Source organism: Kitasatospora sp. GP30, from assembly GCF_029892145.1.
Classification (GTDB): Bacteria; Actinomycetota; Actinomycetes; order Streptomycetales; family Streptomycetaceae; genus Kitasatospora; species Kitasatospora acidiphila.
On the sequence record NZ_JARZAH010000030.1, the window covers coordinates 1 to 96,767 of the forward strand.

General features: G+C 71.7%; 91 protein-coding genes, 1 tRNA gene, 1 pseudogene and 1 riboswitch. Of the genes and pseudogenes, 36 read left to right on the plus strand and 57 right to left on the minus strand.

Features of this window, described 5'->3' with window-relative positions; all coding sequences use genetic code 11:
- Window positions 1-125: 125 nt before the first annotated feature.
- On the minus strand, window positions 126-1,199 hold the full coding sequence (ychF, locus tag P3T35_RS29655) for a redox-regulated ATPase YchF (protein WP_101382037.1): 1,074 nt from the start codon (window positions 1,197-1,199) through the stop codon (window positions 126-128).
- A 271-nt stretch (window positions 1,200-1,470) separates the two neighbouring features.
- Here ychF and P3T35_RS29660 point away from each other — a divergent pair, with 271 nt between their 5' ends.
- Entirely contained in the window at window positions 1,471-2,061 is a 591-nt protein-coding gene (locus P3T35_RS29660) for a DUF6542 domain-containing protein (protein ID WP_143676889.1), read from the plus strand.
- A 51-nt stretch (window positions 2,062-2,112) separates the two neighbouring features.
- On the opposite strand, the gene ppgK is transcribed toward P3T35_RS29660, so the two are convergent.
- Entirely contained in the window at window positions 2,113-2,865 is a 753-nt protein-coding gene (gene ppgK / locus P3T35_RS29665; RefSeq protein ID WP_101382035.1) for a polyphosphate--glucose phosphotransferase, read from the minus strand.
- A 124-nt stretch (window positions 2,866-2,989) separates the two neighbouring features.
- On the minus strand, window positions 2,990-3,979 hold the full coding sequence (locus P3T35_RS29670; protein WP_101382034.1) for a 4-hydroxy-3-methylbut-2-enyl diphosphate reductase: 990 nt from the start codon (window positions 3,977-3,979) through the stop codon (window positions 2,990-2,992).
- An 88-nt stretch (window positions 3,980-4,067) separates the two neighbouring features.
- Here P3T35_RS29670 and P3T35_RS29675 point away from each other — a divergent pair, with 88 nt between their 5' ends.
- Both P3T35_RS29675 and xseA read left to right on the plus strand, forming a co-directional pair.
- A complete protein-coding gene (locus P3T35_RS29675; RefSeq protein WP_348533442.1) occupies window positions 4,068-5,414 on the plus strand; it encodes an APC family permease in 1,347 nt (448 codons plus the stop codon).
- 71 nt (window positions 5,415-5,485) lie between these two features.
- Window positions 5,486-6,685 (plus strand): exodeoxyribonuclease VII large subunit, encoded by a 1,200-nt coding sequence (gene xseA, locus P3T35_RS29680; protein ID WP_101382032.1) that lies wholly within the window; start codon window positions 5,486-5,488, stop codon window positions 6,683-6,685.
- Window positions 6,686-6,688: 3 nt separating this feature from the next.
- On the opposite strand, the gene P3T35_RS29685 is transcribed toward xseA, so the two are convergent.
- The gene (locus tag P3T35_RS29685; protein WP_101382031.1) at window positions 6,689-7,186 is read right to left on the minus strand and encodes a GNAT family N-acetyltransferase; all 498 of its coding nucleotides are present in this window, start codon (window positions 7,184-7,186) and stop codon (window positions 6,689-6,691) included.
- A gap of 54 nt (window positions 7,187-7,240) precedes the next feature.
- On the opposite strand from P3T35_RS29685, the gene P3T35_RS29690 reads away from it, so the two are divergent.
- Complete coding sequence (locus P3T35_RS29690) at window positions 7,241-7,504, plus strand: exodeoxyribonuclease VII small subunit (protein WP_101382030.1); 264 nt, start codon at window positions 7,241-7,243, stop codon at window positions 7,502-7,504.
- Between the two features lie 184 nt (window positions 7,505-7,688).
- Complete coding sequence (locus tag P3T35_RS29695; protein WP_101382029.1) at window positions 7,689-8,294, plus strand: malonic semialdehyde reductase; 606 nt, start codon at window positions 7,689-7,691, stop codon at window positions 8,292-8,294.
- 102 nt (window positions 8,295-8,396) lie between these two features.
- Here the strand turns inward: P3T35_RS29695 and P3T35_RS29700 are convergent, their stop codons facing one another.
- The gene (locus tag P3T35_RS29700) at window positions 8,397-8,942 is read right to left on the minus strand and encodes a DUF4245 domain-containing protein (RefSeq protein WP_101382028.1); all 546 of its coding nucleotides are present in this window, start codon (window positions 8,940-8,942) and stop codon (window positions 8,397-8,399) included.
- A 198-nt stretch (window positions 8,943-9,140) separates the two neighbouring features.
- Here P3T35_RS29700 and glpX point away from each other — a divergent pair, with 198 nt between their 5' ends.
- The gene (gene glpX / locus P3T35_RS29705; protein WP_101382027.1) at window positions 9,141-10,181 is read left to right on the plus strand and encodes a class II fructose-bisphosphatase; all 1,041 of its coding nucleotides are present in this window, start codon (window positions 9,141-9,143) and stop codon (window positions 10,179-10,181) included.
- Between the two features lie 39 nt (window positions 10,182-10,220).
- Here the strand turns inward: glpX and P3T35_RS29710 are convergent, their stop codons facing one another.
- Both P3T35_RS29710 and P3T35_RS29715 read right to left on the minus strand, forming a co-directional pair.
- A complete protein-coding gene (locus tag P3T35_RS29710; RefSeq protein ID WP_101385232.1) occupies window positions 10,221-10,550 on the minus strand; it encodes a WhiB family transcriptional regulator in 330 nt (109 codons plus the stop codon).
- Between the two features lie 403 nt (window positions 10,551-10,953).
- A complete protein-coding gene (locus P3T35_RS29715; protein WP_280708472.1) occupies window positions 10,954-11,697 on the minus strand; it encodes a DUF1707 domain-containing protein in 744 nt (247 codons plus the stop codon).
- 100 nt (window positions 11,698-11,797) lie between these two features.
- Here P3T35_RS29715 and P3T35_RS29720 point away from each other — a divergent pair, with 100 nt between their 5' ends.
- Entirely contained in the window at window positions 11,798-13,465 is a 1,668-nt protein-coding gene (locus P3T35_RS29720) for a fumarate hydratase (protein ID WP_101382025.1), read from the plus strand.
- Between the two features lie 83 nt (window positions 13,466-13,548).
- On the opposite strand, the gene P3T35_RS29725 is transcribed toward P3T35_RS29720, so the two are convergent.
- The 4 genes from P3T35_RS29725 to P3T35_RS29740 form a co-directional block, all read right to left on the minus strand.
- Window positions 13,549-13,872 carry a hypothetical protein gene (locus tag P3T35_RS29725; RefSeq protein WP_101382024.1) on the minus strand — a complete coding sequence of 108 codons (324 nt, stop codon included), beginning with the start codon at window positions 13,870-13,872 and terminating at the stop codon, window positions 13,549-13,551.
- Between the two features lie 278 nt (window positions 13,873-14,150).
- Window positions 14,151-14,633 (minus strand): carboxymuconolactone decarboxylase family protein, encoded by a 483-nt coding sequence (locus P3T35_RS29730; RefSeq protein WP_101382023.1) that lies wholly within the window; start codon window positions 14,631-14,633, stop codon window positions 14,151-14,153.
- Between the two features lie 104 nt (window positions 14,634-14,737).
- The gene (locus P3T35_RS29735) at window positions 14,738-15,238 is read right to left on the minus strand and encodes a peptidylprolyl isomerase (protein WP_101382022.1); all 501 of its coding nucleotides are present in this window, start codon (window positions 15,236-15,238) and stop codon (window positions 14,738-14,740) included.
- A gap of 150 nt (window positions 15,239-15,388) precedes the next feature.
- Window positions 15,389-16,663, minus strand: a complete 1,275-nt coding sequence (locus P3T35_RS29740; protein ID WP_280708480.1) for a transposase — start codon at window positions 16,661-16,663, stop codon at window positions 15,389-15,391.
- Between the two features lie 48 nt (window positions 16,664-16,711).
- Here P3T35_RS29740 and tnpA point away from each other — a divergent pair, with 48 nt between their 5' ends.
- From tnpA to P3T35_RS29760, 4 genes are all read left to right on the plus strand, one after another.
- The gene (tnpA, locus tag P3T35_RS29745; RefSeq protein WP_101382020.1) at window positions 16,712-17,329 is read left to right on the plus strand and encodes an IS200/IS605 family transposase; all 618 of its coding nucleotides are present in this window, start codon (window positions 16,712-16,714) and stop codon (window positions 17,327-17,329) included.
- Between the two features lie 439 nt (window positions 17,330-17,768).
- Complete coding sequence (locus P3T35_RS29750) at window positions 17,769-18,620, plus strand: helix-turn-helix transcriptional regulator (protein ID WP_280708482.1); 852 nt, start codon at window positions 17,769-17,771, stop codon at window positions 18,618-18,620.
- Between the two features lie 3 nt (window positions 18,621-18,623).
- Window positions 18,624-18,824 (plus strand): DUF397 domain-containing protein, encoded by a 201-nt coding sequence (locus P3T35_RS29755; RefSeq protein WP_101382019.1) that lies wholly within the window; start codon window positions 18,624-18,626, stop codon window positions 18,822-18,824.
- A 137-nt stretch (window positions 18,825-18,961) separates the two neighbouring features.
- Window positions 18,962-19,192, plus strand: a complete 231-nt coding sequence (locus tag P3T35_RS29760) for a DUF397 domain-containing protein (protein ID WP_101382018.1) — start codon at window positions 18,962-18,964, stop codon at window positions 19,190-19,192.
- Between the two features lie 162 nt (window positions 19,193-19,354).
- On the opposite strand, the gene P3T35_RS29765 is transcribed toward P3T35_RS29760, so the two are convergent.
- Both P3T35_RS29765 and P3T35_RS29770 read right to left on the minus strand, forming a co-directional pair.
- The gene (locus P3T35_RS29765) at window positions 19,355-19,558 is read right to left on the minus strand and encodes a hypothetical protein (protein ID WP_101382017.1); all 204 of its coding nucleotides are present in this window, start codon (window positions 19,556-19,558) and stop codon (window positions 19,355-19,357) included.
- 328 nt (window positions 19,559-19,886) lie between these two features.
- Entirely contained in the window at window positions 19,887-20,114 is a 228-nt protein-coding gene (locus tag P3T35_RS29770) for a hypothetical protein (RefSeq protein ID WP_101382016.1), read from the minus strand.
- Between the two features lie 213 nt (window positions 20,115-20,327).
- On the opposite strand from P3T35_RS29770, the gene P3T35_RS29775 reads away from it, so the two are divergent.
- The 3 genes from P3T35_RS29775 (at window position 20,328) to P3T35_RS29785 (ending at window position 26,646) form a co-directional block, all read left to right on the plus strand.
- Complete coding sequence (locus tag P3T35_RS29775) at window positions 20,328-23,303, plus strand: AfsR/SARP family transcriptional regulator (RefSeq protein WP_180356569.1); 2,976 nt, start codon at window positions 20,328-20,330, stop codon at window positions 23,301-23,303.
- 562 nt (window positions 23,304-23,865) lie between these two features.
- Window positions 23,866-24,621: a class I SAM-dependent methyltransferase gene (locus P3T35_RS29780; RefSeq protein WP_101382014.1), complete on the plus strand. Its 756-nt coding sequence runs from the start codon at window positions 23,866-23,868 to the stop codon at window positions 24,619-24,621.
- A gap of 102 nt (window positions 24,622-24,723) precedes the next feature.
- Window positions 24,724-26,646, plus strand: coding sequence for an ATP-binding SpoIIE family protein phosphatase (locus P3T35_RS29785; RefSeq protein WP_101382013.1), 1,923 nt, complete (start codon window positions 24,724-24,726; stop codon window positions 26,644-26,646).
- Window positions 26,647-26,696: 50 nt separating this feature from the next.
- Here P3T35_RS29785 and P3T35_RS29790 read toward each other — a convergent pair whose 3' ends face one another.
- From P3T35_RS29790 to P3T35_RS29810, 5 genes are all read right to left on the minus strand, one after another.
- Window positions 26,697-27,446: an SDR family NAD(P)-dependent oxidoreductase gene (locus P3T35_RS29790; protein ID WP_101382012.1), complete on the minus strand. Its 750-nt coding sequence runs from the start codon at window positions 27,444-27,446 to the stop codon at window positions 26,697-26,699.
- Between the two features lie 53 nt (window positions 27,447-27,499).
- Window positions 27,500-28,867, minus strand: coding sequence for an FAD-binding oxidoreductase (locus tag P3T35_RS29795; RefSeq protein WP_101382011.1), 1,368 nt, complete (start codon window positions 28,865-28,867; stop codon window positions 27,500-27,502).
- 79 nt (window positions 28,868-28,946) lie between these two features.
- Complete coding sequence (locus P3T35_RS29800) at window positions 28,947-29,882, minus strand: decaprenyl-phosphate phosphoribosyltransferase (protein WP_101382010.1); 936 nt, start codon at window positions 29,880-29,882, stop codon at window positions 28,947-28,949.
- Complete coding sequence (locus P3T35_RS29805) at window positions 29,879-31,099, minus strand: phosphodiester glycosidase family protein (protein WP_101382009.1); 1,221 nt, start codon at window positions 31,097-31,099, stop codon at window positions 29,879-29,881. The genes P3T35_RS29800 and P3T35_RS29805 overlap by 4 nt, the downstream gene beginning before the upstream one ends.
- A 164-nt stretch (window positions 31,100-31,263) precedes the next feature.
- Window positions 31,264-32,208 (minus strand): hydrogen peroxide-inducible genes activator, encoded by a 945-nt coding sequence (locus P3T35_RS29810; protein WP_101382008.1) that lies wholly within the window; start codon window positions 32,206-32,208, stop codon window positions 31,264-31,266.
- A gap of 165 nt (window positions 32,209-32,373) precedes the next feature.
- Here P3T35_RS29810 and P3T35_RS29815 point away from each other — a divergent pair, with 165 nt between their 5' ends.
- Window positions 32,374-32,925, plus strand: a complete 552-nt coding sequence (locus tag P3T35_RS29815; protein ID WP_101382007.1) for a peroxiredoxin — start codon at window positions 32,374-32,376, stop codon at window positions 32,923-32,925.
- A 5-nt stretch (window positions 32,926-32,930) separates the two neighbouring features.
- Window positions 32,931-33,461: a carboxymuconolactone decarboxylase family protein gene (locus P3T35_RS29820; protein WP_101382006.1), complete on the plus strand. Its 531-nt coding sequence runs from the start codon at window positions 32,931-32,933 to the stop codon at window positions 33,459-33,461.
- A 7-nt stretch (window positions 33,462-33,468) separates the two neighbouring features.
- Here the strand turns inward: P3T35_RS29820 and P3T35_RS29825 are convergent, their stop codons facing one another.
- The 6 genes from P3T35_RS29825 to P3T35_RS29850 all read right to left on the minus strand — a co-directional run bounded on the left by P3T35_RS29825 (window position 33,469) and on the right by P3T35_RS29850 (window position 40,519).
- Window positions 33,469-34,200, minus strand: coding sequence for an HNH endonuclease (locus P3T35_RS29825; RefSeq protein WP_143676887.1), 732 nt, complete (start codon window positions 34,198-34,200; stop codon window positions 33,469-33,471).
- Window positions 34,201-35,490, minus strand: coding sequence for an AAA family ATPase (locus tag P3T35_RS29830; RefSeq protein ID WP_101382004.1), 1,290 nt, complete (start codon window positions 35,488-35,490; stop codon window positions 34,201-34,203).
- A gap of 9 nt (window positions 35,491-35,499) precedes the next feature.
- On the minus strand, window positions 35,500-36,924 hold the full coding sequence (locus P3T35_RS29835) for an AI-2E family transporter (RefSeq protein WP_101382003.1): 1,425 nt from the start codon (window positions 36,922-36,924) through the stop codon (window positions 35,500-35,502).
- A gap of 165 nt (window positions 36,925-37,089) precedes the next feature.
- Entirely contained in the window at window positions 37,090-37,830 is a 741-nt protein-coding gene (locus tag P3T35_RS29840) for a transglycosylase SLT domain-containing protein (RefSeq protein WP_101382002.1), read from the minus strand.
- A gap of 400 nt (window positions 37,831-38,230) precedes the next feature.
- Window positions 38,231-39,565, minus strand: coding sequence for a PhoH family protein (locus tag P3T35_RS29845; protein ID WP_101382001.1), 1,335 nt, complete (start codon window positions 39,563-39,565; stop codon window positions 38,231-38,233).
- Between the two features lie 204 nt (window positions 39,566-39,769).
- Window positions 39,770-40,519: an isoprenyl transferase gene (locus tag P3T35_RS29850; RefSeq protein WP_101385230.1), complete on the minus strand. Its 750-nt coding sequence runs from the start codon at window positions 40,517-40,519 to the stop codon at window positions 39,770-39,772.
- Window positions 40,520-40,694: 175 nt separating this feature from the next.
- On the opposite strand from P3T35_RS29850, the gene P3T35_RS40465 reads away from it, so the two are divergent.
- From P3T35_RS40465 to P3T35_RS29860, 3 genes are read left to right on the plus strand one after another with little or no spacing between them, the layout of a single operon-like run.
- Window positions 40,695-40,853, plus strand: coding sequence for a hypothetical protein (locus P3T35_RS40465; RefSeq protein ID WP_180356566.1), 159 nt, complete (start codon window positions 40,695-40,697; stop codon window positions 40,851-40,853).
- 2 nt (window positions 40,854-40,855) lie between these two features.
- Window positions 40,856-41,041, plus strand: a complete 186-nt coding sequence (locus tag P3T35_RS40470; protein WP_180356565.1) for a hypothetical protein — start codon at window positions 40,856-40,858, stop codon at window positions 41,039-41,041.
- A gap of 48 nt (window positions 41,042-41,089) precedes the next feature.
- Window positions 41,090-41,971 carry a hypothetical protein gene (locus P3T35_RS29860; protein ID WP_143676886.1) on the plus strand — a complete coding sequence of 294 codons (882 nt, stop codon included), beginning with the start codon at window positions 41,090-41,092 and terminating at the stop codon, window positions 41,969-41,971.
- 8 nt (window positions 41,972-41,979) lie between these two features.
- Here the strand turns inward: P3T35_RS29860 and P3T35_RS29865 are convergent, their stop codons facing one another.
- Window positions 41,980-42,681, minus strand: a complete 702-nt coding sequence (locus P3T35_RS29865; RefSeq protein WP_180356564.1) for an A24 family peptidase — start codon at window positions 42,679-42,681, stop codon at window positions 41,980-41,982.
- Window positions 42,682-42,798: 117 nt separating this feature from the next.
- Here P3T35_RS29865 and P3T35_RS29870 point away from each other — a divergent pair, with 117 nt between their 5' ends.
- Window positions 42,799-44,013 carry a pyridoxal phosphate-dependent aminotransferase gene (locus P3T35_RS29870; protein ID WP_101381999.1) on the plus strand — a complete coding sequence of 405 codons (1,215 nt, stop codon included), beginning with the start codon at window positions 42,799-42,801 and terminating at the stop codon, window positions 44,011-44,013.
- An 84-nt stretch (window positions 44,014-44,097) separates the two neighbouring features.
- Here P3T35_RS29870 and P3T35_RS29875 read toward each other — a convergent pair whose 3' ends face one another.
- Window positions 44,098-45,924: a phosphoenolpyruvate carboxykinase (GTP) gene (locus P3T35_RS29875; RefSeq protein WP_101381998.1), complete on the minus strand. Its 1,827-nt coding sequence runs from the start codon at window positions 45,922-45,924 to the stop codon at window positions 44,098-44,100.
- Between the two features lie 276 nt (window positions 45,925-46,200).
- Between P3T35_RS29875 and P3T35_RS29880 the strand changes: the two genes are divergently transcribed.
- Window positions 46,201-46,932: a hemolysin III family protein gene (locus P3T35_RS29880; protein WP_101385228.1), complete on the plus strand. Its 732-nt coding sequence runs from the start codon at window positions 46,201-46,203 to the stop codon at window positions 46,930-46,932.
- On the opposite strand, the gene P3T35_RS29885 is transcribed toward P3T35_RS29880, so the two are convergent.
- The 5 genes from P3T35_RS29885 to P3T35_RS29905 all read right to left on the minus strand — a co-directional run bounded on the left by P3T35_RS29885 (window position 46,828) and on the right by P3T35_RS29905 (window position 52,208).
- Window positions 46,828-47,220 carry a hypothetical protein gene (locus P3T35_RS29885; protein ID WP_143676884.1) on the minus strand — a complete coding sequence of 131 codons (393 nt, stop codon included), beginning with the start codon at window positions 47,218-47,220 and terminating at the stop codon, window positions 46,828-46,830. The genes P3T35_RS29880 and P3T35_RS29885 overlap by 105 nt on opposite strands.
- Before the next feature lie 144 nt (window positions 47,221-47,364).
- Window positions 47,365-48,213, minus strand: a complete 849-nt coding sequence (locus P3T35_RS29890; protein WP_101381996.1) for a GNAT family N-acetyltransferase — start codon at window positions 48,211-48,213, stop codon at window positions 47,365-47,367.
- Window positions 48,214-48,259: 46 nt separating this feature from the next.
- Window positions 48,260-50,305, minus strand: a complete 2,046-nt coding sequence (locus tag P3T35_RS29895) for a thioredoxin domain-containing protein (protein WP_101381995.1) — start codon at window positions 50,303-50,305, stop codon at window positions 48,260-48,262.
- Window positions 50,306-50,397: 92 nt separating this feature from the next.
- On the minus strand, window positions 50,398-51,078 hold the full coding sequence (locus P3T35_RS29900; protein WP_101381994.1) for a response regulator transcription factor: 681 nt from the start codon (window positions 51,076-51,078) through the stop codon (window positions 50,398-50,400).
- Window positions 51,075-52,208: a histidine kinase gene (locus P3T35_RS29905; protein ID WP_101381993.1), complete on the minus strand. Its 1,134-nt coding sequence runs from the start codon at window positions 52,206-52,208 to the stop codon at window positions 51,075-51,077. Before P3T35_RS29905 ends, P3T35_RS29900 begins: the two co-directional genes overlap by 4 nt.
- A 190-nt stretch (window positions 52,209-52,398) precedes the next feature.
- Here P3T35_RS29905 and P3T35_RS29910 point away from each other — a divergent pair, with 190 nt between their 5' ends.
- The 4 genes from P3T35_RS29910 (at window position 52,399) to P3T35_RS29925 (ending at window position 55,943) form a co-directional block, all read left to right on the plus strand.
- Window positions 52,399-53,097, plus strand: coding sequence for a hypothetical protein (locus P3T35_RS29910; protein WP_101381992.1), 699 nt, complete (start codon window positions 52,399-52,401; stop codon window positions 53,095-53,097).
- The gene (locus P3T35_RS29915) at window positions 53,094-54,821 is read left to right on the plus strand and encodes an ABC transporter ATP-binding protein (RefSeq protein WP_280708495.1); all 1,728 of its coding nucleotides are present in this window, start codon (window positions 53,094-53,096) and stop codon (window positions 54,819-54,821) included. Before P3T35_RS29910 ends, P3T35_RS29915 begins: the two co-directional genes overlap by 4 nt.
- 43 nt (window positions 54,822-54,864) lie before the next feature.
- Entirely contained in the window at window positions 54,865-55,029 is a 165-nt protein-coding gene (locus P3T35_RS29920) for a hypothetical protein (RefSeq protein WP_180356563.1), read from the plus strand.
- Window positions 55,030-55,169: 140 nt separating this feature from the next.
- On the plus strand, window positions 55,170-55,943 hold the full coding sequence (locus P3T35_RS29925; RefSeq protein WP_101381991.1) for a glucose 1-dehydrogenase: 774 nt from the start codon (window positions 55,170-55,172) through the stop codon (window positions 55,941-55,943).
- Window positions 55,944-55,950: 7 nt separating this feature from the next.
- Here the strand turns inward: P3T35_RS29925 and P3T35_RS29930 are convergent, their stop codons facing one another.
- The gene (locus tag P3T35_RS29930; protein ID WP_101381990.1) at window positions 55,951-56,475 is read right to left on the minus strand and encodes a MarR family transcriptional regulator; all 525 of its coding nucleotides are present in this window, start codon (window positions 56,473-56,475) and stop codon (window positions 55,951-55,953) included.
- A gap of 78 nt (window positions 56,476-56,553) precedes the next feature.
- On the opposite strand from P3T35_RS29930, the gene P3T35_RS29935 reads away from it, so the two are divergent.
- Window positions 56,554-57,792: an MFS transporter gene (locus P3T35_RS29935; RefSeq protein ID WP_101381989.1), complete on the plus strand. Its 1,239-nt coding sequence runs from the start codon at window positions 56,554-56,556 to the stop codon at window positions 57,790-57,792.
- Between the two features lie 205 nt (window positions 57,793-57,997).
- Here P3T35_RS29935 and P3T35_RS29940 read toward each other — a convergent pair whose 3' ends face one another.
- The 3 genes from P3T35_RS29940 to mca all read right to left on the minus strand — a co-directional run bounded on the left by P3T35_RS29940 (window position 57,998) and on the right by mca (window position 59,965).
- Window positions 57,998-58,657, minus strand: coding sequence for a class I SAM-dependent methyltransferase (locus tag P3T35_RS29940; protein ID WP_101381988.1), 660 nt, complete (start codon window positions 58,655-58,657; stop codon window positions 57,998-58,000).
- Window positions 58,658-58,769: 112 nt separating this feature from the next.
- The gene (locus P3T35_RS29945; RefSeq protein WP_101381987.1) at window positions 58,770-58,961 is read right to left on the minus strand and encodes a hypothetical protein; all 192 of its coding nucleotides are present in this window, start codon (window positions 58,959-58,961) and stop codon (window positions 58,770-58,772) included.
- Between the two features lie 110 nt (window positions 58,962-59,071).
- Window positions 59,072-59,965 (minus strand): mycothiol conjugate amidase Mca, encoded by an 894-nt coding sequence (mca, locus tag P3T35_RS29950; protein ID WP_101381986.1) that lies wholly within the window; start codon window positions 59,963-59,965, stop codon window positions 59,072-59,074.
- 128 nt (window positions 59,966-60,093) lie between these two features.
- Here mca and P3T35_RS29955 point away from each other — a divergent pair, with 128 nt between their 5' ends.
- Window positions 60,094-60,513, plus strand: a complete 420-nt coding sequence (locus tag P3T35_RS29955; RefSeq protein ID WP_101381985.1) for a DUF4307 domain-containing protein — start codon at window positions 60,094-60,096, stop codon at window positions 60,511-60,513.
- A 224-nt stretch (window positions 60,514-60,737) separates the two neighbouring features.
- Entirely contained in the window at window positions 60,738-61,235 is a 498-nt protein-coding gene (gene greA / locus P3T35_RS29960; protein ID WP_101381984.1) for a transcription elongation factor GreA, read from the plus strand.
- Window positions 61,236-61,302: 67 nt separating this feature from the next.
- Here the strand turns inward: greA and P3T35_RS29965 are convergent, their stop codons facing one another.
- The 6 genes from P3T35_RS29965 to P3T35_RS29990 form a co-directional block, all read right to left on the minus strand.
- Window positions 61,303-62,163 (minus strand): ABC transporter permease, encoded by an 861-nt coding sequence (locus tag P3T35_RS29965; RefSeq protein ID WP_101381983.1) that lies wholly within the window; start codon window positions 62,161-62,163, stop codon window positions 61,303-61,305.
- Window positions 62,160-63,140 (minus strand): ATP-binding cassette domain-containing protein, encoded by a 981-nt coding sequence (locus tag P3T35_RS29970; protein ID WP_101381982.1) that lies wholly within the window; start codon window positions 63,138-63,140, stop codon window positions 62,160-62,162. The genes P3T35_RS29965 and P3T35_RS29970 overlap by 4 nt, the downstream gene beginning before the upstream one ends.
- Before the next feature lie 127 nt (window positions 63,141-63,267).
- Window positions 63,268-64,422, minus strand: a complete 1,155-nt coding sequence (locus P3T35_RS29975) for a cystathionine gamma-synthase (RefSeq protein ID WP_101381981.1) — start codon at window positions 64,420-64,422, stop codon at window positions 63,268-63,270.
- Window positions 64,423-64,510: 88 nt separating this feature from the next.
- Window positions 64,511-65,023, minus strand: a complete 513-nt coding sequence (locus P3T35_RS29980) for a DUF1203 domain-containing protein (RefSeq protein WP_101381980.1) — start codon at window positions 65,021-65,023, stop codon at window positions 64,511-64,513.
- Between the two features lie 150 nt (window positions 65,024-65,173).
- A complete protein-coding gene (locus tag P3T35_RS29985; RefSeq protein ID WP_101381979.1) occupies window positions 65,174-65,503 on the minus strand; it encodes a hypothetical protein in 330 nt (109 codons plus the stop codon).
- 391 nt (window positions 65,504-65,894) lie between these two features.
- Window positions 65,895-67,295 (minus strand): cystathionine beta-synthase, encoded by a 1,401-nt coding sequence (locus P3T35_RS29990; RefSeq protein ID WP_101381978.1) that lies wholly within the window; start codon window positions 67,293-67,295, stop codon window positions 65,895-65,897.
- 165 nt (window positions 67,296-67,460) lie between these two features.
- Here P3T35_RS29990 and P3T35_RS29995 point away from each other — a divergent pair, with 165 nt between their 5' ends.
- From P3T35_RS29995 to P3T35_RS30005, 3 genes are all read left to right on the plus strand, one after another.
- Window positions 67,461-68,522: an SGNH/GDSL hydrolase family protein gene (locus P3T35_RS29995; protein WP_101381977.1), complete on the plus strand. Its 1,062-nt coding sequence runs from the start codon at window positions 67,461-67,463 to the stop codon at window positions 68,520-68,522.
- 62 nt (window positions 68,523-68,584) lie between these two features.
- Entirely contained in the window at window positions 68,585-69,805 is a 1,221-nt protein-coding gene (locus P3T35_RS30000; protein WP_101381976.1) for an acetyl-CoA C-acetyltransferase, read from the plus strand.
- A 289-nt stretch (window positions 69,806-70,094) separates the two neighbouring features.
- A complete protein-coding gene (locus tag P3T35_RS30005; protein ID WP_101381975.1) occupies window positions 70,095-71,039 on the plus strand; it encodes a hypothetical protein in 945 nt (314 codons plus the stop codon).
- A gap of 21 nt (window positions 71,040-71,060) precedes the next feature.
- On the opposite strand, the gene P3T35_RS30010 is transcribed toward P3T35_RS30005, so the two are convergent.
- Window positions 71,061-71,417 (minus strand): hypothetical protein, encoded by a 357-nt coding sequence (locus P3T35_RS30010; protein WP_101381974.1) that lies wholly within the window; start codon window positions 71,415-71,417, stop codon window positions 71,061-71,063.
- An 86-nt stretch (window positions 71,418-71,503) separates the two neighbouring features.
- Window positions 71,504-71,585: transfer RNA gene (locus P3T35_RS30015), tRNA-Leu, on the minus strand.
- Window positions 71,586-71,909: 324 nt separating this feature from the next.
- Here P3T35_RS30015 and P3T35_RS30020 point away from each other — a divergent pair.
- Window positions 71,910-72,680, plus strand: coding sequence for an ABC transporter ATP-binding protein (locus tag P3T35_RS30020; RefSeq protein WP_101381973.1), 771 nt, complete (start codon window positions 71,910-71,912; stop codon window positions 72,678-72,680).
- Entirely contained in the window at window positions 72,680-75,232 is a 2,553-nt protein-coding gene (locus P3T35_RS30025) for an ABC transporter permease (RefSeq protein ID WP_101381972.1), read from the plus strand. Before P3T35_RS30020 ends, P3T35_RS30025 begins: the two co-directional genes overlap by 1 nt.
- 199 nt (window positions 75,233-75,431) lie before the next feature.
- On the opposite strand, the gene P3T35_RS30030 is transcribed toward P3T35_RS30025, so the two are convergent.
- The 7 genes from P3T35_RS30030 to P3T35_RS30060 form a co-directional block, all read right to left on the minus strand.
- Window positions 75,432-76,802, minus strand: coding sequence for an NAD(P)/FAD-dependent oxidoreductase (locus P3T35_RS30030; protein ID WP_101381971.1), 1,371 nt, complete (start codon window positions 76,800-76,802; stop codon window positions 75,432-75,434).
- Window positions 76,803-77,222: 420 nt separating this feature from the next.
- Window positions 77,223-78,164 carry a Ppx/GppA phosphatase family protein gene (locus P3T35_RS30035; RefSeq protein ID WP_101381970.1) on the minus strand — a complete coding sequence of 314 codons (942 nt, stop codon included), beginning with the start codon at window positions 78,162-78,164 and terminating at the stop codon, window positions 77,223-77,225.
- On the minus strand, window positions 78,161-78,838 hold the full coding sequence (locus P3T35_RS30040; protein ID WP_101381969.1) for a DUF501 domain-containing protein: 678 nt from the start codon (window positions 78,836-78,838) through the stop codon (window positions 78,161-78,163). Before P3T35_RS30040 ends, P3T35_RS30035 begins: the two co-directional genes overlap by 4 nt.
- A 14-nt stretch (window positions 78,839-78,852) precedes the next feature.
- Window positions 78,853-79,275, minus strand: a complete 423-nt coding sequence (locus P3T35_RS30045) for a septum formation initiator family protein (RefSeq protein ID WP_101381968.1) — start codon at window positions 79,273-79,275, stop codon at window positions 78,853-78,855.
- Between the two features lie 184 nt (window positions 79,276-79,459).
- Window positions 79,460-80,746, minus strand: a complete 1,287-nt coding sequence (gene eno / locus P3T35_RS30050; protein ID WP_101381967.1) for a phosphopyruvate hydratase — start codon at window positions 80,744-80,746, stop codon at window positions 79,460-79,462.
- A 213-nt stretch (window positions 80,747-80,959) separates the two neighbouring features.
- Window positions 80,960-81,697: a transglycosylase family protein gene (locus P3T35_RS30055; RefSeq protein ID WP_101381966.1), complete on the minus strand. Its 738-nt coding sequence runs from the start codon at window positions 81,695-81,697 to the stop codon at window positions 80,960-80,962.
- Between the two features lie 5 nt (window positions 81,698-81,702).
- Window positions 81,703-81,902, minus strand: a riboswitch (cyclic di-AMP (ydaO/yuaA leader).
- A 204-nt stretch (window positions 81,903-82,106) separates the two neighbouring features.
- Window positions 82,107-83,375, minus strand: coding sequence for a cytochrome P450 (locus P3T35_RS30060; protein ID WP_101381965.1), 1,269 nt, complete (start codon window positions 83,373-83,375; stop codon window positions 82,107-82,109).
- A gap of 144 nt (window positions 83,376-83,519) precedes the next feature.
- Between P3T35_RS30060 and P3T35_RS30065 the strand changes: the two genes are divergently transcribed.
- Window positions 83,520-83,933: an SDR family NAD(P)-dependent oxidoreductase gene (locus tag P3T35_RS30065; protein ID WP_107503361.1), complete on the plus strand. Its 414-nt coding sequence runs from the start codon at window positions 83,520-83,522 to the stop codon at window positions 83,931-83,933.
- Window positions 83,934-83,943: 10 nt separating this feature from the next.
- On the opposite strand, the gene P3T35_RS30070 is transcribed toward P3T35_RS30065, so the two are convergent.
- The 6 genes from P3T35_RS30070 to P3T35_RS30095 form a co-directional block, all read right to left on the minus strand.
- Window positions 83,944-84,939, minus strand: a complete 996-nt coding sequence (locus P3T35_RS30070) for a MazG family protein (protein ID WP_101381963.1) — start codon at window positions 84,937-84,939, stop codon at window positions 83,944-83,946.
- Between the two features lie 28 nt (window positions 84,940-84,967).
- A complete protein-coding gene (locus tag P3T35_RS30075) occupies window positions 84,968-85,600 on the minus strand; it encodes a SurA N-terminal domain-containing protein (RefSeq protein WP_101381962.1) in 633 nt (210 codons plus the stop codon).
- Between the two features lie 573 nt (window positions 85,601-86,173).
- A complete protein-coding gene (locus P3T35_RS30080) occupies window positions 86,174-87,874 on the minus strand; it encodes a serine/threonine-protein kinase (RefSeq protein ID WP_280708512.1) in 1,701 nt (566 codons plus the stop codon).
- A complete protein-coding gene (locus P3T35_RS30085) occupies window positions 87,871-88,500 on the minus strand; it encodes a hypothetical protein (RefSeq protein ID WP_180356562.1) in 630 nt (209 codons plus the stop codon). Before P3T35_RS30085 ends, P3T35_RS30080 begins: the two co-directional genes overlap by 4 nt.
- Before the next feature lie 67 nt (window positions 88,501-88,567).
- Window positions 88,568-89,260, minus strand: coding sequence for a spermidine synthase (locus P3T35_RS30090; RefSeq protein WP_101381961.1), 693 nt, complete (start codon window positions 89,258-89,260; stop codon window positions 88,568-88,570).
- Window positions 89,261-89,292: 32 nt separating this feature from the next.
- Window positions 89,293-91,545, minus strand: coding sequence for an N-6 DNA methylase (locus P3T35_RS30095; protein ID WP_280708515.1), 2,253 nt, complete (start codon window positions 91,543-91,545; stop codon window positions 89,293-89,295).
- A gap of 213 nt (window positions 91,546-91,758) precedes the next feature.
- Between P3T35_RS30095 and P3T35_RS30100 the strand changes: the two genes are divergently transcribed.
- Window positions 91,759-92,343 (plus strand): DUF4352 domain-containing protein, encoded by a 585-nt coding sequence (locus tag P3T35_RS30100; protein ID WP_101381959.1) that lies wholly within the window; start codon window positions 91,759-91,761, stop codon window positions 92,341-92,343.
- Between the two features lie 43 nt (window positions 92,344-92,386).
- Here the strand turns inward: P3T35_RS30100 and mfd are convergent, their stop codons facing one another.
- Complete coding sequence (gene mfd, locus P3T35_RS30105; RefSeq protein ID WP_101381958.1) at window positions 92,387-96,004, minus strand: transcription-repair coupling factor; 3,618 nt, start codon at window positions 96,002-96,004, stop codon at window positions 92,387-92,389.
- 536 nt (window positions 96,005-96,540) lie between these two features.
- Here mfd and P3T35_RS30110 point away from each other — a divergent pair.
- Window positions 96,541-96,767 (plus strand): annotated as a pseudogene (locus P3T35_RS30110) (nucleotide sugar dehydrogenase); the annotation flags it as partial.

Genomic DNA, 96,767 nt, shown 5'->3' on the forward strand with positions numbered 1-96,767 from the left:
TTCCTAAACCCCCCCTTCCTTCCGACGGCCCCGCCCGTTCGTCCCACCAGTCCCCCCGGAGGCCCCCCGGCGGGGGCCCGGGTGTGGGGGGCGCCCCCCCCCCCCCCCCACCTCCTGATGGTTGGTCAGACGTTGAAGCGGAACTCCACCACGTCGCCGTCCTGCATGACGTAGTCCTTGCCCTCGATGCGGGCCTTGCCCTTGGAGCGGGCCTCGGCGATGGAGCCGGTCTCGACCAGGTCGTCGAAGGAGATGACCTCGGCCTTGATGAAGCCCTTCTGGAAGTCGGTGTGGATGACACCGGCGGCCTCGGGGGCGGTGGCGCCCTTCTTGATGGTCCAGGCGCGGGTTTCCTTGGGGCCGGCGGTGAGGTAGGTCTGCAGGCCGAGGGTGTTGAAGCCGACCCGGGCCAGGGTGGCCAGGCCGGGCTCGTCCTGGCCCATGGACTGCAGGAGCTCCAGCGCCTCGTCGTCGTCCAGCTCGATCAGCTCGGACTCGATCTTGGCGTTGAGGAAGATCGCCTCGGCCGGGGCGACCAGCCCGCGCTGGGCGTTCTTGAAGTCCTCGTCGGCCAGCTCCGCCTCGTCCACGTTGAAGACGTAGAGGAAGGGCTTGGCGGTCAGCAGGTGCAGGTCGCGGATCGGGGTGGTGTCGAAACCGGCCTCGAACAGGGTCTTGCCGGTCTCCAGGACGGCCTGGGCGGCCTCGGCGGCGGCCAGCACCGACGCGGTCTCCTTCTTGAGCCGGGCCTCCTTCTGCAGGCGCGGCAGGACCTTCTCGATGGTCTGCAGGTCGGCCAGGATCAGCTCGGTGTGGATGGTCTCGATGTCGTCCTTGGGCGAGACCTTGCCGTCCACGTGGACCACGTCGGGGTCGGTGAAGGCCCGGACCACCTGGCAGATCGCGTTGGCCTCGCGGATGTTCGCGAGGAACTTGTTGCCCAGGCCCTCGCCCTCGGAGGCGCCGCGGACGATACCGGCGATGTCCACGAAGTCGACGGTGGCGGGCAGGATCCGCTGCGAACCGAAGATCCCGGCGAGCACGGGCAGCCGCTTGTCCGGGACGCCGACCACACCGACGTTCGGCTCGATGGTGGCGAACGGGTAGTTGGCCGCCAGGACGTCGTTCTTGGTCAGGGCGTTGAACAGGGTCGACTTCCCGACGTTGGGCAGGCCGACGATTCCGATCGTGAGCGACATGAAGCGAGATCCCGTGGGCTTGGAGGGCGTGGAGCGGCACCGTACGGGCCGACCGCCAAGTCTACGGGCTGCGGCAAGACGACCGGCCTCGGCCGTGATCCGCGCGATCCCCTGCGGGCGGCCCCGAGCCGTCCGGTGCGAACCCTTCGACGCCCGGCGGCCGCCCGAACCGCCCCCGATGTCCGATCTTGCGGTCTCGAAACATGGGACACGGAAGACTACTGACGGGTCATTACCCATGGTGATGTTAATCGGACCGTACGTTGGACGTGTGGAGCAGAGCATCCGTACCCAACCCCCCGGCCCCCGGCCCCGGCCCGCCGCGAGCGGTAGGCGCCCCGAGGCCGCCGTACCCGGGCCGGCCGCGCCCCGCGACACCGTCGGCGTGCGGCCCGCCCGACCGCGTCCCGCGAGCAGCGGCGGGCCGACCGTGCTGGCCCTGCTGCGGCGCCGGCTCCAGTCGGGGAGCCGCCGGCCGGGCCCGCCGACCCGGCTGACCGGGATCGGCACCGGGCTGCTGACCGTGGTCGGCACCCTGGCCATCGGCGGCGTCGACCGGCTGCTCTTCGGCGACCTCGGGCTCCTGTTCGAGCTGGGCTTCCTCTTCGTCTGCTTCCAGGCCGCGGTGCGGGTCCGGCTGGCGGACCTGCCGGCCGCGCCGATCAGCGGGCCGATCGCCTTCGCGGCGGCACTGGCCCTGCTGACGCCCACCCCGGTGCCGGGCGTGGTCGGCCAGGTGCTGGCGCTGTGCAGCGGGTTGGCGCTGCGGGCCGGGTGGCTGTTCGGCGGCACCGGGCTGGCCGTGCTGATCGTGTTCGCCCGGTTCGTCGCCCAGCGCCGGATCCGCCGCAGCCGCGGCTGAGCGGGCTGCGACCGGGCGAACCGCAGCCGGGCAGCCCGCGGCCGGGCGGGTTCAGCGCCGGTACGTGGCCGCCGCCATCGCCGCGCCCACGATCCCGGCGTCGTTGCGCAGCTCGGCCGGCACCACCCGGGCCGACCGCTCGCTGAGCAGCGGCAGGAACTTCTCGTGCTTGCGGCTCACCCCGCCGCCGATGACGATCAGCCGCGGTGAGAAGAGCCGCTCCACCAAGTCCAGGTACTCGTCCACCCGGACCGCCCACTCGGCCCAGCTGAGCTCGTGGCGGTCCTTGGCCGCGGACGAGGCCCGCCGCTCCGCGTCCTTGCCGCGCAGCTCCAGGTGGCCCAGCTCGGTGTTGGGCACCAGGGCACCGTCCACGAAGAGGGCGCTGCCGATGCCGGTGCCGAAGGTGAGCACCAGCACCGTGCCGCCCTCACCGCGGCCGGCCCCGTGCGCCATCTCGGCCAGGCCGGCCGCGTCCGCGTCGTTGAGCACCACCGCCGGGCCGTCCAGCACCTCCTGGAACAGCTTCTCGGCGTCCAGCCCGAGCCAGCTCTGGTCGACGTTCGCGGCGGTGCGGGTGTGCCCGTCGACCACCACGCCCGGGAAGGTCAGGCCGACCGGGCCCTCGTGCTCGAAGTGCTGCACCACCTCGCGCACCGCCGCGGCCACCGCCTCGGGCCTGGCCGGATGCGGGGTGAGCACCTTGTGGCGGGGCTGCGTGAGGGCGCCGAGCTCCACATCGACCGGGGCGCCCTTGATGCCCGAGCCGCCGATGTCCACGCCGAAGACAGGGGGTGTGGTCACGTCACTGCTCCTGTTCCGAGTCCCGGTTCCTCACGGTAGGTGAGGCGGGAGGGGAAAGCAGCCCGAACCTGCCACAACGCCCGGTCGGCCTGGCGGGGCCGACCGGGAGTGGCGGATGCCGAGGTTATTCGGCGACCTTGCCGGCGGCCTCGGCCCGCAGGTCGCGGCGGAGCTCCTTGGGCAGCGAGAAGGTGAGCGTCTCCTCGGCGGTGCGCACCACCTGGACGTCGTCGAAGCCGCGCTCGGCCAGCCAGGCCAGCACGCCCTGGACCAGGATCTCCGGCACCGAGGCGCCGCTGGTCAGACCGACCGTGGTGACGCCGTCCAGCCAGGCCTCGTCCAGCTCCTCGGCGAAGTCCACCAGGTGCGCGGCCTTGGCGCCGTACTCGCGGCCGACCTCGACCAGCCGGACCGAGTTGGAGGAGTTCTTGGAGCCGACCACGATCAGCAGGTCGGTCTCGGGGGCGATCTGCTTGACCACCACCTGGCGGTTCTGGGTGGCGTAGCAGATGTCGTCGCTCGGCGGCGAGACCAGCGCGGGGAAGCGCTTCTGCAGCTCGCCGACGGTGGCCATGGTCTCGTCCACCGAAAGGGTGGTCTGGGAGAGCCAGACCACCTTGGACTCGTCGCGCACCTGGACGTTGGCCACGTCCTCGGCGCCGTCGACCAGGTGGATCCGGTCCGGGGCCTCGCCCATGGTGCCGACCACCTCCTCGTGGCCCTCGTGGCCCACCAGCAGGATGTCGAAGCCCTCGTCGGCGAACCGGACGGCCTCCTTGTGCACCTTGGTGACCAGCGGGCAGGTGGCGTCGACGGTGGCGAGCTTGCCGGCCTTGGCCTCGTCGTGCACCGAGGGGGCCACGCCGTGCGCCGAGAAGACCACGATCGAGCCCTCCGGCACCTCCTCCGTCTCATCGACGAAGATCGCGCCCTGCTTCTCCAGGGTCTGCACGACGTACTTGTTGTGGACGATCTGCTTGCGGACGTAGATCGGTGCCCCGTACTGCTCCAGGGCCTTCTCCACGGCGATGACGGCGCGGTCGACGCCCGCGCAGTAACCCCGGGGGGCGGCGAGCAGGACGCGGCGCTGAGCGGTGGTCGACATGGCTCCTATGGTAAGCGCGGCGCCGGGGGCCCGAGTGCCGCGCCGGAACCCCGCGGCCTGCGTGGCCGGCGGGACGTCAGGTGGTGCAATCGGACCCGTGGCCGAACGTCCCGCCGGATCCGGCGGCCTGCACCGCAGCCTGGGCCTGCGTGACCTGGTGGTCTACGGGCTGCTCTTCATCGCCCCGATGGCACCGGTCGGGGTGTTCGGGGTGCTGGACGCCAAGAGCCGGGGCGCGGTCGCGGCGGTCTACCTGGTCGCCACGGTCGCGATGGGGTTCACCGCCCTCTCGTACGCCCAGATGGTACGTGCCGTGCCGCAGGCCGGCTCGGTGTTCGCCTACGCGCGGGCCGGGCTGGGCGAGGCCGCCGGGTTCACGGCCGGCTGGATGGCGATGCTCGACTACCTGCTGATCCCGGCGGTCGCCTACCTGTTCTCCGGGATCGCGCTGCACGCCCTGGTCCCCGGCGTGTCGCGGTGGCTCTGGACGGTGCTCGCGGTGCTGGTGACCACCGCGCTCAACCTGACCGGGGTGCGGAGCGCCGCCGTGGTGGGCTTCGCGGTGCTGGCGCTGGAGGTGGCGGTGCTGGCGGTCTTCGTGGCGGCGGCGCTCGTGGCGCTGGCCCGGCACGGGGCGACCCGCCCCGCGCTGTCGCCGCTGACCGCGGTGGGCGGCTTCTCGTTCGGGGCGGTGCTGAGCGCGGTGAGCGTGGCGGTGCTGTCGTACCTGGGCTTCGACGCGATCGCCTCCTTCGTGGAGGAGGCGGTCGGCGCGTCGGCGGCGGTGGCCCGGGCGGTGCTGCTCTGCCTGTTCCTGGCCGGGGCGCTGTTCACCGTCCAGACCTATCTGGCCGCGCTGCTCGAACCGGTCACCCCGCAGCAGCTGGCCGCGCACCCGGCCGATCAGGGCACGGCCTTCTACGACACCGTGGAGAGCGCGATCGGGCACTGGCTGCACACCCTGGTCGCGGTGAGCAAGGCGATCGGGGCGGCCTTCGCGGCGCTGGCCGGGCAGGCGGCGGCCGGGCGGCTGCTGTTCGCGATGGGCCGCCAGGGGCGACTGCCGCGCGGGCTCGCCGCGGTGGCCCCGGCGTCGGGCGTGCCGCGCCGGGCGCTGCTGCTGGCCGCGCTGGTGACCCTGACGGCGGCCGGCTGGGCGGCCGGGCGCAGCGACGGGCTCGACCAGCTGACCTCGGTGGTGAACATCGGCGCGCTCACCGCGTTCGTGCTGCTGCACGCCTCGGTGATCGGCTGGTACACCGTCAAGCAGCACTCCCGGGACCGGGTGCGGCACCTGCTGCTGCCGGTGCTGGGGATCGCGGTGATCGCGGCGGTGGTCTGGCGCGCCGGCCACACGGCGCAGCTGGTGGGGGCGTTGTGGCTGCTGGCCGGGCTGGTGGTGGTCGCGGTGCAGGGGGCGGGGCCGGTGGGGCCGCGGCGGTAGCGCGGGTGTGGGGAGCCTGGGCCCGCTCGGGGCGGTAGGTCTTGTCGGCTCGCGCGGCTAGCCTCATACGCATGGCCAATCCCAGCTCCCCCGAAGCCCCGCTGCCGGTCGGCAAGGTCTCCCAGCTGATCGGCGGCTGGGTCGACCGGCTGGGCGCGGTCTGGGTGGAGGGGCAGGTCACCCAGCTGAGCCGGCGGCCCGGCATGCAGTTCCTGACGCTGCGCGACCCGGAGCATGACGTCTCGTTGAGCGTCACCTGCTTCCGCGCGGTGCTCGAACCGCTGGCCGACACGCTGCACGAGGGCTCCCGGGTGATCGTGCACGCCAAGCCCGAGTGGTACACGGGCCGCGGCACCCTGTCGCTGCGCGCCACCGAGATCCGACTCGTCGGGCTGGGCGAACTGCTGGCCCGGCTGGAGCAGTTGAAGCGGCGGCTGGCCGGCGAGGGGCTGTTCGCCGCCGAGCGCAAGCGCCCGCTGCCGTTCCTGCCGCAGTGCGTCGGGCTGGTCACCGGGCGGGCCTCGGCGGCCGAGCGGGACGTGCTGGAGGTGGCCCGGCGGCGCTGGCCGGCGGTCCGGTTCGAGGTGCGCAACGTGCTGGTGCAGGGCTCGCAGGCGGCCGGGCAGGTGGCCCGCGCGGTGCGCGAACTGGACGGGCACCCCGAGGTGGACGTGATCATCGTGGCCCGCGGCGGCGGCAGCGTGGAGGACCTGCTGCCGTTCTCCGACGAGGAGCTGTGCCGCACCGTGGCCGCCGCCGGCACCCCGGTGGTGAGCGCGATCGGGCACGAGCCGGACCAGCCGCTGCTGGACTTCGTGGCCGACCTGCGGGCCGCCACGCCCACCGACGCCGCCAAGCGGGTGGTGCCGGACGTGGGCGAGGAGCAGGCCCGGGTGCGCCAGCTGCGCGATCGGGCCCGCCGGATGGTCACCGACCTGGTGCGGCGGGAGCAGGCGGGCCTGGCCGGGGTGCGCAGCCGCCCCGCGCTGGCGGCGCCGCACCGGCTGCTGGACGAGCGGGGCGCCGAGCTGACGGCGCTGGTGGACCGGGCCCGGCGCACCCTCGGGCACCGGCTGGACGGCGCCGAGTCTGACCTCGGGCACTTGGCCGAGCGGGTGCTCGCGCTCTCCCCCGCCGCGACGCTGGAGCGCGGCTACGCGGTGCTGCAGCGGGCGGACGGGCAGGTGCTGACCGATCCGGCGGTGCTCACCCGGGGCGAGCGGCTGCACGCCCGGGTGGCCGGCGGCGGCTTCGAGGTGACGGTCGAGTAGGCGTCAGTCCTGGCACCGCCGGGTGCGGGAGAGCGGCACCGAGTGCTCGGTGAAGCCGAGGCTGCGGTAGAGGGTCTCGCCGCCCTCGGTGGCGTGCAGGTCGATCCGGGTCACCCGGTGCGCGTCGAACCAGGCCAGCAGCGCCTCGGTGCAGGCCCGGGCGTAGCCGCGGCGGCGCATCGCCGGGTCGGTGCAGATGTTGAAGACGAAGCCGAACCGGCCGTCCGGGTGGCCCGGCGCGGGCAGCCGCTCCTCCAGGGTGCCGACCGCGCAGGCGGCCAGCCGGCCGGGCTCCGCCGGGTCGTCGACCACGAAGACGCCCATGGTGGTGGTCGCCGGGTCGCGCAGCCGGTCCCGCAGCATCGCCTCGGCGGTGGCCTGCCACGGGCCGGGGCGGGCCTCGCCCTGCATCGCCTCGAACATCAGCAGCCGAAGCCGGACCAGTTCGGCGGCGTCCCCGGCCGCGCCCTGCCGCACCTCGATCGCGCTCGCGTTGATCATGGCACTCGACCCTAGTGGCGCGGAATTGTCGCGCCCAGCCCCTACCCTGAGCCCATGGCAGACGAGGACGCGCAGGACACCGGGGCCGCGACCACCGAGCGTGGCTACGACGAGCTGGGCTACGAGGAGGCGCGGGACGCCCTGCTGGAGGTGGTCCGGCGGCTGGAGGCCGGCGGCACCGGACTGGAGGAGTCGCTGGCGCTGTGGGAGCGCGGTGAGCAGCTGGCGAAGGTCTGCCAGCGCTGGCTGGACGGCGCCCGGGCCCGACTTGACGCAGCCCTGGCCGCCGAGGAGGCAGCCGAGCGCTCCGACGGCTGAGCGGTGAACGATGGGGGCTGACGGCCCTCCGGCCGTCGGCGTGGCCACCGGACCAGCAACGACACCATGAGTGATGCAGGTCACATCACCCTTCGGAATGGTTGAAAATTCATTCACGTTGCACTGGCCGACGGCAAGCAGCCGGGCAGGACCCATAACACCGATCAGCATGAGGTGCAGCCACATGACCACCAACGAGACCCTGGTTCTCGACACCGCCGCGCAGGACCTGCTGTTCCGCGAGGCGCGCACCGCCAACACCTTCACCGACGAGCCGGTCAGCGACGAGCAGATCCAGGCGATCTACGACCTGGTCAAGTACGCGCCGACCGCGTTCAACCAGCAGCCGCTGCGGGTGGTCCTGGTGCGCAGCGCCGAGGGCCGGGCCCGCCTGGTCGAGCAGATGGCCGACGGCAACAAGGCCAAGACCAGCACCGCCCCGCTGGTCGCCATCCTGGCCGCCGACAACGAGTTCCACGAGGAGCTGCCGACCCAGCTCCCGCACTTCCCGCAGGCCAAGGACATGTTCTTCAGCGAGCGCGAGGTGCGTGAGGGCTCGGCCCTCTTCAACGGCGCCCTGCAGGTCGGCTACTTCATCCTCGGCGTCCGCGCCGCCGGCCTGGCCGCCGGCCCGATGACCGGCTTCGACGCCGCCGGCATCAACAAGGAGTTCTTCGGCGACGGCGAGCACTCGGTGCTGGCCGTGGTCAACATCGGCAAGCCGGGCGAGGACGCCTGGTTCCCGCGCAGCCCGCGCCTGGCCTACGACGAGGTCGTCACCACCGTCTGACGCACCCCGCCGGCTGGACACGCCGAGGGCCTGCCACTCCGGGCAATGGAGTGGCAGGCCCTCGGCGCATCCGCGTCTTCGCGTATCCGCGCATCGGCACCGCTAGGGCTTGAGCGCCCCGGCCAGCTGGTCCAGCTCGTCGTACGAGGCGCTGCCGGCCACCACCGTGGTGGCGCCGTTGGCGGTCTCGGTGACCGAGCGGTAGTGGTCGCCCTGGAATCGGGCCCACGACTGGCCGTCGATGGTCGAGGCGCCGTCGGGGGCGTAGCCGGTCACCACGGTCTTGAGCAGGTCGTTCTTCGACTCGTCGCTCTGCTCGACGGAGGCGTACTTGCCGTCCGGAGTGACGAAGCCCAGGTGCCAGCCGGCGTGCCCGCCGGCGTCCGCCTGGTAGCTGACCGAAGTGGCCCGCCACTTGTCGGACAGCCCCTGCGGCGCCAGCACCGGGTAGGGAGCGGCGCGCTTCGCGGAGGCGAACGCGGCGCTGTAGTCCACCACGTGCACCGGGTCGCCGTTGCTGCTGTGCGGGATCGTCACGTACGCGACCAGGGCCACGCCCATCACGGCGAGCATCGACAGGACCATGTCCCGTACGGTCTGCCGCCCTCTCGAACCACTGTTGCCTGCCACCCCCACATGGTGACCCATTGCACGCAACCCACCGACCACCGGGGTGGCGTCCGGGGCCGAAAACCGTCCATACCGGCGCAGACCCGCAGGTGAGCAGGACATGCGCCACAGACAGTCATTCGAGGCACAGATACGATCGAGGGACCCTCATGAGCAGCTCTCGACCTGCACGTAGTCGACTGCTCACTGGCCGTCGCGTACAGAGAGGTCACGACGATGACCGCGCAGCACCCCTCCCACCTCCCGCTTTCCCTGGAGGTCGCCCCGGAGGCGCCGGACCGCAACCTGGCACTGGAGCTCGTCCGGGTGACCGAGGCAGCGGCCATGGCCGCCGGCCGCTGGGTCGGCCGGGGCGACAAGAACGGCGCCGACGGCGCGGCCGTCAAGGCGATGCGCACCCTGGTCTCCACCGTGTCGATGAACGGCGTCGTCGTCATCGGCGAGGGGGAGAAGGACGAGGCCCCGATGCTGTTCAACGGCGAGCGGGTCGGTGACGGCACCGGCGCCGAGTGCGACGTGGCCGTGGACCCGGTGGACGGCACCACGCTGACCGCCAAGGGCATGAACAACGCCGTCGCCGTGCTGGCCGTCGCCGACCGCGGCACCATGTTCGACCCGAGCGCGGTCTTCTACATGGACAAGCTGGTCGCCGGCCCCGAGGCCGCCGACTTCGTGGACATCACCGCCCCGCCGGCCGTGAACATCCGCCGGGTGGCCAAGGCCAAGGGCATGGCGGTCGAGGACGTCACGGTCGTGGTGCTGGACCGCCCCCGCCACGACGGCCTGGTCAAGCAGATCCGCGAGGCCGGCGCCCGGATCAAGTTCATCTCCGACGGCGACGTGGCCGGTGCGATCATGGCGGCCCGCGAGGGCACCGGCATCGACCTGCTGATGGGCGTCGGCGGCACCCCGGAGGGGATCATCGCGGCCTGCGCCATGAAGTGCATGGGCGGCGTGATCCAGGGCCGGCTGTGGCCCAAGGACGAGGCCGAGCGCCAGAAGGCGCTGGACGCCGGACACGACCTGGACCGGGTGCTCACCACCAACGACCTGGTCAGCGGCGAGAACGTGTTCTTCGTGGCCACCGGCATCACCGACGGCGAGCTGCTGCGCGGGGTGCACTACCGCCAGGAGACCGCCACCACCAGCTCGCTGGTGATGCGCTCCAAGAGCGGCACGATCCGCCAGATCGACTCCGTCCACAGGCTCGCCAAGCTGCGGGCGTACAGCGCGATCGACTTCGACCGGGCCAACTGAGCTCCGCGGGGGCGGGGCGCACGGCGCTCCCGCCCCCGCTCACCCGGCTATCCGCCGCCCGCGCTGCGCCGGCACCAGCTGCGCCTCCGCGCGCAGCTCCGCGGTGCGGCGGCGCCGGCGGGCCAGCACCACCCGTCGCTCGGCCGCCGTCAGCCCGCCCCAGACCCCGTAGGGCTCCGGCTGGGCCAGCGCGTGCTCCCGGCAGGAGAGCAGCACCGGGCAGCCGGCGCACACCTGCTTGGCGTGCTCCTCGCGGGCCAGCCGCGCGGCCGTCGGTTCCTTGGACGGCGCGAAGAACAGCGCCGCCTCGTCCCGCCGGCAGGCGGCCGCGGTGTGCCAGGGGTTGTCGTCCAGCGGGTCGAGCCGCACCGCAGCGGGCGCGCCCTGTGGCGCGGCCCGAAGACCGCGCGACCCGCCGGCGCGGACGGCAGCTGTGGTGCTGGGCTCGATCGGGTACAGCACGGCGACTCCTGGGCACTCGGGGGAAGGGCTCGCGTCACCACCCGGCCGCCGCCCCCGAGGCGTCAGTACGCCGCCTGACCGCAGCCGTTCAAGTAACGATGTGCCACAGGAATTACCCCGCGCGCTTGGGGTTCATGCACACCGTGGTCACCCGGCGACAGCCTGCACTCGCATCAACACCGAGTGCCGGAGCAGCAGTTGACGGAACTCGGGAATCCGCGAGTGCGCAGGTCACAGCCGCTCCGGGGCCGTGCGCCCGCGCACGCCCCACCCCTGCCGAGCCGGCCCCGAGCCCCCTCGGGCGACCGGCTCAGCTTCCCAACTGCCGCCGCACCCACTCCTTGAGCTTCGCCCCGCGCTTGGCCTTGGCGTCCACCCCGCCCAGCACCGCCGAGCCCTTGACCCGCACCACCGGGGCGTGCGGATCGGCCGCGGTCTGCTCCCGCACGTCGAAGCCGCCGAAGACGCCGAAGCCCTCGCCGATCAGCGTCACGTTCTCCGGCACCTTGATGTCGATCCCGCCGCAGAACGTGTTCGCCACGATCAGCACCTCGGGCGACTCGAACACCGCGTCGCTGAGGTCCAGGTCGATCCCGCCGAAGACCGCGGTCGCCCGGATCTCCGCGCCCACCTGCCAGCGCCCCTTGCGGGAGACCCCGCCGAACGCCGTCCACAGGCTGATCGGCTCCTGCCGCGCCGGCGGCCGCGGCGCCGGTGCTCCGGCCGCCGCCGGACCCACGGCCGAGCGCTCAGCGGTGAGCGGCTGGTGGTTGGGCAGGTCCCGGGTGAGCGGCACCAACTCGCCCAGCGTGCGGGCGTGGTAGGCCGCGTCGAGCCGCTCGGCGTGCTCGTCGGCGGTCAGCCGGCCCTCGGCGTAGGCGTCGCGCAGCAGCTCGGCGATCCGCTCCCGGTCCGCGTCCGAGGCGCGCAACTCGGCCTCGGCCACCCGGTTCACGGGCGGCTGCGAGCCCTTGGCCAGCGGCACCGGCTGGTCGCTCGGTGGCATCGGCTGGTCCGGACGCGGTTCGGGCTGATCCGACGGCGAAGTGTCCACGATCACAGCCTAGGGGGTGTGCCCACGCGACCGGGAGCCAAGTTCTACGCTGGAGGACGCTTCGCCGACGCAGCACCACCACCTCGTTGAAGGACCTCGCATGGCACCCACGCCGGACTTCTCCTACTCCGACCTCCTCCCGCTCGGGGACGACCCCACCCCGTACCGCAAGCTGACCTCCGAGGGCGTCAGCACCTTCGAGGCGGGCGGCCGGACCTTCCTGCAGGTCGAGCCGGAGGCGCTGCGGCTGCTCACCGCCGAGGCGATGCACGACATCTCGCACTACCTGCGCCCGGCCCACCTGGCCCAGCTGCGCCGCATCCTGGACGACCCGGAGGCCAGCCCGAACGACCGCTTCGTGGCGCTGGACCTGCTGAAGAACGTCAACATCTCGGCCGGCGGCATCCTGCCGATGTGCCAGGACACCGGCACCGCGATCGTGATGGGCAAGCGCGGCCAGAATGTCCTGACCTCGGGCAACGACGACGCCGCGATCGCCCGCGGTGTCTACGACGCCTACACCAAGCTCAACCTGCGCTACTCCCAGATGGCCCCGGTGACCATGTGGGACGAGAAGAACACCGGTTCCAACCTGCCCGCGCAGATCGAGCTCTACGCGACCGACGGGGACGCCTACAAGTTCCTGTTCATGGCCAAGGGCGGCGGCAGCGCCAACAAGTCGTACCTGTACCAGGAGACCAAGGCGATTCTCAACGAGAAGAGCATGCTGGCCTTCCTGGAGCAGAAGATCCGCTCGCTGGGCACCGCGGCCTGCCCGCCGTACCACCTGGCGATCGTGGTCGGCGGCACCAGCGCCGAGTTCGCGCTGAAGACCGCCAAGTACGCCTCGGCGCACTACCTCGACGCCATGCCCACCTCCGGCGACGCGGCCACCGGGCACGGCTTCCGCGACCTGGAGCTGGAGCAGAAGGTCCTCGAGCTGACCCAGAAGATCGGCATCGGCGCCCAGTTCGGCGGCAAGTACTTCTGCCACGACGTCCGGGTGATCCGCCTGCCGCGGCACGGCGCCTCGCTGCCGGTCGCGATGGCCGTCTCCTGCTCGGCCGACCGCCAGGCGCTGGGCAAGATCACCGCCGAGGGCGTCTTCCTGGAGCAGTTGGAGACCGACCCGGCGAAGTACCTGCCGGAGACGACGGACGAGCACCTTGACGACGCGGTCGTGCGCGTCGACCTGAACCGGCCGATGTCCGAGATCCGCGACGAGCTGTCCAAGCACCCGGTGAAGACCCGCCTCTCCCTCACCGGCACCCTGGTGGTGGCCCGCGACATCGCGCACGCCAAGATCAAGGAGCGCCTGGACGCGGGCGAGGGCATGCCGCAGTACCTCAAGGACCACCCGGTCTACTACGCCGGCCCCGCCAAGACCCCCGAGGGCTTCGCCTCCGGCTCCTTCGGCCCCACCACCGCGGGCCGGATGGACTCCTACGTCGACCAGTTCCAGGCGGCCGGCGGCTCCATGGTGATGCTCGCCAAGGGCAACCGCTCCAAGCAGGTCACCCAGGCCTGCGCCACGCACGGCGGCTTCTACCTCGGCTCGATCGGCGGCCCCGCCGCCCGGCTGGCCCAGGACTGCATCAAGAAGGTCGAGGTGCTGGAGTACGCCGAGCTGGGCATGGAGGCGGTCTGGCGGATCGAGGTGGAGGACTTCCCGGCGTTCATCGTGGTGGACGACAAGGGCAACGACTTCTTTGCCGAGGTCACCGACGGCCCGCTGATCACCAGCATCCGGGTCCGCTCGGCGCAGTGACGCCCGTCCGCTGACCTGCCGTCAGCTCTGCGGGGCCGCCCGGTGATCCACCACCGGGCGGCCCCGCGCCTTTCCGTCCCCGATCACGCCTGACCGGTCTCGAAGCGGGTCACCTTGCCGCCGTCGACCGTGAACCGCCAGGCGGTCCGCATCTCGCCCCAGGTCTCGTTGCGGAAGTTCGCCACCAGCGCCCGACCGCCGTCCGACTCCGACTGCACCTCCATGTGCCCGTGCGAGTCGAAGATCTCCCGGTCGATCCAGTCCTCCAGATTCCGTTCCGAGCCGTCGTCCGACATCGTCGCCCCCGGCGTCAGCAGCGCCAGGAACGCCGTCCTGTCATTGGCGTTGATCGCGGTCACCACTGCCCGGACCGTCGGATCGGACAGCTTGGTTGGTGAGATGGTCATCTGACGCCTCCTCATGGCGTTGCCTTTTCCGCCACCATGACACGACGTCACGCCATTCCCACTGCGGATCACCGAGCGCTACCGCTCACCCCAGGCCGTCAACAACTCCTCCGGCCCAACGGTCCACCGGGTGCCCCTGCTGCTTCCACGAAAGAGGCTCTCATCGATGAAACTCTCATCCGTGAGAGTTTCATCGATGAGAGCCTCTTCCCTCACGGTGAATCTCGGGCTGCCGCCGTCGCGAGTGCGGCCTTCCGGCCGGGCCAGACTCTGCCGATCTAGCCGAGCTGGCCGACCCGGTAGTCGCCGGCGGGCTGCTGGATGATGACGTTCAGGCGGTTGAAGGCGTTGATGACGGCGATCAGGGCCACCAGGGCGGCGAGCTGCTCCTCGTCGTAGTGCTTGGCCGCGTTCGCCCAGACCTCGTCCGGGACCCCGCCGGCCGCGTCGGCGAGCCGGGTGCCCTGCTCCGCCAGCTCCAGCGCCGCGCGCTCGGCGTCGGTGAACACCGTCGCCTCCCGCCATGCCGCGACCAGGTTGAGGCGCACCGCGGTCTCGCCGGCGGCCGCGGCCTCCTTGGTGTGCATGTCGAGGCAGCCGGCGCAGCCGTTGATCTGGCTGGCCCGGATCTTCACCAGCTCCTGCGTGGCGGCCGGCACCGTCGAACCCGCCAGTTCCTTGCCCGCCGCGATGAGGTGCTTCAGGGCCTTGCCCGCGACCGGGCTGCCGAGGATGTCCATGGTGTTCAAGCGGGCGCTCATCGTGTGCTCCTGTGTCGTTGCCGATTGGCTCTGCGCACATAGGACACCGCGCTTCGGCCGACTGTGACAGGGGCGAGTGTGACGTGCGTCTCTCCTGCTCGCGGCTAGCGGACCGCCGCCTTGGTGATCACGATGTCCTCGACCGGGACGTCCGCGTGGCCGGCCTTGTTGCCGGTCCGGACGGACCCCAGCTGGTCGACCACATCCTGTCCCTGGACCACCTTGCCGAACACGCAGTAGCCGAAGCCCTGCGGGTTCGGCGCGGTGTAGTCGAGGAAGTCGTTGTCGCTGAAGTTGATGAAGAACTGGGCGGTCGCGGAGTGCGGGTCGGGCGTCCGGGCCATCGCCACGGTGTAGGCGAGGTTCTTGAGGCCGTTGCCCGCCTCGTTCTTGACCGGGGGCTTGGTCGGCTTCTGCTTCATGCCCGGGGTGAAGCCGCCGCCCTGGGCCATGAAGCCGGGGATGACCCGGTGGAAGATGGTGCCGTCGTAGTGCCCGTCGCGGACGTAGGCGAGGAAGTTCTTGACGGTCTCAGGGGCCTTCGCTTCGTCGAGCTCAAGGACGATGGCGCCGTGGGTGGTGTCGAGTTGGACTTGGGTGGACATGGGCGTTCCTTTCGCGAGCCGTGTGGCGTGTGGCGTGTGGCGTGGTTCGGCTCGAAGCCTGACCCCGCCGAGTGGGGCAGTCGACGACACTGCTCCGATCGTGGCGTTTGACGATCCTCGCCCCCGTTGCCGGGGGGCGATTCCCTTCGGCTACCCGCAGGTGGCCGGTAGGGCTTCACGCATCCGCCTCCGGCGCGTGGCCGGGACTCGCGCCGATATGGCGCTGCGCGTGCTGTTGGTGACCGAGCCACCCGTCCGGCGGGCTCGGGCCTCGATCTCAACCGAGGCATTGTGGTCGGCGTCGTCTTCCCAGCCGCAGTGCACGCAGCGGAACAGCCGTCCGCAGCCGGGGCGGCTGGCGGGATCGATCATTCCGCACGCGGGGTGTCCGCAGGTCTGCGACGTGTGGACCGCCGGAACCGGGATCAGCCGGGAGCCGTACAGGCGGCACTTGTACTCCAATTGCCGCCTACGCTCGCCGGGGGCGTTGTCCAGGATCGACCGGTTGAGGCCGGCCTTCTGGGCGACGTTCCTCCCCGGGGCGTCCATGGTGCCCTTGGCCGCCTTGGTCAGGTTCTTTACGCGCAGGTCTTCGATACCGACGAAGCCGTGGTTTTGAGCGAGGTCGGCGGTGAGTTTATGCGTGAAGTCGGCGCGGCGGTTGGCCTGCCGGCTCCTGAGCCGGGCGATGTGGTCCATGGTCATGCGCAGCCGGTTGGAGTACCGGCCCCCGTTGTGCTTCTTGGCGTAGCTGAGCTGTCGGGCCTTCTTGCGCTCCAGGTGCGTGAGCCGGGCCTGTTCGGCCGGGGTGAGTGTGGGCGGCATGAGACGGGCAGTGGTCTCGGTGGAGACGAACGCTGAGGCGGCCACACCGAAGTCGACGCCGCAGCCCGGCCTGCCGTTCGGTGCATCAGGGGCGCGGCCCGTGTGAATGCCGAAGGCGATGTGCCAACCGGTGCCGTCCCGGGACACGGTGGCATTGCGGATCGCGCCCCCGAGGGCGCGGGATAGCCGGAAGCGGACCCATCCCAGCTTCGGCAGACGCGCTTCGGCCCAGTGTCGGTTGAGCTTGCGGACCTGGACGTACTGCCCTTTGAACGGGATGCTCGTCCTGTCCCCACGCTTCTTCCGGGCGGGGAAGCCCGCCGGATGGTCGGGGTTCCAGAAGTTCAGGTAGGCCGCATCCAGGCTCGCCAGCACCCGCTGGCCACACTCGGACGGCAGATCAGCCATCCAGTCCAGCTCGGAACGGGCGATGGCGAGCTGCTTGCACTGCGCCGAACCCATGAGCGTCACACCGCGCTGTCGCCACAGGTAGCGGCGCTGCTCCAAGGCCACGTTCCAGAGGGCGCGGCAGGTGTGCCCCCAACGGGTCAGGATCTCCTCCTGCTCCTCAGCGGGGTACAGCCGGTACCGGCGTCCCATGTCAGCTTTCACAACAATCACCCTACTAAAGCCAGTTTATGACGACAAATCAGACATGCAGGGATTGGCGAGAACCATGCCCCTCTGCTGCACGCCCACTTGGCTTTCGTAACGGGGTACCCGCATAGGGCTTTCACCGATGCGCACTTGACCCGCATGGAAGAGATCACGCCGAACGTGTGCGCCGACTTCGAGAGGAACCGGGTCGACTTCAACATCGAAGCCGGTCACGTGCACCTGCTGGTCAGCCTCCCGCCCAAGGTGGCAGTCTCGAAGCTGGTCAACAGCGGCAAAGGCGTCAACTCACGCCGACTGCAGCAGGGGGCACCTCCCGGCCAAAGGCTGGGGGAGACTTCCCCGAGCTGGTCCAGTCGCCACCCGCCGGGGGCGAAGACGGGCACCGCGGCCACCCTGCACGATAGCTACCAGCGGCAGCTCGGCCGCTCAGCTCCGCCCTGCGCAAATACAGGGCGGAGCCGCCGGCCAGCTACGCGACAGGGCTCGCCGAGTGCTCCACGCCGTGGAGTTCGACCAGGTGCTCACGCCACAGGATGCGGACATCGACCGCGAACGACTCGTCATCCTCAGCGCGGACGATCCGCTCCAAGGTTCGGAACCTCCGGCAGTCGGAGCGCCCGGGCTGGGCCTCCGGGGGCAGCAACCTAGGAGGCGGGTTGGTGACGTTCGAGGGGGTGGACGACTGGGACATGGGACTCCTCAATGCGATCGCAACCCGGGCAAGGCGCTTCATGCACGTGCCTCGCGGGCGCCGCTGACGGGGAATGCTCGGACGCTCCGCGAAACGCACGGCGAGCAGGAGCATGGGCGCCTAGCGGCGCTCGATGCGACCAAGACCCTCCTGAACCACCGCTGCAGCCACAGTCCTGCGGTCAGCGCCGGCGAGCACAGGGATACACAGTCGATATGACGGACCATCAGTCCATTTCGACAGCACCACCATAAAGCATCAGGGGTAAACTTTGATACTCGTCGCGGATATAAATATCAATTCGAACCCGTTGTGGCTCTACGCCTGACCGAGTGGACCCCGCAACTCCAGAGGCGGCAGACTGACGACACCCGCCGAGGAAGGAGCACCAGGACCTTGCCGCCCCGCATCTCGCCCACCGTCCGCCAGTTGCGCTTGGGGATTGAGCTGCGCAAGATGCGCGAGCTCGCGGGCATGACCCCGCTCGACATGGCAGCGGCCATCGGCATCGACGTGTCGAAGGTCAGCCAGATGGAGAAGGGGAAGTCCGGCATAAGCGCCGAGCGGCTCCGCTCTTGGGCGAGCGCGGCAAAGTGCACCAGCACCGCCCTGGTTGATGCTCTTGCGAACCAGGCGCAGGAACGCGGGAAGCGCTGGTTCGACGAGTATCGCGGCCGTCTCCCGAACGGCTTCCTCGACATCGCGGAGATGGAGCACTACGCCAGCGGGCTGGTCAACTGGGCCACCACGTACGTCCCGGGGCTGCTTCAGACCAGCGCGTATGCGAGTGCCGTCTTCTCACGGATCAAGCCGCCGCTCCCGCGACATGAGCTCGACACGCGCACTGCCTTCCGGATCATGCGGCAGCAGTTCGCCTTCGATGGCCGGCCGTACGTGGCATACCTCCACGAGGCCGCCCTGCGCATGCAGTTCGGCGGCCCGGCGGTACTACGCACTCAACTGCTGAGCCTCCTGGACGACTCCCAGCGGGCTGGCGTACACATCCGTGCCATCCCGTTCAGCGTGGAAACGTTTCCGGGGGCTGGCGAGAATCTCGCCATAGCGTTCGGCAAGGTACCCGAACTCGACACCGCACAGATCGACCAGACACCAGGGCCGCAGTTCATGCAGGCCGAGGCGGAGTTGAATATGTACCGCAACATGGTCGCGGAGGTCGAGGGGACGGCACTCACGCCGGAGAGGTCACGCGACTTCATCTACGGCATCATCAAGGAACTGGAAGGTTAGGCCATGGCCACGGACTGGCAGAAGTCGTCGTTCAGCGGCAACTCGAACGAGTGCATCGAGGTTCGTGCTGTCGACGGAACGGTCGAGGTCCGCGAGTCGGACTCCCCGGAGGTGATCATCCGGACGACGCCGGCGAAGTGGGCCAAGTTCCTGCTGGGCGCCCGCGCCGGGGAGTTCGATGCGCATGGGGACTTCGCCGGCTGACCGAGCCCGCAAGTGTCCGTCAGCGGCATGGGTCATACTCGCCAGCCAGTACGACGTCGGTGGGCTGAGGACCCAGTAGGGCCAGCACCCAGCCCGTCATCAACAGAGTGTTGGAAGCCCGAAGGGTAGGGAACGCAATGTCCGACTGGCAGAAGTCATCATTCAGTGGCAGCGCCAACGAGTGCGTCGAGATCCGCATCGCAGACGGCATGGTCGAGATCCGCGAGTCCGACTCGCCCGAGGTGATCGTCCGGACGACGCCGGCGAAGTGGGCCAAGTTCCTGCAGGGCGCCCGCGCCGGGGAGTTCGACATGCACAGGGAGGCCTCACCCGGGCATCCTGATACTGCCCTCCACCTGCGGTGGTAGGGCACTGCGCGACCGCAACTGTCAACGGCGGCCATCAACATGCAGGCAGACGTCTCAACTATGAGCGCGCGCCTTCGGTGACAATCGGCCGCGAAATAGCTAATGCGGTTCGAGTCCCCAAGGGGCCAGGGACCCGAACCACTCGTCGAATCAGCGCCCTAGTCAGTGGGTGCTGATGACGAGGCCATCCGGGGTCACCGCGTGAGTGCTGATGACGAGGCCATCCGGGGTCACCGCGTGAGTGCTGATGACGAGGCCATCCGGGGTAGCGTCGGCCGCCTGGGCGGTACCTGCAATCACAAGGCTGCCAGCGGCGGCCACCACGGACAGAACCGCTACAGACGCAATGCGGCGAAGTGCAGTCATGATAATCCCCTCCAAAGACTACGGACTAAATCCCCCGTCTACTGACAGACTATCAGTTCGACTACCTGTCATCCATGTTCGAATCTTTCTCTCAACACTTCGCCACTTCGCGCCCGAGAGCTATGGTCCCGCATTTCGCAAGAAATCCGACTTTTCTTCCTGAAGACCCATTAGCGCTGCCTCTCCGCCGGAGAGCCACTCCACTTCCAACTGCACCCATGACGCAGCAGAGCCCCCCGAGCACGCTCTCTGGGGGCTCTGCGCGCAGCGCGGTCGGGTCGTCGGGCGATGAGTTCAGGCCAAAGTGACGAGCTTCACGGCGTAGCCATCAGTGGGTGCTGATGATGTCTCCAAGGGGCCCCGGAGTGCCAGGCTTGCCAGTCGGAGCAGCCGATTCAGCCGGAGTCTCGACTTCGCTGGAAGCCGGCGCAGCGGCCTCACCGGGCTCAATGTGCTGGTCGGCAGCCTGGCCCGACGCCTGAACGGCGCCAGCCAGGGCGGCCTCCGCCTCATCGGTCTGCTTGGGCAGAGCGATCGAAGTCTCGTTGTCGGCCATCGCCGAACCACCTCTCAGGGGGTGACTGTACTGAACCGCCCCGGTCGGTCTGTCCGTGGCGTGGGGACAGTATCGTAGGGGTCGTTAAATGTCTTATAAACGGCCCTCCTGGTGCACAATCTGCCCCATTTGCCCTTCCTGACCTGGCATTACCGCCGGACGATGGAGGGCAGCACTTCGAGGTTCGAAGTATCCGGCCTTCGGGGGACCCTCATGGAGCTTCAGGTACCGCCGCACAATGCCGTGCTGCGCTTCCAGGTGCTCGGACCCGTCCAGGCATGGCGTGACGAGCAGTCACTCGCACTCGGTTCGCCGCAGCAGCAAGCCGTACTCAGCGCACTGCTGCTCCACCGCGGCCGACCTGTCACCACTCAGGAACTGGTTGACGGCCTCTGGGGTGACCGCCCGCCGCCGCAGGCGGTAGCCGCTCTGCGCACGTACATCTCCCGACTGCGAACGGTGATCGAGCCCGGACGCGAGGCACGAACCCCCGCAAGGCTATTGGTTTCGGTACGAGACGGATATGCCCTGCACATTCCGGACGAATCACTCGATCTCGCCGTCGTTGATTCACTTCTCAGCGAGGCTGCCCAGGGCCGCCAGGAGGGCAGTCTCGAAAAGGCCCACCAGTTGCTGAGCTCAGCCATTGCGTTGTGGAGTGGCCAGCCGCTGGCTGGCCTCCCAGGGCCGTACGCGGAGACCCAGCGGCAAAGTCTCCTGGAGCTTCAGATCGCCGCGCGTGAAGAGCGCTCTGCGGTGGCTCTGGAGATTGGGCTGCACGCGGATATCGTCTCCGAGTTGAACCACCTAGCTTCCGAACAGCCACTGCGCGAGCGGCTGCGGGAACTGCTGATGCTGGCGTTGTACCGCTGCGGCCGGCAGGCTGAGGCACTCAATGTCTACTCGGCAACCCGGAAGCTACTGATCGATGAGCTCGGCGTGGAGCCCGGCGCCGGACTAGCCGCGATGCACTCGCGAATCCTCTCGGCCGACCCGACGTTGATGAATTCCCTTGGGGAATCTCGAATTCCAGTTGCTGAAACTGCCGCACCCGTGGTCCCGGCCCCGCCCGCTCAGCTGCCCGCCGATGTCTCCGACTTCAGCGGCCGGACAGCGCTCGTCACGGATCTACGCGCGCTGCTGCAAGGAGCCTCCGGGCAGGCCGTCGTGGTGACCTCGTTGGCTGGTATCGGCGGTGTCGGCAAGACCACCCTGGCCGTACACGTCGCCCACAGCGTGCGCTCGGAGTTCCCCGACGGCCAGCTATACGTGGACCTCCGTGGGGTCAGCGCAACCCCAGCCGACCCGGCCGTCGTTCTTGGCGATTTCCTCTTTGCCCTCGGTACGACCGAGCCTCCGGAGTCCTTCGAGCAGCGCGTCGCGCTCTACCGCTCGAAGCTGGCGGACCGGCGCATGCTGATCATGCTCGACAACGCCCACGACGTGCAGCAGGTCACGCCGCTGATCCCCGGCGTGGCCGGGTGCGCGGTGCTGGCCACCAGCCGCTCCCGGTTGGCCGGCATCCCGGGCGCCCACCTGTTCGACGTCGAGGAGCTGACCCCCGAGGAGGCGCTTCAGCTCTTCGGCGCGATCGCCGGGCAGCATCGGGTGGAGGCCGAGCCCGACGCGGCCATGGCCGTGGTCACCTCCTGCGGATTCCTGCCGCTCGCGGTCCGCATCGCGGCCGCCCGGCTGGCCAGTCGCCCCCGCTGGACCGTCGCCGACCTCGCTCGGCGGTTAGCTGACCAGCGGCGCCGCCTGGATGAGTTGCAGTTGGGCAACCTCGCGGTCGAGACCACCTTGGGTCTCGGCTACGGGCAGCTCAGCCCTGCCGAGGCGCGGGCCTTCCGCCTGCTCGCCCTGGTGGACTGCCCCGATCTGCCGCTCTCTGCCGTCGCCGCGCTGCTCGGCACCTCCGAGGACGCGGCCGAGGACATCGCCGAAGCGCTGGTTGAGGCGAACATGCTGGAGTGCTTCACCCCTGGGCGCTACCGCTACCACGACCTGCTGCGGTTGTTCGCGCAGAAGCAGCGGGAGAAGGTCGCGGACCTGGCGGACACTCAGGCGGCGCTGCTGCGGCTGCTCGCGTTGCTGGTGTCGACGGTGCGCAGCGCCTCGAAGCTCTTGGAGCCAGACGACCAGCTGATCGAGCCGTTGCAGGTAATCACCCATCCCGGCGAGTACCTGGGGAACGAGGACGACGCCCGTACTTGGATCCGGAGTGAGCTCGCGCTCATCCTCAGCACGATCGAGCAATCGATCAACAGCACGCCGGAGCTCCTCAGGCTTGCCATCGACCTCCTGGTATCCCTGAACTCCTTGGTCGAGGAGCCGACTCACGCCACCCGAATCCGTCGCACTCTGATGGTCGCCGATGCCGCCGCAACAGACGGTACCGATTTCGAGGCCCTCGCCCGGGTGCGCTTTGCGCTAGCCTTCTTCGCCTACCTGACCGGCGAGTACCCGACTGCCGAGCAGTTCTTCCGGAACTGCCTCGACCTTGTCGACGCTCAAACGCCAGGGCTCCGGTCGGCTGCCAGCAGTGCGCTTGGCACTGTTCTGACAACTCGTCATCCCATGGAGGCGCTCCCCTTCCTGATCGAGGCCCGGGACCTAGCCGACAGCCTCGCCGCTATGGGCAGCGCCGCCCGCATCCAGGGCAATATCGCGCGCGTCTACCTGAAGCTCGAACGGTGGGACGACGCCGTCGAGTCCGCCGAATCGGCCGTGACCACCGCCCGTTCCTCGCGCAACGTCCGCAGCCTTGCCGACGCCCACTACCAACTCGGCGTCGTCCTCCGCGCCACCGGCTCCCCAGCCGAGGCTGCAGCCCAACTACGTGAGGCCCACCGACTGTTCGAAGATCAGCAGCAGCGGCTCTGGGAGGGGCTCTCGCTCGCTCGCCTCGCCGACTGCCTGCTGGCCGACGGCCAACCGGACGATGCGTCGACGGCTGCCGCTGAAGCTCTGGGAATTGGCATGGAACTGAACTTCGCCTACTGCCAGGGCCTAGCCAACGCCGCCCTGGGCGAAGCCCTCCTGCGCCTCGGCCACCCCTCCCGTGGCCTGGCGTGCCTCAGCGAGGCGTACGAGGTGTTCACGCGGCTCGGTGTGCCCGAGGGCCAAGCAGTCCGGGTCCTCATTGACGAGCAGCACACCGAGCCTCCTTCTTCCTCCGCAGCGCCGTAGCCACCAGGGTGTCCCCCGACGGAGCCCCCGCGCTCCGTCCTCCCCCGATCCCCTGGTGCTCCCCCGATCCCCCCTCGGGAAGCGGTGTCCCCCCGGTTCCCCCGATGAGTGGAGCCCCCGCAGCCCCCCGGCTGCGGGAGCGCCTCTCCGCGCTTCCCCGGCGCTGAGGAAACTCTGGCACTCGGACATTGACGTTCAATAAACGCGGGCGGCAACCGGTTCGGTCAGGCGTGCGGGGCGCGTGGACGGGGGCTCACCACCCCTGGCACCCCGGTGTGCTACCGCCAACGGGCCATATGGGCCGTCCGAGTGGCGGTAATGCAACCCGAAAGGGGGGATCAGCCACGAGTTGGCCGGAAACGGCCTCCATCACCGGGTGATCACGCATATTCTCAAAGGCCAGGTGGCACGCGCGGGCGTCAATACACAGGTGGCACGCGTGGGTGACCCGTGCCCCCGAGCAGGTGAGGACCTTCAGGCAGGGTCAGCTGAGCAGGGACGGAGCGGGCGAGGGTCGGAGAAGCGGGTGCGGCGGCGGAAAGGTTCCTCTCAAATCGTGACGATGGGACAGATATCGGATCCGGCCCGGGGTGAGGCGCGGCCTGGCCCCACGCGCCGCAGTGCTGCGCGGGCACTGCAGGCGGTGGCCTTCGACGCGATCGGTGCCCGGTACGGCGAGGCGTTCCCAGCCAAGAACGGCCAGCTCGCGGCGGGTCGGCGGCTGCTCGACGAGCTGGCGCCCGGTGACCGGGTGCTGGACATCGGCTGCGGCACCGGCGACCCGACCGTTCGTCAGCTCGCCGAGGCCGGCATGGCGGTGACCGCGATCGACCTGAGCGACGGCATGCTCTCGTTGGCCCGGCGGACGCTGCCCGATGCCGCCGCCTACCACCGGATGGACCTGTACGACCTGTCCACCGACCGGGCCGAGAGTGCCTGGGGCGTGCCCGAGCTCGGGCCTGCCGGGGCCCGGAGCTTCGCGGCGGCCACCGCGTTCTTCTCGCTGATCATGCTGCCGCAGCAGGAGATAAGGGTGGCGCTCAGCCGGATCCGCAAGCTGCTGCGGCCGGGTGGCCTGCTGGTGCTGGGGCTGGTGGAGGCGGATCTGGACGACTGTCCGATGGTCTTCCTGGATCAGCAGCTGCGGATCAGCGGGTTCCTGCGCGAGGAGCTGGCCTCGGCGCTGCACCGGGTGGGCTTCACGGTGGAGGAGCTGAACGGACGGCCGTACGCGCCGGCCTGTACCGCGCTGCCACCGGAGGAACAGCTGTTCCTGCACTGCCGGAAGACGACCCGGAACCAGGCCGAGAACCCGTAGCCAGGCCGAGAACCTGTCAGCAGGCCGACCACCTGAGACGTCACCCGCAACCCGACCCACGACCGACCACGACCGACCCACGACCAGTAAGAACAGGCAGCCGTGCTCGACCTTCCCTCTCCCCAGGCCGGCCGCTCCCCCGCCGTCCCGACCCAGCGCCACCCGCCGCCCCGTGCGGGCCTGCCCGCCACCCCGGCCGCTCCCGCCGTGCCCGAAAGCACTGTGCCTGACAGCGCCGTGGCCGACATCGCCGTGCCCGACGCCGCCCAGCAGCTGCGGGTCCGCCAGGCGCTCACCGAGCGGCTGGCCTTTCTGAACAACGCCACCCGGCAGATCACCACCAGCCTGGATCCGGCCGCCACGGTGCGCAGCCTGACCGGGGCGCTGGTCCCGTTGCTGGCCGATGCCGCGCTGGTGCACCTGTGCAGCTGGAACCCGGACCCGGTGCGGGACCGGGACCGCGAGCAGCCGCCGGAGCTGTCGCTGCACCGGGCCGAGGGCACCCGGTTGGGTGTCGGCAAGCCTCCGGTGACGGTACGCCCTGGCGGTGCGCTGGAGCGGCTGATGCGCGGCGAGACGGTGCCGGGTCCTGTGGTGCTGGGCAGCGCCGAGGGCGAGGAGCTGCGTCCGGTGCTGACCGAGCTGTACGGCGCCCGGTCGCTGGCCGCCCTGCCGCGCGGCACCGCCCTGCTCGCGCTGCCGCTGCAGGGCCGTGCGGCCGGCAAGGCGACCCCGCAGCGGACCAGGAAGGCGACCGCCCCCGATCCGGAGTCGCTGCTCGGTGTGCTGGTGCTGGTCCGCCGGCCGGTGGCGTCCGGCAAGGAGCCGGCCCGGTTCGATCCGACGGACACCCAGACGGCTGCCCATCTGGCCACCGTGGCGGGGCTGGCGGTGGACACCGCGCACCGCTACACCCGCGAGTCGGAGATCGCCGACGGCCTGCAGCGCAGCATGCTGCCGACCCATCTGCCGCAGCCGCACGGGGTCCGGCTGGCACACCGCTACCTGCCGGGCGAGAGCGAGGCGCAGGTGGGCGGCGACTGGTACGACGCGATCCCGCTGCCCGGCAACCGGGTGGCGCTGATCGTCGGCGATGTGATGGGCCATTCGCTGACTTCGGCGGCGATCATGGGCCAGTTGCGGACCAGTGCGCAGACCTTGGCGGCGCTGGACCTGCCGCCGCACGAGGTGCTCTACCACCTGGACGAGCAGGCGCAGCGGCTGGGCCGCGAGGAGCATCTGGCCACCTGCGTCTTCGCGGTCTACGACCCGATCGCCAACCGGATCGTGGTGGCCAACGCCGGGCACATGCCGCCGGCGCTGATCCATCCGGACGGCCGGGCCGAGCTGCTGGAGAACCTGCCGGCGGGCGCGCCGATCGGGGTGGGCGGGGTGGACTTCGCTTCCGAGGAGCTGGACGCGCCGCCCGGTTCGGCGCTGCTGCTGTTCACCGACGGGCTGGTGGAGAACCCCCGGCGGCCGATCAGCACGGGTCTGGAGCGGCTGCGCCGGCGGCTCTCCGCCACCCATCACCACTCCCCCGAGCAGATCTGCCAGGAGGCGCTGCGGATCCTGCCGCAGGCCGAACGGGCCGATGACATCGCGTTGTTGGCGGCGGCCTTCGACGGGATCCCGGCGGAGGACGTGGCCTACTGGTACCTCCAGCCGCGCAACGAGACGCCGGGGCGGGCTCGTCGGCTGGCCGGGCACGCGCTGCGCCGCTGGGGTCTGGAGGAGCTCGCGGAGAGCACCGAGCTGATGGTCAGTGAGCTGGTGACCAACGCGGTGCAGCATGCCAAGAAGCCGGTGACGCTGCGGCTGGTCCGCACCTCGGTGCTGCGCTGCGAGGTCGGGGACGACAGTCCGGCGCTGCCGCGCCGGCGGCGGGCCGGTCTGCACGACGAGCGCGGGCGAGGCCTGGAGCTGGTGGCCAAGTGCGCGGACGGCTGGGGTGCGACCCGGCTGGGCGGCGGCAAGGTGGTCTGGTTCGAGCAGCGGTTGCCGTTCCGGCTCAAGCGCGGCTGACGGGCCGCCGACAGGACGGCCCGTCAGGGAGACCCAGGCCGGCGAAAAAATCAGCGGCGCAGCTTCCGCCACAGCGGGCGCGGCACCAACCGCAGGCCCAGCCACAGCACCCCGAGCTTGCGCGGCACCCACACCACCGGGGCGCCGCTGCGCACCGCGTCCGCGACGGCCGTGCCGACCGCGGCCGGGGTGGTGGCGGCGGGCGCGGGCGGCATACCGGCGGTCATCCGGCCGATCACGAAGCCGGGGCGGACCAGCAGCACCCGCACCCCGCTGCCGTGCAGCGCGTCGGCCAGGCCGCGGGCGAACGCGTCGAGCCCGGCCTTGGCGGCGCCGTAGACGAAGTTGGCCCGGCGCGGCCGCACCGCGGCGACCGAGGAGAGCACCACGATCAGGCCGCGCCGCTGGGCCCGCAGGTGCGGGACGGCGGCCAGCAGGGCGGTGACGTGGCCGGTGAGGTTGGTGTCGATCAGGGTGCCGGCGGCGCGCGGGTCGGTGTCCAGCTCGGCCTGCGGGGTGAGCACGCCGGCGGCGGAGATCACCAGGTCGATCGGCCCGGCGGCGAACAGCTCGTCGATCAGCCGCTGGTGGGTGTCCAGGGCAGTGGCGTCATAGGGCACGGTCCGTACCGTGTACGGCAGTTCGGTACCCAGTTCGGCCATCCGCTGCTCGTCCCGCCCGGCCAGGATCACCTCGGAGCCGGCCGGGGCGTCCAGGGCGCGCAGGATCTCCTGGCCGATCTCGCTGCCGCCGCCGAGCAGCAGGATCCGCCCGGGGGTGCGGGGTCGGACCGGCGTCACAGCGGCAACGGTCTTCTGGTTCAACGACTTCAACGTCAACGACTTCAAGGAGTTCAACGGCACAGTCCCAGTCTCCGTCCGAGGTCCGATCGCATGGTGCCATCCGGGTCGAGCCTGGCGCGGGTGGCACGCCAGTCGGTGAGCGGCCCGTACATCGCGTCGAAGGCGGGCCTGCCGAGCCGGGCGTCCTTGGCCAGGTAGATCCGGCCGCCGGCGTCGGCCACCCGCCGGTCGAGCCGGTCCAGCACGGCGTGCAGCCGGCGCCCGCCGCGCGGCAGGTCGACGGCCAGCGACCAGCCGGGCAGCGGGAAGGAGAGCGGGCAGCCGCTGGCAGGGCCGAACCGCTTGACGGTGCCGAGGAACGGCGCGGCGCCCACCGCCCCGAGCGCGGTCAGCACCTCGGCGATCAGGCCGTGGGCGCCGTCCGGCACGGCGAACTGGTACTGCAGGAAGCCGCGCGGGCCGAGGGCCCGGTTCCAGTCCCGCACCGCGTCCAACCGGTGGAAGAACGCGGGCAGTTGCTGCACCGCGGTCCGCTCGCGCGGGGCCCGGTGGTACCAGAGCGAGTTGAAGGCCCGGGCGGTCGGCGGGATGAACGGGCAGAACGGCAACCGCGGCGCCCGGCGGGCCCGCGCGGGGGCGTACTCCAGGCCGTCCAGGCCGCCCCGGTCGTCCAGGCCGTCCAGGTCGTCCAGGCCGTCCGGCTCATCCCGGTCGTCCGGCTCGTCCAGGTGGTCGCCGAGGTCGACGACGCCCCGGCCGAGCGCGGCGCCGGTGGCGGTGGTGTCGATCCAGGCCACGGCGTAGCGGCTGCGGGCGGCATCGAGTTCGGCGAGCAGCGCGTCCAGGTCGGCCGCGCGGCGGGTGGTGACGCGCAGCCGGGTGCCGGTGATCGGGATCAGCCGCACGGTGGCCGCCAGCACCAGGCCGGTCAGCCCCATGCCGCCGACGGTGGCCCGGAACTCCTCCCGGTCGGGCGTCAGCAGGTGCAACCGGCCGTTGCCGTCCAGTAGTTCGACGCTGTCGAGCCAGGCGGCCAGCGAGCCGTCGGTGCGCTGGTTCTTGCCGTGCACATCGGCGGCGACGGCGCCGCCGAGGGTGAGTCGGGCGGTGCCGGGCAGCACGGGCAGCAGCAGTCCGCGCGGCACGGTGCGGGCCAGGATCTCGGCGAAGGTCGCCGAGCCGGCCGCCCGCACGGTGCCGCCGCCGGCGTCCACGGTGATCCCGGGTTCGGTGGCCGGCGCCAGCACCAGGCCGCCGGTGTTCTGCGCGGCGTCGCCGTAGCTGCAGCCGGCTCCCCTGGCCAGCAGTCCGTGCGCCGGGCGGCTGGCGACCAGCGCGCGCAGCGCCTGCCGGTCCAGTGGCCCGCGCACCTCGGCCCGGCCGCCGGTGCACCGGCCCCAGCCGTCGAGCAGCGTCATCGGGCCTCCTCCTCACGGCAGTTCACCATGCGGTCCACGCGAATCAGGCGCTCCACGCGAATCATGCGGTCCACGCGAATCATGCGGTCCCCGCGATGAAGAGCAGCAGCCAGGCGAACTCGCAGAGCAGCATGGTGCGGTCGCGGGTGATCAGGTCCTCGACCCGATTCAGGGTGGCCCGGCCTATCAGGTGGTCGAAGCGGAGCAGCCCGGCGGCCAGCGGTATCGCCGTCAGCAGGTGGCAGCCGACGCCCCAGGCCGAGCCGCCCCGCACCGCCCAGCTCAGGAAGGCGCCGACCATCGCCACGCTGATCGCCCGCTGGGCCAGCCGCAGCCCGGCCGGGCTGTAGTGGCGCAGGCTGGGCCGGTGGCCGGTGGCGGCGGTGCCGAGGCCGGCGAGCTCGGTGTAGCGCTTGGCGATCGCCACCAGCAGCGCGCCCAGGCTGCAGACCAGCACGAACCAGCCGGACGGCGCGACCCTGGCGGCGGCCGCGCCGCCGATCGCGCGGAGCACGAACCCGGAGGCCACCATGGTCAGTTCGAGTACCGGGAGGTGCTTGAGGGTGGCGGAGTAGAGGAACGACAGGGCCAGGTAGCCGGCCACGCACCAGGCGAGCCCTGTGCTTCCGGTCACCGCCGAGCCGGCCGCGGCCAGCACCACGCAGCCGCCGGCGAACAGCAGCGCGTGCCGCTCGGCCAGGTCGCCGCTGGCCACCGGGCGGGTGCACTTGGCGGGGTGGCGGCGGTCCCGTTCGGCGTCCACCACGTCGTTGACGAAGTAGACCGCGCAGGAGGCCAGGGTGAAGACGCCGAAGGCGACCAGGGCGAGGTCCAGGCCGGTCAGCCGGCCGCGGTCGGCCGCGGCCACCGGGGCCGCGAAGACCAGCAGGTTCTTGGGCCACTGCCGCGGGCGCGAGGTGCGCAGCACGGCTCGTGGCCAACCTATGCTCCCGGTCGGCCCGGCGGGCGCCGGGTCCAGCTCGGGTGCCGGTAGCACCGGCGGCTCCGCGGTCATCGGGCGTAGACCGCGGTGAAGTCGCGGCTGGTCGGCTCGAAGTACCGGTCGGCGGGGCGCTCCTGATCGGGCAGCAGCTTGGTGGGCGTGGGCGCGGCCGGGTCGCCGGTCGGCTGGTAGTAGTTGAAGGACATCCAGGCCGGGTTGATGTCCAGCTGCATCGCCTGCACGCAGCCGGCCTGGTGCAGCAGCTCGGCCAGGGTGCGCACGGAGAGCGCGGGGCCGTAGGCGAAGATCAGCCGGCCGTCCTGGGTGATGCCGGCGCCGGATCGCCAGACGAAGAACTTTCCGCCCATGGTCAGGCCCCAGCCGGTCTCGATCGCCTGGTCGACGTCGTCGGCCACCTGGCCGTTGCTGATGATCGGGCGCAGGTTCTGCCGGACGCCGACCACGTCGGGGGTCATCGAGACGTCGCCGCCCCAGCTGCCGACGGTGGCGTGGCCGTCCTTGTAGAAGACCAGCGAGGCGGCGCCCTGGGTCAGGGTGCCGCGGGTGACGCCGTTGAGGTAGAAGCCGCCGCGGGCCTCGCCGACCTTGAAACCGCCGTTGAAACTGGCCAGTAGGCCGGCCCTGGCGTCGGACGGGATGTTCGGCGGCACGCCCCAGTTGTCCGGCCCGGGGTCGTCGGTGCCGGGGTGCAGCTGGAAGCGGACCAGGCGCTCGTCCATGGAGACCACGGCGGCGACGTAGGAGGTGTGCTCGCTGTCGGCTCTGAGCATCGCGCTCTGTACGGCCGGCACCCCCTGGGCGGTGCCGATCACCTTCCAGCTGCCCTCACCGGGGAGCGGGTCGCCGGCCGGGGAGACCAGTGGGGCCGGGGTGATGGGAGTGACGAGGGTGGCCAGCCCGTGCTTGTTCTCCTGGGTGTGGACGGCGCCCTGGCTGGGGCCGGTCGGGCCGAGGGCGAAGGTGGGGCGGCCGCCGACCTTGGGCGGGTGCATCTTGTACTGCGCGGTCTCCAGCCCGGTGACCACCGGGCCGAGGTGGTGGTCCCGGGCCCACTCGGCTATCCGGGCGATGGTGCTGTCGTTGCCCGGGGCGAGCAGGGCCGAGCCGAGGGACCAGCCGAGCCAGCCGAGGAAGACCGCGAGGAGTGCGAGGACGGCCCGCACCGAGCGGCGGCGCAGCAATCGGCGCAGCCACCCGGGGCGGCGTGGCGGCGCCCCGGGCGGCAGCTGCTCGTCGGGTTCGAGTTCGGTCTCGGTCTGCGGACCCACGCCGTTCTCCTCACCACTGCCGGATCTCTGAGCTGATCCAGCTCACCCCGGGGGTGGGCGGTCGGCGAGCCGGGCGAGAAGTCGGGCAGCACGTCAATCCCCTTGTCCGACAAGGGGATTTATGAGGACGGCAGAGGTCGGGATGTCACCCGAACAGCGGCCTGCTACTGGCTGACGATCCGCACCGGAAGGTCGCGCAGCACCTCGCGCAGCGAATCGGCGAACCGGTCGTACTCGGCGGCCCGGGCCGACCCCGGGCGGGTGGCCAGGCCGATCCGCCGGCCGGGCGCGGGGTCGGCGAAGCGCACGGCGGCCAGCCGGTCGGCCCGCCCCGCCTCCACGTCCAGGGCGGTCGCGGGCAGCAGGGTCACCCCGAGGCCGCCGGCCACCAGCTGCACCAGGGTGGAGAGCCCGGCGGCCCGGGTGGAGCCTCCGGAGACGTCCGCCCCGACCTCTCGGCACAGGTCCAGTGCCTGGTCGCGCAGGCAGTGCCCCTCCTCCAGCAGCAGCACGTCCAGGTCGAGCAGCGCGTCCCGGGGCACGTCGGTGCGCCCGGCCAGCTCGTGGTCGGGCGGGGTGACCAGCACGAAGTCCTCGTCGAACAGCGGGATGTCGCGGGTCGGCGAGCTGCCGCCGGCCGGCAGGGCGAGCAGCAGCACGTCGAGCCGGCCGGCTGCCAGGCCGTCCAGCAGCGAGGGGGTGCGCTCCTCGTGCACGTGCAGCTCCAGGTCCGGGTAGCTCTCCCGGACCAGCCGCAGCACGGTGGGCAGCAGATAGGGCGCGACGGTGGGGATCACCCCGAGGTGCAGCGGGCCGGTGAACGGCCGCCGGGCGGCCTCGACCTCCTCGGTGAGGTTGTTCAGCGCGGCCAGGGCGCGGCGCGCATGGGCGGCCACCCGCTCCCCCAGGGGGGTGATGATGACCTTCCGTGTCGTACGCTCCACCAACTGGGCGCCGAGTGCCTCCTCCAGTGCGGCCAACGCCCCGGAGAGGGCCGGCTGGCTGGTGCCGATGGCGTTGGCGGCCGCCCTGAAGTGCAGGTGTTCGGCCACGGCGACGAAGGCGCGCAGCTGGGCGACGCTCGGGGTGCGGCCCTTTTTCTTCTGCAGGGGCGTCTGCGACTGGGTATTGATAGCTCTCTCCGATCAGATGTATCGAGTCTAGCTATTTCCCTGATCAGTTGGGGCTATGGCATGTTTGATCACGTCTGGATTCGTCGAACCAAAGGCAATCCAGTCCTTAGCCCTCCGAATCCCGACCCAGGAGTCACGAACATGCTCACGATCGGTGACAAGTTCCCCGAGTTCAGCCTCACCGCCTGCGTCGACCTGGACGCTGCCAAGGCCTTCGCCGAGATCGACCACAAGACCTACGAGGGCAAGTGGAAGATCGTCTTCTTCTGGCCCAAGGACTTCACCTTCGTCTGTCCGACCGAGATCGCCGCGTTCGGCAAGCTGAACGACGAGTTCGCCGACCGTGACGCGCAGGTCCTGGGTGTGTCCGGTGACTCCGAGTTCGTGCACCACGCCTGGCGCAAGAACCACGACGACCTGCGCGACCTGCCGTTCCCGATGCTGGCCGACATCAAGCACGAGCTGATGCAGGCCTGCGGCGTGCAGGCCGAGGACGGCACCGCCCAGCGCGCCGTCTTCATCGTCGACCCGAACAACGAGATCCAGTTCGTCATGGTGACCGCCGGCTCGGTCGGCCGTAACCCCAAGGAGGTCCTGCGGGTGCTGGACGCCCTGCAGACCGACGAGCTGTGCCCGTGCAACTGGAACAAGGGCGACGACACCCTCGACGCCGCCTCGCTGCTGGCGGGCTGATCACCATGGCGCTCGACGAACTGAAGGCCGCGCTGCCGGACTACGCCAAGGACCTGAAGCTCAACCTGGGCTCGGTGATCGGCAACTCCGACCTGCCGCAGCAGCAGCTCTGGGGCACCGTGCTGTCCTGCGCGATGGCCACCGGCAGCAAGTCGGTGCTGAGCGAGCTGGAGCCGCAGGCCAAGGAGCTGCTGTCGGCCGAGGCGTACACCGCCGCCAAGGCCGCCGCCGCGGTGATGGCGATGAACAACGTCTACTACCGCACGCTGCACCTGCTCTCCGACAAGGAGTACGGCACGCTGCGCACCGGTCTGCGGATGAACATCATCGGCAACCCGGGCGTTGAGAAGGTCGACTTCGAGCTGTGGAGCTTCGCGGTCTCCGCGATCAACGGCTGCGGCCAGTGCCTTGACTCGCACGAGCAGGTGCTGCGCAAGGCCGGCGTCGAGCGCGAGGTCATCCAGGCCGCGGCGAAGATCGCCGCGGTGGTGCAGGCGGTGGCGTCGGTGCTGGACGCCGAGGCCGCGCTCGCCTGAGGCACCGCTACCTCCCGACGGGGCTCCACTTCGACAAGTGGGGCCCCGTCAGTGCGTTCAGGCCCGCCACCGTCTCGACCCCGAAGACCAGCGCCGCCCGCGGCGCGGTGCGCAGCCGCAGCATCTCGTAGAGCACGTCGGCGAACGGCTGCACCGCAAGCGCCTGGGCCACCTCGCGGGCCTCGACCGCCTCGCCGTGCTCGGTCAGCCGGGCCAGATCGCGCAGCATCGAGCGGCAGCGCACATAGGCGTGGGCCCGGCCGCGCTCCAGCACCGGGCGGTCCAGGCCGAAGATCCTGATGGTCTCCCGGCCCTTGGCGCTGCGGGCCCGGTAGGCGCCGGTGGCCAGCACCAGGTCCAGGTGGTCGGCCGGCTCGTCACTGGTCGGGTCGATCAGCAGCGCCCGGCCCTGGCGGTCGGTCGGGTAGAGGTCGCGCTTCTGGTTGCTGTTGCAGAAGGCGCAGGCCCACAGGTGGTTGAGCCAGTCGAAGGCGCGCTGCGGGGCCATCGCGATCGGCTGGAAGTGGTCGATGCTGGTGCCCTCGCTGTCCCCGCAGTACATGCACCGGGACAGGCCGGCCGACATCGCGATCAGATGAACGCTCAAATCCCGCCGGATGGTTCGGGCATCCCGCCAGGACTCCCGGGCGCCGCCGCGGTGTTCACCGATCCGCTCGGTGCGGGCCGCCATCCGGGCGGCCAACTCCGTTGGTAACGGCCCGCGTTGCAGCGGGATCATCTACGGTCTCCGGCCGAGCCGGGCCGACACCTCGTCCACCCGGGCGCTCAGCGAACTCATCAGCCGCTCGGTCAGCTCCTGGTACTCCGCCAGCTCCGCGTCGTCGGCGGCACCGGACAGCACCCGGCCCTCCAGGTCGCCGATCCGGCGCCGGGCGGACTCGGCCCGCTCCGAGTAGGGGGACTCCAGGCCGAAGAGGGCGGAGAGCACCGCGTCGTCGCCGCTGCCGTAGACCACCCGGTGGTACAGGTCCTGGCTCACCGGCTCCGGCCCCGCCGTCTCGTCCGGTCCCGGTATCCGGATCAGCCCGCCCGGGTCGGCCGCCTGGCAGATGTACGGGCTGTGGGTGGAGACGATGAACTGCACCAACGGGAAGTGCGCCTTGAGCCAGGGGCCGATCCGCTGCTGCCAGCTGACGTGCAGATGGGCGTCGACCTCGTCGATCAGCACCACCCCGGGCAGCTGGATCGCGCCCGAGGGGCCGGCCGGCAGCCGGCCGTAGCAGGTCTGGAACTGCCGCACCAGGTCGAGCACCAGGGCGGCGACCGTGCGGTAGCCGTCGCTCAGCTCCCGCAGCGGGAAGTCGGGGCCGTCGCCGCGGCGCACCCAGAGGCCGTCGGCGTCGACCCGGCCGACCCGGTAGCCGTCCGGCAGCAGCCCGTCGGAGAGCAGCGCGGTGACCACGTCCAGGGTCTCCTGCGCGCCCGGGCGGCCTTCGAGGCGGCGCACGTGCTGGTCGATCAGCCAGCTGACGCCCTCGGAGAGCGAGGCCTCCTCGTGGAACAGGGTGGCGAGCCGGCCGACCGGGCCGGCCGCGAGCATCAGCCGCCGGCTCTCCCCCGCGCCGCCGAGCAGCCGGCGGAACGGGCCGTAGCCGGCGAAGAACCAGCCCTGCGGATTCTCCGCCCAGGGGCCGAGCTCGGGGCTGGGCGAGCCGAAGGCCTCCAGCTCGGGACGCGGGCCGTCGCTCGGCCTGGTCCACCGCAGGCCCAGCTCCAGCTCGGGCTCGGCCTCGGCCGACTGGTCGACCGTGGAATCGGGGCGCACCCAGGCCCGCACCCAGCCGGTGCCCTCCCCCGCCGTCAGCCAGCCGGAGAAGTCGCTGACCAGACCGCGCGCCACCGAGGGCCCGCCGAGCGCCAGCGCCAGCGCACGCAGCAGCGTGGTCTTGCCGGAGCCGTTGCGCCCGGCCAGCACCGTCCAGCCCGCCTGCGGCAGCTCCAGCCGCCGCGCCTCCCGGGCCGGGCCGAACCCCCGGATCCCCGAAATGCCAAGCCCGGTCACATACATGACGGCAGTTTAGGAGGTGACGACCCGCTCCGGGGAGAAGTCGGCGGAGTCCGGCACCGTCTCCTTGGCTTCCTTCGCTTCCTTGGCTTCCTTGGCCGCCGCCGTCTCGGCCGCCTCGGCCGCCTCCTGGGCGGCCTCCACGGCCGCGAACACTTCGTCGGCCGCCGCGTGCCGCTGCCGCAGGTGGCCGACCACGGTGTTGGTGACCGCGATCAGCGGCACCGCGACGACCGCGCCGCCGATCCCGCCGACGATCGACCCGGTGGCCACCCCGAGCACCACGGCCAGCGGGTGCACCCGCACCGCCCGCCCCAGGATCAGCGGCTGCAGCAGGTGCCCCTCGATCTGCATCACGGCCACCAGGACCACCAGCACCATGCCGGCGGTGTAGATGTCCTTGGTGACCAGCGCGATCAGCACCGCCAGGGTCCCGGTGACCAATGCGCCGACCAGCGGGATGAAGGCCCCCAGGAAGATGAGCACCGCCAGCGGCACGGCCAGCGGCACCCCGAGCAGGTAGATCCCGATGCCGATGCAGAGCGCGTCGATGAAGGCGACCGCGACCGTGCCGCGGACATAGGCGGTCAGTGTGGTCCAGGCCTTGGGGCCGGCCCCCGCTATCGCGTAGCGGGACTGCTGGGGCAGCCCGCGCAGCACCCAGTTCCAGATCCGGGCGCCGTCGTAGAGCAGGAAGTAGGTGGTGAACGCGGCCAGCAGCACCCCGGTCACCACCTCGATCACGAAGCCCACGGTGGTGAACCCGAGCGAGGTGATCTGGCTGGTGTTGTTGCCGATGGCGGTCTGCAGCTGTTTGGTGAAGTCGCTCAACTGCTGGTGCGTCAGGTGCATCGGCCCCTTGAGCAGCCAGTTGTGGATGTTCCCGACGCCCGTCTGGGCCTTGCTGGAGACGTCCGAGATGTTGGCGCTCACCTGCCAGACCACGAACCAGCCGACCAGCGCGATTCCACCGAGGCCGGCCAGGAAGGTGACCAGTGCGGCAAGGGCGCGGGGCACCCCGTGCCGGCGCAGCCAGGAGACGGTGGGTTCGAGCAGCGCCGAGATCAGCACCCCGGCCAGCAGCGCGTAGGCCACCAGCCGCAGCTGGTCCACCACGTCGAAGATCACGTAGAGCGCGGCGCCGACCAGTAGCAGCCGCCAGATCGACTCGGCCGCCACCCGCAGCCCCCAGGGCACCGCCTCGGCGGGGGTGGCCGGCCGCGGACCCCGGTACCGCTCGCGCGGCGGCGGGGGCGGATCGACCTGGGTGGGCGGCGGCGGGGCGGCCACGGCGGGGCGCTGGGCGACCCTCGGCTGCGGCTCCGGCTCGATCACCGGCCCGCCCTCATCGCGGGCCGTCGCGGCCCGTCGCGCCAGCGCGGTACTCCACTTCGCAACCGCGGAGAGTACCCGGTCGCGCCGCTCGCCCCGTGCCATCTGCGCTCCGTCCTCTGGTCGGCCGCGCGTTCGGCACGACCCTGTGAGGCTCACGGTACCCATAACGGTCACTCGTTCGGCGCACCGGCCCGCAAAACGGCCGAAGCCCCCGGCTCAGAAGGCCGAGGGCTTTCGGGGATCCGGTCCCCAAGTGACAAGGGGGCTTTAGTACCAGCTGTGCGCCTGCCAGAACGACCAGGCGCCGCACGGGCTGCCGTAGCGGTCGTTCATGTAGCCGAGGCCCCACTTGATCTGGGTGGCGGGGTTGGTGCGCCAGTCGGCACCGGCCGAGGCCATCTTGGAGCCGGGCAGCGCCTGCACCAGGCCGTAGGAGCCGGACGACGGGTTGACGGCCGTGTAGTTCCAGCCGCTCTCGCGCGTCACGATGTTGCTGAAGCACTGGAACTGGGAGGAGTCGCCCACGATGCTCGCGGCGAGCGCCTGCACCGACCCCGGGCTGTACGAGGTGGCGGGCGTCGAGTCCGACGAGGAGGAGTCCGACGTGCTAGTGACTGCCAGCTGGGAGCGTGCCTTGGCGCGGTTGGCGGCCTCCTGCTGCGCCTGGGCGGCAGCCTGGGCCTTGGCGGCGGCATCGGCGGCGGCCTTGTCGGCGTCGGCCTTGGCCTGCGCGTCAGCGGCGGCCTTCACCCGAGCGGCCTCGGCAGCGGCCTGCTTGGCCACGGCGTCGGCCTGCTGCTGCTGAGCCGTCGCCTGCTGGCCGATGTTGTCGCTGATGGCCTGCGCGTCGGTGCCCGACGGGACGTCGGCGAGCAGGGTGGCGCCCGCGATGTCCGCAGCCTGAACCGGCTTGGCCTCGCTGCCCGAGGCCATACCGACCACGGCACCGACAGCGGTGACCGCGGTGGCGGAGGCCACGGCAACTCCCCGGACCGAGATCCGAGTCACATGGTTTCCTTCCAGCGTCGCCCTCGCGTGACCGTGAGGACGAAACATGCCCCTGGTCACTGGCCTCCACTGCTGCTGGTCACGGGAGACTCTGGCCCGGTGTCCGCCCCGGCAGAGCCGGAGCTGACATGAAGATCGGGCGGCGTACGGTCCGTCCATATTCAGTTGACGCCCAATACAGGGGCCGTACGCGGGGCCTGACAGAACCCACACGATGCCCCAAGGGGACGCGGCTGCGCAATTCCCGGTTGCGTGGCGAAGCTCACATGCCATCCCGACAGGTGAATTGACAGTTCGCCGGACAGTACGCGCCCCGATGTGCTGACAATCCGCCCGGCGCGGGCCAAAACCCTTGCGCCGGACGGATTGTTCGACTACCCGACGATCAACTGCGGCGCCGTCAGGGCTGGATGTCCTCCAGCATCTCGGTCACCAGCGCGGCGATCGGGGAGCGCTCGGAGCGCGTGAGGGTGATGTGTGCAAAGAGTGGATGCCCCTTCAGCTTCTCCACTACCGCCACCACTCCGTCATAGCGCCCCACTCTGAGGTTGTCCCGCTGCGCCACGTCGTGGGTGAGCACCACCCGCGAACCCTGGCCGATCCGGGAGAGCACCGTGAGCAGTACGTTCCGTTCCAGCGACTGGGCCTCGTCCACGATCACGAAGGCGTCGTGCAGCGACCGGCCCCGGATATGGGTGAGCGGCAGCACCTCCAGCATCCCGCGGCCGATCACCTCTTCTATGACCGCGGGCGTGGTGACCGCCCCGAGGGTGTCGAAGACCGCCTGGGACCAGGGGTTCATCTTCTCCGACTCGCTGCCCGGCAGATAGCCCAACTCCTGGCCGCCGACCGCGTACAGGGGCCGGAACACCATCACCTTGCGGTGCTGGCGGCGCTCCAGCACGGCCTCCAGCCCGGCGCAGAGCGCCAGGGCGGACTTGCCGGTGCCGGCCCGGCCGCCGAGCGAGACGATCCCCACCTCGGGGTCGAGCAGCACATCGAGCGCCACCCGCTGCTCGGCGCTGCGCCCGCGCAGCCCGAACGCCTCCCGGTCGCCGCGCACCAGCTTGACCCGGCCGTCCACGGTGACCCGGCCCAGTGCCCGGCCGCGCTCCGAACTGAGCACCAGTCCGGTGTGGACCGGCAGCTCCTGGGCGCCGTCGACCGGGACGGGGGTGTCGTGCGGCGCTCCGAACAGGTCGTCAACCTGGTCGGCCGAAACGGACAGTTCAGACATCCCGGTCCAACCGGAGGTGATCGCCAGCTCCGCCCGGTACTCCTCGGCGAGCAGCCCGACCGCGCTCGCCTTGATCCGCATCGGCAGATCCTTGGAGACGACCGTGACGTCGTACCCCTCCGCCTGCAGGTTGCGGGCGACCGCGAGGATCCGGGTGTCCGCCTCGCCGCCGCCGATCCGGTAGCCGGCCGGGAGCACCGAGGGGTCCGAGTGGTTGAGCTCGACTCGGATCGAGCCGCCGAAGTCGCCGACCGGGATCGGCTCGTCGAGCCGTCCGTGGCGGATCCGGTAGTCGTCTAGCAGGCGCAGGGCCTGGCGGGCGAAGTAGCCCAGTTCTGGATGGTGCCGCTTGGCCTCCAGCTCGGTGACCACGACCACCGGGAGCACCACCTCGTGCTCCGCGAACCGGGTCATGGCCAGCGGGTCGGCCAGAAGCACACTGGTGTCGAGGACGTACGTGCGCCGGTCTGGTGTCCGGCGGCTCTTGGTACTGACCACTAGGCCTCCAGGGCGGGTGACCCTGCGTCACCCGCGGCTCACCGGCCCCCGTGCCCCTGTTGGTCAGAGTGCCGGTCTGCCATGTGTATGCCCTGACGGCCTGTCGGACATGCCCGTGAGAAGCCAAGACGTTGATCAGTAGACGTGAATTCTTGGTGACACGGTGTGCCGGATGCCCCGAGGTCAGCGGCCCTGGAGCCGAGGTCAGCCGCCGTAGCGGCGGTGCCGCTGCTCGTAGGCACGCAGTGCTCGCAGGAAGTCAACCTTGCGGAAGGCCGGCCAGTATGCCTCGCAGAAGTAGAACTCGCTGTGCGCGCTCTGCCAGAGCAGGAAGCCGCTGAGCCGCTGCTCGCCGGAGGTGCGGATGACCAGGTCGGGGTCGGGCTGGCCCTTGGTGTAGAGCCGCTCGGCGATGTGCTCCACGTCCAGGATCTCCACCAGCTCCTCGATCGAGGTGCCGCGGTCGGCGTGCTCCTGGAGCAGCGAGCGGACGGCGTCGGCGATCTCGTGCCGACCGCCGTAACCCACCGCCACATTGACCGTGATGCCCTCCAGGTGCTCGGTCGCGGCCGCGGCCTCCTTGAGGATCTTCGCGGTCTTCGCGGGCAGCAGGTCCAGGGTGCCGATCGGGTTGACCTTGTAGCACTTCAGCTCGGCCAGCCCGGTCACCGCGTCCTCGATGATGCCGAGCAGCGGCACCAGTTCGTCCGCCGGGCGGGAGAGGTTGTCGGTGGAGAGCATCCAGAGGGTGACGACCTCGATGTTGGTCTCGTCGCACCACCCCAGGAACTCGACGATCTTGTCGGCGCCGCGCTGGTGGCCGAAGACGGTGGTGCCGCCGGCCTCCTTGGCCCAGCGGCGATTGCCGTCCATGATCACGCCGACGTGGTGCGGCGTCTTGCCGAGGTTGACCTCGACCCGCTGCCCGTACAGCCGGTACAGGCCGCCGAGCATGGTGCGCAGCCCTGGAGTGCGCTCGACGACATCGCGCAGACCCATGTGTTTCCAGCTCCTCCGAGCACTACCCCTTGGACCTCGGCCCTGGCTGCCATAGGTCCCGGGGCAGCGTACTCCGGACCGCCCACCTGCGGGAAAGTCGCCAGTCGAACGTCCGGTCGAGGCACCCCTCGTGCCCGCGTCCGCGCCCACCTGCATGTCGCAGGCGCTGCACACCCTGGCCGCCCAGGTCGGCCCCGACTTCGTGCTGACCATGGCCCCGCAGACCATGGACATGTACACCACCGGCAGCCCGTACTTCCAACGGGCCTGGCCACCAAGGACATCCTGACCGTGGTCAACACCCAGTTCTACAACTCGGGCGGCATGCCCGGCTGTGACGGCAAGAACGACAACCAGGGCACCGAGGACTTCATCACCAGTCAGGTCTGCACCTCCACCGGGCCTGCCGCACCATCCAGGTGCGGCAGGCCAGTTACTGCTTCTGGTACCCCCTCTTGCGGCGCCGCCACCCGCTAGGTGTATGACTGTCACACTAATTCTTCATCATGTGGGGGGCACGCAACCATGCGTCACACCATGCTCAAGCGGCTCGGCATCGGGCTGCTGGGCGCTGCTGCCGCACTCGGAACGGTCGCCGCGCCGGGCGCGTCGGCTGGTACCGGGCCGTCGACCTGCCCGACCAAGCAGCCGGCGCCGGTCCGGATCGCGACCGGCCAGGCGTTCGGCTCCGGCCAGCGCATCACCTCCGGCGACACCGCACTGGCCATGCAGCCCGACGGCAACCTGGTGCAGTACCTGGTGCGCCCGGACTGCCAGAACGGCCCGGTGCTGTGGTCGAGCAACACCTACGGCAACGCCGGCGCCTACGCGGTCATGCAGTCGGACGGCAACTTCGTGATCTACCGCGCGAACGGCGGCCCGTCCACCGGCGGCGCCCTGTGGAGCTCCGGCACCTGGGGCCAGGCCGGCGCGACCGCCTCGTTCGACGGCGGCGCCCTGCGGGTGCACAACGGGACCAGCGTGCCGTGGCAGAACGTCAGCGGCTACCTGCCCGCCCGCGACACCAGCAACAACCCGCTGCAGCAGGTCAGTGACCGGCTGCTGCCCGGCTACCCGATGGCCAACGGCAGCTGGGCGGAGTCCGGCTCGGTGTGGCTGGTGCAGCAGAACGACGGCAACCTGGTGCTCTACCGCAAGAGCGACGGCACCGCGCTGTGGACCGCCAACACCTGGGGTCACCCGGGTGCGCGCACCGACATCAGCACCAGCGGCACCGTGGAGGTCGTCCAGAACGGCTCGCGCGTGTGGTCGAACCCGATGACCCAGCCGTCCACCCCGGGCTCGTACCTCAAGGTGCAGGACGACGCCAACGTCGTGCTCTACCGTCCCAACACCTCGGACGCCGCCAACGCCCTCTGGTCCACCGGGACTTGGGGCAAGGGCTGACCAAGCCCTCAACCGGCTGAAGCCAGGACCCCCAGCAGCGCGCCCAGCAGCATGCACGGGCCGAACGGCAGGGGGTCCTTGGCTTTGGCGCGGCCGGTCGCCAGCAGCACGACGCCCCAGACGGCCGCCAGCAGGAACCCGGCCAGCCAGCCCTGGAACAGGGTGCGCCAGCCGTACCAGCCGAGCAGCGCGCCGAGGGTGGGGGCCAGCTTGGCATCGCCCAGGCCCATCGGGCCGGCCAGCGCCATCGCGCCGTAGACCGCGAGGAAGAGCAGCGCGCCGAGCAGGCAGCGGGTGAGGGCACCGGTCCGCTGCGTCAGCAGACCGGCGGTCACCAGCAGCACCGCCGTGCCGCCGGCCAGCGGCAGGGTCAGCGCGTCGGGCAGCCGGTGCACCGCGAGGTCCACGAAGGCCAGCACCACCCCGAACAACGCCACCCAGCAGAGCACCGGCACGACCGGCCAGCCCGCCACCGAGCCGATCGCCGCACCCGCCGCCACCGCGGCCAGCTCCACCGTCCCCGCCCGGGCCCCGACCGCCGTCCGGCAGCCGCGGCAGCGCCCGGTGGGCGGCAACGCCAGCAGTCCCCGCCCGCACCCGGGGCAGCGGGCCGCCGGCTCCCCGTATCCGACGGCGTACCGGGCCGCCGCCCCCCGCAGCCAGGGCGCGGCGACCGCGCCCGCGAGCATTCCGCCGACCAGTCCGATCACGCAGACCCCTCTACCCGTCCGGGCGGCGGCCACGCCCGCCGCGGCACACCGTGATCCGCGTCGCTCCTGCGCCGCATTCGGCGCGACGGCGGGCGGTGGGCCCGTATCGTTTTGCGCATGCAGGTCACCCAGTCCAGCAAGCTCGCCAATGTCTGCTACGACATCCGCGGTCCGGTGCTCGACGAGGCGATGCGGCTGGAAGGCCAGGGGCATCGCATCCTCAAGCTCAACACCGGCAACCCGGCCGCCTTCGGCTTCGAGGCCCCGCCCGAGATCCTGCACGACATCCTGCAGAACCTCGCCTCGGCGCACGGCTACGGCGACTCCAAGGGCCTGCTGTCGGCCCGCCGCGCGGTGGTGATGCACTACGAGGAGCGCGGCCTGCACGGGCTGACCGTCGAGGACGTGTTCCTGGGCAACGGCGTCTCCGAGCTGATCCAGCTCGCCATGACGGCACTCCTGGACCACGGCGACGAGGTGCTGGTGCCCGCGCCCGACTACCCGCTGTGGACCGCCTCGGTCTCGCTGGCCGGCGGTACCGCGGTGCACTACCGCTGCGACGAGCAGGCCGAGTGGTACCCGGACCTGGACGACATGGCGGCCAAGATCACCTCCCGCACCAAGGCGATCGTGGTGATCAACCCCAACAACCCGACCGGCGCGGTCTATCCGCGCGAGGTGTTGGAGGGGATCGTCGAACTGGCCCGCCGACACCGGCTGGTGATCTACGCGGACGAGATCTACGACAAGATCCTCTACGACGGCGTGGAGCACGTGCCGCTGGCCACCCTGGCGCCCGACCTGTTCTGCGTCACCTTCAACGGCATGTCCAAGTCCTACCGGGTGGCGGGCTTCCGCTCCGGCTGGATGGTGCTCTCCGGTGACCGGCAGCGGGCCGCCAACTACATCGAGGGCCTGAACGTGCTGGCCAGCATGCGGCTGTGCGCCAACATGCCGGCCCAGCACGCGGTGGCGGCGGCGCTCGGCGGCCGGCAGTCGATCAAGGACCTGGTGCTGCCGGGCGGGCGGCTGCTGGAATCCCGGGACGCCGCCTACCGGCTGCTCAACGAGATCCCCGGGGTGAGCTGCGTCAAGCCGCGCGGCGCGCTCTACGCCTTCCCGCGCCTCGACCCGTCGGTCTACAAGATCAAGGACGACGCGCAGATGGTGCTGGACCTGCTGCGCTCCCAGCGGATCCTGATCGTGCAGGGCACCGGCTTCAACTGGCCCGAGCCGGACCACTTCCGGCTGGTCACGCTGCCGCGCCCGGAGGACATCGAGGACGCGGTCACCCGGATCGGCGAGTTCCTCGCGGGGTACGTCCAGCCCTGACCCCGTCAGCGCGTAAAGGCGGTGCGGCCCTGATGACCTGGTCATCAGGGCCGCACCGCCTTCAGGGAGCAAGCACTGCGGGCATCAGCCCAGGCGCTTCACCAGCGCGTTGTACTCGTCCCAGAGCGCCTCGGGGGTGTGCTCACCGAACATCTCCAGGTGGGCCGGGATCAGCGCGGCCTCCTGGCGCCAGATGTCGGCGTCCACCGAGAAGAGCAGCTCGCGGTCGGCGTCGGCGAGGTCCAGGCCGTCCAGGTCGAAGCCCTCGACCGTGGGCAGCACGCCGATCGGGGTCTCGACGCCCTCGGCGGTGCCCTCCAGGCGGTCGACGACCCACTTGAGCACCCGGCTGTTCTCGCCGTAGCCCGGCCAGACGAACTTGCCGTCGCTGTTCTTGCGGAACCAGTTGACGTAGTAGATCTTCGGCAGCTTGCCGGCGTCGGCCTCGGCGCCGATCTTCAGCCAGTGCGCGAAGTAGTCGCCCATGTTGTAGCCGCAGAACGGCAGCATCGCGAACGGGTCGCGGCGCAGCTCGCCGACCGTGCCCTCGGCGGCGGCGGTCTTCTCGGAGGCGATGTTGGCGCCCAGGAAGACGCCGTGCTGCCAGTCGAATGACTCGGTCACCAGCGGGACGGCGGTGGCCCGGCGGCCGCCGAACAGGATCGCCGAGATCGGCACGCCCGCCTGGTCCTCCCACTCGGGGGCGATGGTCGGGCACTGCGCGGCCGGGACGGCGAACCGCGCGTTGGGGTGGGCGGCCGGAGTGTCGGAGGCCGGGGTCCAGTCGTTGCCGCGCCAGTCGGTCAGGTGCGCCGGGGGCTCCTCGGTGAGGCCCTCCCACCACACGTCGCCGTCGTCGGTCAGCGCGACGTTGGTGAAGACGGTGTTGCCCCAGAGGGTCTTGATCGCGTTGGCGTTGGTGTCCTCGCCGGTGCCGGGGGCCACGCCGAAGAAGCCGGCCTCCGGGTTGATGGCGTAGAGGCGGCCGTCGGCGCCGAACCGCATCCAGGCGATGTCGTCACCGATGGTCTCCACCTTCCAGCCCGGGATGGTGGGCTGGAGCATGGCGAGGTTGGTCTTGCCGCAGGCCGACGGGAAGGCGGCGGCCACGTACTTCGCCTCGCCGCTCGGCGGGGTGAGCTTGAGGATCAGCATGTGCTCGGCCAGCCAGCCCTCGTCGCGGGCCATGGTCGAGGCGATCCGCAGCGCGTAGCACTTCTTGCCGAGCAGGGCGTTGCCGCCGTAGCCGGAGCCGAAGGACCAGATCTCCTTGGTCTCCGGGAAGTGCGAGATGTACTTGGTGGTGTTGCACGGCCACGGGACGTCCTGCTCGCCCTCGGCCAGCGGGGCACCGACGGTGTGCACGGCCTTGACGAAGTCGCCGTCCTCGCCGAGCTGGTCCAGCACGGCCTGGCCCATCCGGGTCATCACGCGCATCGAGACGGCGACGTAGGCGGAGTCGGTGATCTCGACGCCGTAGGCGGCCAGCGGGGAGCCGACCGGGCCCATCGAGAACGGCACGACGTACATCGTGCGGCCCTTCATCGCGCCCCGGAACAGGCCCTCCTCACCGCTGAAGACGGCCCGCATCTCGGCGGGGGCCTTCCAGTGGTTGGTCGGGCCGGCGTCCTCCTCCTTCTCGGAGCAGATGAAGGTCCGGTCCTCGACGCGGGCGACGTCACGCGGGTCGGACGCCGCGTAGTACGAGTTGGGGCGCTTCTCCTCGTTCAGCTTGGTGAAGGTGCCCTGCTCGACCAGCAGGTCGGCGAGCCGCTGGTACTCCTCCTCCGAGCCGTCGCACCACACGACGCGGTCCGGCTGGGTGAGCTCCGCGATCTCGTTGACCCAGGCCAGCAGCTGGGCGTGGCGGGTGGGGGCAGCCGTGCTGACGGCAGAGATCTCGTTCGACACGATCGCTCCGTTTCACGCCTGATCGACCGCGATCAGGGCGTCCGGGGGTTGAGGGTGCTTACACCGTAGCTCCGGCCTTCAAGGGGTAATTGAGCTTCGCGGCACTCTTGCCGGAAACTTTGCTACGTCATGGACAAAAACTGGCAGTTCCTGCTTGAGAGTCGGCAGACCTCAACGTTGCCTCGATCACATCCAACCACTCCAGATTGTCCAAAAGTGTCAGAGGCCACTTCCTACCTGTAGGTAACCTACGGAAGCGTAGGTAGCATGTCGCGCATGACTGCGGATCAGAACGCGCGCGCGGGAGCCACGCTCGGACTTGCCGGCGGCTCGCTGGGGGTTGCGGGGGCAGCCGAAACGGAACGGGCCCTACCGGCGAAACCGGCTTGGCGGGGGTGGCTGCACGCGGGGATGTTCCCGGCCGCGCTGGCCGCCGGCATCGTGCTGATCTGCCTGGCGGACTCCACCGAGGCCCGGATCGCCTGCGCGCTCTACTCGGTGACCGCCTGGCTGCTGTTCGGCGTCAGCGCCGTCTACCACCGGTGCACCTGGGGACCGCGCGGCGAGGCGATCCTGCGGCGGCTGGACCACGCGAACATCTTCCTGATCATCGCGGGCACCTACACGCCGTTCACCATCCTGCTGCTGCACGGCGGACGGCAGGAGCTGCTGCTCTGGCTGGTCTGGGGCGGCGCGCTGGCCGGCATAGCGTTCCGGGTGTTCTGGGTCGGCGCGCCGCGCTGGCTCTACACACCCTGCTACCTCGCGCTGGGCTGGGCCGCGATCTTCTTCATGCCGGACTTCCTGCACACCGGCGGCGTCGCGGTGATCACCCTGATGATCGTCGGCGGTGTGCTCTACAGCGTGGGCGGCGTGATCTACGGGCTCAAGCGGCCCGATCCGTCACCGCGTTGGTTCGGGTTCCACGAAGTCTTCCACGCCTTCACCCTTGGGGCCTTCATCGTGCAGTACGTGGGCGTCTCCCTGGTGGCCTACACCACCGCCTGACCTCCCGTACCGGGCCGCGCGGGAGTTGTGCGCCGCGGTGCGCAGCTCCCGGGCCCGGGCGCACCGGTCGCAGTGCGCGGCGTCCGGGCGGTGGTCCGCCCGGTGGTGCGGGTCATGGGCCAGATGCCGGAACCGGCGGCCGACATGGATCATCACCAGCAGCGCCTCGACCCCGGCGACCGCCCAGACCAGGGGCGCGCCCCCGCCCAGATAGGCGGCCACCACCGCGAGCGCCGCACCGACCACCACGACCGTGCCCCAGAACTGCAGATCCTGAGCATCCTTCACGGCCATCGCCACCTCTCCCCATCCTGACCCAGTGGCACATCGTATCCACTGACAGTGACAGGGAGTAGCCGTTGCCGGGCGAACACTGCATCAATGTTTCATCAACTCCCGGTGCCCGCACGGTTCGCGTGGCCACCAACCGTTCTACTGACGGAAGTTGATGATCACACTGTCCGCAACCGGCCGGAACCCGATCTTCTGGTAGATGGAGTTGCTGGTCGGGTTCGCCAGGTCGGTGTAGAGCAGCACCTCGGTGGCACCGCGCTCCCGGGCCACCTCGCAGATGCCGGCGGTCACCGCGCTGGCGTAGCCGTGGCCGCGCGCCTCGGGCGGGGTGTAGACCGGGCCGATCCGGGTCATCCCGACGATCACCTGGGACAGCCCCGCGAGCGAGACCGGGCGGCCGGCCTCGTCCTCCCAGATGAAGAACTCACCGGCCAGGGTGCGCTGGGTGGCTATGCCCGCGGCGTCGAAGCCGGGGAACCCGACGAACTCGAAGAAGTCCGCCAGCCAGGGCACCAGCAGCTCGTGGTCGTCCGGGGTGGCCGGGCGCAGCCGCCCCGGCGCCACCGGCACCGCCAACTCGCCGAGCCGGTAGAGCCGCTGCTCCTCGTGGACGGTCGCGGTGGCTCCGGTGTGCGCGGCCCAGGCGTCGGCGAAGGCCCGGGCCTCGACCGTCCCGCCGCCCACCCCGGTCACATCCGGCTCGTCGGCCAGCAGGTCGGCCAGCTCCACGGCGGCCCGCACCGGCATGGTGCTCAGCCGGATCCCCTGCGGCGGCGTCTGCAGCCAGGCTCCGGCCACCGGCGCGTCCGCGCTCGGCCGCCACCAGCCGTGCCGCGGCGCCTGCTCGGGGTCACCGCCGGTCAGCCGGCCCTGCTCCAGGCGGTGCAGCAGGGTCAGCAGCACGGTGTTCTCGGCCGGGTAGGCGGTCAGGAAATCGCCGGCCTGGGTGCGGTACTCGGGCAGCGAGTCGGTGAAGGTCCACGTCATCCACCGATCCTGGGCCATCGGCAACCGGTCGCGCACCCGGTTTTGGCTACCGGCGGGCGGCCACCTTGACGGCCAGCTCCGCCACGCTGGAGGTCGGCGCCTCGCAGGCGAAATGCCGGCAGACGTAGGCGGCCGGAGCGCCGTCCAGCAGCGGACGGTCGGCCAGCAGCGCCACCTCCGCCTCGCCGCCGGGCACCCCGCAGGCCACCACGGCGCCCGGTGCGGTACCGAGCAGCGCGGTGCGGTGCAGCTCGGCGGTGCGCGGGTCGTCCGCCGGGCCGACCACGGCCACCTCGCGCGGGCCGTCCAGCAGCGCCTCGGCGGCGGCCAGGCCCCAGCCGACGAACCGCGGCGCCCGGACGCCCAGCGCGCCGACCACGCCCAACGCCCGCTCGGCGGCGGTGCGGTGGCGCTCCGAGCCGGTGTACGCGGCGTAGGACAGCAGTGCCTGGGCGGCGGCCGTCCAGCCGGACGGGGTGGCGTTGTCGGTCGGGTCCTGCGGGCGCCGGATCAGCTCCTCGGCGTCGTTCGCGGTGTCGTACAGGCTGCCCGAGGCCTCGTCGGTGAAGTGCAGCAGGACGGTGTCCAGCAGCCCGCCGGCCAGCTGCAGCCAGGAGGCCTCGCCGGTCACCGCGTACAGCGCGAGAAAGCCCTCGGCAGTGTCCGCGTAGTCCTCCAGCACCCCGGCGTTGCCGCCCGGCTTGCCGTCCCGGGAGGTGCGCAACAGGCGCCCGGCGGCGTCCAGATGGACCGAGAGCAGCAGGTCGGCGGCCCTCGTTGCGGCCTCCACCAGGTCGGGGCGGTCCAGCAGCGCGCCGCACTCGGCCAGCGCGGCGATCGCCAGCCCGTTCCAGGCGGCCACCACCTTGTCGTCCCGGGCCGGCGCGGGGCGCTCGGCACGGGCCCGCAGCAGCCGCGTCCTGATCTCCTGGTACTCCGCCAAGTCATCGGGGTCATTGAGCAGTTGGAGCACCGAGGCGCCCTGCTCGAAGGTTCCCTCGGCGGTCACGGAGAACAGCCGGGCCGCGCTCGCGGCGTCCGCCGGGCCGAGCGCGTCCACCAACTGCCCCGGCTCCCAGACGTAGTAGGCCCCCTCGGCGGTCTGCCCGGTCTGCGGGTCGACGCTGTCCGCGTCCAGCGCGGAGGCGAACCCGCCCTCAGAGGTGCCGAGTTCGCGCAGCATGAAGTCCGCGGTCTCCAGGGCGACCCGGCGGGCCAGCGGGTCGCCGGTGGCCCGCCACAGGTGCAGGTAGACCCGGCAGAGCAGGGCGTTGTCGTAGAGCATCTTCTCGAAGTGCGGCACCACCCACTCGGCGTCCACCGAGTACCGGGCGAAGCCGCCGGCCAGCTGGTCGTAGATGCCGCCGCGGGCCATCGCCTCGGCCGTCCGCGCCACCAGCTCCAGTGCCTCGGGCGACTCGGTCCTGGCGTGGTGGCGCAGCAGGAACTCCAGCACCATGGACGGCGGGAACTTCGGCGCCCCGCCGAAACCGCCGCGCGCCGCGTCGAAGCCGCGCCGCAGCCCCGCCACCGCCTGCTCCAGCTCCTCGGCCCCGGGCGCCGGCAGGCCGCTCCCGGCCCCGAACACCCCGGCCCGCTCCGCCAGTTCGGCCCGGATCCGCCCGGCCACCTCGGCCACCTCGTCCCGCCGCTCCCGCCAGGCGGCGTCCACCCCCTCCAGCACCTGCCGGAAGCTCGGCATCCCGTGCCGGGGCTGCGGCGGGAAGTACGTCCCGAAGTAGAACGGCTCCTTGTCGGGCGTCAGGAACACCGTCATCGGCCACCCGCCCTGCCCGGTCGCCGCCTGCACCGCCTCCATGTACACGGCGTCCACGTCCGGCCGCTCCTCCCGGTCCACCTTGACGGCGACGAAGCGCTCGTTCAGGTAGTCGGCGAGCCGGGCGTCCTCGAAGCTCTCATGCGCCATCACATGGCACCAGTGGCAGGCCGCGTATCCCACACTCAGCAGCACCGGCACACCCCGCCGCTCCGCCTCGGCGAACGCCTCGGGCCCCCACTCCCACCAGTCCACGGGGTTGTCGGCGTGCTGCTGGAGATAGGGCGAGGTGGCGTCGGCCAGGCGGTTCACCATGGGGGCAGTATCCCAGGAGCCGGGCCTGCCACGGGGAGCGTCCCGCCAACACGCCGACCGCGCGCCCTCGAACCGGGCCCTGGGCGCTGGTGCTATCGGCTGCTGTTCCGTTGATCTGCGCTGCCCGGCATGAGGTGGGACTCCCAGGCCCAGGCGGTGATCTCGCTGCGGTTGCGGGCTCCGAGTTTGTTCTGGATCGCGGCGAGGTGGCCCTTCACGGTGCTGACGGAGATGAAGAGGGCGGCGGCGATCTCCTGGTTGGTGCGGCCCCGGGCGACGGCGCGGATGACGTCGGTTTCCCGGTCGGTGAGCGGGGGGTCGGGCTGGCGGGCCGGGGAGGGTTTGACGGGGGCGAGGTTGCGGAGCAGGCGCAGGGTGATCGACGGGGAGATCAGGGCGTCCCCGACGCTGGCGGCCCGCACGGCGGCGGTGAACAGGGTGGGGTCGCCGTCTTTGAGGACGAATCCGAGGGCTCCGGCCTGGAGGGCGCCGTAGACGTACTCGTCGAGTCCGAAGGTGGTGACGATGACGACCCGGAGCGGGTCGGCGATGCCCGGGCCGGCGAGTGCGCGGGTGACGTCGATGCCGTCGAGGCGGGGCATGCGGATGTCGATGAGGCAGACGTCGGGCCGCAGTTGGCGGGCCAGGGCGACGGCCTCGGCACCGTCGCGTGCTTCCGCGACGACGGTGATGTCGGGCTCGTCCTCCAGGATGAGGCGCAGACTGGTGCGGATCATGGCCTGGTCGTCGGCGACCAGCACGCTGATGCTCACGGGCGGTCTCCGGCATGCAGGGGCAGGGTGGCCCGTACCGACCAGCCGGCGCCGGGCTGCGGACCGGCGTTGAGCGTACCGCCCAGTGCCTCGATGCGCTCGCGCATGCCGACCAGGCCGTAGCCGCCGCGCGGGGAGGCGCGGATCGGGGGGTGCGGCGGGGCATCGTTGCCGATCTCGACGGTGATGTCCGTGCTGTCCTGGGAGACGGTGACGGTCGCCGCGCGGGTGCCGCGGGCATGGCGGGCGATGTTGGTCAGGGATTCCTGGACGACCCGGTACACGGTGGTGGTGACGACGGGTGGCCACGTCGGCGCTGCGGTGGGCAGCCGGAGGTCGACGGCCGGTCCGTGCTCCTCGAAGCGGCGGACCAGGTCGACGAGTTGCTCCTGTCCCGCGGTGACGGCGGCGCCGTCCTCCGCGTCGCGGAGCAGGGCGACCACCCGTCGCATGGCATCCATGGCGTCGGTGCCCGAGCGCTCGATGTCCGCTAGGGCGGCGCCGAGGAGGTCGGGCTGCTTGCGGAGCATGATCTGGGCGGCGTGGGTGTGCATCACGATGCCGGAGACATGGTGGGCGACGACATCGTGCAACTCCCTAGCCAGGGCCAGGCGTTCGTCTCGCCGCACCGCCTCGACGGCGGCCTGGCGGCGATACTCCAGGAAGCGCAGCACGAGCCCCGTGCCGAGACCGGCCAACCAGTACTGGACGCCCTCGTGGAACGAGCCGACGGCAACTGAGGTGGTGACGAGCCGGCCGAGTGTCGTGACCGCGAGCCCGGCCGCGGCGACCACAGCGGCTCGCCAGGGCGGCAGCACCCGTACCGCGGACCCGGCGAGGACGGCCAGCGCCAAGGACGCGGCAACGCCGGGCTGGCCGGTCAGATACCCCATGACGGAGGCGAGGACGGCGGCAGCCGCGACGGACAGGCCGACGGCCACGGCGACCAGCCGGTCGCGCCCCCGGACCAGCGCCGCGACGCACACCACCGCGCTGATGCCACAGTCGAGCAACCAGTCCCGGCGCCCCGCGTCGGCATGCTGGTAGGCCGTCGCTGTCAGCACCGCCGCGAAGGCAAGCCCGAGCAGGACGTTGGTTCGTCTGGCGGCCAGTGCGGCCAGCCGTTCCATCACTCTCACGGTGCTCAGGCTACGGACCCGGTCGCGGCCGCCGAAACAGCCAAAAGGACCGCTCCGATCCGCCCGATCAGTACTTTTGGCCGCTACCAGCCACGGTCGGCGTGAGCAGGCTTGACGGCATGCAACGAGACCTTGACACACCCTCCGGCGACGCGGGCCCCGCACGAGTTGGCAAGCGGACGTGAACCGGTCCATCTGGGCCCGCCTCCGTCTGGAGCTGCGGGTCATCGGCATCGCCCCGCCGCTGACGGCACTGGCGGCAACGCTGGGCGGCGCGATCCTGGTGATCGTCTTGCATGCCACCGGGGCCAGCGCGGAGCACCTCAACCTCGCCGCCGGCGCGGTCCTGGCGGGCTTCGCCCCGGTCGGCACCGCCGTCGCGGCCTCCTCGATCGTGGGGCGTGATTCCGGTGCCGAGCTGGTCATGACCAGCACGGTCTACCGCCGGGTGCTGTTCCTGCGTGTCGGCCTGGTGGTGGCCCCAGCGGCCCTGGTCACGCTGGTGGACGCCGTCGTGTTCCGCGCCTTGAACGCATGGCCCGTGGGGCAGGGCACGGGCGGTTACGTCCTGGTGTGGGCCCCGCCGATGCTCTGGCTGGTCGCACTGGCGATGCTCATCGCGATCGGCCTGCGCAGCCCGGGCGCCGCAAGTGGCCTGATCGGGGGCATCTGGCTGGCCCAGTACCTGATGGGGAGCGCCATCCTGGACAACACGGTGCTGCGGACGCAGTACATGTTCATGGGCGTCGCCGCCAAGGTCCCGGCGCACGAATGGACCGTCAACCGAATCGCCCTGCCCGCCGTCGGCGTCGTCGCCGTGATCGCGGCCGGCCTGCTACTGGGGCGTCCCGAACGATTTGTGGGGAGCGATGCCGCATGACCGCCGTCCTTGAGCGAACCGCCCTGCCGACGACAGCTCGCGGCTGGTGGGCGAAGACCGTCGCGGCCGCCCGCTACGAGTACCTGATGCAGGTGCGCCGCCCGGCGGTCTGGCTGGTCGTGATCGCGCTGATCGCGCTGCGCTGCGCATCGCCCCTCCCGGTGGGGATCAGCAGCATCACGGACCACGCCACGCTGGTCGCGGACTGGGCGGGCAACTTCATCATGCTGTGCCCGATCGGTGTCGGCGCCGTCCTCGCCGACCGCGTCCGGCGGGAGGCCCGGCTGGAGCTGAACGACCTCCTGACCTCGACGCCCACCGGCATCGGCCCGCGCCTGTGGGGCAAGGCCATCGGCGCCGGCGCGGCGACCATCACCCCGGTCGCCGTTGCCTGGGTGGGCCTGCTCGGCTACCTGACCGCCCAGCGCGGGGCCGGGGTGATCCCGGTCGGCCTCGCGGCGTTCGCCGCCATTCTGCTGCCCGGGCTGGTCTTCGTCTCGGCCTGCTCGGTCACCATCCCGTACCTGACCGGGCCCGTGCTGTACCGGCTGGGTCTGTTCGGCTACTGGGTCTGGGGCAACATGGTCGGCCCGCGCTTCAAGATCCCCACCCGCCGGCACGCCCTTCGAAGCCATCGGCGAGTACCCGGCCGGTGCCTGGTTCCACGGCTTCTTGTTCGACGCCAGGGAGCGGGGAATCACCCCGACCGGCGGCGAGGCCGTCCTCAGCATCGCCTTCCTGCTGTTCATGGCGCTCGCCGCCCTCGTGACTACCCAGCTCGTGCTCACCAAGAGGAGCCCGTCATGACCGCGCCCAACGTGACCATCACCGATCTGACCGTCACCTTCCGGCGCGGACAGGTACGCGCCCTCGACGGCATCAGCCTGCGGCTGCCCGCCGGCATGGTCGGTCTGCTCGGCCCCAACGGCGCCGGCAAGACCACCTTCATGCGGGTCCTGACCGGGGTGCTGCTGCCGACCTCGGGCAGCGTCGCGGTGGACGGCACCGAGCTCACGTCGCGCAGCCAGCGCCGAGAGGTCAAGGCCACCACCGGCTACCTCCCCCAGGAGCTCGGCCTGTACCCGGACTTGACGGGCCGCCAGTTCCTCGACTACATGGCGCTGCTCAAGGGCATCACCGACCGGCGCGCCCGCCGCGCCCGCGTCAATGAGGTCCTCGAACTGGTCTCGCTCAGCGATGTCGCCAACCGGAAGGTGAAGGGCTACTCGGGCGGCATGAAGCGCCGCGTCGGCATCGCCCAGGCCATCCTGAACGACCCCCGGCTGCTGATCGTCGACGAACCCACCGTGGGACTGGACCCCGAGGAGCGGCTGCGGTTCCGCAGCCTGCTCGCCAGGCTGGCCGGCGACCGGACGGTGCTGCTCTCCACCCACATCGTCGACGACATCGTGCAGACCTGCCCGAACGTCGTGGTGATCGAGCGCGGGCACGTCGCCTTCCAGGGCGCCATCGGCGACCTCGCCACCCGTGCCGAGGGCATGGTGTGGCACCTCACCCAGCCGGCCACCGCCGTGCCGCCGGACCTGCCCACCGTCAATGTCACCCCCGGCATGGCCGGCACCACCTACCGGGTCATCAGTTCCACCGCCCCCGCCCCGGACGCGGAGCGCGTCAGCGCCACCGTCGAGGACGGCTACATCGCCCTGATGCACGGCACCGGCCCGGAGCGGGCTCAGCGCGGCCCCGACCTGCGCGCCGTCTGACCCCAGCCCAACCGACCCTCGACCGACCCCGAAGGACTAGCAGATGTCCCAGCAGTCGCTCACCGCCCTCCTGGCCGCTTCCCCCGCCGACACCGGCTTCCACCCCGGTCTCTTGGCCTTCGTGTACTACGGCCTCATCATCGCCGCCATCATCGCCACTCCCATCTACGTTGTCCGCCTGGTGCGCGACCGCCGCAAACGTCGTTGAACACCTCCTGAGCACACGGCGGTTGGCGCCTCCCATGGCGCCTCGGGCTCCCACTCCATTGGCCAGGCGGTTCACCTTGGGGGCAGTATCCGAGCACCAAGTGCCTGCCCAGAGGCATCCATGGAACAAAGGAGCCCCAGATGGACCAGTCCCTCGTCGACCTGTTCTCCCTGAAGGGCCGCACCGCCCTGGTCACCGGCGGCAGTTCGGGGATCGGCCGGGGGATGGCCGAGGCGCTGTGCCGGGCCGGGGCGCATGTGGTGGTGGCCGCCCGGCGTGCCGAGCCACTGGAGCGGACCGTGCGGGAGCTGCGCGCGCTGGGCGGCACGGCCGACTGGATCAGGGCCGACCTCGGCAGCCGGGCCGGCGCGCATGCGCTGGCGGATGAGCTGGCCGGGAAGGTCGACCGGGTCGACGTCCTGGTCAATGCGGCGGGCATCAATCTGCGGCCGCCGCTGCCGGAGCTGACCGAGCGGGAGTGGGACACCACCATGGCGGTCAACCTCGACGCGCCGTATGTGCTCGGCCAGCGCCTCGGCCCGGCGATGGCCGAGGCCGGCTGGGGACGGATCATCAATCTCGCCTCCCAGCAGACCATCCGGGCCTTCGGCAACAGCGGGGCCTACGGGGTGTCCAAGGCGGCGCTGGCCGGGCTCACCCGGTCGCAGGCCGAGGCCTGGTCGGCGCACGGGGTCTGCGTCAACGCGCTCGCGCCGGGCTTCGTCGCCACCCCGCTGACCGAGGCGGTCTTCCGCGACCCGGAGCGCGTCGCGGCGCTGGCCGGCCGCACCATGGCCGGCCGCAACGGCGAGCCCGCCGACTTCGCGGGGATCGCGGTCTTCCTCGCCAGCGATGCGTCCGCCTATGTGACGGGCCAGACCATCTTCGTGGACGGGGGCTTCTCGACGACCTGATCCGACCTCACTTCAGGGGGCGGTCGGGCTCCTCCGCCACCAGCATGACCCGGCGCAGCAGGTCGGAGAGCTGCCGGCGCTCCTGCGGGGTCAGCGACCCCAGCAGCCGGTGCTCCTCCCGCCCGACCCCGCCGATCGCCTCCCGCCAAGCCTGCCAGCCGGCCTCGGTGAGCTCGACGTCGACCCGGCGGCGGTCCGCCGTGGACTGGGTGCGGACGATCAGCCCCCGCCGCTCCAGGGTCTCCAGCCGGCCGGTGACGGAGGCGGGGGCGATCGCCAGGTCGTCCGCGAGCTCGCTGGGGCGGGCCTCGCCGCGGCGGCCGGCCAGCGCGTGCAGCGTGTCGTACTCGTGCTTCTGCAGGTCGAAGCCGACCAGCCAGTGCTCCCGGAACCGGCGCAGGTGCTTGGCGAGGTACTGCATCCGGGTGACGGCGCCTTCGATGTCCCGGTCCAGGTCGGGCAGCACCGGGAGCCAGCGGTCCACATGGGCGTCGACCCGGTCACGGGCCGGTTCGGGGCGGTCTTGCTGCATGGCCACTCAGTCTAGGTGCTGCCCACTCTCCTGATTTTTCGTTGACGAAAGTTTCGACACCGAAATACTCTCCTTCACGTGACCCCGCTACGCATCCGCTCGTTCCGGCTGATCTTCATCGGCCGCACCCTGTCCACCGTCGGCGACGCGGTGGTGCCCGCCGCCCTGGCCATTGCGGTGACCCGGGCCACCGGCTCGGCCGGCGCCCTCGCCACCGTGCTGGCCTGCGCGATGATCCCCAAAGTGGCGCTGCTGCCGATCGGCGGAGTGATCGCCGACCGCTTCGACGCCCGCCGGGTCGCCCGGCTGACCGATCTGGTGCAGTGCCTCTGCCAGGTCCTGATCGGCTTCGAACTGCTGCACGGCAGACCGCAGTTGGCCGCCATCGCGGCTGCCTCGGCGGTCGACGGCGCGGCCGCCGCGTTCGCCATGCCGACCCGCTCGCCGCTGGTGGCCGGCACCGTCGACGGACCGGGGCGGCAACGGGCCAACGCCCTGCTGGCGTCGGCCGTCAGCCTGGCCCGGCTGGTCGGACCGGCGCTGGCCGGCGCCCTGATCTACACCCTGGGCGCCGGCTCGGCCTTCCTGCTGGACGCCGCCTCGTTCCTGGTCAGCGCCGCGATGCTGACCATGGTCCGGGTCCGCCGCACCCCGATCCCGGCCCGCTCCCTACTGGCCGACCTGGCGGAGGGCTGGTCCGAGGTGCGGTCGCGCAGCTGGTACTGGAGCAGCCTGGTGGCGCACTCGATCTGGAACGGCGCGGCCGCCGTGCTCGCCACCATCGGCCCGCTGATCGCCACCCGCCGCCTCGGCGGTGACGGATCCTGGGTCGCCATCCTGGAAGCCGGCGCGCTCGGGCTGACCGCCGGTTCACTGCTGGCCGGGCGGGCCCGGCCGCGCCGCCCGGTGCTGGTCGGCAACCTGGCCCTGGCGGCCTACGCCGCCCCGCTGCTGCTGCTCGCGGCGGCCGCGCCGGTACCGGTGGTGGTGGCCGGGTATGCGCTGGCCATGGCGGGCCTGGGATTCCTCAACCCGGTCTGGGAGACCGTGGTGCAGCAGCGGATCCCGGAGCAGGTGCTGGCCCGGGTGGTCTCCTACGACTGGCTGCTCTCACTGGCCGCGATGCCGGTCGGCTACGCGCTCACCCCGGTGGCCGCCGATGCCTGGGGGCCGGCCGCGCCGCTGGTGATCGCGGCCGTGCTGGTCGCGGGCGCCTGCCTGGCCACGGCGGCGGTGCCCGGGGTGCGCCGGGTGGGCTTCGAGCCGGTCGCGCCCACGCGCGTCGGGCAGGGCGAGCAGGTGGAACCGGTCCGCTAGCCAGGCAGGGCAAGCAGGTGGAACCGGTCGGCTAGCCAGGCAGGGCAAGCAGGTGGAACCGGTCGGCTAGCCAGGCAGGGCCAGCAGGTGAAACCGTCGGCTAGCCAGGCAGGGCCAGCAGGTGAAACCCGCCGGCCAGCCAGGCAGGGCAAGCAGGTGAAACCCGTCGGGCAGCCAGGCAGGGCAAGCAGATGAAACCCGTCGGCTAGTCGCGCCGGGCCAGCAGGTAGGCCCGACGGGTCTCGGCCTCCGCGGGATAGGGGTCGCGCTCCACCCGCGCCTCCACCGTGAAGCCGGCCCGGTGCAGTTCGTCGGTGACGGGGGCCGCCTCGAAGAAGGTGAAGTCCACGTCCACCCGGTGCCCCCACCAGTCGGTCAGCCGCCGGGTCTCGTTGCCCAGGTGGAAGGCCAGCAGCGCGCGGCCGCCGGGACGCAGCACCCGGTGCAACTCGGCGAAGGCGGTGGGCAGTTCGGCGGCGGTCAGGTGGATCACCGAGTAGAACATCACCGCCGCGCCGAACTCGCCGTCGGCGGCGGGCAGTCGGCACAGGTCGCCGACCCGGAACTCGGCCTGCGGATGGGTGCCGCGGGCCAGGGCGACCATCCCCGGGGAGAGGTCCACCCCGACGGCCTCGGCGCCGCGATCGGCCAGCCAGCCGGTGACGTGGCCGGGCCCGCAGCCCAGGTCGGCGAGCGGGGCGCCTGGCTCGGCCTGCTCCAGCAGGGCCGCCAGCAGCGCCCGGTCCAGCGGCTTGTCGGCCAGTTCGCCACCGATCCGCCGCTGGTACTCCTCGGCGACGGTGTCGTAGCTGCGCCGCACTCGCCCGCGCAGGCCCGCGTCCGCCGGATGGCCGTGATCTGACATGGCGTCAGCATGGCACGGGCCACCGTCGGACGACAGTGTCCTTCCGAAGCGGGCCGGGGCAGCGCGAAGTCCGGCCGCGGGCGCCGGTGCGCCGCGGCCGGACCGGCCCGGGCTACTCCTTGGCGGAGTCGCCCTCCTCCACGAAGTCGATCTTCTTGAACCGCGAGTTCATCGACTTCAGCAGAAACCAGGTGGCCACACCCAGCACGGCGAAGACGACGAAGCCCAGCAGCCCCGGGGTCACCTTGTTGTCGTCCACGGCCAGGGTCACGACGGCGTGGCTGAGGTTCACTGCGTTGCTCATTCCTCCATGGTGACCCGACCGCCCTACGGCCGGGTCACCGGGGTGGGGCGTGTCGGCCCTCCCCCGGCGTACGACTCACTGACCGGCTGCTCGAGCCGGCCCTTGACCTGCTACTTGACCTCGCCGGCCAGGCTGGCCACGCGCAGTCCGGCGAACAGGTCGCTCTCCGGCAGGTCGGTGTCGACCAGCGAGCGGGCCAGCTCGTAGTCCTCGGTCGGCCAGACCTCACGCTGCACGTCCAGCGGGACCCGGAACCACGGACCGTCCGGGTCGATCTGGGTGGCGTGCGCGATCAGCGCGGCGTCCCGGGTCTCGAACCAGTCGGAGCACTGCACCCGGGTGGTGATCTCGCGCTCCTTGCGGCCGCTCTTCTCCCAGCCCTCGATCCACTCGCCGTAGGGCGAGTCGAGGTCGTGCTCGGTGAGGTAGGCGTGCAGCGCCCGGATCCGGCCCATCGGGAAGCCGTGGTTGTAGTAGAGCTTCAGCGGCTGCCAGGGCTCGCCGGACTCCGGGTAGGCGTCCGGGTCACCCGCCGCGTCGAAGGCCCGCATGGTGATCTTGTGGGTCATGATGTGGTCCGGGTGCGGGTAGCCGCCGTTCTCGTCATAGGTGGTGATCACCTGCGGCTTGAACTCGCGGATCAGGCGCACCAGCGGCTCGGCCGCCTCCTCCACGTCCTGCAGGCCGAAGCAGCCCTCCGGCAGCGGCGGCAGCGGGTCGCCCTCGGGCAGCCCGGAGTCCACGAAGCCCAGCCAGGCCTGCTTCACACCGAGGATCTCGCGAGCCCGGTCCATCTCCTTGCGCCGGACCTCGTGGATGTTGTCCTCGATCTCCGGCTTGCCCTGGAGCTTCGGGTTGAGCACAGAGCCGCGCTCCCCACCGGTGCAGGTGGCCACCAGCACCTCAACGCCTTGGGCGACGTACATGGCCATGGTGGCCGCACCCTTGCTGGACTCGTCGTCCGGGTGCGCGTGCACCGCCATTAGCCGCAACTGCTCAGTCAACGCCTGGTTCCTTCCGGGAATGTCCGGCATCGGCAACTTTGGGGGGACGCGGCTACCTGGTCCACAACCCCGTCCCCCTATAGTGACGGACTGGAAGACTCCCGCATTCCCCCGAGGATCGATCAACCATGACCGCGACCAGCGCATCCCAGCCGGGCGAGCTGCCCGAGGGCCGCTACGGCGGTCGAAGCGACCAGGAGGCGGACCGCCGCCTGAAGGTGATCGGGGCGGTCCTCGGCGTCCTGGTGCTGGCCCTGATCGCCTGGCTCGGCGGTTCCTACCTGATGCGCGAGAGCAAGCTGAACGGCGCCGTGGCGGAGTTCCAAGTGGTCTCCGACAGCGAGGTGCAGGCCCAGCTCTCGGTCACCAAGAGCTCGGGCACCGGCGGCACCTGCACCATCCGCTCGGAGGCCGCCGACCACTCGGTGGTCGGCCAGCTCGACGTCCCGGTCCCGACGTCCGGCAGCAGCTTCATCCAGGTGGTCACCATCCGCACCACCGCCCGCGGCACCACCGCCGAGCTGCTGGGATGCACTCCGTCGAAGTAGCGCACCGGGGGCATGACCACCCGGTTCAGCGGGCAGATGATGCTGAACGGAGCGCTAACGCGCCGACAACACCACTCCCGTCCAGAGCCGGAGATTGTTAGGCTCGTGGTTTCGCCCCTTCCGGGCCCGAGGCCTCGGAAGCGGGCGTTCCTTTGTAGGAATCGTCGCAGTAACCCAGAAGCAGTACCCCAAGCAGCATCGCCCAGTACCGACGAGGAGCACCCGTGACCCAGACCAGCGATAACGTGACCTGGCTCACTCAAGCCGGCTACGACAAGCTCAAGGACGAGCTGGATCACCTCACCGGTCCCGCCCGCTCCGAGATCTCCCAGAAGATCGAGCAGGCCCGCGAAGAGGGTGACCTCAAGGAGAACGCCGGCTACCACGCCGCCCGCGAGGAGCAGGGCAAGATGGAGCTGCGGATCCGCCAGCTCACCCAGCTGCTGGAGCGCGCCAAGGTCGGCGAGGCGCCCGCCGACTCCGGCGTGGTGGCCCCCGGCATGCTGGTGACCGTCGCCTTCGACGGCGACATGGACGACACCATGTCCTTCCTGCTCGGCTCCCGCGAGGAGGCCGCCGACACCGTGGACGTCTACTCCCCGCAGTCGCCGCTCGGCCAGGCGATCAACGGCAAGAAGATCGACGAGAACGCCACCTACGAGCTGCCCAACGGCAAGAAGGCGACCGTGAAGATCGTCTCCGCCAAGCCGTACACCGGCTGAGGCCGGAACAGCTGACGAGGGGCCCCGCGGCAACCGTGCCGCGGGGCCCCTCGCGTTTCCGCCCGCGCTACGCCCGACCCGCCGCCGAGCGGTACTTGCGCACCGAGAGCCACGAGAAGAGCGCCATCACCATCAGCGACGACACGATCGACACCCCGATCGCGTGCTGCATCGGCCAGGACTTGTCCACCGGCCCGACCTGGTTGCCGAACAGGTTGCGGCAGGCCTGCACGGTGGCGCTGAACGGGTTCCAGTAGGCGATCGGCTGCAGCCAGCTCGGCATGCTGCTGACCGGCACGAACGCGTTGGAGATGAAGGTCAGCGGGAAGAGCCAGATCAGCCCCGCCGAGGTGGCCGCCTCCGGACTGCGCACCGAGAGCCCGATCAGCGCCCCGATCCAGGAGAACGCGTAGCCCAGCAGCAGGAGCAGCGCGAAGCCGCCCAGCGCCTGCGGGACGCCGTGGTGGATCCGCCAGCCGACCGCCAGCGCCACCAGGGCCAGCACCAGCAGGGTGAACGCGGTCTGGCACAGGTCGGCCAGGGTGCGCCCGACCAGCACCGCCGACCTGGTCATCGGCAGCGAGCGGAACCGGTCCACCAGGCCCTTGGTCATGTCCTCCGCGATGCCGGCCGAAGCACCGGCCACCGCGAAGGTGACGGTCTGCGCGAAGATCCCGGCCATCAGGTACTGGATGTAGGTCTTGGAGCCGGCCCCGGCGTCCGGGATCTGGATGGCGCCGCCCATCACGTACGAGAAGAGCAGCACGAACATCACCGGCTGGAGCAGCCCGAACACCACGATCTCGGGGATCCGCACCATCCGGCGCAGATTGCGCTTGGCCACCACCCGGGAGTCGTGGGCCATCGCCGCCAGTCCCCGCCGCTGGCGCGGGACGGCGGCGCCGATGGCGTGCTCGGTCGCCGTCATCGGACGGCCTCCTGCGGCTGCTCACCGGTGCCGGCGGTCTCGGTGGCGTGCCCGGTCAGGGAGAGGAAGACGTCGTCCAGGGTGGGGCGGCGCAGGCCGATGTCGTCGATCTCCACGCCCCGGGCGTCCAGGTCGCGGATCACGTCGGCGAGCACCTTGGCGCCGCCGGTGATCGGGATGGTGATCCTGCGGGTGTTCCGCTCCACGCCGGCCTCGCCCACCGCGTAGCGCGCCAGCGCCTCGACGGCTGCGCCGATCCGCTCCCGCTCGTGCACCACCACCTCGACCCGCTCGCCGCCGATCTGCGCCTTCAGCTGGTCGGCGGTGCCGCGCGCGATCACCCGGCCGCGGTCCACCACCGCGATGTCGTGGGCCAGCCGGTCGGCCTCCTCCAGGTACTGGGTGGTGAGCAGCAGGGTGGTGCCCTGGGCGACCAGGGTCTCGATGACCTCCCAGAGCGCCATCCGGTTGCGCGGGTCCAGACCGGTGGTCGGCTCGTCCAGGAACATCACCGGCGGGCGGACCACCAGCGCGGCGGCCAGGTCGAGGCGGCGGCGCATGCCTCCGGAGTAGGTCTTGGCGGTGCGGTCGCCGGCGTCCGCGAGGCTGAACCACTCCAGCAGTTCGTCGGCCCTGGCCCGGGCGTCCCGGGCGCTCATCTGGTAGAGCTCACCGACCATCCGCAGGTTCTCGCGGCCCGTCAGGTACTCGTCCACGGCGGCGTACTGGCCGGACAGCCCGATCCGGCTGCGGACCAGGCCGGGGTGCTTGAGCACGTCCACCCCGGCCACCGTGGCCCGGCCCGAGTCGGGCCGCAGCAGTGTGGTGAGCACGCGGACGGCGGTGGTCTTGCCGGCCCCGTTCGGGCCCAGCAAGCCCAGCACCGTCCCCTCCGGGACGTCCAGGCTGACCCCGTCCAGCGCGCGTACGTCACCGAAGGTCTTCACCAGATCCTCGGCGTGGATGGCCGACACCATGGGCCCCGCCTCATCTCTCGCCAGTGGTCGCCTTCCGACCGAACCTAGCGCGGCACGGCGGCCCCCGCAGTGCGCAACTCGCCGACCACCGGGCGCCCCGGGCGGCCCGGGGCGCCCTGGTGGACCGTCAGTCCAGCGCCTGCGCCAGGTCGGCGACCAGGTCGTCGGCGGACTCGATGCCCACCGAGACGCGCACCAGGTCGGCCGGCACCTCCAGGAGCGAGCCGGCCACCGAGGCGTGGGTCATCCGGCCCGGGTGCTCGATCAGCGACTCCACGCCACCCAGCGACTCGCCCAGGGTGAACAGCTTGGCCCGGTTGCAGACCTCGACCGCGGCCTGCTCGCCGCCCTCGACGCAGAACGAGACCATGCCGCCGAAGGCCTTCATCTGCTTGGCGGCCACCTCGTGGTTGGCGTGCTCGACCAGGCCCGGGTAGTAGATCTTCGTGACCTTGGGGTGGCGGCGCAGCAGCGCCACGATCTGCTCGGCGTTGGCGCTGTGGCGGTCCATCCGCACCCCCAGCGTCTTGATGCCGCGCAGCACCAGCCAGGAGTCGAACGGGCCGGCGACCGCGCCCATCGCGTTCTGGTGGTAGGCGAGTTCCTCGCCGAGCTCGGCGTCCGCCGCGACCAGGGCACCGCCGACCACGTCCGAGTGGCCGCCCATGTACTTGGTGGTCGAGTGCACCACCACGTCGGCGCCGAGGGCCAGCGGCTGCTGCAGGTAGGGGCTGGCGAAGGTGTTGTCCACCACCAGCAGCGCGCCGGCGGCGTGCGCGACCTGCGCCACCGCGGCGATGTCGGTGATGCCCAGCAGCGGGTTGGACGGGGTCTCCACCCAGACCGCCTTGGTGTTCGGCTTGATCGCCGCGCGCACCTGCTCCGGGTGCTGGGTGTCGGCCACGTCGAAGCTGATGCCCCAGCGGGTGAGCACCTTGTTGAACAGCCGGAAGGTGCCGCCGTAGGCGTCGTTGGGGATCACGATGTGGTCGCCCGGCTTGAGGATGGTGCGCAGCAGGGTGTCCTCCGCAGCCAGACCGGAGGCGAAGGCCAGGCCGCGCTGCCCGCCCTCCAGCGCGGCCAGGCACTCCTCCAGCGCGGTGCGGGTCGGGTTCGCCGACCGGCTGTACTCGTAGCCGCCGCGCAGGCCGCCGACACCGTCCTGCTTGTAGGTGGACACCTGGTAGATCGGAGGGACGACCGCGCCGGTAACGGGGTCGGCTTCCTGACCCGCGTGGATGGCGATGGTCTCGAAGCCCTGAGGGTGCTGGTGATCGGTCATAGGCCGAGCGTAGTGGAATCCTCCGCTCCCGCCCGATCGAACGGGCCGAGACGAGCCTGCGGCCGAGGTGGGAATGAACAGTCAGGGCTCAGGCCCGGCGGACCTCGTGCTGGAAGCAGCCGTGGCCGAGGGCGCGGACGTGGACCACGGCGACCTCGGGGTCGCTGAACATCGCGGTGAGGACTTCGTCGGCCAGTCCGGGGCCGGGCTCGACGTGGACGCCGCGCAGGATGTGGCCGTTGCGGTCGTAGGCGCGGAAGACCCGGTCGCCGCGGTGCATGGCGGCGGGGTAGCCGCTACTCGTGGGGCCGGGGCAGTCCGCGGGGCAGGCGTGCACGAAGACCGGGCCGACCTCGTCGTAGGGGCCGGGGTGGGCGCCGGTCTCGTCGGCCCAGCGGCGCAGCGGGGCGTAGGAGAGCAGCAGCAGGTGGGCCCCTGGTTCGGCGCGGCGCAGGCAGCAGCGCAGCGGGCTGCCGCCATCGGTGTCGTGCACCCGTACCGGCACATTGTCGGCGTCGTCGAGGCGCCGCAGTTCGGCCAGCACGACCGGGGCGATGGGGAGCACGGTGTAGGCGGTGATGGTGGTCGTCGCTGTGGTCATACCGCCAGCCTGCCGCGCGGCCGGGCGTGAGGCTGGCGGGTTTCGGCCGTCACGCTGAGGTGAACTGGCAGCTCGTCAGGCAGCAACAAAAAGGGACGTACCGCCCGCACGGTTCGCCGTGCGGGCGGTACGGGGACCGGTGCCTGCGTACTACTCGGTCTCGAACTCGTAGGCGTCGTCCTCGGGATCGAACGCGGTCTGCGCGGACTCCCAGGTGGCCTGGGTGAGTTCGACGCCCGGGACCTCGCCGAGCAGCGCCACCGGGTCGATGAAGTGCGCGAGCGAGCCGGTCGGGTCGAGCTCGATCGCCTCCACGGACTGGGCGCGCTCGTCGTCGTCCAGGTACTCGTCGGCCTGGACCTGGGCCAGGGCGGCGGCCTTGAGGGCCTCCTCGTCGGTGATCTCGGCGATCAGCTCGATGCTGAGCCGGACGTAGCGGGGGGCGCCGGATTCCTGGGCGCTGGTGTCGGTGCTGGTCATGGGGGCGAGCCTAGGCGAGAGGGGCGCTCTACGACGAAACGGCGAGGGCCGGCCCCGTGGCAACGAGGCCGGCCCTGCCGGTGCTCCGGTCCACTCCCCCACCCGGGAGCCGCGGAGCCGCGCCTGAGCGGCGCGAGGTGCCGCGGAGGCCGCCGCACCCTGGTGGTCGACCGAGGACCGGACCAGGGACGGGACGACGGCGAACCTCCACGCGAGGCCCCTCCGGTCCCAACCGGAGGGCGACACAGAGCCGGGCCAGGACCGGTCAGTGCGTCCTGGCGGTCGCCCCGCCCGGAGAGCCGCTCCCGGCGGCCACCGCCAGCCACACCCCCACTGTGCCCGACCGTTGTTAACCCTGTGCTGCGGTCGCGTGACGTGCGGGTACCGCGTGTCAGTGGCCGGCGCGACCGGCCATGAAGGCCAGCAGGTCCTGCCGGGTCACGATGCCCTGCGGCTTGCCGTCGATCAGCACCACCGCGGCGTCGTTCTGCTCCAGCACGCTCATCAGACCGGTCACCGACTCGCCCGAGCCGACCACCGGCAGCGGCCGCGACATGTGCTTCTCCAGCGGGTCGCCCAGCTGCGCGCCACCGCTGAACAGCGCCTCCAGCAGGTCGCGCTCGGCCACCGAGCCGATCACCTCGCCGGCCATGATGTCCGGGTGCCCGGCGCCCGGCGAGACCACCGGCATCTGGGAGACGCCGAAGTCGCGCAGCACCTGGACCGCCTCGCCGACCGTCTCGCTCGGGTGCATGTGGACGAACTGCGGGATGCCCTCGTGCTCGATGGCGTCCTTGCGGGCCAGCACCTCACCGATGGTGGCCTCGTCCTCGGCGGTGGGCAGGAAGCCGTAGTCGGCCATCCAGTCATCATTGAAGATCTTCGACAGGTAGCCGCGGCCGCCGTCCGGCAGCAGCACCACGACCACGTCGTCCGGACCGAGGCGCTTGGCGACCTCCAGCGCGGCCACCACGGCCATCCCGCAGGAGCCGCCGACCAGCAGGCCCTCCTCCTTGGCGAGGCGGCGGGTCATCTGGAACGAGTCCTTGTCCGACACGGCCACGATCTCGTCGGCCACCGTGCGGTCGTAGGCGGTCGGCCAGAAGTCCTCACCGACGCCCTCGACCAGGTACGGGCGGCCGGTGCCGCCGGAGTAGACCGAGCCCTCCGGGTCGGCGCCGACGACCTGCACCTTGCCGCCGGAGGCGTCCTTCAGGTAGCGGCCGGTGCCGGAGATGGTGCCGCCGGTGCCGACGCCGGCGACGAAGTGGGTGATCTTGCCCTCGGTCTGCTCCCACAGCTCCGGGCCGGTGGAGTGGTAGTGCGAGGCCGGGTTGTCCGGGTTGGAGTACTGGTCCGGCTTCCAGGCGTTGGGGGTCTCCCGGACCAGGCGGTCGGAGACGTTGTAGTAGGAGTCCGGGTGCTCGGGGGCCACCGCGGTCGGGCAGACCACGACCTCGGCGCCGTACGCCCGCAGCGTGTTGATCTTGTCAGTGGAGACCTTGTCCGGGCAGACGAAGATGCACTTGTAGCCCTTCTGCTGGGCCACGATCGCCAGGCCGACACCGGTGTTGCCACTGGTCGGCTCCACGATGGTGCCGCCGGGCCGGAGGGCACCGGACGCCTCGGCCGCCTCGATCATCCGCAGGGCGATGCGGTCCTTGACCGAGCCACCCGGGTTGAAGTACTCGACCTTCGCGAGCACGGTGGCGGAGATGCCCTCGGCCACCTTGTTGAGCTTCACCAACGGGGTGTCGCCGACCAGCTCGATGATCGAATTGTGGTACTGCACGGGGGTCCTCCCGGTCTCATGCCCTGACGTTTTCCTTCGGTATCACAAGCCTATGGCTCCGGATGGCTCACCCGATCCGATAGCGCCAAGCCGTCCGGGGGTATGCACGCTGCAAGGAAACCGTTCGGCGCCCCGCCGGACCGGTCGAGGCGAAGGGGGTCGCGGATGCCAGGGTCGCACCACTCACGGGCCAGGGTGGCGCGCCGGATCGCCACCGCGGCGGCGTACGGCGGTGGCGGCCTGGGGCTGCTCGGGATGGGCCTGGCCGGGGTCCTGATCACCGAGGGCCGGCTGGCGATAAGGGCCGTCGGGGTGCTGGAGGGCGATCCGCCGAAGGCCGACGGGCTCTACGGGGACGGCTTCGTCGACCCGGCCGACGCCGGGCGCAAGCCGCTGGTGCTGGCGTTCCTGGGCGACTCCACGGCGGTCGGCCTGGGGGTGCGGCGCAGCCGGGAGACCCCGGGCTCGCTGCTCGCGGCCGGGCTCGCCTCGGTCGCCGAGCACCGGGTCGAGCTGGTCAACGTGGCGGTCTCCGGCGCCCGTTCCGACGACCTGGCGCGCCAGGTGCGGCACGCGCTCACGGCCCGCCCGGACGTCGCCGTGATCATGATCGGGGCCAATGACGTGCGGCGGCGCACCCCGCCGACCCAGGCGGTGCGGCTGCTCGGCGAGGCGGTGCGCGACCTGCGCACCTTCGGCTGCGAGGTGGTGGTGGGCACCTGCCCGGACCTGGGCACCATCAAGCCGGTGCGGCCGCCGCTGCGCTGGCTGGCCCGGCGGGTCAGCCGGCAGCTGGCCGCCGCGCAGACCATAGCGGTGGTGGAGGCCGGCGGGCGGACGGTGTCGCTGGGCTCGCTGCTCGGGCCGGAGTTCGCGGCCCGGCCCGAGCTGTTCGCCTCGGACCGGTTCCACCCCTCCGCCCAGGGCTATGCCACGGCCGCGATGGCGGTGCTGCCGTCGGTCTGCGCGGCGCTCGACCTGTGGCCGCAGGAGATGGCGCCGCCCGAGCCGGGCAACCGGGAGGCGGTGCTGCCGATGGCGGTGGCGGCGGCGACCGCGGCCGGGCGGTCCGGCACCGAGGTGGCCTCGGCCATCGAGGGTGCGGGCGGACGGCGCTGGGCATTGGTCAAGCAGCGGCTGCGGTTCGCACTGCCGGTCGGCGGCGGCCCGGATACGTCGGCCAGCTCACACCCGGAGCCGGATGACGCACGGACTACTTGGGAGTAACTTTCCTCTCCGTAGCATCCGGACACGTCCGTCAGCCGCCGGACACGCCATGAGGAGCCGTCATGCCCGAAGCCGTCATCGTCAGCGCAGCCCGGTCGCCGATCGGCCGTGCCTTCAAGGGCTCGCTCAAGGACATGCGCCCGGACGACCTGACCGCCGCCATGATCCAGGCCGCCCTCGCCAAGGTGCCGCAGCTGGACCCGCGCGAGATCGACGACCTGATGCTGGGCTGCGGCCTGCCGGGTGGCGAGCAGGGCCACAACCTGGCCCGGATCGTCGCGGTGCAGATGGGCATGGACTACCTGCCCGGCACCACCATCACCCGCTACTGCTCCTCCTCGCTGCAGACCACCCGGATGGCGCTGCACGCGATCAAGGCGGGCGAGGGCGACGTCTTCATCTCGGCCGGCGTGGAGACCGTCTCGCGCAGCATCAAGGGCACCTCGGACGGGATGCCGGACACCCAGAACCCGCTGTTCGCCGAGGCGGTGGCCCGCACCGCCAAGCGCGCCGAGGAGGGCGGCGGCGAGTGGCACGACCCGCGCGAGGACGGGCTGCTGCCGGACGCCTACATCGCGATGGGCCAGACCGCCGAGAACCTGGCCGCGCTCAAGGGCATCACCCGGGCCGACCAGGACGAGTTCGGCGTCCGCTCGCAGAACCTCGCCGAGGCCGCGATCAAGGCCGGCTTCTGGGAGCGCGAGATCGTCCCGGTGACGCTGCCCGACGGCACCGTGGTCAGCAAGGACGACGGCCCGCGCGCCGGCGTCAGCCTGGAGGGCGTGCAGGGCCTCAAGCCGGTCTTCCGCCCGGACGGCACGGTCACCGCCGGCAACTGCTGCCCGCTGAACGACGGGGCGGCCGCGCTGGTCATCATGTCCGACACCAAGGCCCGCGAGCTGGGCATCACGCCGCTGGCCCGGGTGGTCTCCACCGGCGTCTCGGCGCTCTCCCCGGAGATCATGGGCTACGGCCCGGTGGAGGCCTCCCGGCAGGCGCTGAAGCGGGCCGGGCTGACCATCGGCGACATCGACCTGGTCGAGATCAACGAGGCGTTCGCCGCGCAGGTCATCCCGTCCTACCGGGACCTGGGCATCGACATCGACAAGCTGAACGTCAACGGCGGCGCGATCGCGGTCGGCCACCCGTTCGGCATGACCGGTGCCCGGATCACCACCACCCTGATCAACTCCCTGCAGTGGCACGACAAGCAGTTCGGCCTGGAGACCATGTGCGTGGGTGGCGGCCAGGGCATGGCCATGGTGATCGAGCGTCTCAGCTGATGCACGCTCGGTGAGTTGAGCCGGGGCTGACACCCGGTTGGCATAACGCATCGTGATTGAGGGCCGGATCACATCGGGACACCCGATCCGGCCCTCAACTCATCTTCAGGGGGCACGAATTCAACAGTCCGGAGTCGGCCGACCGCACAGCGTACACCGTGATACGTGAGACTTTCGGGACAATGACCAACGTCACGGACATTTCGGACATCTTCCCCTGCAGCACCAGCCGTCCATGGGGCAGGGTGGAGACGTTCCCAAGTTCCACTCCGCCCAAGGAGTACGTTCCGTGAGCGCCGTGTACATCTCGCTGCTGCTGATCCTGATCGCCGTGTCGTCAGCCGTCCTCGTTCGGGTACGCGGCCTCTCCCGCCAACTGGCCGCGCAGGCTGGGGCGGAGCGGGACGGCGCACTGGACGAGGCGGCGATACGCCGGGCCGTCTCCGAGGCGCTGGCCGCCGACCGGGAGCGGGAGATCAGCGAGGCCCGGGCGTTCTGGGCCGAGCAGGAGGCCCGCGCGGCCGAGGACGACCCGCTGCTGGACGCCCCGTTCCCGAGCGGGGAGCTGGACGGCCCGCTGAACGGACTGGCGGGCCTCGGCGCGGAGAACTGGCCGGTCTTCTTCCCCCGCCCGACCGGCCCGCAGGAGGCGGCGGACAGCGCCGACACCATCGACCCGGCGTTCGGCGAGGCGCTGCGCTCCGCGCTGGAGGGCATGATCAGCGACAGCGGGGTGCTGCCCGGCCCGGTCAACCACCCGAGCATGCCCGGCGCCCCCACCCAGAACGACCACGACCAGCGCGCCCGCCGGGAGGCCGACCTGCTGGCCACCGGCCTGGAGGCCGGGCTGCTCGACCCCGAGCCGGCCCAAGCCGAGCCGGCCCCCGACCCGCGCCGCCACCCCTCGCACCCGGACTTCGTGCCCAGCCCCACCCCGTCCCGCGAGTGGACCGACACCCGGCTGACCGCGCTGGCCGACGAGCGGGTGGCCCTGACCGACGTGCGCCCCGGCCCGCTGGGCACCCTGGACGTCTACGCCTTCGCCGACGGCACCACGCTCTGCGTGGCCCCCGGCGACCGCGAGGCGGCCTACCGGCTGATCGACGCGGTGCGGGGCGGCGAGGACGTCCGGCTGCTCGGCGGCTCCCGGTTCTCCGGCTCCTACTCGCTGACCTTCTCCACCGACGAGGAAGCCGTCTACGTGCTGGCCGACCGGGTGGTGGCCAGCATCTGAGGGCCCGTCACCGGCAGCGGCTCAGGCGCAGAGCCTCGCCACCGCGTCGACCGCCGCGACCGCCTCCGCCAGGAGCGCGGCCGCGGCTTCGTCGTTCCCGGGGGTGTCGTCCGCGAGGGCGGCCACCAGGTCGTGCCCGGTCACCGCGATCTGGTCGCCGACGGCGAAGGCACCGGCGTCCGGCAGCTCGCGCGGCACCGCCTGCGGGCCCTCGGCCAGCCGCTGGGTACGGGCCGCCAACTCCCTGGCCAGCGCCAGCCCCGCCGCAGCCCGCGCCGGGTGGCCGGGCACCGCGCCGAGCAGCCGACTCTGCGGCATGGCTCGAAACCGGTCGGCGAGGTGGTCGACGGCGTCGAGCAGTTCGGTGGCATCGGGCATGGTCCTGAGCCTAGCCGCTGGTGGCGCCGGCTCAGGGACTCCCGAGCCGGCCCTACCCCCCACTGGCAAGCGGCGCTGTGCACAGGTGCCCGGAGCCGGACTCGAACCGGCACGGCCTCGCGGCCAAGCAGTTTTAAGCTGCCCGTGTCTGCGTTCCACCATCCGGGCCGGACCCGCTTCGCCCGTTTCTCCGGGCACCCCCGAGCCTAGCCGTCCTGATCGCCCTTGCGCATGTTCCTTACCGAGGAAGTTGTCATGTTTCCTTGCCATCTGACGAACTGTCCGCCATTCGGCCAGGGAGCATCGGGATCCGGCCATCAGGGTCGGCGTCATACCGCAGGAGGAGACCGGATGGCTCGGATCAGACCGTCGGTCGGGGGCGCAACCGTCCCCCGGGGCGACGTTATGCACCCTGGTCACGGGTGAGCATGGAGTAGTCCCCGCAGTGCGCCGCTAGGCCGGTGCCTGCCCACCCGACCCAGGAGCAGTCTCATGACCACGACGACCGCGGCCGTCCGAACCGGCCGCGCGGCCGCCAAGGCAGTCGGACTCAACAAGGTCTACGGCGCCGGCGAGACCAGGGTGGTGGCCCTGGACGACGTCAGCGTCGAGTTCCGGCAGGGCGAGTTCACCGCGATCATGGGACCGTCGGGTTCCGGCAAGTCGACCCTGATGCACTGCATGGCCGGGCTGGACGCGGTCTCCTCGGGCTCCGCCACGATCGGTGACACCGAACTGGTCGGGCTGAAGGACAAGCAGCTGACCCAGCTGCGCCGGGACAAGATCGGCTTCATCTTCCAGGCCTTCAACCTGCTGCCGACCCTGACCGCGCTGGAGAACATCACGCTGCCGATGGACATCGCCGGCCGCAAGGTCGACAAGGCCTGGCTGGACGCGGTGGTGGACACCGTGGGCCTGTCCGGCCGCCTCAGCCACCGCCCGAGCCAGCTCTCCGGCGGCCAGCAGCAGCGGGTGGCCTGCGCCCGGGCCCTGGCCGGCCGCCCCGAGATCATCTTCGCCGACGAGCCGACCGGCAACCTGGACTCCCGCTCCGGCGGCGAGATCCTCGCCTTCCTGCGCAACTCGGTGCGCGACCTCGGCCAGACCGTGGTCATGGTGACCCACGACCCGGTGGCCGCGAGCTACGCGGACCGGGTGGTCTTCCTGGCCGACGGCCGGATCGTCGACGAGCTGACCGCCCCCACCGCCGACGCGGTGCTGGACCGGATGCGCAGCTTCGACGCGAAGGGGCGGACCAGCTGATGTACCGCACCGCACTGCGCAATGTGCTGGCCCACAAGGGCCGGCTGCTGATGACCATGCTGGCCGTGCTGCTCGGCACCGCCTTCGTGGCCGGCACCCTGGTCTTCTCCGACACCTTCGGCTCCGCCCTGAAGAACAGCTACAGCAAGAGCTACGACCACCTCTCGGTGCGGATCGACGACAACAACGCCGCCCCGGCCGGCATAGCCAACGAGGACACCAGCGCCGACGACCCGCACCTGACCGCGGCCACCGTCAGCAAGCTCGCCGCCCTGCCCGGGGTGGCCCAGGCCCGCGGCGTGGTGAACGGCTTCACCGCGGTGGCCGACAAGAGCGGCAAGAGCATCGGCAAGGGCCAGGACTCGATGGGCGGCAACTTCGCCCCCGGTGCCGACGGCCAGGACGCCCGCTACCAGATGGTCCAGGGCCAGGGCCCGCAGCACAGCGGCGAGATAGCGCTCGACAAGGCCAGCGCCGACAAGGCCGGCTACCACGTCGGCGACACCGTCCGGGTGGCGGTCAACGGCCCGGCCATCGACGCCAAGCTGACCGGCATCTTCACCACCGACGACCCGGGGGTGAGCTCCGGCAACCCGCTGACGCTGTTCGACACCGCCAGCGCGCAGCGACTGCTGCTGCAGCCCGGCCAGTTCGACGCCATCGAGCTGGCCGCCGCGGGCGGCACCAGCCAGGCCGCCCTGCAGTCCGAGGCCCTGACGGTCCTTCCGAACGCGCACAGCATCACGGTCCAGACCGCCGACCAGCTGCTGGCCGACCAGCAGCAGATGATCCAGGAGGGCACCAAGAGCATGCGCACCATGCTGCTGGCCTTCGCCGGGATCTCGCTCTTCGTCGGCATCTTCATCATCGCCAACACCTTCACCATGCTGGTCGCCCAGCGCACCCGTGAGCTCGCCCTGCTGCGCGCCATCGGGGCCAGCCGCAAGCAGGTCACCCGCTCGGTGCTGGTCGAGGCGCTGCTGATCGGCACGGTCGCCGCCGTCGCCGGTCTGCTGGCCGGCATCGGGATCGGCGCCGGCCTGCAGTCGCTGATCGGCTCGCTGGGCAACGGCAGCACCCCCACCGGGCCGCTGATCATCAGCCCGACCACCGTGGTGGCCGCACTGGCCACCGGCATCGTGGTGACCGTGCTCTCCGCCCTGCTGCCGGCCCGCCGCGCCGCCCGGATCGCCCCGGTGGCCGCGATGAGCAGCGCCGACCAGCCCGCCAACCAGAAGAGCCTGGTGGTCCGCAACACCATCGGCGCGGTGATCACCGCCGGTGGTCTGGCGCTGATCATCGGGGCCTCCCAGGGCACCGGTGGCAACTCGGCGCTGGCCGGCGGTGCCGCCGGCTCGCTGATCGGGATCTTCATCCTGACCCCGCTGCTCTCCCGGCCGCTGATCGCGGTGGTCGGCCCGCTGCTGGCCGCCCTGTTCGGGGTCTCCGGCAAGCTGGCCCGGCAGAACGCGGTGCGCAACCCGCGCCGCACCGCCGCCACCGCCTCGGCGCTGACCATCGGTCTGACCCTGGTCTCCGCGCTGACCGTGCTGGGCGCCTCGTTCAACGGCATGCTGGACCGCGAGGTCGCCAACGGCATGAAGGCCGACTACGCGGTGGGCCTCTCCAACGGGCTGAGCATCTCCCCCGACATCGCCACCCGGGTCGCCCAGGCGCCCGGCGTGACCGCGGCCTCCCCGCTGACCGAGAGCTACCTCAAGATCGGCGACAGCCACCGCGGCGTCTCCGGCCTCGACGCGGCGCACGCCGCCCAGGTGATGAACCTCGGTGTCACCAGCGGCTCGGTCGACGCGCTCGGCCAGGGCAAGCTGCTGGTCACGGCCGAAGCCGCCAAGTCGATGAACCTCAGCGTCGGCAGCACCGTGCCGACCGTCTTCCCGGACGGCACCGCCTCGCTGACCGTCGGCGGGATCTTCACCGACAACGCGCTGCTCAAGCCGATGCTGGTGGACAACGCCGTGCTGACCGCGCACCACGTGCAGAGCAACACCAACGTGGTGCTGGTGAAGGGCACCGGCGGGGAGAGCCAGTCGCTGCGCCAGGCCCTGGTGGCCGCCGGCGGCGACAACCCGCTGATCGACGTGCAGACCAAGCAGGACCTGAAGAACAAGGTCAGCTCGGTGATCGCGTTCGCGCTGAACATGCTCTACGGCCTGCTGGCGATGTCGATCGTGGTGGCCGTGCTCGGCGTGATCAACACCATGGCGATGTCGGTCTTCGAGCGGAAGCGGGAGATCGGCATGCTGCGGGCGATCGGCCTGGACCGGCGGGCCGTCAAGCGGATGGTCCGGCTGGAGTCGGTGGTGATCTCGCTGTTCGGCGCGGTGCTCGGCCTGGTCCTCGGCTGCTTCCTGGCCTGGGCCGTCAACGGCTCGCTGAAGGACTCGGTCGCCAACCTGACCACGGTGCTGCCCTGGGGACAGCTGCTGGTCTTCCTGGGACTGTCCGCGGTGGTCGGCCTGGTGGCCGCGTTCTGGCCCTCCCGGCGGGCCGCCAAGCTGGACATCCTGGACAGCATCAAGGCCGCCTGACGGAACCGGGCATGCGAAAGGGCCTCGGCCCGGTGGTCCTCTCCACCGGGCCGAGGCCCTTTGCCGATCCTGCTGGTTCGTACTCCGCCCGGTCGCACAACCGGCTGAGCACCACGGAGGTCGTGGTCCGGCGGCGCTGCCGGGCGGAGGGCCTCCGACTCATACCCCGGACTTGCCGCCCGGGATCAGTCGCTGCTGATTACTTCCCGGCGAGCGCCTTGTCCGACTCGGCAGGCGCGGTGGCCGGCTTCGGCCGGGCCGGTCCGGCGGCCTCCTGGAAGGCGTCGAACGGCTTCTCCATCTGCGCGAGGCCGACGGTCTCCCGCTTGAGGAACATCGCCAGCGTCCAGTCGGTGAAGACCCGGATCTTCCGGTTCATGGTCGGCACCATCGCGCCGTGGTACAGGCGGTGGAACCACCAGGCCGGGCGGCCCTTCAGCTTGACCTTGCCGAAGAGGATCGCGACGCCCTTGTGCAGGCCCAGACCGGCGACCGCACCGAGGTTCTTGTGGCGGTACTCCTTCTGCGGGAAGCCCCGCATGCCGGACACCACGTTGTCGCCGAGCACCGCCGCCTGGCGCACCGCGTGCTGCGCGTTCGGCGGGCACCAGGCGCCCTCGCCGGAGGCGAGGTCCGGCACCTGGGCGTTGTCGCCGGCCGCCCAGACGTAGTCGAAGCCCTGCACCTGCAGGGTCGGGGCGGTGTCGACGTGCCCGCGCGGGCCCAGCGGCAGGCCGAAGTTGGCGACCACCGGGTTCGGCTTGACGCCCGCGGTCCACACGATGGTGGCCGCGTCCATCTCCTCGCCGTTCTTCAGCACCACGTGCTGGTCGACGCAGGAGTCCATCGAGGTCTCGATGAAGACCTCGATGTTGCGCTCCTCGAGCTTGCCCTTGGTCCACAGGCCCAGGTCGGGGCCCACCTCGGGCAGGATCCGGTTGGCGGCCTCGACCATGACGAAGCGCATGTCGTCACGGCTGACGGTCTTGTAGAGCTTGACCGCGTCGCGGGCCATGTCCTCGACCTCGGCGATGGTCTCGACGCCGGCGAAGCCGCCGCCGATGACCACGAAGGTGAGGGCCTTGCGGCGGATCGCCTCGTCCGTAGTGGACTCGGCCTTGTCCAGCTGGGCCAGGACGTGGTTGCGGAGGCTGATCGCCTCCTCGACCGTCTTCATGCCGATGCCGTGCTCGGCCAGGCCGGGGATCGGGAAGGTGCGGGAGACCGAGCCGGTGGCCACGACCAGGTAGTCGAAGGGCAGCTCGTAGGTGTCGCCGGCGAGCGGCGCGATGGTGGCGACCTTGCGGGCGTGGTCCACCTCGGTCACCTGACCGGTGAGGACCTCCGCGTTCTTGAGGGCGCTGCGCAGCGGCGCGACGAGGTTGCGAGGCGCGACGTTGCCGCCGGCCGCCTCGGGAAGGAAGGGCAGGTACGTCATGTACGACCGCGGGTCGACGACCGTGACGGTCGCCTCCCCGAAGCGCATCTTCTTGAGGATGCGCATCGCGGCATACAGGCCGACGTAACCACCGCCGACAATGAGGATGCGAGGACGCTCCGTGGTGCTCATATCGGAAAGTATCCAGCACCGCTCGGAGCACCCTTCGTGAGGCCCGTCACAAGGTGATGGACAGGGCCTGCTACACTGCCCGCCCACAACTCGGGCCCCACTCCTGCGCACGACTGCCGGGGGCGGCCTCGGGCGGACGTTTGAATTCCGCTCACCCGATTGAGCAGCAGCGATCCGCCGCCACTGGCACCTTAACTGACACCTGTTTGGATTCCATCGGCCGAGCCGGAACCCCGCCTGGGATCCATCGGCCGCAGCCACCCCGACGCCTTCAATCCCGCATACCGGACGAACCGGTCGTCGGACTGCGGAGAACGGGGGGAACTCCATGTGAAGAAATTCACGAAGCTTCTCGCGGCGCCGGGCGCGCCACCCCGGCCCGAGGGTCCCGGGCCGGGGTGGCGGTCCGTCAGAAGGGGGTCAGGAGACCAGGCTCCAGGCGACGCCGTCCAGGATGTCGTGCTCGCTCACCACCAGCTCGGCGGCGCCGGTGCGCTCCATGATCGAACGCAGTACCAGTGCGCCGGCCCCGATCACGTCGACCCGCCCGGGGTGCAGCGACGGAATGGCCGCCCGCTCGGCGTGGGTGGCGCCGAGCAGCTGCTCGGTCACCTCGCGGACCCGGGTCAGCGAGAGCCTGGAGTGGTGGATCCGGGCCGACTGGTACTCGGGCAGGCCGAGCGCGATCGCGGCCACCGAGGTGACCGTGCCGGCCAGGCCGACCAGGGTGGCCGCCTCGGTCAGCGGCACCGTCTCGGCGGCGAGGTTCAGCCCCTGCGCGATGTCCGCCTCGGCCGCCGCGATCTGGACCGAGGTCGGCACGTCGGAACCGGCGAAGTGGCGCTCCGTCAGCCGCACCGAGCCGATGTCCACCGAGCGCGCGGCCCGCACGGTCTCCCCGCCCAGCACGAACTCGGTGGAGCCGCCGCCCAGGTCGAAGACCAGGTACGGGGCCGCGACCGCGGTGCCGGCCAGGCCCTTGGTGGCACCGGCGAAGGAGAGCTGCGCCTCCTCGTCACCGGAGACCACCTCCGGGTCGACCCCGAGGATCGCCCGCACGCCCTTGGCGAACTCGGCGCTGTTCTCGGCGTCCCGGGTGGCGCTGGTGGCCACGAACCTGGTCCGCTCCGGGGCCACGCCGTACTCGGCGATCACCGCGGCGTACTCGCGGCAGGCCGCGAAGGTGCGCTCCAGCGCCTCGGGCGCCAACCGCCCGGTGCGGTCCACGTCCTGGCCGAGCCGCACCATCAGCAGCCGGCGGTCCAGGTCGACGGCATGCCCGGCCTGCGGGTCGATGTCGGCGATCAGCAGGCGGATCGAGTTGGTGCCGCAGTCGACCGCGGCCACCCGGATGCTGCTCACTGGCTCTCCCCTGGCTGCTCCGGACCGCCCTGCTCCGGACCGTCCTGCTCCGACTCGGCGGCGGCCCGCTTGGCGGCCCGCTCGGCCGTCTTGCGCTCCTTGGCGGCGATCACCCCGGCGTGGTCCTCGGCCTCCTCGCGCTGCCGCCGCAGCGCCTCGACGCCGGCCTGGATCTGCTCCTCGGTGACGCAGGAGCCCTTGCGCCACCACTCGGGCAGCATCGCCAGCGCCTCGTCACCCAGCGGGTTGACGCCCTCGCCGGCCGCCAGCGAGTGGCCGACCAGCACGTGCAGGCACTTCACCCGGTCCGGCATGCCACCGGCCGACGGGAAGCCCTCCAGCACCTCGATGGCGTCCCGGCGGGCGATGTAGTCCTCGTGCGCCTTCTGGTAGGCGGCCGCCAGCTCCGGGTCCTCGGCCAGCCGGGCGGTCTGCTCCTTCATCACGCCGTCCGCCTCCAGGGTGCCGATCAGCGAGGCGGCCTTGGGGCAGGTCAGGTAGTAGAGGGTGGGGAACGGCGTGCCGTCCGGCAGCCGGGGCGCGGTCTCCACCACATCGGGGTTGCCGCACGGGCAGCGGTGCGCGACGGCACGGGTACCGCGCGGCACCCGGCCGAGCTGGGCCGCCACGGCGGCGAGGTCGCGGTCCGCGACGGGCTGGTTCTCAGTACTCATGGCTCATCAGGTCTTCACGGAGCGGGGGCGGGGGAGGGTGAGGCGGCGGCGTCCACCGAGTTCCAGACGGTGGTGTACCAGGGGAGGGCCTTGGCGGCCGGCCCGGAGCCGGTGCCGGACGGCTGGGTGGCGCCGGGCCCCGGGGTGGGGTCGACGGCGGTGAACGGGGTCTCGCCGGGCATCGCGTAGTGCAGCCGCTGCCGGGCCTGGGCCTTGACGAACTCCGGGTCCTGCCAGCGGGCCTTCTCGGCGGTCAGCTGCTGCACCGCGTCCTTGGCCTGCTCGGCCTTGACCCGCTGGGCGGCGATCTCGTCCCGCTGGTTAATGAACTGACGTGCCGGATAGGCCAGGATCGCCACCAGCGAGCAGAGCACCAGCACCAGCACGGTGGCCCGGCTGGTGAACCGCGGCCGCCCCGGGAACTTCCACGCTGCCATGAACTCCTCGCCCCTCCGTCGCGCCGGTGCCCCGGCCCCACCCTAAGCGGTGGCGGCCGGGGCACCGGTCATTTGCCGAGTTCGTCAGCCCTCGAACTTGCTGGGCCTGTCACTCCGCGGAGCGACTGCGCTTGTTGCTCCGCGGAGCGACTGTGCTTGTTACTCCGCAGAGCGACTGTGCTTGTTACTCCGCAGAGCGGAAGCGCGGGAACGCGGCGCGGCCCGCGTACTCGGCGGCGTCGTCGAGGATCTCCTCGATGCGCAGCAGCTGGTTGTACTTGGCGACGCGGTCCGAGCGGGCCGGGGCACCGGTCTTGATCTGGCCGCAGTTGGTGGCGACGGCCAGGTCGGCGATGGTGACGTCCTCGGTCTCGCCCGAGCGGTGCGACATCACGCAGCGGTAGCCGTTGCGCTGGGCCAGCTCGACGGCGTCCAGGGTCTCGGTCAGCGAGCCGATCTGGTTCACCTTCACCAGCAGCGCGTTGGCGGTGCCGGTCTCGATGCCCCGGGCCAGGCGCTCCGGGTTGGTGACGAACAGGTCGTCACCGACCAGCTGGACCTTGCTGCCGAGCTTGTCGGTGATGGCCTTCCAGCCCTCCCAGTCCTCCTCGTTCAGCGGGTCCTCGATGGAGACCATCGGGTAGGAGTCGACCAGGTCGGCGTAGTAGTCGATCAGCTCGGCGGCCGACAGCGACTTGCCCTCGAACTGGTAGGCGCCGTCCTTGTAGAACTCGGAGGCGGCGACGTCCATGGCCAGCGCGATGTCCTTGCCCGGCACGTAGCCGGCCTGCTTGATGGCCTCGGTGATGAGGTCCAGCGCGGCGCGGTTGGTCTCCAGGCTCGGCGCGAAGCCGCCCTCGTCACCCAGGCCGGTGGACAGGCCGCGCTCCTTCAGCACCGCCTTGAGGGTGTGGTAGATCTCGGCACCCCAGCGCAGCGCCTCGGAGAACGACTCGGCGCCGATCGGCGCGATCATGAACTCCTGGATGTCCACGTTGGAGTCGGCGTGCGCGCCGCCGTTGAGGATGTTCATCAGCGGGACCGGCAGGACGTGCGCGTTCGGGCCGCCAAGGTAGCGGAAGAGCGGCAGGTCCGAGGCCTCGGAGGCGGCGTGCGCCACGGCCAGCGAGACGCCGAGGATGGCGTTGGCGCCGAGCGAGGACTTGTCCGGGGTGGCGTCCAGGTCGAGCATCGCCTGGTCGATCAGCCGCTGCTCGGTGGCGTCGTAGCCGACCAGCTCCGGGCCGATCTGCTCGATGACGGCGAGGACGGCCTTCTCCACGCCCTTGCCGCCGTAGCGGTTCTTGTCACCGTCACGCAGCTCCAGCGCCTCGAAGGCTCCGGTGGAGGCGCCGGACGGGACGGCGGCACGGCCGGTGCTGCCGTCGTCGAGGCCGACCTCGACCTCGACCGTGGGGTTGCCGCGGGAGTCGAGGATCTCGCGTGCGACGACGACATCGATGGACGGCACTATGCATCTCCTTGCGGAAGCGGTCCTGGGGACAGCGGGAGGACGGGGGCCTTACGACCAGAGCCTAACCGCACCGGCCCGACCGGAGACCGGGACCTGGCTCCCGTCTCACGGTGTGGTTCTGCTACCTGTCGGTAGTTCACCTGAATGCCCGTCCGCCCCGGACCGGGGCCGCCGCCGGCGCGACGGCCCCAGGGGCCGGGCGTCGGCGGGTCAGCCGAGGTGGAGCGTCTGGCCGGGGAAGATCAGGTTCGGGTCCTGGCCGACCGTCGTGTGATTGGCCTGGTAGACCGCCTGCCAGCCGCCGGCCACGTGCTGGACCTGGGCGATGGTGGAGAGCGTGTCGCCGGGCCGGACGGTGTACTCGTGGGCGCCGGTCATGGCGGGCTGGGCCGGCTGCGGGGCCGGCTTCGGCTGGGCCGGCTTCGGGGTCGACCGGTGCTGCGGGGCGGCCGACTTGGGCTGGGCCTGCTGCGGCTTGGCCTGCTGGGGCTGAGCCTGCTGGGGCTGGGCCGACCGCTCGGCGGACCGGGAGGCGGCCGCGCCGCCGCCGGGGTTCGCGGAGGCCGGGGCGCCGCCCTGGGTCAGCCCGGCCTTGACCGAGCAGACCGGCCAGGCGCCCGGCCCCTGCGAGGCCAGCACCCGCTCGGCGACCGCGATCTGCTGGTCCTTGCCGGCCAGGTCGGCCCGCGGGGCGTACTGGGTGCCGCCGTACGCGGCCCAGGTCGAGTTGGTGAACTGCAGCCCGCCGTAGAAGCCGTTGCCGGTGTTGATCGACCAGTTGCTGGTGCTCTCGCAGTTCGCCACGCCGTCCCACACGGAGACCGGGGCGGCGTGCGCGCCGGTCGCGGTGAGCAGCGGCATCGCAACTCCCGCGCCTGCCACGCCGGCTACGGCGATGGCCTTCTCGGCGGTGGTACGGCGACGATGGCGGCCGGTGCCAAACAGCATTGAGACGTCCCTCTCCGCACGCCTGCGAGGTGAGCTGTCGGGTTCGGACCGGTGAGGTTGGCCCGGCCGCCCGCTCGGATCGCTCCGGCGGTCGGCTTCACCCCTAGCCGTGGGAGACGGCAGAAAAACCTGGGTCCCCCGCCCCTGCCCCCTGGTGGTCAGGTGTCCCGGCGACGCGATGGGCAGGATTCGGCGTACTCGCGTGCGGGGTTCGCCTACGCGAACTCCTGGGAGGGTAAGCAGATCTACTGACCAATCACAAGCTCATATCGCCCACATCACGCGGAAATTACGGTGCGTCATGCATCGCCTACCAACCGGTCAGATTTGACCGATTTGATCCGTATTCAGACCATCACTGCACCAATGCTTCCGACGCGCCGTCAGGGCGGCGGGAGTTCGCGCACACTCAGTTCTCGACCGCGTCCGCGGGCCTTTCGGGCGTGAACGAAACCGGCAGTTCGCGCAGTCCGCGCATGATCAGACCGCCGCGCCAGCGCAACTCCCCCGGCTCGGCGGCGAGTCGCAGGTCCGGCAGCCGGGTCAGCAGCGTGGCCAGCGCCCGCTGCCCCTCCAACCGGGCCAGCGGCGCGCCGATGCAGTAGTGGATGCCGTGCCCGAACCCCAGGTGCGGATTGTCCCGACGGGCCAGGTCCATGGTGTCCGGCTGGTCGAACCTGGCCGGATCGCGATCGGCCGCGGCCAGCACCACCAGCACCGGATCGCCGACCGGGATGTCCACCCCGCCGATGCTCAGCGGCGAGGTGGCGAACCGCCAGGTGGCCAGCTCCACCGGGCCGTCGTAGCGCAGCAGTTCCTCGACCGCGGTGGTCAGCAGCCCGGTCTCGCCGGCCGCCACCGAGGCCTGCAGGCGGGCCCGCTGCTCCGGGTGGTTCAGCAGCGCGAAGACGCCGTTGCCGATCAGGTTGACGGTCGTCTCGAAGCCTGCGAACAGCAGGATGAAGGCCATGGCGGCGGCCTCGTTCTCGGTCAGGTGCTCGCCGTGGTCGCTCGCCCGGATCAGACCGGAGATCAGGTCCTCGCCCAACTCCCCCCGCTTGCGGTGGATCAGCTCCAGCAGGTAGGCGCGCATCTTCTTGACCGCCCGGGCCACGCCGCCGCGCGGACCGCCGCCGTGACGGATCATCATCCCGGCCCAGTCCCGGAAGTCGTCCTGGTCCTCGGCCGGCACCCCCAGCAGGTCGCAGATCGCGTAGATCGGCAGCGGGAAAGCGAACTCATGGATCAGGTCGGCCGAGCCGCGCGCCGCGAAGGTGTCGATCAGCCGGTCGGTCAGGCGCTGCACCTGGGGCTCGAACTCGGCCACCCGGCGCGGGGTGAACGCCTTGGAGACCAGCCGCCGCAGCCGGGTGTGGTCCGGCGGGTCGATGTTCAGCAGGTGGGTCATCAGATCGGCCTGCCGCTCCCCCGGGATGCCGACCCGACCGGTGCGGTGCGCCTGCTCACTGTGGTGCGCCGGGTTCTTGGAGAGCCGGCCGTCGGCCAGCGCCTGCCGGGCGTCCGCATACCGCGTCACCAGCCAGGCGTCCACCCCGCTGGGCAGCGTGGTGCGGTGCACCGGGGCGTGCTCCCGCAGCCAGGCGTACGCCGGGTAGGGATCGGCGGCGAACTCCCAGGTGAACAGGGGCGGCATCGGGGCGGGCGGCTGGTTGGGCATGTCTTGACCGTATCCGTTCCCAAGTGGGAGTGAGTCTGGTCACCTGCCGGGTAATCCCTGTTGCGGAGGGTCAGGCGAAGCCTACGATCCCCGATTACATGGGTGGGCCACAGTGCGGTGGTGCCCACGGAGAGGAGTCAGGCCATGCGAGTAGCCGGGCAAGTGGTGGTCATCGCGGTGCTCGACGGCGGCGACGGCGACGCGCCGGCCCGCCGGTTCGCCGCAGCGGGAGCCACCGGTCTGCTGCTGGCGCACCCCCGGGTCGGCGTCGCCGAGGACCTGGCCGCCGCCCTGGACCGCACCGGCTGCCCGGTGATCGGCGTCTCCTCGGACATCCACCAGCCCAGCGACATCGCCGCCCTGGTCGACACCTGTGAGAAGCACCTGGGCCGGATCGACCTGTTCTGCGTGGCCGGCCCGGACGGCGAGCGGATCGTCACCCTGGCCGACCTCCCCGGCGACCTGGACCGGCTGGCCGAGCTGCTCTACCCGCTGAGCGAGGCGATCGGCGAACTGCTGCCGCCGCAGCGGGAGCCGGTCAGGCCCACCGCGGCCTGACCCGCCCCGCTCAGTCGGCCAGGCCCTCCGCGGCCCGCACGGCCGCCCGGTAGCCGCGCGCGGCGCGCCGCAGCGCCGCGTCCGGATCCACCCTCGCGTCGTGCGCCCGCTGCACCACGGCCAGCAGCAGGGCGCCCGCGCTCTCCTCGGTCAGCTCGGCCGGCAGCTCGTAGGGCGCGTCCGGCACCCCGGTGAAGTCCGCGCGCCGCACCCGGGAGACCAGCTTGGCCGCGTACGCCAGCGCCGGCAGCCCGCTCGGCACGCCGTCCAGCACCGACTCCCGGTCCTGCTTCTCGGCCGCCTTGAGCGCCTCCCAGTTGGCCTCCACCTGGTCCGTGGTCTCGGCGTCCGAGTCGGCGAAGACGTGCGGGTGACGGTAGACCAGCTTGTCCACGATGTCCCCGGCCACGTCGTCGATGGAGAACGGGTCCTCGGCGTGCTCCTCACCGATCCGGGAGTGGAAGAAGACCTGCAGCAGCACATCGCCGAGCTCCTCGCGCAGCGTCGCCCGGTCGCCCTCCTCGATCGCCTCGACCAGCTCGTAGGCCTCCTCGACCAGGTACTTCACCAGCGAGTCGTGGGTCTGCTCGGCGTCCCACGGGCAGCCGCCGGGCGACCGCAGCCGGTCCATCACCGCGACCAGGTCGAGCAGCCGGGCGCCGGGCAGGTCGTAGGAGCCGGGCAGCAGCTCGATCTCGGGCGCCTCGCCGGCCTGCTCCACCGCGATCCTGGCCAGCGCGTCGGTCAACCCCGGATCGCCGTCCTGGCCGCCCAGGAACACCAGCGGGGCCCGCTCGGTCAGCTCCCGGGCCAGCGCGGGCGCACTGGTCCGCTCGATCTGCTCGACCTCGATGCCGGCCTGCGCCAGCGCGGGCAGCTGCGGGTGCTCCCGGTCGGCGGCCAGCACCAGCGGCGCGCCGTGCAGCGCCTGCCAGGCGGGCCAGCTGAGCAGCCCGGGGGCGATCCGGTGGGTGGTGGTCAGCAGGGTCAGCTTCGAGGTCTCCACACCTCGAACCTACCGCCCCGCTGTGAACTCAGGCCGCGGCGCCGGACTGCGGCAGCCACGGCTCGCTCGGGGTGTCCAGCACCGCCTGCGCCGGATCCCAGCTGCCGTAGCGCGGGTTGATCGTCACCCGCAGCTCCTCCGAGGCGGTGGTCAGCAGCTGGTGCACCGCCTGGTTGCCGTCGGTGGTGCCCAGTTGCTGCCCGCTCACCTTGGCCAGCTTCTGCAGGCCGATCTGCTCGCGCAGGTAGCCGTCGATCGCCTGGGCCGGGACACCGTTGCGCAGCAGCAGGTTCTGCTCCAGGGCCGCCTCCCCGCCCAGGGCCGCGACCTCCTGCTGGCGCAGCTGGGCCACCTCGGTGTCGGAGACCGACAGCTGGTGGTCGGCCAGCGCGCGGGCCACCACCTGGTCGAAGACCATCCCGTAGACGGTCGCCCCGACCAGGCCCGCCTGCTCCTGGTACTGCCCACTGGGCAGCTTGGCCGCCTGGTCCCGGAACTCCGCCACCCGGGCCTCCACCTGCGCCACCGTGATCCGGTCCGAGCCGATCAGGGCGGCGGCCCCGGGCCGGGGCGGCTGGCCGCCGCAGGCGCTCAACGCCAGCGCGCCCAGCAGGACGCCGAGCGCGGGCAGGGTGCGGCGGACGGAGCTGCTGCGGATCACGCGGGGCCTCCCGGGCAGGACTGCGGTGGCGAAGTGGCCGAGACGTACTCCTGACGAGTCATGAGGATAGGGAGCGGGCCTGCCGTTGCCCAGACGTTGAACCGAACAGGTCACCGAGATGGACGATTTGGCGGATCGTCAGCTGATGGACTCAACTGACCGGGAGGCCTGCCTGGTTGGGGTTCGATCGTGGGAGACGCCCGGTCGGCCGAGGCTCAACCGAGGGGAGCACCGGGCTCGTTGGGGGCTCAGGCGAGCAGAGCCCCCGCCCGCTGGGGATCCACCCGACGGGCACGCCCGGTCGACCGGGGGCTCAACCGCCGGAACACGCGGCCGGTTGGGGGCTCAGCCGAGCAGAGCACCCGGCCAGCTGAGGAGTCAACCGACGGGCACGCCCGGCCGGCCGGAGCCCATCCGACGGAGACGCCCGATCGGCCGGGGGCTCAACCGCCGGAACACACGGCCGCTTGGGGGCTTGACCGAGCAGAGCACCCGACCCGCTGGGGAGCCAACCGACGGAGACGTCCGGCTGGCTGGGGCCCACCCGAGCAGAGCGCCCAGCACGTTGGAGGCTCAGCCGGCGGGGCGCCACCAGCTGGCGGTGCGCGGGTCGAGCGGCGACAGCCGGCCGGTGCGGTGCTGCTGCAGCTGGTCCAGGTGGCGGCGCAGCCGCAGCACGTCCGGGTGGTGCGGACCGAGCCGCGGCTCGCGGTCGAAGAGCAGCGCCAGCAGCCACTCCCAGGCGCCGTCCGGGTCGCCGGAACCGGCCAGCAGCAGGCCGATCCGCTCGCGCAGCTCGAAGCAGCGGGCCGGGTCGGTGTCCGCCCCCTCGGCCAGCCGGGCCGTGCAGTCGGCCAGCAGCGCCCGGTACTCGGCCAGCGCCTCGGTCACCCGGCCGAGTTGCTCCAGGCAGGCGGCCGTCCGGCGCCGGTGCTCCAGCGCGGGCAGGGCGCGCGGGCCGTGCTCTGCCACCGCGGCGGCCGCCAGCAGCTGGTACTCCGGCAGCGCGGCCCGGTACTGGCCCTCCTGCAGCAGGGTGCGGGCGTAGATGGTGCGCAGCGTGGTGACCAGCGGGGCGTGCTCGCCGTGCCGGGCCCGGGCCTGCGGCAGCAGCCGGCCGGCCAGGTCGATCACCTCGGCGTAGCGCTGGGCGGCCAGCAGGTCGGAGACCTGTCCGCAGGCGGCGGCCAGGTCGGTGACGGGTGCGGCGGCGGGCGGTGCGGCGAGCGATGGGGGCACGCCCCCAGCCATGGGGGTCCCCCCGGCCGGAGGCTGGGGGAGGCCGGGAGGTACCCCCACCCGGCTGAAGGCTGAGGAGGGAACGGGTTGGCTGCTGGTCGGCTCGGGGACCGGGTGCTGCGGGTGGCGGAACGGGACGGTCGGGTCCGGCACCGTCCCGTACGGCCGCGGCGGCTCCGGTTCGGTCGCGGGCAGCAGCGGCCGCAGCCGCCCGAACACCTGCTGCGCGTCCGCGGGCCGGTCCGCCGGGGCCTTGGCCAGCAGGTCGAGCACCAGCGCCTCCAGCTCGGCCGGCACCTCGGCGCGCAGCTGCCGCAGCGGCACCGGCGGATCGTCCACCTGGCGGCGCAGCACCCCGAGCACGGTGGGGGCCCGGAACGGCTCCTCGCCGGTGAGCATCTCGTGCAGCAGGCAGCCGAGCGCGTAGAGGTCGCTGCGGGCGTCCACGGTGCCGGAGAGGGCCTGTTCGGGGGCCATGTAGGAGGGGCTGCCGATCGGTACGCCGGTGAGGGTGAGCCGGGTGTGGTCGCCGTCCAGCGCGGTGGCGATGCCGAGGTCGAGCAGCACCACCCGGCCGTCCGGGCGGACCATCACATTGCTCGGCTTCAGGTCCCGGTGGACCACCGGGACGGCGTGCACCACCGAGAGCGCGGCGCAGATCTGGGCCGCCACCGCGGCCGCCCAGGACACCGGCAGCGGGCCCTCCTCGGCGATCAGGTCGCCCAGGCCGATGCCGGGTAGGCGCTGCATCACCAGGTAGAGCTCGCCCGCGTCCTCACCGGCGTCGAAGACGGTGACCAGGCCCGGGTGGTCGAGGCCGGCGGTGATCCGGCACTCGCGCAGGAAGCGCCTGCGCAGGTCGTCGCGGAGCTCCGCGGTGTCGGCCGGGCCGGGCAGCAAGTCGGCGCGGAGCAGCTTGACCGCCACCCGCCGGTCCAGGCGCTCGTCGTAGCCGGCCCAAACCTGGCCCATGCCGCCGTGTCCGATCTTCTCGGCGAGCCGGTAGCGCCCGCCGATCAGCCGCTCCCGGGTCACCGCCGGTCGCCCCCGGCCTGACGGCGCAGCAGCTCGCCGAGCTCCCGGAGGTCGTCGGTGGGGGTCGACGGGGCCTGGACGGGAGGCTGATCCTGGACGAGCGGCCGGTCCTGGACGGGAAGCCGGTCCTGAACAGGCGGCCGGTCCTGGACGAGCGGCCGGTCCTGGACGGGAAGCCGGTCCTGAACAGGCGGCCGGTCCTGAACGGGCGGGGCCGGGGCGTATCCGGCGACGGGCTGCGGGTACGCCCCGTACGGCTGCGGATACGGGTACCCCGGCGCGGACTTCGGCCGGCCGCGCTCCCAGACCGCACGGCGGTCCATCAGCAGGAAGTGGATCGGCGTGCCGAAGATCAGCAGCAGCACCAGGCAGACGCCGGCCTTGTTGGCCGGGCCGCTCGAGTCCTTCCCGGACAGCACGGCGCAGACCATCATCGCCAGCTCCGTCACGGCGACCGCCACCGCGCCGGCCACGTCCGCCTTCCGCTTGCGCCGGGCCGCCAGCACGACGGCCGGCACGAAGCTGAAGAACGTCAGCGTCACCAGCGGCACCAGGCAGATCGCCGCCTTCGCCCACACCGTGAGCGGTCCCTTCACCGTGGGCTGCAGCGGTGGTTGATACGTCATCAGCGAGCTCCCCCGGGTGACACGGCCGTCAGCGAGGGAAACCGTACCGCCCGGCAGGCGCGGGTGGTCAGGGGCGCCTGCCCAGGTGCACCACATCGGGCACACCGCGGCTCACCGGGATCTCCACGGTGTGCACGTCCGCGAACCCCGCCGCGCGCAGGGCGTCCTCGAAGGCGGCGGAGGGTCGGGCGCTCCACACCGCCAGGATGCCGCCCGGGTGCAGCCGGGCCCGGGCGGTGGCCAGGCCGGCCGGGCCGTAGAGGCCGTCGTTGGAGTCGGTGACCGTCCAGTCCGGGCCGTTGTCGATGTCCAGGCACAGCGCGTCGTAGCGGTCCTCGGTGGTGGCCAGGTAGTCGACCAGGTCGATCTGGCGGATCGTCACCCGCGGGTCGGCCAGCGCCGCGCCGGAGATCTCCCCGAGCGGGCCGGTGCGGTGCCAGTCGATGATCGCCGGCTCCCGCTCGGCGACCGTGATCGCACCCCAGCGCGGCTCGGCGGCGGCATGGGCCAGCGAGAACCCGACCCCCAGGCCGCCGATCAGCACCGACGGGCGCTCGGCGGTGAGCCGCTCCAGCGCGGCGTCGACCAGCAGCCGTTCCGAGCGGCCGTCGGCGGTGTCCATCAGGAAGCAGCCGTTGGCGATGATCTCGTGGTCGGCCCCGCGCCGGCGCAGCACCACCTCGCCGAACGGGCCGTCGCGCCGGTCGAGCACCACGGGTTCACCGGCCTGGTCCCTGGTCGGCAGCTGATCGGTGGTCATGCGGGATCACCTTTCGCGGAGGGCTGGTCCGTTCAACGTACCGTCAGCTCGCCGTCCGCCAGGCCGTCGGTGAGCCCCTGGGCCAGCAGGCTGCCGAGCCGGGCGGCGCGGCGCAGCCTGGTCTCGAAGGCGGCGGCGCGGCGGAACGCCTCGCCGAGCTCGCGCTGGCGCTCGATCGGCAGCCGGGGCAGCTGGACCCGGCGGACGTCGAGCCGGGTGGTGGTGGAGGCGTGGCTGCTGGCCCAGCGGCTGCCGGCGGTGGAGCGCAGCCGGCCGGCCAGGTACTCGGGGTCGAGCAGTTCGGGGTCGGGGCGGAGCAGGTGCAGCCGGGCGCCGAGCGCCGCGCCGTCGGCCGGCTCACCGGGCCGGACCACCAGGGCGGTGCCGCCGCCGAGCACCGGCACCAGGACGTCGCCTGGCCGGGCGCGCAGCACCGCGCCGCCGGCGCCGTCGCCGTCGAGCACGGCGCCGGGCGGCTGGTCGTCGGTCAGGTCCTGGTCGGTCAGCACCGGGGTGCCGGCGGCGGCGGCGACTGCCGTGGGGGTCCCCCCGGCCGAAGGCTGGGGGAGGGTGGCCGGCCCCTGGCCCGAGGAGTACACCTCCAGCACGCCGGTCCTGGCCAGCTCGCCCAGTGTGGTGAGCGGGGTGCCGGCCGGCTCGGCGGGCTCGGTGACGGCGGGCAGTTGCCGGTCCAGCGCGGCCAGGGCGGTCAGTTCCTCGGCGAGCCGGTCGCGCAGCCGGTCGAGCTCCCGGGCGCCGCCGGGGGCGGCGGGCGGCGGCAGGTGGCGGGCCGGGGCCAGGTCGGTCTCGTCGTCGAGCAGGTCGATGGCGTCCAACACCCGGTGCACGCCGGGCCGTTCGGCGGGCAGCGGCTCGCCCTGGCGGACCGCCCGGTCGAAGCCGGTCCAGGTGTCCAGCACGGTGCGGTGCAGTTCGGGCCAGTCGATCCGGTCGCGGCCGCCGGCGGCACCGGCCGGCTGGGTGGCGGCCGCGTCGAGCAGCAGCAGGCGGCGGGTGGCGGCGGGCTCCTGCTGTTCGGGGCGGCGCAGCAGCCACAGGTGCAGCGGCACGCCGAACGGCGGGGCGGCGCCGGCGGGCAGCGCGACCACCGCGCGCAGGGCGCCGCCGCGCAGCAGTTCGGCCCGCAGCCGGCGCCCGGAGCGGCGGGAGGCGACGGTGGGCGGCAGCAGCACGGCGGTCAGGCCGCCGGGGCGAGTGTGGGCCAGGCAGTGCAGCAGCCAGGCGAGTTCGGGTTCGGTGCGGGGCGGGGCCTGGTCGAACAGCCAGCGCGGGTCGTACCGCAACTCGTCGTGGCCCCAGTCGCGTTCGTTGTAGGGCGGGCGGCAGAGCACCGCGTCGGCGAGCAGGCCGGGGTGGGCGTCGGCCCGCAGCGCGTCACCGGCCCCGAGGTACAGGGGCAGCGGCCCGGGGGCGGTCGGGGGAGCGTGCAGGGCGAGCCGCAGCATGGCGGCGCCGGCGGCGCCGCGGTCGCGCTCCTGGCCGTACCGGACGGCCTCGGGGCCAACGGCGAGCAGGGTGGCGCCGAGGCCGCAGGCCGGGTCGAGCACCGCGGCGGGCCGGTCGGCGGCGGCCAGCGCGGCGAGCAGGGCGGCCGGCTGCGGCGGCAGCAGCGGCTGGCGGGCAGCGCCCTCGGTGGCGCGGCTCAGCAGTTGCTCGTAGCCGGCGGCCGGGCCGCCGTCCCGGGCCAGCGCCACCAGCAGGCGGACCAGGCCGAGTTGGGTGCTGCCGAGCAGCCGGGGCAGGTCGAGCAGGGCGCTGCTGTGCGGGCCGAGCAGTTCGTCGGCCAGTTCGGCCAGCTCGCGCGGCAGGGCCAGGGCCAGGGCGGTGTCGGACTGTTCGGCCAGCGCCGCCCAGCGCTCCGGGCGGCGGTGCAGCAGGAGCAGCACGGCGCCGGCCAGCACCAGCGGCCTTCCCCCAGCCTTCGGCCGGGTGGGGGTGCCTCCCGGCCTCCCCCAGCCGCCGGCCGGGGGGACCCCGATGGCTGGGGGCGTGCCGCCATGCCCGGCGGCGGGCTCGGCGCCGGCCGGCTCGCGAAGCGCCTCCAGCTGCTGGTGGCAGCGCTCCAGGAGCGGCAGTTCGGCGATCTTGCCCTGGCGGCGCAGCCACTCCTCGACCTGGTCGAGCGCGAAGCTCGGGCTGCTGTCGGTGCCGCCGACCGGCTGCGGGAAGTCGGGGTGCCGGCGGCGCCAGTTGCTCACGGCGGCCCGGCCGACCCCGGCCAGCCGGGCGATTTCGACGGGGGTCACCTCGGGGCGCTCCGACACGGCGCAACTCCTCTGTGTGCGGGGGCTGTGGCCGCCCAGCATAGCCAGCGATCCGCGAACTTCCCCGTTCACACGTGAACGAGGACGTTCGCTGTTTTCCTGTTGACCTTGTTCACAGCATCTGATGTAGTGATGGCAACGCACCGGACGGCGAACCCGCCGACCGGCTGCATCCAACAAACCCAGCCACATCGTGTGAACAGAGGACCCGCCATGCGCCGCACCGCCGCCCTGCTGACCGGCACCGCCCTGCTCGCCCTGGCCGTCACCGCCTGCGGGCCGACCGGCGGCAACACGGTCTCCACCCAGCCCAAGCAGACCGCCGCCGCATCCGCCGCCGGCGGCCAAGGCAGCAAGGCCCCGGCGAGCAAGGGCCCGTCGGTCGCCAAGGTCGGCGACACCATCGGGCTCAAGGGCATGAACGCGGGTGCGTCCGCCGACATCACCGTCGTCAAGGTGGTCGACAACGCGCAGAGCGCCACGGACGGCATCAACCCGGCCGACGGCAAGCGCTGGATCGCCGTCCAGTTCCGGATCAAGAACACCGGCACCGCCGCCTACAGCGACGCGCCGTCCAACGGCGCCACCGTGCTGGACGACCAGGGCCAGTCCTACAACTCGGTGGTCGCCGACACCACCGCCGGGCAGAGCTTCCCGACGCCGCTCAACATCGCCGCCGGTGACAGCGCGCTCGGCTTCATCACCTTCGAGGTCCCGACCGGCACCAAGCTGGCCAAGGCGCAGTTCACCCTGGACAGCGGCTTCGCCGACCAGACCGGTCAGTGGCAGCTGGGCTGAGCGGTCGAGGCCCAGGGCCTGGGCCTCGACCGGGCGAGCGGGCCTACTTGGCGCCCGCCAGCTCCTCGAACATGGTGCTCAGGAAGGTGCCGCACCAGGCGAGCAGCTCCCGCCCCACCACCGGCTTCCCGCCGATCCGCGCGGTGGCCGGCCGCGGCACCAGCAGCTGCGAGGTGGCCGCCTTGACCTGGCTGCGCGGGTAGATCCGGTTCAGCCGCAGCGTCTGCGACTCGCGCAGCTCGACCGGCCCGAACCGGACGAAGTTGCCCTGCAGCGTGATGTCGGCGACCCCGCAGCGCCGCGCGTACAGCCGCAGCGCGGCCACCATCAGCAGGTTCTCCACCGGGTCCGGCAACTTGCCGTAGCGGTCCGTCAGTTCGGCCCGGACCTGCTCGATGTCCGGCTCCGAGTTGACCGCCGCGATCGAGCGGTAGGCCTGCAACCGCAGCCGCTCGCCCGGTGCGTAGTCGTGCGGCACGTGGGCGTCCACCGGCAGCTCGATCTTCACCTCCAGCGGCTCCTCCTCCGGCTCGCCGCCCGCCTCCAGCGACTCCCGGAACTCCGCCACCGCCTCGCCGACCATCCGCATGTAGAGGTCGAAGCCGACGCCCGCGATGTGCCCGGACTGCTCGCCGCCGAGCAGGTTGCCGGCGCCGCGGATCTCCAGGTCCTTCATCGCCACGTACATGCCCGCGCCCATCTCGGTGTGCTGGGCGATGGTGGCGAGGCGCTCGTGGGCGGTCTCGGTGAGCGGCTTCTCCGGCGGGTAGAGCATGTAGGCGTAGCCGCGCTCGCGACCGCGGCCGACCCGGCCACGCAGCTGGTGCAGCTGGGAGAGGCCGAAGGTGTCGCCGCGCTCCACGATCAGGGTGTTGGCGTTGGAGATGTCGATGCCCGACTCCACGATCGTGGTGGAGACCAGCACGTCGAACTCCTTCTCCCAGAAGTCGACCACCACCTTCTCCAGTTGGGTCTCGCCCATCTGGCCGTGCGCGGTGGCGACCCGGGCCTCCGGCACCAGGTCCTTCAGCCGGGCGGCCGCCTTGTCGATCGACTCCACCCGGTTGTGGATGTAGAAGACCTGGCCCTCGCGCAGCAGTTCACGCCGGATCGCCGCCGAGATCTGCTTCTCGTCGTACGGGCCGACGAAGGTCAACACCGGGTGCCGCTCCTCCGGCGGGGTGGTGATGGTGGACATCTCGCGGATCCCGGTGACCGCCATCTCCAGGGTGCGCGGGATCGGGGTGGCGGACATGGTCAGCACGTCGACGTTGGCCCGCAGCTTCTTCAGCTGCTCCTTGTGCTCGACGCCGAACCGCTGCTCCTCGTCGACGATCACCAGGCCAAGGTCCTTGAACTTGGTCTCCGAGGAGAACAGCCGGTGGGTGCCGATCACCACGTCCACCGAACCGTCCCGCAGGCCCTCCAGCACCGCCTTGGCCTCGGTGTCGGTCTGGAACCGGGAGAGCGCCTTCACCGCGACCGGGAAGTTGGCGTACCGCTCGGCGAAGGTGGAGAAGTGCTGCTGCACCAGCAGCGTGGTGGGCACCAGCACCGCCACCTGCTTGCCGTCCTGCACCGCCTTGAAGGCGGCGCGCACCGCGATCTCGGTCTTGCCGTAGCCCACGTCACCGCAGATCAGCCGGTCCATCGGGACCGACTTCTCCATGTCCGACTTCACCTCGGCGATGGTGGTCAGCTGGTCGGGCGTCTCCGCGTACGGGAAGGCGTCCTCCAGCTCGCGCTGCCAGGGGGTGTCCGGGCCGAAGGTGTGGCCCGGCGCGGCCATCCGGGCGCTGTAGAGCCTGATCAGGTCGGCGGCGATCTCCTTGACCGCCTTCTTGGCGCGCTGCTTGGTCTTCGCCCAGTCCGCGCCGCCGAGCCGGTGCAGCGTCGGGGCCTCGCCACCGACGTACTTGGTCACCTGGTCCAGCTGGTCGGTCGGCACGAAGAGCCGGTCGCCGGGGTGCCCTCGCTTGGCCGGCGCGTACTCCAGCACCAGGTACTCGCGGGTCGCGCCCTGCACGGTGCGCTGCACCATCTCGACGTAGCGGCCGACCCCGTGCGCCTCGTGCACCACGTAGTCGCCGGCCGCCAGGGCCAGCGGGTCGATCGCGTTGCGCCGCCGGGACGGCATCCGGCGCATGTCCTTGGTCGAGGAGCGCTGGCCCGACAGGTCGGTCTCGGTGACCACGGTCAGCTTGAGCGACTCGTCCACGAAGCCGTGCTCGATCGAGCCGCAGCAGACGTAGACCACGTCCCTGGTGGGCGCCTCCGCCAGGTCGGGCACCAGCCGGGCCGGGATGCCCTCGTTGCCCAGCACCTCGGCCAACCGGGCGGCCGGTCCCTGGCCCTCCGTCACCATGACGACCCGCCAGTCGGCGGCCAGCCGCTCCTTGGCGTCCGCGATCGCCCGGGCGGTGTCGCCGCGGTAGGCCTCCACGGCGTGCATGCCCAGGGTCAGGGTGTTGGTGTCGACCTCTAGCAGCGCGCTGACCTCGGAGTCCGAGGTCGCGAACGGGCTGACGGACCACCAGGGCAGCCCGATGTCCCGGGCGTGCTCGCGCACCTCGGCCAGCGAGCGCAGCGACGCCGCCGAGACGTCGATCTGCTCCACGTCGATCGGCCGGTCGCCGCCCGCCGCGGCCGCCACCCAGGAGGCGTGCAGGAACTCCTGACTGGTCGCCACCAGATCGGCGGCCCGGGTGCGCACCCGCTCCGGATCGCAGACCACCGCCACCGAGCCGGCCGGCAGCACGTCGAGCAGCAGCTCCATGTCGTCCACCAGCACCGGGGCCAGCGACTCCATGCCCTCGACCGCGATCCCCTCGGCGATCTTGTCCAGGATCTCGGCCAGCTCCGGGTGCCGCTGGGCCAGCTCGGCGGCCCGGGCCCGCACCTCGTCGGTCAGCAGCAGCTCGCGGCACGGCGGCGCCCACAGGCCGTGCTGGGCGATCTCCAGGGAGCGCTGGTCGGCGACCTTGAAGTAGCGGATCTCCTCGACGTCGTCGCCCCAGAACTCCACCCGCAGCGGGTGCTCCTCGGTCGGCGGGAAGACGTCCAGGATGCCGCCGCGGACCGCGAACTCGCCGCGCTTCTCGACCAGTTCGACCCGGGCGTAGGCGGCGGCCGCGAGCTTGCGGGCCACCTCCTGCAGATCGTGCGTCTCACCGCGCTGCAGCGCCACCGGCTCCAGCTCGGCCAGGCCCTTGACCTGCGGCTGCAGCACCGAGCGGACCGGAGCCACGACCACCTGCACCGGCCCCGCGGTCGTGTCATCGGCCGCCGGATGGACGATCCGCCGCAGCACCGCGAGCCGTCGGCCCACCGTGTCCGAGCGGGGCGACAGCCGCTCGTGCGGCAGCGTCTCCCAGGCGGGGAACTCGGCCACCGCGTCCGGCGGCAGCAGCGAGCGCAGGCTGGCGGCCAGGTCCTCGGCCTCCCGGCCGGTGGCGGTCACCGCCAGCACCGGGCGGCCGCGCTCTCCGGCGCCGGCCGCCAGCGAGCGGGCCAGCGCGGCGACCACGAACGGCCGGGCGGCGGGCGGGCCGACCAGATCCAGGTGCGGCCGGTGGCTGCCACCGGACGTGGCCGCCGCTTCGAGTGCCTCGGCGAGGGCGGGGTCACGGACCACGACATCGAGCAAACCGGTCAGGCTCATGCGTTCATTCGTCCCGTGGGGTCGCGGCGGAACGCCCGGCGGCTGGAGCAGCTGCAGCCGGGCAGCTTGAGGCGCCCGGCGCAAGGATTGCTGGGGCCGGGTCGCGCCTCCAGGGTACGCCGCACGGCCCGCCCCGACGCGGCCAGCACGGCCCGCCCCGGGCCGGCCGGGCGCCTCACGGGCCGCCGGGCGACCACCCGGTGCGAAGATCGGGCCCAGTGGCCGATTGTCAGGAGAAGGACACACTCCGGTCACTGCGCGTCCATGGACACCGCGCAGGATGAGGCACGTGCTCGCCGCTCCAACCGTGGGGGATGGCGCCGCGAGCCCAACGCGCTCCGATGGGGGTCGGGGTGCGAGGCCGGGCGACCCTGGGTGGGGGCGCCCGCCCGACCGTCGGGAGTCGGGGCGCCCTGTCCTGGAGGGCGCCCCGGGTCCTGGACGTACGTGCTGCCGCACCCCTCGTTCCAGTGATATTCGCGCCGGGGTCGCACTTTCCCGGCTTCCCACCGAATGCGCTCCCTAGGCTGACCGTCATGCGTGTGGTCATCGCCGGCCAGGGCTACGTCGGGCTCCCGCTCGCGGTCCGCGCGGCCGAAGTCGGTCATCAGGTCATCGGGTACGAGATCGACCAGCTCCGGGTCGAGCGGCTGGCCCGCGGCGACTCCTACGTGGAGGACATCCCGGCCGACCGGCTCCGCCCGCTGCTGGCGGCCGGCCGCTACCGCCCCACCGCCGACCCCGCCGAACTGGCCGGCTTCGA

Excerpts from the sequence above, each read along its gene's own strand:
- P3T35_RS29920 (WP_180356563.1), top strand. The coding sequence starts at position 54,865 with ATGTCCCAGCAGTCGCTCACCGCCCTCCTGGCCGCTTCCCCCGCCGAC.
- P3T35_RS30030 (WP_101381971.1), bottom strand. The coding sequence starts at position 76,802 with ATGAGCACCACGGAGCGTCCTCGCATCCTCATTGTCGGCGGTGGTTAC.
- P3T35_RS29995 (WP_101381977.1), top strand. The coding sequence starts at position 67,461 with ATGCCAGGGTCGCACCACTCACGGGCCAGGGTGGCGCGCCGGATCGCC.
- P3T35_RS29695 (WP_101382029.1), top strand. The coding sequence starts at position 7,689 with ATGACCACCAACGAGACCCTGGTTCTCGACACCGCCGCGCAGGACCTG.
- P3T35_RS29925 (WP_101381991.1), top strand. The coding sequence starts at position 55,170 with ATGGACCAGTCCCTCGTCGACCTGTTCTCCCTGAAGGGCCGCACCGCC.
- P3T35_RS29825 (WP_143676887.1), bottom strand. The coding sequence starts at position 34,200 with ATGATCCCGCTGCAACGCGGGCCGTTACCAACGGAGTTGGCCGCCCGG.
- P3T35_RS29895 (WP_101381995.1), bottom strand. The coding sequence starts at position 50,305 with ATGGTGAACCGCCTGGCCGACGCCACCTCGCCCTATCTCCAGCAGCAC.
- P3T35_RS30090 (WP_101381961.1), bottom strand. The coding sequence starts at position 89,260 with ATGACCACCGATCAGCTGCCGACCAGGGACCAGGCCGGTGAACCCGTG.
- P3T35_RS29760 (WP_101382018.1), top strand. The coding sequence starts at position 18,962 with ATGTCCGACTGGCAGAAGTCATCATTCAGTGGCAGCGCCAACGAGTGC.
- P3T35_RS29930 (WP_101381990.1), bottom strand. The coding sequence starts at position 56,475 with ATGCAGCAAGACCGCCCCGAACCGGCCCGTGACCGGGTCGACGCCCAT.
- P3T35_RS30100 (WP_101381959.1), top strand. The coding sequence starts at position 91,759 with ATGCGCCGCACCGCCGCCCTGCTGACCGGCACCGCCCTGCTCGCCCTG.
- P3T35_RS30065 (WP_107503361.1), top strand. The coding sequence starts at position 83,520 with ATGCGAGTAGCCGGGCAAGTGGTGGTCATCGCGGTGCTCGACGGCGGC.
- P3T35_RS29690 (WP_101382030.1), top strand. The coding sequence starts at position 7,241 with ATGGCAGACGAGGACGCGCAGGACACCGGGGCCGCGACCACCGAGCGT.
- P3T35_RS29905 (WP_101381993.1), bottom strand. The coding sequence starts at position 52,208 with ATGGAACGGCTGGCCGCACTGGCCGCCAGACGAACCAACGTCCTGCTC.
- P3T35_RS29955 (WP_101381985.1), top strand. The coding sequence starts at position 60,094 with ATGACCGCGACCAGCGCATCCCAGCCGGGCGAGCTGCCCGAGGGCCGC.
- P3T35_RS29775 (WP_180356569.1), top strand. The coding sequence starts at position 20,328 with ATGGAGCTTCAGGTACCGCCGCACAATGCCGTGCTGCGCTTCCAGGTG.
- mfd (WP_101381958.1), bottom strand. The coding sequence starts at position 96,004 with ATGAGCCTGACCGGTTTGCTCGATGTCGTGGTCCGTGACCCCGCCCTC.
- P3T35_RS30020 (WP_101381973.1), top strand. The coding sequence starts at position 71,910 with ATGACCACGACGACCGCGGCCGTCCGAACCGGCCGCGCGGCCGCCAAG.
- P3T35_RS30000 (WP_101381976.1), top strand. The coding sequence starts at position 68,585 with ATGCCCGAAGCCGTCATCGTCAGCGCAGCCCGGTCGCCGATCGGCCGT.
- P3T35_RS29850 (WP_101385230.1), bottom strand. The coding sequence starts at position 40,519 with ATGCTCGGCGGCCTGTACCGGCTGTACGGGCAGCGGGTCGAGGTCAAC.
- P3T35_RS29725 (WP_101382024.1), bottom strand. The coding sequence starts at position 13,872 with ATGACCATCTCACCAACCAAGCTGTCCGATCCGACGGTCCGGGCAGTG.
- P3T35_RS29940 (WP_101381988.1), bottom strand. The coding sequence starts at position 58,657 with ATGTCAGATCACGGCCATCCGGCGGACGCGGGCCTGCGCGGGCGAGTG.
- P3T35_RS30055 (WP_101381966.1), bottom strand. The coding sequence starts at position 81,697 with ATGCTGTTTGGCACCGGCCGCCATCGTCGCCGTACCACCGCCGAGAAG.
- P3T35_RS30060 (WP_101381965.1), bottom strand. The coding sequence starts at position 83,375 with ATGCCCAACCAGCCGCCCGCCCCGATGCCGCCCCTGTTCACCTGGGAG.
- P3T35_RS30025 (WP_101381972.1), top strand. The coding sequence starts at position 72,680 with ATGTACCGCACCGCACTGCGCAATGTGCTGGCCCACAAGGGCCGGCTG.
- P3T35_RS29975 (WP_101381981.1), bottom strand. The coding sequence starts at position 64,422 with ATGACCGATCACCAGCACCCTCAGGGCTTCGAGACCATCGCCATCCAC.
- P3T35_RS29770 (WP_101382016.1), bottom strand. The coding sequence starts at position 20,114 with ATGGCCGACAACGAGACTTCGATCGCTCTGCCCAAGCAGACCGATGAG.
- P3T35_RS29915 (WP_280708495.1), top strand. The coding sequence starts at position 53,094 with ATGACCGCCGTCCTTGAGCGAACCGCCCTGCCGACGACAGCTCGCGGC.
- P3T35_RS30085 (WP_180356562.1), bottom strand. The coding sequence starts at position 88,500 with ATGACGTATCAACCACCGCTGCAGCCCACGGTGAAGGGACCGCTCACG.
- P3T35_RS29765 (WP_101382017.1), bottom strand. The coding sequence starts at position 19,558 with ATGACTGCACTTCGCCGCATTGCGTCTGTAGCGGTTCTGTCCGTGGTG.
- P3T35_RS29820 (WP_101382006.1), top strand. The coding sequence starts at position 32,931 with ATGGCGCTCGACGAACTGAAGGCCGCGCTGCCGGACTACGCCAAGGAC.
- P3T35_RS29985 (WP_101381979.1), bottom strand. The coding sequence starts at position 65,503 with ATGACCAGCACCGACACCAGCGCCCAGGAATCCGGCGCCCCCCGCTAC.
- P3T35_RS29870 (WP_101381999.1), top strand. The coding sequence starts at position 42,799 with ATGCAGGTCACCCAGTCCAGCAAGCTCGCCAATGTCTGCTACGACATC.
- P3T35_RS29700 (WP_101382028.1), bottom strand. The coding sequence starts at position 8,942 with ATGGGTCACCATGTGGGGGTGGCAGGCAACAGTGGTTCGAGAGGGCGG.
- P3T35_RS29830 (WP_101382004.1), bottom strand. The coding sequence starts at position 35,490 with ATGTATGTGACCGGGCTTGGCATTTCGGGGATCCGGGGGTTCGGCCCG.
- P3T35_RS29720 (WP_101382025.1), top strand. The coding sequence starts at position 11,798 with ATGGCACCCACGCCGGACTTCTCCTACTCCGACCTCCTCCCGCTCGGG.
- P3T35_RS30040 (WP_101381969.1), bottom strand. The coding sequence starts at position 78,838 with ATGAGTACTGAGAACCAGCCCGTCGCGGACCGCGACCTCGCCGCCGTG.
- P3T35_RS30045 (WP_101381968.1), bottom strand. The coding sequence starts at position 79,275 with ATGGCAGCGTGGAAGTTCCCGGGGCGGCCGCGGTTCACCAGCCGGGCC.
- P3T35_RS29880 (WP_101385228.1), top strand. The coding sequence starts at position 46,201 with ATGACTGCGGATCAGAACGCGCGCGCGGGAGCCACGCTCGGACTTGCC.
- P3T35_RS29735 (WP_101382022.1), bottom strand. The coding sequence starts at position 15,238 with ATGTCCACCCAAGTCCAACTCGACACCACCCACGGCGCCATCGTCCTT.
- P3T35_RS29945 (WP_101381987.1), bottom strand. The coding sequence starts at position 58,961 with ATGAGCAACGCAGTGAACCTCAGCCACGCCGTCGTGACCCTGGCCGTG.
- P3T35_RS29685 (WP_101382031.1), bottom strand. The coding sequence starts at position 7,186 with ATGATCAACGCGAGCGCGATCGAGGTGCGGCAGGGCGCGGCCGGGGAC.
- P3T35_RS29780 (WP_101382014.1), top strand. The coding sequence starts at position 23,866 with ATGGGACAGATATCGGATCCGGCCCGGGGTGAGGCGCGGCCTGGCCCC.
- P3T35_RS29795 (WP_101382011.1), bottom strand. The coding sequence starts at position 28,867 with ATGACGCTGCTCGACGGCTGGGGCCGGTGCACCGGCGGCCGGGCCGAG.
- P3T35_RS29740 (WP_280708480.1), bottom strand. The coding sequence starts at position 16,663 with ATGGGACGCCGGTACCGGCTGTACCCCGCTGAGGAGCAGGAGGAGATC.
- P3T35_RS29730 (WP_101382023.1), bottom strand. The coding sequence starts at position 14,633 with ATGAGCGCCCGCTTGAACACCATGGACATCCTCGGCAGCCCGGTCGCG.
- P3T35_RS29755 (WP_101382019.1), top strand. The coding sequence starts at position 18,624 with ATGGCCACGGACTGGCAGAAGTCGTCGTTCAGCGGCAACTCGAACGAG.
- P3T35_RS29970 (WP_101381982.1), bottom strand. The coding sequence starts at position 63,140 with ATGGTGTCGGCCATCCACGCCGAGGATCTGGTGAAGACCTTCGGTGAC.
- P3T35_RS29800 (WP_101382010.1), bottom strand. The coding sequence starts at position 29,882 with ATGACCGCGGAGCCGCCGGTGCTACCGGCACCCGAGCTGGACCCGGCG.
- glpX (WP_101382027.1), top strand. The coding sequence starts at position 9,141 with ATGACCGCGCAGCACCCCTCCCACCTCCCGCTTTCCCTGGAGGTCGCC.
- P3T35_RS29890 (WP_101381996.1), bottom strand. The coding sequence starts at position 48,213 with ATGACGTGGACCTTCACCGACTCGCTGCCCGAGTACCGCACCCAGGCC.
- P3T35_RS29980 (WP_101381980.1), bottom strand. The coding sequence starts at position 65,023 with ATGACCACAGCGACGACCACCATCACCGCCTACACCGTGCTCCCCATC.
- P3T35_RS30010 (WP_101381974.1), bottom strand. The coding sequence starts at position 71,417 with ATGCCCGATGCCACCGAACTGCTCGACGCCGTCGACCACCTCGCCGAC.
- ychF (WP_101382037.1), bottom strand. The coding sequence starts at position 1,199 with ATGTCGCTCACGATCGGAATCGTCGGCCTGCCCAACGTCGGGAAGTCG.
- P3T35_RS29860 (WP_143676886.1), top strand. The coding sequence starts at position 41,090 with ATGCGTCACACCATGCTCAAGCGGCTCGGCATCGGGCTGCTGGGCGCT.
- xseA (WP_101382032.1), top strand. The coding sequence starts at position 5,486 with ATGGCCAATCCCAGCTCCCCCGAAGCCCCGCTGCCGGTCGGCAAGGTC.
- P3T35_RS29815 (WP_101382007.1), top strand. The coding sequence starts at position 32,374 with ATGCTCACGATCGGTGACAAGTTCCCCGAGTTCAGCCTCACCGCCTGC.
- P3T35_RS29835 (WP_101382003.1), bottom strand. The coding sequence starts at position 36,924 with ATGGCACGGGGCGAGCGGCGCGACCGGGTACTCTCCGCGGTTGCGAAG.
- P3T35_RS29965 (WP_101381983.1), bottom strand. The coding sequence starts at position 62,163 with ATGACGGCGACCGAGCACGCCATCGGCGCCGCCGTCCCGCGCCAGCGG.